Consider the following 115,343-nt stretch of genomic DNA (forward strand, 5'->3'; position numbering starts at 1 on the left):
CTGATCAAGGAGGCCGGCTTCAGCAAGCCGCCGGCCACCTGGGCGGAGCTGGTGGAGCAGGCGTCCGCCGTCCACGACCCGGCCAAGCGTCGCTACGGCTACGCCTTCCGCGGCGGCGCCAACTCCAACAGCAACGCCACCGCGGCAATCGAGGCCTACCTCGCCGACCAGGTCGACCCGGCGAACGGCTTCAAGCTCAAGGACGGCCGTACGATCTTCGCCGCCCCCGAGGCGGAGGCAGCCATGAAGAACTACCTCAAGCTCTTCAAGCAGGCCTCCCCCAAGTCGTCCGTCGCCTGGGGCTACCCGGAGATGGTCGAGGCGTTCTCCAACGGCTCGACGGCCTTCCTGCTCCAGGACCCCGAGGTGATCGCCACGGTCTCGGAGTCCAAGTCCATCTCGAAGGACCAGTGGGCCACCGCGCCGCTCGTGGCCGGGCCCGGCGGCAAGACCGTGCAGCCGCTGGCCACCGCCGGGTGGGGTGTCGCCCAGGGCAGCACGCACAAGGCCGAAGCGGTCAAGCTGGTCGAGTTCCTCTCCCAGGGCGAGGCGTCGACGACGTTCACCAAGAAGAACAGCCTGGTGCCCATCCTCAAGTCGGCGACCAGCGACCCCTTCTACAGGACCGGCCCCTGGTCGAGCTACGTGACGATGACCGAGCAGCCCGACAAGTACCTGGTTGTCACCCAGCCGCGCGGTGTCACCTGGTGGGCCGAGTGGCAGCAGAAGGCGGACGCCGACGTGCAGAAGCTGATCCTCGGCAAGACCACGCCCAAGGAGCTGGTCGCCGGCTGGGACGCGTACTGGACCGAGAAGTGGCAGCAGGAGCAGTAGACATGTCCGTCACGTCCACAACGGCGACGAAGACGAAGACACCGGGCAGTGGGGAGACCTCGCACAAGCGGGGTCTCCCCCGCGGGGGCAGGCGACGGGAGTTCACCACCCGGCGCGGTCTTCAGATCGCCGCGTTCATGGCGCCGGCCGCGGTCTTCGTGGCGGTCTTCACGTACTACCCCATGATCGCGGGCGGCCAGATGGCCTTCCGCAACTGGAAGTTGACCGACCTGACCGACACGTCCTGGGTCGGCCTGAAGAACTTCCGCGACGTCTTCGCTGACCCGGCCTGGGGCACGGTACTCGGCAACAGTGCGATCTGGGTGTTCGGTTCGATCGTGCCCCAGTTGGTCATCGGCTTCGCGCTCGCGCTGTGGCTGCGCCGCCGCTTCCGCTTCCGCGGCCTCTACCAGGCGCTGATCTTCTTCCCCTGGGCGATCTCCGGTTTTCTCATCGGCATCCTCTTCCGCTGGCTGTTCAACAGCGAGTTCGGTGTCGTAAACGACCTGCTCCAGAAGGCCGGCCTGATCGACGAGCCGGTCGCCTGGCTGGCGGATCCGAAGACGGCGATGGTGGCCGTGCTCATCGCCAACATCTGGTACGGCGTCACCTTCTTCGCGATCATGATCCTGGCCGCGCTCCAGTCGATCCCCGACGAGCTCTACGAGGCGGCGGCCCTGGACGGCGCGAGCAAGGCACGCACGCTCTTCCAGATCACCATCCCGTACATCCGCACCACGCTGGCGCTGACCGTGCTGCTGCGGGTGATCTGGATCTTCAACTTCCCCGACCTGATCTTCGGCATGACCGGCGGCGGGCCGAACAACGAGACGCACATCGTGACCACCTGGATGATCAAGATCACTCAGCAGGGCGACTACGGCAGGGCCTCCGCGCTCGGCCTCCTCGTGGTGGCCGCGCTGCTGGTGTTCGCGGTGTTCTTCCTCATGGCCACGCGCGAGAAGAAAGGAGCGAGGCGATGATCGGCAAGGAGACCACGGTCGGCCGGGTGGTCAAGTTCACCTTCCTCGGCGTGTGGCTGCTCTTCACCGTCTTCCCCCTCTACTGGATCACCGTCACCTCGCTCAAGGCGCCCGGCGACATCTTCCAGTTCCCGCTCGCCTACTGGCCCGAGCGGTTCTCCCTGGAGAACTACAGCGGCCTGTTCGGCACGGCCGACTTCGGGACCTACCTCACCAACAGCCTCATCGTCTCCACCGTCGCCGGTGCGACGGCCACGGCCATCTCGATGCTCTCGGCATACGTGCTGGCCCGGTTCGAGTTCCGCACCAAGTCCGCCCTGCTGATGGCCGCGCTGGTCACCCAGATGATCCCGTCGTTCATCGCGCTGGGACCGCTCTACCTGCTGATGACGGACCTGAAGCTGGTCGACAACCGCCTCGGCCTGATCCTCGTCTACATCGCGGTGTGCATCCCTTTCTGCACGGTGATGCTGCGCGGCTTCTTCGAGAACATCCCGGACGCGCTGGAGGAGGCCGCCATGATCGACGGACTGTCCCGGTTCGGGGCGCTGTTCCGGGTGCTGCTGCCGGTGATGCGTCCAGGGATCGTGGCCGCGTTCATCTTCAACTTCGTCAACTGCTGGAACGAACTGTTCCTCTCAGTGACGCTCATGAACAGCGACAGCAACAAGACCGTCCCCACGGCCCTGAACGGTTTCATTTCCAGCTTCAACATCGACTGGGGCTCGATGTCCGCGGCGGCCGTGCTCACCATCCTGCCCACCATGCTCCTGTTCGCCTTCGCCAGCCGCCACATCGTTCAAGGCCTCACGTCGGGGGCGGTGAAGGGCTGACAGGGCAGGCGGACCACGCCGCCGCACGTCAAGTCCTCGGCACCACCGTGCTGGTGAGCGAGAGGCCGAAGAGCGCGGGCAGGGTGGACTCGACGGAGCAGACGCGCTGCACGCGGACATCGGCGCCCACCGCGGCCCCTCTACGCACTGATACTTCTTCATCGGCTTGGAGTTCGTCATGAGCACCGCATCCGCTGCGGCCCTCGAACCCGACGGTGCGGCCAGCACGGCCAGGGTGCGTCCACGACGCGGATCAGCGGGCGATCGAGATCGCGAAGGGCGCGAATCCGCTGGACCGGATCACGTGCGGTACGAACAGGATCGCGGCCTCCGTGGCGCGGGCGGTCTGGATCCCGCCGAGATCAGTGATCCACTCCTTGCGCCAGCCGAGGTTGATGAGCAGTTCACGGACGGTCTGCTTGGCCTGCGGGTCCTCGCCGGAGAGGAAGACGTCGGGCGCCTGGGTGAGCGTGGCCGGCGCGGTCATCACCGAGAAGAGCATGGTGTTGAGTGTCTTGACGACGCGCGTTTCGGGGAGCGCTTCCTGGAGTTGCTCGGCGAGGCTCGAGCCTGGGTAGATCAGGTCGGCGGGCAGTCCGTCCGGTCCGTCGAGGGTGGCGTTGGAGACGTCGACGAGGATCTTGTCGCGCAGTTCCTCGCGCAGGGCGACGAGCCGGTCCAGCGAGCCGGCGCCCGGGGTGGCGTTGATGACGATCTGGGCTGTCCGGGCAGCGTCGGCGGCGGCGCCTGGCGCGCGGTCCGCCACGGTCACCTCATGCCCTGCCCGGGTGAGGGCGGTGGCCAGGTTGCCGCCGACGCGGCCGTTTCCGAGTACTGCGATCGCGGTCATGATGATCCGGTCCTTTCGTGCGTGCAGGTGGTGGTGCGCGGTCAGCGTGAGAGCGTGGCGACGGCCTCGGCGTGGACGCCGGGCGCGGCGGCCAGGAAGCTCTCGCTCTGCGGGGTCCAGGGGCGGCCCTCGGCGTCGGAGATGTGTCCGCCGGCCTCGGTGACGAGCAGCGCCCCGGGCAGCAGGTCCGCGCGGGCGCCTGCGAACTGCCAGAAGGCGTCGATCCGGCCGGCGGCCACGTTCAGCAGGTGCAGGGTCGCGGGCACGGCGGTGCGGACGACGAGCGCGTCGAAGAGCATGGCGGTGATCGAGGAGCCGACGCGCCGCACGACCTTCTCGTCTTCGTCCGGCCGGGCCTGGCTGGTGGCCACGATGCTCAGGCCGAGGTCCGCGGTCGGGGAGACGTGCAGCGGCCGGCCGTCGAGGTAGGCACCGGCGCCGGTGAGCGCGGTGTAGGTCTCGCCGGTCAACGGCAGGTGGACCGCGGTGAGCACCGGCTGGTTCTCACGCACGAGGGTGGCGGTCACCGCCCACTCCGGCAGGGCGTGCAGGTGGTTGACGTTGCCTTCGGCCGGATCCACGACCCACCATTCGCCGGGCGGCAGCGCCCCGCCGTCCAGTTCGTCCTCCACCCAGCCGGCGTCCGGACGCAGGCGCGTGAGGCGGGGGCGCAGGATGTCGAGGGCCGTGTCGTCGTTGGCGGCGAGCGCGCGCATCAGCTCTTCGCGGGTCTGGTAGCGGATCACCTCGCCGAAGCGCTCGCGCAGCACCGAACCGGCCGCGCGCACGGCGATCTCGGTCTGGGCGAGCAGGTCGGCGTCGGAGGCGGGGACGTCGGTGGTCTGAAGCGTTTCGGGCATGGTGAACTCCCTTTTGAGAAGGAGGTGATGGGGCCGTTCGGGCCGAACTGTGCGCTCTGTTCAGCGCTCTGGTCTCGAAGGTATAGAGCACCTTGATTAACTTCAAATGCATGTAAAGCACGGCTAGGATTACTCACATGCAATTGGATTTGAACCTGCTCGCCGCGCTCGACGCGCTGCTGGAGGAGGGAAGTGTGGCCGGGGCGGCCGCGCGCCTGCACGTCACCGCCCCCGCGATGAGCCGGAGTCTGGGCCGGATCCGGCGCACGACCGGGGATCAGATCCTGGTGCGCACCGGTCGCACGATGACCCCGACGCCGTATGCGATCGCCGTCCGGGAACAGGTGCACGAGCTGCTGCACCAGGTCCAGGGGGTGCTGGCACCGAGCCGTGAACTCGATCTGGCGACGTTGGAGCGCACTTTCACACTCCGCTGGCACGATTCCCTGGTCGCCCTGAGCGGACCCGCACTGCTCGCGGCCGTGCGCGGGCAGGCGCCGGGCGTGCGCTTGCGCTTCGTCGCGGAATCGAGCATCGACACCCCCGAGTTGCGGCGCGGCGAGGTCGATCTGGAGGCGAACGCCAACCGCCCGAGCGCACCGGACATCCGGGCCGAGAACGTGGGCGAGACCCGCCTCGTCATCGTCGTGAGGCAGGGGCACCCCCTCACCCGCGTCGGGACGGTCACCGCAAAGCAGTACGCCGCCGCTGAGCACGTCACCGTCTCGCGACGTGGCAACCTCAGCAATGCCCTCGACGACGCCCTCGCGCGGCTCGGCCTCACCCGCCGCGTGGTGGCGACCGCGCCCACGGAAGCGGCCGCGCTGGAGTTCGCGCGCGGCTCCGATCTCCTGATCAGCGTCCCCGAAGCCACCACGCGGTCAGCGGTCGCCGACCTCGGCCTGGTCGTGCTCCCGCTCCCGCTCGAACTGCCGTCGGCACCGATATACCTGTCGTGGCATCAGCGCTACGACACCGACCACGCCCACGCCTGGCTGCGCGGGCTGGCGCGCACCGCGCTGGCCATGAACGGAGCGTCGTAGTCGTCGCCGTCCGGCCGCTTCGCCCTTGACGTCCCCGCGAGCACCTTGATGCCGCACGGTCGGCCGCTGTGCGCACCCGCATCAGATCACCAGCCCTCCCCCGGCGGGGGGGCGTACACGACCAACCTGAACACGGCCGCGGAGCCCGAGTTCGCCGAGAATGCAGGACACGAACGTCTTGACGGTCTCCTGCCTGCTGACGTTGAAGCAGATCGCCGCCGCCTGCTGGGGTTTGGCTGTCACGAGACCACCGTCAGCACGATCTTGCCTTGGAGGTGGCCCTGCGCGGCTCGTCTGTGTGCGCTGCCCGCCTCGGGCAGCGGGTAGGTGCTGTCCAGCCCGACCTGGAGCTTGCCCTCGTCGAACAGGCGCCCGATCTCGGCGAGCTGGGGGCCGTTGGAACGCACCTGAATGTTCGAGACTGTGATGCCCAGACTCGCCGTCTCTTCCGGGTCGTACTGGGCGAAGAACACCGGAAGCATGGTGCCGCCGCGCTTGAGCACGGTCAGGAAGCGTGAGCTGTCCGGGCCACCGACGGTGTCGATCACCAGGTCGACATCGCTGACCACGTCCGCGGCCTGCGTCCTGGTGTAGTCGATGAACTCATCGGCGCCGAGCTTGCGCAAGAACTGCTCGTGCCGACCCGAGGCCACCGCGATGACGTGTGCCCCCTTCCATTTCGCCAGCTGCACCGCGAAGTGGCCCACTCCACCGGCGGCCCCGTTGACGAGCACGGTCATTCCTGGCGTGATCGGCACTGGCTGGTGTACCTGGCCGGTGAAAGGAGACGGCACGTCGTGGCCGAGATCAACCAGGTACTGCCAGGCCGTAAGCACGGCCATCGGCGCCCCAGCCGCCTGCACGTGGTCGATACCGGCCGGCTTGTGAGCCAGGTCCGAAGCCGGCGCGGCCACGTACTCGGCGTATGTCCGGCCGTCGAATCCGGGGAACCGCAGCATGCCGAAGACCTCGTCGCCGACGGCGAACCCCAGCACGTCCGGAGCGACCGCCTGGACCACGCCCGACATGTCCGTTCCAGGGATCAGGGGGAACTCCAGCGCCGGCCTCATCTCGGCCGGCATGACCTTCATCCCCTCACGCAGGTACCAGTCCGGCGGGTTGATGCCCGCGGCGTGCACCCGGACGAGCACCTCGCCCGGGCCGATCTCGGGAACCGGCACCTCGTCGTACCGCAGAACTTCCGGCCCGCCCGCTTCATGGAACTGGATCGCCTTCATCGCGCCTGTCGCTTTCCTGGGGAAACGTTGCTCCTTCAGTCAAGGCCCGGGACGGCATGGCCGTCCAAGACCGGTTCGGCAACCTGATCATTCCGAAACGGCATGACGTCTACGCTGGAAGGGTGAACGATCTCGGACAGGACCTGGAACTGCGGCTGGTGCGCTACTTCACCGTGGTGGCGGCGCACCAGCACTTCGGCCGGGCCGCCGCCGACCTGCACGTGGCCCAGCCGGCGCTGAGCCGCCAGATCCAACGGCTCGAGAAGTATCTCGGCGCACGACTGCTGGACCGCGCACCCAAGGGCACCCGGCTCACTCCGGCCGGCCAGAAGTTCCTCCCCCGTGCCCAAGCCCTGCTGCAGGCCGCCCGGCAGGCCGAGCAGGCCGTGCGTGCACAAGCCGAGACCGAACGAATCGCCATCGGCTACGTTGAAGACTTGGTGATCACTGCCGCCGTACGGGAACTGCGCCGCCGGTACCCGGACGCCGAGATCGCCACCCGGTACCTGAGCTGCCGCGACGTGGGGGCGCTGTCCGACAAGCGCGTCGACGCCCTGATCGCGCGGGCCCCGCTGCCGCTTGCCGCCGACGACGTGTTCACCACGCCGCTGTACGAGGAGCCCCGGATGCTCGTGGTCCCGCGCGGCCATCCCTTGGCCGACCGCACGTCGGTGACCGCGGAAGAACTGGCCGGCGAGGAGGAGGCGCCGTGCGCGTTCGAGACCGCGGACTGGACTTCCTACCGGATCCTCGGGGCCGGCGTGCCGCCGATCGAGAGCTACGAGGACAAGCTCGAACTCGTCGCGAGCGGCAGGGCGATCGCCGTGCTACCGGTCGGCGATCGGCGTAGCTCACTGCGCCCCGACCTCGTCACCGTCCCGGTTCAGGGCGCTCCCCCCAGCCAGGTCGTCCTGGTCAGCCGCAAGGGTGACTCGAATCCGATGATCAGGAATCTCCGGCAGGTGGCCAAGGCCGTACTGACCGCCCGGGCAGCCTGACCGCCTGGCGGTCCCCGCGGCCACGGCCGCTTCCCGGTAGCCGTGCCTCTTGCCGGCCACGTCCGACTGCGGTTTCCCGCAGTTGCGTTGTGCGGAGAACAACACCGTGTCGGACGGCAATCCTCATACCAGCGCTGAGCTGCGGTTTCTAGCGTGGGACAGAGTCGGGGCCGAGGGCTTCGGCGGTAGCTGAACTGCGGCTTGGAGGCCTCGTCATGGAGTTCGTGAGTCTGGCTCTGCCCGAGGAGCCCGCGGGTGGGATCGCGGGCTGGGCCGCGGATCTGGTGGACGCGCTGGGCGGGCCGGGTGCCGGGCTGGCCATCGCGTTGGAGAACCTGTTCCCGCCGCTGCCGAGTGAGGTGATCCTGCCGCTGACCGGGTTCGCGGCCGGGCAGGGGGTCATCAGCCTGGGCTCGGCGCTGTTCTGGACGACGCTCGGGTCGGTGGTGGGGGCGCTGGTCCTGTACTGGATCGGGATGTGGTTCGGGCGCGAGCGGATGCACGCGATCTGGGGGAAGTTGCCGCTGGTGAAGCCCTCGGATCTGGTGCGTACGGAGGAGTGGTTCGCACGGCACGGCTCCAAGGCGGTCTTCCTGGGGCGGATGGTGCCGATCTTCCGCAGCCTGATCTCCGTCCCCGCCGGGGTGGAGCGGATGCGGCTGCCGGTGTTCCTGGCGCTGACCACGCTGGGGAGTCTGATCTGGAACTCGGTGCTGGTGATGGCCGGTTACTGGCTGGGCGACCAGTGGGACGCGGTCGAGACGTACGTCGGAGTGCTGTCCAAGGTCGTGCTCGCCGCGGTCGTACTGGCCCTCGTCGGCTATCTGGCCGTGCGCTACCGGGACCGTAACCAGGCCCGGCAGCAAGGCGGTTCGTGACTCGGGGACGTCGTCACATGTGGCAGGCGGCGTGGCGCGGCAGCATGGGACGATCTTGTTCCCGCCGGGCAGTCCGGTTAGGCTCGATGCCCGTGCTGGGGTCTTACACGGGAATCACCGCCCATCAGGTGCAGGGGAACGAAGCCGAGGCGACCCGACCCCCCTCCTGGCACCGCGTCATCCCCGGAGTGGCCCTCGGTTGCGCCACCGCCCTGATCGGACTCCTCTACTTCCTGGTGGCCGGCCTGGCCCTCGGCCCTTGGCTGCTGCGCCCGAGTACCAGGGAGAGCGCGCTGGCCAAGGTCGCCGCCGGGGCCCGCAGACTGGCGGACGGGGAGCGGACACGCCGCTCCGTCTTCTTCGGCGACCGCTTCCCCGAGCACTACAAGGCCTCGGACCGGAAGATCCTGCGCTACGTCCTGGTCCGCGGCTACACGGGCCTGCTGAGCGCCGTCGTGACCGGGCTGCTCGGTGTGGGCCTCATCCTGGCGGGGGTTCTGGTCATGGCCACCGCCCGGGGCACTGTCGGCTGGCAGGAACTGCTTCTCCAGGTGCTCCTGGGCTGCGTACTGCTCTTCCTCGACATCCAGGGGCTGTACGCGCTGGCCGTGCTGGACACCCGGCTGGCCCGCGAGTGCTTCGGGCCGTCCGAGTGGGAGCTGCTGCGCCGGCGGATCGACGAACTGTCCACCAGCCGGGCGGGGGTGGTGCGAGCCGTGGACGCCGAGCGCCGGCGCATCGAGCGGGATCTGCACGACGGGGTTCAGCAGCGGCTCGTGGCGCTCGCGATGCTGATCGGCCGGGCCCGCCGGAGCCGGACCCGCGACCCGGAGCAGGCGGACGTCCTGCTGCTGCAGGCTCACGAGGCGGCCCAGGACGCGCTCACCGAACTGCGCGAGGCGGCCTGGCGGGTCTATCCGTCCGCACTGGACAGCCAGGGGCTGCGGGAGGCGCTGGGCGGGGTCGCCGAGCGGTGCGCGATCCCGCTGCGCATGGAGTACGAGGTCGAGGGGCCGCTGCCGCAACCGGCGCAGACCGCCGCGTACTTCGTGGTGTCGGAGTCCGTGACCAACGCGGCCAAGCATTCCGGTGCCACCCACATCTCCGTCCGGCTCGCCCGGCACGGCCCGGTCCTCGTCCTGCGGATCGAGGACAACGGCACCGGCGGAGCGGATCCGGCCGGCGGCGGGCTGACCGGGCTGCGCAGCCGGGTGGGCGCGCTGGACGGCGTCCTGCACATCGAAAGCCCCCTCGGGGGACCCACCACGATTACCGCGGAGCTGCCATGCGTGTGATCCTCGCCGAGGACTCGACCCTACTGCGGGAGGGCCTGGTGCGGCTGCTCGTCGAGGAGGGCCACGAGGTCCTCGCGGCGGTGGGCGACGCGGTGGCCCTGCTGCGGGAGATCGAGGAGCAGAAGCCGGACATCGTCGTCGTCGACATCCGGATGCCGCCGACCCACACGGACGAGGGGCTGCGGGCCGCGGTGGAGATCCGCAAGCGCTGGCCCGAGATCAGTGTGCTGGTCCTCTCCCAGCACGTGGAGCGCAACTACGCCGCCCAGCTGCTGGCCTCCAACGCCGAGCGGGTCGGCTATCTGCTCAAGGACCGGGTGGCGCAGGTCGAGGAGTTCCTGGACGCGCTGGAGCGGATCCATGCGGGCGGCGCGGCCATCGACCCGGAGGTGGTACGGCAGTTGGTGATCCGTACCACCCACGGCGATCCGCTGGCCCGGCTCACCCCGCGCGAGCGCGGCGTGCTGGAGGCGCTGGCTCAAGGGCACACCAATACGGCCATCGCGCAGAAGCTGCACATCTCCCTGAGTTCGGTGGAGAAGAACCTCAACACGATCTTCGACAAGCTGGAGCTGTCCCACACCACCGGCTACAGCAGGCGGATCCTGGCCGTCCTGCGCTATCTGGAGTCCTAGTACTCCCGTGGGACGTCTCCATTCCCGCTGGAGTACCAGGACCCCGGCACCGGCGCGTGTACAGGCCGACGCCGGGTGGGTCGGCCCGTGGCCGGCTCAGTGGAACGCGTAAGGGTTGAGCGCGTCCAGCGGCATGTGCTCCAGCTGCACCCGGTCGCCGAGCCCCGCCTCCTCTGCGAGTTCGAGGAGTACGTCGAAGGCCACATGGTCCTCCAGCGCGAAGCCGGTCGAGTCGAAGACGGTCACCCGGTCCTGTTGGACGGTGGCGACCTCCGGCTCGGCGCACAGGGTGAGCAGGTCGGGCCCGAGGTCGCTCTCGGTGAGCTGCTGGGCCTCGCCCTCGCGCAGCGCCTGGGCGCGGTGGTCGACGGTGACGAAGGCGGACTTGAGGACGGCGAGCGGGATCTCGAACTTGCCGATGAGATCGGCGCCGATGGCGTTGATGTGGACGTGCGGGCGCAGGTGCTCGCCGAGCAGGACCGGGCCGTCCCCGACCCCGACCGAGGTGGCGGTGCAGATGATGTCGGCCGCGGCCTCGATCTCGGCCACCGGCGCGATCTCCACGTCGAGGCCGAGGAATTCCACGCGGTCGGCGAAGGACGCGGCGTGGGCGGGCTCGATGTCGTGGACAAGGATCCGCTTCAGCGGGAAGACCCGGCTCAGCGCGTGGGCCTGGGTGACCGCCTGGGCGCCGGTGCCGACCAGGCCGAGCACACTGCTGTCCCTGCGGGCGAGCAGTCCGCTGGCGACGGCGGAGGCGGCGCCGGTACGGATGGCGGTGGGCAGGATGCCGTCGCAGATGGCGAGCAGTCGGCCCGTCGCATCGTCGTAGCGGGCCATCGTGCCGATGATGGTGGGCAGTTGGTAGGTGGCCGGGTTGGTCGGCGTGTAGGCCACGGTCTTGATGGTGATCGACTCACCCGGGCGATGGTGCGGCATCCATTCCAGGACGGCCGAGTCGTTCGGACCGCGCAGGAATCCGTCCCGCGCGGGGGTTGTGCCCCGCCGGCCGACCGCCCTGAACGCCTCACCGAGGCGGACGATCATCCGGTCCATGAAATGGTCGAACCCTTTTCCCCGGACGATCTTGGCAACATGCTGCCGAGTGACGACCAATGTTTCCATTATCTCCCCTTGACTGACCTTGCAGTGTGGCAATTACCTGCCGACACCTTGCCGATTCGCTTACCTTTTCGCGGCGAATGAGCTACTACCTTTGATCATCGCCACGTAAAGCGAGAACCGGGAATATGAAAATATCCGTCGCCATTTCTTTCGGTCAAGATTAAGCTGGACCTCTTACGGGTTCCCGCAGGTTCCCGACTGCGGGAAACCGCAGGGTCCAAACTGTGGGAAACTCCGGCCACCTCGACGGTTTACCTTGTATGCACGACCGGGCCACGGAACTACCGTTTTCGGCGTCGACTCGGCGGAAGGAAAACAGACGGTGGACAAGAAACCGGCAACGGTCCGGATCGCTCGATGGAGCGCCACACATCCGTGGTCCGCGATAGGGCTGTGGGCCGTCTTCGTCGCGCTGTGCGTCTTCCTGGGCGGAGCGGCGGGCACGAACAAGCTGGACGAGCGGGAATCCGGGGTCAGGGAGTCGGGTACGGCGGGCAAGATCATCGTCTCCGGCGACTTCACCGACCGGCCCGAGGAGAACGTACTGATCACCGCCGAGTCCGGCGGCAAGCTGGATCACACCGAGGCGCTGCGGGCCGCCGAGGACGTCACGAAGCGGATGAAGGCGCTGCGTGAGGTGGCGAGCGTCGGGGACCCGGTGCCGGCGGAGAACGGCAAGGCCCTGCTGGTGCCGGTGACGATGCAGGGCGACAAGGACAGCGCCGTCAAGGAAGTCGAGCCCCTGCTCGACGCGAGCGCCGCGGCCGAGAAGGCCCACGACGGGCTCCGGATCGAGCAGGTCGGTACGGGATCCACGGCCAAGGGCATGCAGGAGACCATCGGCGAGGACTTCAAGAAGGCCGAGCTGATCAGCCTTCCGCTGACCCTGCTGATCATGCTCGTCGTCTTCGGCGCGCTCATCGCCGCCGGCGTGCCCGTGGTGCTCGCGCTGTCCTGTGTGCTCGCCGCGATGGGACTGTCCTCGCTGGCCTCCCACGTGCTGCCGGAGACCAGCGCGATCAGCAATGTCATCCTGCTGATGGGCATGGCCGTGGGCGTGGACTACTCGCTGTTCTATCTCAAGCGTGAGCGCGAGGAACGGCACAAGGGCAAGGGGCACATCGACGCGATCGAGATCGCCGCGGAGACCTCCGGACACACCGTCGTGGTCTCCGGCACCACCGTGATCGTGGCGATGGCCGGGCTCTATCTCGCCCAGGAGGCCACCTTCGCCTCCCTGGCCACCGGTTCCATCATCGTCGTCGGGGCCGCCGTCCTCGGCTCGCTGACCGTGCTGCCCGCCCTCCTCGGCAAGCTGGGCGGCTGGGTGGACCGGCCACGGGTGCCGTTCCTGTGGCGGCTGACGATGCGCTCGGGCGAGTCCCGGCTGTGGCCCGTGCTGCTGCGCCCCTCGCTGGTCAGGCCAGTGATCACGCTGGTCGTGTCGGTCGGCGCGCTGCTGCTGCTCGCGCTGCCCGCGCTGGACATGAAGCTGAAGCAGCCCGGCTCGGACGACCTGTCCCGGGACATTCCGGTGGTCCAGGCACTGGACCGGCTCACGGAGGCCTTCCCGAGCGAGGGCACCGCGCACACGGTCGCGGTGCGCGCCCCCGCCGCCGAGGCCGACGAGGTCAAGGCCGCCCTCCAGAACCTGCTCAGGCGCACCGCGGCGGACGACTTGTTCGCACACGACCAGGCGCCGGTGATCCGCGAGTCCGAGGACCGGCGGGTGCATGTGGTGGACGTGGCGACGCCGCACCAGGCGAAGACCGACGAGGCGAAGGAATCACTGAAGGTCCTGCGCACCTGGGTGCCCGAGGCGCTCAGCGGAGTCGCGGACGCCGAGAGCGGGGTCGGCGGCGAGGTGGCCAGGGGCACCGACTTCACCGGGCACCTGGAGGAACGCATGCCGTGGGTGGTGGGCTTCGTCCTGCTGCTGACCTTCGGCACCATGCTCGTCATCTTTCGCTCGCTGGCCGTGGCACTCTCCGCCATCCTGCTGAACCTGCTCTCCGCGGCGGCCTCCTTCGGTGTCCTGGTCGCGGTCTTCCAGAACACCTGGGCGGAGGGACTGCTCGGCTTCGACAGCACCGGCGCGATCGTGAACTGGCTGCCGCTGTTCCTCTTCGTGGTGCTGTTCGGGCTGTCGATGGACTACCACGTGTTCGTGGTGAGCCGGATCCGCGAGGCGGCGCTGGCGGGCGCCCCCGTCAAGCAGGCCGTCCGGGACGGCATCACCCGCTCGGCCGGCGTCGTGACCAGCGCGGCGATCGTCATGATCGGGGTGTTCGCGATCTTCGGCACCCTCAACGCGATCGAGTTCAAGCAGCTGGGCATCGGGCTGGCCGTGGCGATCGCGCTGGACGCCGTCGTCATCCGGATCTTCGTGCTCCCGGCGCTGATGTCGGTCATCGGCAAGTGGAACTGGTGGCCGGGCCGGGTCACGAGTGAGGGCCAGGAGAGCGCGCAGCGGCTCCCGCAGCACACGCCACTGGCCGCCCCGGCACCCGAGACCACGCGGTCTGGCTACTCCCAGCAGTAGTAGTCAGGCCCCTCCGAAAGAGGAGGGAGGGCGGCCCGGATCCCCTGTCCGGGCGGCCCTCCCTCCTCCCCCTTTTCCCTCTCTTCCTGCCGCCGTACGGGCTTCAGATGCCGGCCGTCAGGAACTGCACCAGGGCCTTGTTGACCGTGGCCGGGTCCTCCAGATAGCCGTAGTGGCCGCAGCCCTGGATCAGTTCGTAGACCGCTCCCGGGATGGCGTCCGCGACCTCCCGGCCCAGGTGCGCAGGGGTGATCAGGTCGTCGGCGAAGGCGATGACCTGGACGGGGACCCGGATGCCGCGATACGCGTCGAGGCGGTCGTTGAGCTTGCTGAGCTCCATCTGGACCCGCTGCCCGGGGCCCGCCGGGCCCGCCAGCTCGAACAGGTCGAGCCAGTCGGCCATGGCCGCGTCGTCGTCGAGGGTGCGCGGAGAGAGCGACTTCAGTGCGCGCAGGACGGCCGCGTACCGGGCCGGGAGCGGCGTACCGGAGTCGTACAGTTCGATCTCGGCGCGGGTGAGCGCCAGGCGCAGGGTGTCGGTGCGGGCCCGGGTGGCCATCAGTACGGCCCGGTCGACCAGGTCGGGCCTGGCGAGGGCGAGTTCCTGGGTGACGAAGGCGCCGAGCGAGGTGCCGACGACCCGGCACGGGCCGAGGCCGAGGTGCTCGATGAGTGCGGCCGTGTCGGCGACCATGTCCCGCAGGGTGAATCCGCCGGGGCACTCCGACGTGGGCGGGATGCCCCGGTTGTCGAAGGTGACGACCCGGAATCCGGCCTCGGTGAGCGCGGGCACCTGGTGCAGTTGCCACACGGTGTGGCCACCGCCGGTGCCCTGGACCATCACCACCGGTTCTCCGGTTCCTTCCTCCTCGTAGTGCAGCCGTATTCCGTTGACGGCAACGACGGGCATCTCGCCTCTCCCCTTCAGTGTGTTGAAAGCCCTGTGGCCCGCCCGCCGGGGGGATCGGCGGACGGGCCACAGGTGGTCGCGCGGCGGCGCGTGTCGGCGCGTCAGGCCGCGTCAGGCCGCGTCAGGCCGCGTCAGTGCCTTCCATGGCGCTGACCAGGCTCAGCGGACGCATATCGGTCCAGTGGTTGTTGATGTAGTCGAGCGCCGCGTCACGCCGGGCGTCGGAGAGGACCGTGCGCCAGCCCTCCGGCACCTCGACGAACGCGGGCCACAGGGAGTGCTGACCCTCATCGTTGACGAGCACGAGATAGGTGCCCTCGGGGTCCTCGAAGGGGTTGGTGCTCATGCGTTTCGCTCCTTCTCGAAGAATTGTCTTCCGTCGGCGGTGTCTGTCGATTTCAGAGCCGGTCCGCGAGAAATCGGCCGATCCGGGCCACATGGCGGGTGTCCGTCATCAGATTTCCGTGGTCCGAGTCTATCGGGCAGATCTCGATGGATCCGCCCACCAGGGGTTGCCACAAGCTGACATTCAGCAGGGTTTCCCGGTGTTCCTCCGGTTTGCGTTCCGCGGAGACGAAAAGCATGTCCCCGTCGAAGAACTGCGGCCGAAAACGCCGCATGATCCGGACATTGTTGACGTAAACGTCCTTGATGGCCAGGACGTCCTGGGTCTCCAGGTGATCCAGATGCGCCATGGGGTGATTTCCGGCTTGCAGGAACTCCCGGAAACGCACCAGCACGCCTTCCTGGTCTGCTATGAGCTCGTCCGTGTCGACCGTGAATCCCATGGCCTGGAGATTGCTCGCCACAACCTCGTGCTCCACCGGGTCGGAGGTGTCGGTGTGCTCCCCGGGCGGATACGAGTCGAGGATCGCCAGCATCGCGACCTCCTCCCCCTCTGCCCGCAGCCGGACGGCCAGCGCCTGGGCGGTCAGTCCGCCGAAGGACCAGCCGGCGAGCCGGTAGGGGCCGCTCGGCTGGACGGAGCGGATGACGGCCAGGTAGTCCTCGGCCATGTCCTCCAGGGAGCCCGGCAGCGCGCCCGATCCCTCCGGACCGTCCAGACCGCGAGCCTGGATGCCGTAGACGGGGACATCGGCGGGGAGTTGGCGGACCAGTCCGGAGTAGCACCAGCTGAACCCGCCTCCGGGGTGCAGGAAGAACAGCGGCGTGGCGCCGCCTCGGCCGCGCAGCGGCAGCAGCGTGCCCGTGGCGCCGCGGTCCGTGGCCCGTACGTCCGCACCGGCTCCCGCGGTCAGCAGCCGGGCCAGTGCCGCCGGTGTCGGTGCGTCGAAGACCGACCGTACGGGAAGGTCGCCGCCCATCTCCTCGCGGATCCGGGCGACCAGTCGGGCGGCGAGGAAGGAGTGGCCGCCGAGTTCGAAGAACCCGTCGTCGGCGCCGACCTGTGGGAGGCCGAGGATGTCCGCGAACAGGGCGCACAGCGCCCGCTCCTCGGGCGTCACCGGCGGCCGGGATGCGGCGCCCGCCGGATACTCGGGCGCCGGGAGCGCGGCCCGGTCGAGCTTGCCGTTGGGGGTCAGCGGCAGTGCGCCGAGGGTGACGAATGCGGCGGGGACCATGTGGTCGGGCAGCTGCCGGGCGGTGTGCTCGCGCAGCACGGCGGGTTCGAGCACCGTGATGGGTGCCGCGCCCTTGGGACCCGTCCCGGCCCCGACGTCGGGGGCACCGTCCGCCGGGATCACGTAGCCGACCAGCCGCCGGTCGCCCGGCCGGTCCTCGCGGACGATCACGGCGGCCTGCGCCACCCCCGGCGCGCGGGTGAGGACCGCTTCGATCTCGCCGGGTTCGATACGGAACCCACGGATTTTGACCTGGTCGTCGGTGCGGCCCAGATACAGCAGTTGTCCGTCGCGGGTGCGGCGGGCCAGGTCTCCCGTGCGGTACATCCGGGTGCCGGGCGGGCCGTACGGGTCGGGCACGAACCGCTCCGCGGTGCGGTCGGGGCGGCCCAGGTAGCCACGGGCCAGCGCGGCCCCGGCGATGTAGAGCTCCCCGGGCACCCCGTCCGGCACCGGGTTCAGCCACATGTCGAGCAGCCGTACGGCGGTGTTGTCCAGCGGAGTGCCGATGGGTGGCGCGGGCGCCCACTCGGCCGGGGCGGCGGGCAGCCGGTGTGCGGTGACCACATGGGTCTCGGCGGGCCCGTAGTGGTTGTGCAGCCGCACTCCGGGCCGGGCCGCGCAGAAGGCGCGGATGGCACCGTGCGGGGTGAGCGCCTCACCGGCCTGGACCAGGTCCGTCAGGTGCGGCAGTGGCAGCCCCTGCGCCTGGGCGGCCTCGCACACGGCGTCGATGACCAGATTGGGCGCGTACAGCTCCTGGATGCGCCGCTCGTGCAGCCACTGGGCGAGCCGGGCCGGGTCGCGCCGTACGTCCTCGGGGCAGACGACCAGGGTCCGTCCCGACAGCAGCGCGGACAGTGTCTCCTGCACGGACACGTCGAAGCTGACGGCCGTGAACTGGGCGACCCGCCGGCCCGTACCGCCGCCCGGGAGTTCCCGCTCGTGCCAGTCCAGCAGGTTGGCCAGCGCCCCGGCGGGCATGGTCACGCCCTTGGGGCGGCCGGTGGAGCCGGACGTGTAGATGACGTACGCCGGATGTGCGGGGTGAAGTGGTGCGGTGCGTTCGGCGTCGGTGAGATCGCCGTCCGGGTGGGCGAGAAGCGCCGGATCGTCGACCGCGATGGTGCGGCGCGCGAACGTGTCCGGCAGGGCGGCGGCGAGGTCGCTCGTCGTCAGGACGAGGGCCGGGCGGGCGTCTTCGAGCATGTAGGTGATGCGGCCTGCCGGGTAGGCCGGGTCGACGGGCAGATAGCCCGCACCCGCCTTGAGGATCGCGACCAGGGCGGTGACCAGGTCGCCGGAGCGGGGCATGGCCACCGCGACCAGGTCCTCGGGCCCCACCCCGCGTTCGACGAGCAGCCGTGCCACACGGTTCGCCCGTGCGTTCAGCTCGCCGTAGGTGAGAACGCCCTCGGCGCTCTCCACGGCGACGGAGTGCGGGGTACGGGCGGCGGCCGTCTCGAACCGCACCGGCAGGGGAGCCTTCGGCACCGGGTGGGCGTGACCGTTCCAGCCGGCGAGCAGTTCGCCCCGCTCTGCTTCGGTGAGCAGCGGCACCTGGCCGATCCTGCGCTGCGGGTCCTCCGTCAGGGTGTCGAGCAGCCGCAGCAGCCGGGCGACGAGCCCCTCGGCGGTCTCCCGGTCGAAGAGGTCGGTGGAGAACTCCAGCCCGGCGCTGAGCCCGTCGTGCGCGCCGTCGGGGCCGTGGCGCTCGGCGAACGAGAGCAGCAGGTCGAACTTGGCGGTGGTGGTCCGCGTGCCCACGGACTCCACGGTGACACCGCCGGGCGTGGGTGCGTCGCCTCGCACGGCCGGCCGCTGCTCGGTGTTGTTGAAGGTGAGCATCGTCTGGAACAGCGGGTGCCGGGACTGCGACCGCCGCGGGTTGAGTGCCTCCACCAGCCGTTCGAACGGCAGGTCCTGGTGGGCGTAGGCGGCCAGGTCCGTCTCCCGCACCCGGGCGATCAGCTCGCGGAAGGTGGGGTTGCCGGAGGTGTCGGTGCGCAGCACCAGCGTGTTGACGAAGAAGCCGACCAGGTCGTCCAGCGCGTCATCGGTGCGGCCCGCGATCGGCGTGCCCAGCGGGATGTCGTTGCCCGCGCCCAGCCGGGTCAGCAGGGTCGCCACCGCCGCCTGGAGCACCATGAAGGGGCTGGCCTGGGTGGCGCGGGCGAGTGAGCGGACCCGTTCGTAGAGCGGTGCCGGGACCTCGTACCGCACCCTGTCCCCCTGGTGCGCCGAGCGCGGCGGCCGGGGCCGGTCGGCGGGCAGCGGGAGTTCGTCGGGGAGGTCGGCCAGGGTCCGCTTCCAGTAGGCGAGTTGGCGCGCGATCGGGCTGGACTCGTCGTCCTCCGAGCCCAGTACGGCCGCCTGCCACAGGCTGTAGTCGGCGTACTGGACCGGCAGCGGCCGCCAGTCGGGGGCGCCGCCGTCGGCCAGGCGGGCTGTGTAGGCGGCGATGAGGTCGCGGGCGAGCAGCGGGACCGACCAGCCGTCGCCCGCGATGTGGTGAACCAGCAGCACCAGCACCCGCTCCCGCTCACCCGTCTCCAACAGCCACGCACGCAGCGGGAGTTCTGCCGACAGTTCGAACGCGTACCCGGCCGCTTCCGCGATCCGGCGCTCCAGGTCCTGCTGGGTGACGGCGGGTACGAAGGTCAGCTCGGGCCGTGCCTCCTCGACGTGGCGCACGATCTGGTGCGGGCCCTCGGCGTCCTCCGCGAAGACCGTGCGCAGCGACTCGTGCCGGCCCGCGACATCGGCGAGGGCGTGCCGCAGCGCCGTACTGTCCACATCCCCGGTCAGTCGCAGCGCGAACGGAATGTTGTACGTCGGGCTGGGGCCCTCGAACCGGTGCAGGAACCACAGCCGGCGCTGGGCGAAGGAGGCCGGGACGCGGTCCGGGCGCGGTTCGGCGCGCTCCAGGGCGGCGCGGGCGGCGCCCGCCGTGCCGAGAACGCGGGCGAGCCCGGCCACCGTGGGCGTCTCGAACAGCTGCCGTACGGCGAGTTCGGCGCCCAGGACGGAGCGGATGCGCCCGGCGAGCCGGGTGGCGAGCAGCGAGTGCCCGCCCAGGTCGAAGAAGTCGTCGTCGATGCCGACGGAGGGGATGCCGAGCAGCTCCGCGAAGAGACCGGCGAGGATCTCCTCCTGCGGGGTGCGCGGGGCGCGCCGCACCGCCGTGGTCGCGGTGGCGGTGGCCTCCTCGGTGTCCGGCGCGGGCAGGGCCTTGCGGTCCACCTTGCCGTTGCCGGTCAGCGGCAGCGCGTCGAGGGTGACGAAGGCCGTGGGCACCATGTAGTCAGGCAGGACGGCCGCGACGTGCGCGCGCAGCTCGGCCGGGGACGGGGTGCTGCCGTGCTCCGGCACGAGGTGGGCGACCAGCCGCTTGTCCGCGGGGCGCGGCTCGTGGACGGTGACGACGGCGTGGGCCACGTCCGGGTGGCGCCCGAGCACGGCCTCGATCTCGCCGAGTTCGATGCGGAAGCCGCGGATCTTGACCTGCTCGTCGGCGCGTCCGACGTACTCTACGACGCCCTGCGCGTTCCACCGCACCAGGTCACCGGTGCGGTACATGCGCGCCCCGGGCGGTCCGTACGGGTCGGCGACGAACCGCTCGGCGGTGATGCCGGGCCGCCCCCAGTAGCCGCGCGCGAGGCCCGCCCCGGCGATGTAGAGCTCCCCGTCGGTGCCACGCGGCACGGGCCGCAGGCCGGGGTCGAGGACCACCAGCCGGGTGTTGTCCAGGGCGGTGCCGATCGGTACGGAGTCCGGCACCGGCTCCCCGCTGGGCAGCACGTGGCGCATCGCGAAGGTCGTGGTCTCGGTGGGCCCGTACACATCGGTCACCGTGGTGTCCGGGCAGGCCCGCATCACCCGGCGCATCGACTCGGCCGGGACCGCCTCGCCGCCCGTCCACAGCTCGCTCAGCCCGGCGAAGTGCTCCGGCGCCTCGTCGGCGACCAGCTGGAACAGGCCGGTGGTGAGGAACAGACCGGTGACGGCGTGCTCGGCGAGGGTCTTGCCGAGCAGTTCGGGGTCCAGGTCACCGGGCGGCGCGATCACAGCGGTGCCGCCGTTCAGCAGCGGCACCCACATCTCGTACGTCGAGGCGTCGAAGGCGTGCGGCGAGTGGACCAGGACGCGGGTGTGGGCGCCGCCGGCGAATGCGCGGTCGTGGGCGAGTTCGAGGATGTGCCGGTGGGTGGCGGCGACGCCCTTGGGGGTGCCGGTGGACCCGGAGGTGTGGATGACGTAGGCGACCCGGTCGGCGGGGATCGGGAGGTCGGGGCGCGGTCCGGGCTCGTCGAACGGGTCGTCGGCGTCGACCGTGACCCCTGTGAGCCCGAGCTCCTCGGCCAGGCCCATGTGCGCCCGGTCCGTCAACGCCAGGGAGACGCCTGCCAGTTGGGTAAGGGTGCGCAGCCGCTCCGCCGGGTCGCGGTGCCGCAGCGGGACGTAGGCGCCGCCCGCCTTGAGGACGGCGAGCACGGAGACGACGACGGCCGCGGAGCGGTCCATGAGGAGGGCGACCGGGGTCTCGGCGCCCACTCCGAGGGCGGTCAGCCGACGGGCCAGGGCGTCGGAGCGGGCGTCGAGGGCGGCGTAGTCCAGCGTGGCGGTGCCGTACTGGACGGCGACGGCCTGCGGAGTACGGGCCGCCTGCGCGCGGAAGGCCTCCGGGACGCTCATCGCCGGGACGGGGACGTCGGCGCCCTTGCCGAGGTCCAGTACGGCGTCGCGCTCGGCGTCGGAGAGCAGCTCGAGTCGGCCGGTGGGACGCGAGGGGTCGGCGGCGACCGAGCGCAGGAGGCGCACCAGCCGGTCCAGGAGGCCACGGGCGTCCGCCTCGGGGATCACGTCGGGCTGGTGGTCGAGGCGGAACCGCAGCCCGCCGCGGCCGACGGCGACGAGGGCGAGGGGGTAGTGGGCGGCGTCGCGGTTGCGGGAACCGGTGACCTTGAGTCCGCCGAACCCGGCGGGCCCCGCGCCCTCGGCACCGACGTCCAGCGGGTAGTTCTCGAACACCATGGTGGTGTCGAAGAGTTCACCCGCTCCGGCGAGCCTGCCCACCTCCGCCAGCGAGACCTGCTGGTGCGGTTGCAGCCGGGTCTGCTCGTCCTGCACCCGGGCGACCGTGTCCAGCAGCGGTTCGCCGGGGTTCAGCCGTACCCGTACCGGCAGGGTGTTGATGAACAACCCGACCATGGTCTCGACGCCGGGGATCTCCGGCGGCCGCCCGGAGACGGTCGCGCCGAACACGACGTCGTCCCGGCCGGTCAGCCCGCCCAGCACCACCGCCCAGGCGCCCTGCACCAGGGAGTTGAGGGTGAGGGCACGCTCCCTGGTCAGGGCCGCGAGCCTGTCGTACGTCTCCTGGTCCAGCTCGGTGTGCAGCCGTACCGGCACCCTCCTGGGCCGGCCGGCCCGGGGTGCCACCAGGGTGGGCCCGTCGAGTCCGGCCAGCGACTCGCGCCACGCGGCGAGCGCCGCCTCCTTGTCCTGGCTGGCGAGCCACCTCAGGTAGTCGCGGAAGGGCGGGACGCTGGGCAGCGAGCTGTCGTCGCCCCGGGTGGCGTACAGAGCGAGCAGTTCGCGCACCATCAACGGCCAGGACCAGCCGTCCAGCAGGATGTGATGGGTCGTCAGCACGAAGCGGTGACGGCCCTCGCCGAGCCGCATCAGCGTGAAGCGCATCAGCGGCGGCTTGCCGAGGTCGAAGCGGCGCAGCCGGTCCTCCTCCAGCGCCCGGTCGGCGGCGGCGACCCGCTCCGCCTCCGCAAGGCCGGTCAGATCCAGCTCCTCCCAGGGCAGCGACACCTCGTGCGGGATGAGCTGAACGGGACGCTGGACCCCCTGGAAGCGGAAGGCCGCGCGCAGATTGTCGTGTCGGCGCAGCAGGGTCCGGCAGGCGGCCTGTAAGGCGTCCGTGTCGAGCGGGCCCTCCAGGTCGATGGCGTCCTGGACGAGGTAGACGTCCGGGCCCGTCTCGTCGTACGCGCTGTGAAAGAGCATGCCTTCCTGGAGCGGGGCCAGCGGCAGGATGTCCTGCAGCCCTCCGGACTGGGCCCGGCGCGTGGGCTGGGTTGCCATTACAAGGTCCTCCACTCGTCTTCCAGCAGTTCGATCTCGTCCTGGCTGAGCAGGCTCAGTGAGACGTCGGAGACGGTCAGGCCGCCCGCGTCGGGGTGCTCGGCGTGTTCGGTGAGCGCTTCGAGAGCCTGGAACCACAGCTCGGCGAGGCGCTGGACCTCGGCCCGGTCGAGGATTCCGGCCGCCCAGGTCCAGGTGGCCACCAGCTCCGGACCGCGGGGCCCGTCGTCGGTACGGGCGTTGAGCTCCAGCGGGTGGGCGAGCGCCACCCGGGGGTCGGTGCCGCCGAGACCGCCTGCCGAGGCGAGCACGGTCCAGTCGGGGATGGCGGCACCGGCCGCGTCCTCGGCGCCGGTGACGCCGGCGACCGTGAAGCGCCCCAGGTAGTTGAAGGCCACCAGCGGCTCCGGGAGCTGAGCGAAGCCACCGACGGTGTCCGCGTTGAGGTGGCGCACCAGGCCGTAGCCCATGCCCTTGTCCGGTACGGCCCGCAGCTGCTCCTTGACCCGCTTGACGACCGCTCCGGCGGCCGGCCCGCCCGCGAAGGCGTCGGCGAGGTCGACGGAGCCGGGGTCGAGGCGTACGGGGTAGAGGCTGGTGAACCAGCCCACCGTGCGGGCCAGATCCGCCCCGCCGACGTACTCCTCCTCCCGGCCGTGGCCTTCGAGGTCCAGCAGCGCGCCGGTGCCGGTGCCCGATCCGCCGCCGCGCCGGCGCGCCCAGGCCAGCGTGAACGCGGCCAGCAGCACGTCGTTGATCTCGGCCGAGAACACCGACGGCACCCGGGTCAGCACCTTCTCCGTGACCGCCGTCGGGAGGGCCACCGTGAGGTGTTCCGCGGTGGCGTAGGTGTCCCGCGCGGGATCCAGCGCCCTACGCCCCAGCAGCGGGTCGCCGGGCCGCAGCACCTGCTGCCACCAGGCCGCCTCCGCCGCCCGGGCCGGCTTCGCCGCCTCCCGCGCCAGCCGCCGCGCCCAGCCGCGCAGGGAGGTGCCCACCGGCTGCAGCTCCGCCTCCCGGCCGGCGACGACGGCCCGGTACGCCTCCGCCAGGTCGGGAACCAGGATCCGCCAGGACACCCCGTCCACGACGAGGTGATGCACGAGCAGGAGCAGCAGGCCAGGAGTGTTCCCACCCCGGTCGAACCACACGAGCTGCAGGAACCGGCCCTCGGCCGGGTCCAGCCGCTCGCGGGCCGCCACCGTCTCCCGTCCGACGATCTCCTGCAACGCCTCGTCGTCCAGCCCGAGTTCACCGGCGGCCACCCGGTGGACGAGGGCGGAGGCGTCGAGAGCGCCCGGCTCCCGCACCTCCAGCCGCCACTCTGGGTGGGCGCCGTTCAGCACGGACCGCAGCGCGTCGTGATGGTCCACGAGTGCCTGCACCGCGGCCGTGAGGTGTTCCACGGTGAGGGTCGCGGGCACCTGGATCAGCCGGGACTGGTTGAACTGGTCCACCGGCCCGCCGAATCCGAGGAACCGCCGCATGATCGGCGTGAGGGGTACCTCGCCGATGCTCTCGCCCGGCTCCTCGACCGCCGCGTCGCCGGTCTCGGTGACGACCTCCGCGAGCGCGGCGACCGTACGGTGCTCGAAGACGTCCCGCACCGACAGTTCGTACCCGGCCCGGCGGGCGCGGCTGACCAGCTGGATCGACATGATGCTGTCGCCGCCCAGGTCGAAGAACCCGTCGTCGATCCCGACGTCACCCAGCCCGCCGAGCCCCAGCACCTCCGCGAACAGCCCGCACAGCAGCTTCTCCCGCTCGGTGCGCGGGCCGCGCCGCTCCGCCTGAGGCTTCCCGCCGAAGACGGGCGCGGGCAAGGCCCGGCGGTCCAGCTTGCCGTTGAGGGTGAGCGGAAGCCCGTCCAGGGCCACGAGCGCGGAGGGGACCATGTACTCGGGCAGCACAGCGCCCAGCCGGGTCCGCAGCACGTCGGGATCGGTGGCGGTGCCGGTGGCGGCGACCACGTAGCCGACGAGCCGCTTGTCCCCCGGCCGGTCCTCCCGGAGGATCACCGCGCACTGCGTCACCTCCGGCTGCGCCAGCAGGGCGGCCTCGATCTCGCCGAGTTCGATCCGGAAGCCGCGCAGCTTGACCTGGTCGTCGATGCGGCCCGCGTACTCCAGCCGGCCGTCGGCCAGCCGCCGCCCGGTGTCGCCGGTGCGGTACATCCGGGATCCGGGAGCACCGAACGGATCAGCCACGAAACGCTCGGAACTCAGCCCCGGCCGGCCGAGATAGCCCCGCGCCAGACCGGCCCCGACCACATACAACTCGCCGACCACACCGGCCGGTACGGGCCGCAGCCACTCGTCCAGGACGTACACGGCCAGATCCGGGATCGGTACGCCGATCACCGAACCCGCGGATGTGGCGGCGGTGACCTGGTCCAGGGCGATGTGCGTGACATGGACGGTGGTCTCGGTGATGCCGTACATGTTGACCAGCGACGGGGCGTCGTCGGCATGGCGTGCGTACCAGTCCGCGAGCCGCCCCGGCTCCAGCGCCTCCCCGCCGAAGACGACATGGCGCAGGGCGAGCCGGGCGCCCAGTTCCGGATCCTCCCGGTCGGCCGCCATGAGCTGGTAGAACGCCGACGGGGTCTGGTTGAGAACGGTGACCCTCTCATCCACCAGCAGCTTCAGGAACCGGTCGGGCGCGCGGCTGGTCTCGTACGAGACGACGACCAGCCGGCCGCCGTACAGCAGCGGACCCCACAGTTCCCAGACCGAGAAGTCGAAGGCGTACGAGTGGAACAGCGTCCACACGTCGTCGGAGCCGAAGCCGAACCAGTGGTCGGTCGCGTCCATCAGCCGGACCGCGTTGCCGTGGGGGACGACTACGCCCTTCGGGCGGCCGGTGGAGCCGGAGGTGTAGATGACGTAGGCCGTGTTGAGGGGACTGAGGGGAAGCCCCGGGTTGGTGTTTTCGGCGTGGGCCTGAGCCGCGTCGAGGAGTTCGGGCGTCACGGTCAGGATCGGCCGGGCGTCAGCAAGCATGTACGCGATGCGGTCGGCCGGGTAGGCCGGATCGACCGGCACATACGCCGCCCCCGACTTCAGCACGCCCAGGACGGCGACGACGAGGTCTGCGGTGCGCGGCATGCTCAGGGCCACGAACTTCTCGGGCCCCGCGCCGCGTTCGATCAGCAGATGCGCCAGACGGTTGGCCCGCGCGTTCAACTCGGCATAGGTCAGGGAGGTTTGCTCATCCGTGACGGCCAACGCATTCGGCGTGGCTGCGGCCTGCCGTTCGAACCGGGAGACGATCGTGTCGCCGGGCACGGCCGGGGTGTGCTCCGGTCCGGCGGTGAGTGCCCGGTATTCGGCCGAGTCGAGGACTTCCACCTCGCCGATATGGATGAGTGGGTCCGCGGCGAGGGCGGCCAGGACGCGTACGAAGCGGTCGGCGATGGCCTGTGCGGTGGACCGGTCGAACAGGTCCGTGCTGAAGTCCAGCGCGCATGCGAGCCGGTTCGGCCGGCCTTCGTCGGTGTCGGAGGTCTCGGCGAGCTCGAAGGACAGGTCGAACTTGGCCGAGGGCGCGCCGAGCGGGCGGCCGGTGACGGTGAGCCCGCCCGGACCGGTGTCCGCGGTGAAGGGACGGGTGGCGTTGTTGAGGTTGAGGACCGTCTGGAAGAGCGGGTGTCGGGCGAGGGAGCGTTCGGGGTTGACCACCTCCACGAGCCGCTCGAACGGCAGGTCCTGGTTGCCGTACGCGGCCAGGTTCTGCGTACGGACGCGGTCGATCAGCTCGGCGAAGGTGGGGTCGCCCGACGTGTCGGTGCGCAGCACCAGGGTGTTGACGAAGAACCCGACAAGCTCGTCGAGAGTGTCGTCGGTGCGGCCGGCGATCGGGGTGCCGATCGGGATGTCGTGGCCCGCGCCGAGCCGGGTCAGCAGGGCGGCCAGGGCGCTCTGGAGGACCATGTGGAGGCTGGCCCGGTGCTCCCGGGCGACCTTCACCAGCCCCTCGTACACACCGTCCGGCAGCTCGAAGGCGATGCGCTCACCCCGGTACGAGGCCGTGGCCGGACGCGGCCGGTCGAAGGGCAGTGCCAGCTCCTCGGGCAGCTCCGCCAGCGTGCTCGTCCAGTGGGCGAGCTGGCGGGAGATCTCGCTGTCCGGGTCGGACTCGTCGCCGAGGACATCGCGCTGCCAGAGGCTGTAGTCCGCGTACTGGACGGGCAACGGCTCCCGGGCCAGGGCCCGTCCGGTGGTGACGCGGGCCGTATAGGCCTGGGTCAGGTCCCGCACCAGGATGCCGCGCGACCAGGCGTCGCCCGCGATGTGGTGCGTGAGCAGGAGCAGGGTGCTGCGGTCGGCGCCCGGCAAGCGGAACAGCCAGGCACGGAGCGGGATTTCGGTGGTGAGGTCGAAGGCGTACCCGGCGGCGGCGCGCATCAGCCCGTCGACGGACTCGTCGTCGGCGGCTTCCACGATCAGCGGGGGCCGGGCCTGCTCCGGTGCGAGCACCACCTGGTAGGCACCGCCGCCCGCGTCGTCCGCGAAGACCGTACGCAGGCTCTCATGACGTCCGGCGACGTCCGCGAGCGCCCGCCGCAGCGCGTCCTCGTCGACCGGCCCGGTCAGGTTGAGGGAGACGACCATGTTGTACGCGGCGCTGGGCCCCTCCAGATGTTGAAGGAACCACAGCCGCTGCTGGGCGTGCGAGAGGGGCACCCTGGCCGGCCGCGCGGTACGACGCCGTACCCGGCCCCGCGCTGTCGTCGACTCATCGAGCGCGGTGGCGAGTTGAGCGACCGTGGAGGCTTCGAAGATCCGGCGTACGGGGAGTTCGGCGTCCAGGACGGTGCGGATGCGGCTGGCGAGTTTGGTGGCGAGGAGGGAGTGGCCGCCGAGGGCGAAGAAGTCGTCGTCGATCGTGACCGACTCCAGCCCGAGGACCTCGGCGAACAGGCCGGACAGGATCTCTTCGCGGGGCGAGCGGGGTGAACGGCCCGTCGTCTCGGTGCCGTAGTCGGGGGCGGGCAGCGCACGCCGGTCCAGCTTGCCGTTCGGGGTCAGCGGGAAGACGTCGAGCGTGACGAACGCCGACGGGACCATGTAGTCAGGTAGTTGAGCGGCGGCGTGCTCGCGCAGGGCGGTGAGCGGTACGTCCGCGTCGGCGGGGATGAGGTACGCGACCAGGCGTTTGTCGCCGGGGCGGTCCTCGCGTACCAGCACCGCGGCCTGGGTGACTTGTTCGTGGGCGGCCAGGACCGCCTCGATCTCGCCGAGTTCGATGCGATAGCCGCGCAGCTTGACCTGGTCGTCGACGCGGGAGAGGTACTCCAGCTCGCCCTCGGGGGTCCAGCGAACCAGGTCGCCGGTGCGGTACATGCGGGTGCCTGCCCGGCCGTAGGGGTCGGCGACGAAACGCTCGGCTGAGAGCCCCGGGCGGCCGTGGTAGCCCCGGACGACTCCCTCGCCGGCGATGTACAGCTCGCCGGGCACGCCTACCGGCACCGGGCGCAACCCGCCGTCGAGTACGTACACGCGGGTGTTGGCGATCGGCCTGCCGATGCGCGGACGGTCGGAAGCGTCCGCGGTCACCGGCCAGGCGGTGGACCAGACGGTGGTCTCCGTGGGCCCGTACAGGTTGGTCACCGAGGCCGCCCGCTCGGCCAGCGCGCCGGCCAGATCGGCGGGCAGCGCCTCACCACCGACGAGCACGCGCACACCGCCCAGCACCGCGGCGTCCTCGGCCAGGACCGCACGCCACAGGCTGGGCGTCGCCTGCATCACCGAGATGCGCTGAGCCGTGACCGTCGCACACAGCGCCGCCGGATCCCGTACGACATCACGTTCGGCGACCACCACCGCCGCACCGCTGAGCAGCGGCACGAAGAGTTCCAGCCCCGCGATGTCGAACCCGACCGTCGTCACCGCCAACAACCGGTCTCCGACAGTGAGTTGGAACCGGTGCTGCATCGACGTCAGGAAGTTCACCAACGGCGCCTGCGGAACGACCACGCCCTTCGGCCGGCCCGTCGACCCCGAGGTGTAGATGACGTAAGCCGAGTTGTCCGGATCGACGGGTGTGCCTGCCCAGTCGGTGTCGTCGGTCCCGTCCTGTTCATCGAGCAGCAGGCATGGGATATGGAGGTCCGGGAGGACGGAGGTCAGCTCGGAGGTCGTCAGGACGAGTGCCGGCTCGGCGTCCTGGAGCATGTAGGCCAGCCGGTCGGACGGATATTCCGTGTCCAGCGGCAGATACCCCGCCCCGGCCTTCCACACCGCCAGCAACGCGACCACCAGATCGGCGGACCGCGGCAACGCCACCGCGACAAACCGCTCCGGCCGCACACCCCGCTGAACCAGGAGACCGGCGAGACGGCTGGAACGGGCATCGAGTTCGGCGTACGACAGCGACGCGCCACCGGCGACCACGGCCTCCGCATCCGGGGTGGCCGCCACCTGCTCGGCGAACAGCTCCACCACCGAACGACCCGACACCTCACACTCCGTGTCGTTCCACTGGGCAAGCATCGTCCGCCGCTCCGCCTCCTCCAGCAGATCGAGGCGGCCGAGCGGAGCGTCAGGGGCTTCGACCATGCCTTCGAGCAGACGGAGGTAGCGCCTGCCGAAGGCTGCGACGGTGGCTTGGTCGAAGAGGTCGGTGCTGTACTCCAGCACGCCCGCCAGACCACCCGTTCCGCCCGCCTCTTCGGTGAGCCAGAAGGACAGATCGAACTTGCCCGCGCCGGTGTCGGCCGCGGCCGGCGCGACGGTGAGGCCGGGCAACTCCGCCACGGCCTCGCCGACCGCCGACGTGTCGGTGTTGTTGAAGGCCAGCAGCACCTGGAAGAGCGGGTGGCGGGCCGGCGAGCGCTCCGGGTTGAGCACCTCGACCAGCCGCTCGAAGGGCAGATCCTGATGGGCGTAGGCCGCCAGGTTCCGCGTGCGTACGCGCTCGATGAGCGTCCGCGCCGAGGGCAGTCCTGACGTGTCTGCGCGCAGCACCAGCGTGTTGATGAAGACGCCGACCAGGTCATCGAGCGCGGAGTCGGTGCGGCCGGCGACGGGGGTGCCGATGGGGATGTCGGTGCCCGCGCCGAGGCGGGTGAGGAGGGCCGCGAGCCCTGCCTGGACCACCATGAAGGGACTGGCCTGCAGGTCGTGGGCGAGCGCGACCACCTTGCCGTAGAGCTCGGCCGGGACCTCGAACGGGATGCGGTCGCCCCGGAAGGACGCGACGGCGGGCCGAGGCCGGTCGTACGGCAGTTCCAGCTGGTCCGGCAGGCCCGCCAAGGCCTGGGTCCAGTGGCCGAGTTGGCGGGAGATATCACTGTCCGGGTCGTCCTCGTCCCCGAGGGCGGCGCGCTGCCACAGACTGTAGTCGGCGTACTGCACCGGCAGCGGTTCCCAGGCCGGCGGTTCGCCGGTGGTGACGCGCGCCGCGTACGCCGCCGTCAGATCGCGCGCCAGCGGAGCACGCGACCACGCGTCGCTCACGATGTGATGCAGGAGGAGCAGCAGTACGTGCTCCTCGTCGGCGAGTTTGAACAGCGTGGCCCGGAGCGGAAGTTCACCCGAGTCGGCCGACAGGTCGAAGCCCTGTCGGGCCGCGTCGCGCATCCTGTCCTCAAGCTCTGCCCCGTCCGCCTCCACGACTGTCAGCTCGGGCCGCCCCTCGCCGGGGCCGCGCACGACCTGGTACGCCCCGTCGGCGTCCTCGGTGAAGACGGTCCGCAGGCTCTCGTGCCGCGCGACGACGTCGGCGAGGGCATGGTGCAGTGCCTCGCGGTCGAGTTGCCCGGTCAGCCGTAGCGCCAGCGGGATGTTGTACGTGGCGCTGGGGCCCTCGAACTGGTTCAGGAACCACAACCGCTGCTGGGCGTAGGAGACGGGGATTCGGGCCGGGCGGGTGTCGGCGGCGGTCAGAGCCGGACGGGCGGGTCCGTTGGCCGCGAGGGCGTTGGACAGGCCGGCGATGGTGGGGGTCTCGAAGAGCTGGCGGATGGGGAGTTCGGCGCCGAGGGCGGTGCGGATACAGCTGGCCAGCTTGGTGGCGAGCAGGGAGTGGCCGCCGAGTCGGAAGAAGTCGTCGTCGATCGTGACCGAGTCCAGCCCCAGGACCTCGGCGAACAGACCGCACAGCATCTCCTCGCGGGGCGTACGGGGAGCGCGGCCCGTGGTCTCGGTGCCGTAGTCCGGAGCGGGCAGGGCACGCCGGTCCAGCTTGCCGTTCACCGTCAACGGCAGCGCGTCAAGGGTGACGTAGGCGGTGGGGGCCATGTAGTCCGGGAGCTTCGCGGCCGCGTGCTGCCGCAGCTCGGACTCCGATACTGCGTCCCGGGTCACGAGGTAGGCCACCAGTCGCTGGTCGCCGGGGCGGTCCTCGCGGACGATCACCGCTGCCCGGGCGATGTTCGGGTGGGCGGCGAGGACGGCCTGGATCTCGCCGAGCTCGATCCGGAAGCCGCGCACCTTGACCTGGTCATCGACCCGGCCGACATAGACCAGCTGCCCGTCCGCATTCCAGCGGGCCACATCCCCCGTCCGGTACATCCGCGCACCGGGCGGACCATACGGATCGGCGGTGAAGCGCTCAGCCGTCAGATCCGCACGCCGGTGATAGCCGCGCGCCAGCACCGTGCCCGCGATGTACAACTCCCCCGCCACGCCCGGCGGGACCGGCCGCAGCTGCGCGTCCAGAACATAGGCGCGGGTGTTCCAGAACGGACGGCCGATCGGCACCGGACCGCCCGAGACGTCTGTACCAGGGGATATGACGTAGTCGGTGCAGTTGATGGTCGCCTCGGTCGGACCGTAGGCGTTGACCACGGTCACGTCCGGGTGCGCGGTCCGCCAGGAGGTCAGTGCCTCCCCCACCAGCGCCTCACCACCCGTGATCAGCATCCCCGACGGGGACACCTCCTCCGGCAAGGCCTCCAGCAGGCCCAGGTGGGAGGGGGTGACCTTCATGAACGACGGCCGACCAGCATCGGCTGCGTGCTCGTCCAGCCCGGCCAGCACCACCCGGCCACCGCTCACCAGGGGCGTATACAGCGCCGTCACCGTCAGGTCGAACGCCACCGAGGAGTGCAGCAACGCCGTACCGGACGCATCGGGATACACCTCACGCGCCCGCTCCAGATACGCCCCCACCGACGCGTGCTCGACCACCACACCCTTCGGCCGCCCCGTCGACCCCGACGTGAAGATCACATACGCCGGATGCCGCAACTCAAGAGCCACATCGTCGATCGGCTCATCGGAGAACCCGGCCGCCTGCTCCAGCAGCACCGGATCGTCGATGACCAGCACGGGCTCGGCGTCGGAAAGGATGTGCGCCACCCGCTCCGCCGGATACTCCGGATCGATCGGTACGTACGCACCCCCGGCCTTCACCACCGCCAGCAAAGCCACCACCAGCTCCACCGACCGAGGCAACATCACCCCGACGAACGACTCCGGCTCCACCCCCCGATCGACCAACCACCGAGCCACCCGGTTCGACCACGCATCCAACTCCCCATACGTCAGACTCCGATCCCCACACACCACGGCCACCGCACCCGGCGTCCGCGCCACCTGCTCACCGAACAACACCGGCAACGACACACCCCGCACATCCCGGGACACACCGTTCCAACCCACCAACACCCGCTCCCGCTCGGCAGGGTCAAGGATCTCCACGTCATGGACACGGCGTTCGGGATCACCGGCCAGCGCCGACAGGACGCGCACGAAGCGTTCGGCGATGCTCTGCGCGGTGGCCCGGTCGAACAGGTCTGTGCTGAAGTCCAGCACCCCATGGCGCTCCGCCAGCCTGAAGGACAGATCGAACTTGGCGGCGCCCGCGCCGACCGGCCGGCCCGTGACCTCCAGGCCGGGCAGTGAGGCGACGGCGGACGCCGCACGCTGTTCGGTGTTGTCCATCGTCAGCATGGTCTGGAAGAGGGGATGCCGGGACAGCGACCGTTCCGGATTGACCGCCTCCACGAGTCGCTCGAACGGCAGGTCCTGATGGCCGTAGGCCGCCAGGTCCGTCTCTCGCACCCGTCCGATCAGCTCGGCGAAGGTGGGGTCGCCGGAGGTGTCGGTGCGTAGCACCAGCGTGTTGACGAAGAAGCCGACCAGTTCGTCCAGCGCGTCATCGGTACGCCCCGCGATCGGCGTGCCCAGCGGAATGTCCGTACCGCCGCCCAGCCGCGTCAGCAGGGCCGCAAGCCCCGCCTGGACGACCATGAACAGACTGGCCCGGTGTTCCCGGGCAACCTTCACCAGCCCTTCGTACACGCCCTCCGGCAACTCGAAGCCGACCCGATCACCCTCATACGAAGCCCGCGCCGGCCGCGGCCGGTCGAAGGGCAGCACCAGTTCCTCGGGCAGACCCGCCAACGCTTGCGTCCAGAAGGCGAGCTGGCCCGACACCTCACTGTCCGCGTCGTCCTCGGAGCCGAGCAGGTCGCGTTGCCACAGGCTGTAGTCGGCGTACTGCACGGGCAGCGGCTCCCAGGCCGGCGCCTCACCGGCGGTGGCCCGTGCCGTGTAGGCCGCCGTCAGGTCGCGCGCCAGCGGACCCATCGACCACGCGTCACCCGCGATGTGGTGAACGACGACGACGAGCACATGCTCCTCGGCACCGAGCCTGAACAGCCATGCCCGCAGCGGCAGATCGACCGCCAGGTCGAAGGCGGTACGCGTGGCTCGGCGCAGTTCGTGGTCGAGGGTCTCCTCGTCCGTCGCGACGACGGTCAGCTCGGGCCGCGCCTCAGCCGGGTCGCGTACGACCTGGTAGGCGCCCTCGGCGTCGTCCGCGAAGACCGTACGCAAGCTCTCGTGCCGTGCGACGAGATCCGTGAGTGCCGTGCGAAGTGCGCTCTCGTCCAGAGCACCGGACAGGCGGAGCGCGACCGGGATGTTGTACGTCGCACTCGGCCCCTCGAACTGGTGGAGGAACCACAGCCGCTGCTGGGCGAGGGAGAGCGGGAGGCGCTCGGGGCGGGGGGAGGTCGCACGCAGCGGCGTCCGCGCTGCCGTGGACTCATCGAGGATGACGGCCAGTTGGGCGACGGTGGGAGCCTCGAAGATCCGCCGGACGGGGAGTTCGGCGTCCAGGACGGTGCGGATCCGGCTGACCAGCTTGGTGGCCAGCAGCGAGTGGCCGCCGAACTGGAAGAAGTCGTCGTCGATCGTGACCGTTTCCAGACCGAGCACCTCGGCGAACAGACCGCACAGGATCTCCTCGCGGGGCGAGCGGGGGCCCCGACCGGTTGTTTCGATGGCGTAGTCGGGGGCGGGGAGCGCCCGACGGTCCAGCTTGCCGTTCGGCGTGAGCGGGAAGACGTCCATGGTCACGAACGCCGACGGCACCATGTACTCGGGCAGTTGAGCCCCAACGTGCTCACGCAGGGCGCTGAAAGGTACGTCCGCGGCGGCCGGGATGAGGTAGGCGACCAGGCGTTTGTCGCCGGGGCGGTCCTCGCGCACCAGCACCGCCGCCTGCGCGACCTGCTCGTGGTCGGCCAATACGGCTTCGATTTCGCCGAGTTCGATGCGGTAGCCGCGAAGCTTGACCTGGTCGTCGAGGCGAGAGAGGTACTCCAGCTCGCCGTTGCCCGTCCACCGCACCAGGTCACCCGTGCGATACATCCGAGAGCCCGCCGCACCGTACGGGTCGGCCACGAAACGCTCCCCGGACAGCCCCGGGCGACCGTGGTAACCGCGCACCACACCCTCACCGGAGATGTACAGCTCGCCGGGCACGCCCACCGGCACCGGGCGCAGCCCGCCATCCAGCACATACACCCGCGTATTCGCAATCGGCCGCCCGATCCGCGGCTGCCGCGCCCGCTCAGCGGTGACCTCCCAGGCAGTGGACCAAATGGTGGTCTCCGTCGGGCCGTACAGGTTGGTCACCGAGGCCGCCCGCTCGGCCAGCGCGCCGGCCAGATCGGCGGGCAGCGCCTCACCACCGACGAGCACGCGCACACCGCCCAGCACCGCGGCGTCCTCGGCCAGGACCGCACGCCACAGGCTGGGCGTCGCCTGCATCACCGAGATGCGCTGAGCCGTGACCGTCGCACACAGCGCCGCCGGATCCCGCACGACATCACGTTCGGCGACCACCACCGCCGCACCGCTGAGCAGCGGCACGAAGAGTTCCAGCCCCGCGATGTCGAACCCGACCGTCGTCACCGCCAACAACCGGTCCTCGGCGGTGAGTTGGAACCGGTCCTGCATCGACGTCAGGAAGTTCACCAACGGCGCCTGCGGCACCACCACGCCCTTCGGCCGGCCCGTCGACCCCGAGGTGTAGATGACGTACGCGGACGTGTTCAGGTCGATGTCCAGCGCGGGGACGCCCTCGCCCACGGTCAGGTCCGTGGCATCCACGAGCAGACGCGGGACACCGAGATCCGGCAGATCCCCGTTCAGCTCAGTAGTCGTCAGGACGAGTACGGGCTCGGCGTCCTGGAGCATGTACGCCAGCCGCTCCGCCGGATACTCCGTGTCCAGCGGCAGATACGCCGCCCCCGCCTTCCACACCGCCAGCAACGCCACCACCAGATCGGCAGACCTGGGCAACGCCACCGCCACAAACCGTTCGGCCCCCACCCCCTGCTGAATCAGCAGGCCGGCCAGACGACTTGCGCGCGCATCCAACTCGGCATACGACAGCGACACACCACCCGCAACCACCGCCTCCGCATCCGGAGTACGCGCCACCTGTTCCCCGAACAGCTCCACCACCGAACGATCCGGCAGCTCACGCACCGTGTCGTTCCAGTTCCCCAGAACCGTCCGGAGCTCCGCGTCCTCCAGCAGTTCAAGACCGCCGACCGGGGACGTCGGATCCGCCATGGCCGCGTCGAGAAGGCGGAGAAGTCGGACGGTGAGGCTGTGAGCCGTCTGGCGGTCGAACAGGTCGGTGCTGAATTCCAGTACGCCGCCCAGCGCGCACACCTGCCCGTCCGCGTCATGACGCTCGGTGAAGCCGAAGGCGAGGTCGAACTTGGCAACGTCCGAATCGACGAGCCGGTGCTCCGCGGAGAGTCCCGGCAGACCCCCGAGGGAGCCGAACGCCCCCTCGTAGTCCGTGTTGTTGAGCGTGAGCAGCACCTGGAACAGCGGATGCCTGGCGAGCGATCGCTCCGGGTTGACCGCCTCCACCAGCCGCTCGAAGGGCAGGTCCTGGTTGCCGTATGCCGCGAGGTTCGTCTCCCTGACCCGTGCCACGAGTTCGGCGAAAGTGGGGTTCCCGGAGGTGTCGGTGCGCAGCACCAGTGTGTTCAGGAAGACGCCGATCAGCTCGTCGAGCGCGCTGTCGGTGCGGCCTGCGACAGGAGTGCCGATCGGGATGTCGGTGCCCGCGCCGAGACGGGTCAGCAGCGCGGCGAGCCCGGCCTGGAGCACCATGAAGGGGCTGGCCTGGGCGTCGCGGGCCACGTCGGTGATGCGCCCGTACAGTTCGGCCGGGATGTCGAAGGGGACCCGGTCGCCGCGGTAGGAGGCGACGGACGGACGGGGGCGGTCGTAGGGCAGCTCCAGTTGATCCGGAATACCCTCCAACGCTCCGGTCCAATAGGAGAGTTGACGCGAGATCTCACTCTTGGGGTCGCTCTCGTCACCCAGGAGCTCGCGCTGCCACAGGCTGTAGTCGGCGTACTGCACCGGCAGCGGTGCCCAGGCCGGCGGCTCACCGGTGGTGACACGGGCCGCGTACGCAGCCGTCACATCACGGGCCAGCGGGGAACGCGACCACCCGTCACTCACGATGTGATGCGTCAGGGCGAGCAGTACGTGCTCGTTCTCCGCGACCGCGAACAGCACGGCACGGAAGGGGATTTCTGCGGCGAGGTCGAAGGGATGGGCCGCCGCCTCGGCGAGGGCGGCGCGCAGCCGCTCCTCGTCCGTCTCGACGACCTCCATCTCCAGGCGCGCCTCGTCGGCGGCGAGGACGATCTGACGGGAGCCGCCCGCGTCCTCGGTGAAGACGGTCCGCAGGCTCTCGTGCCGCGCCACCACGTCCGCGAGCGCCAGGTGCATCGCCTGCCGGTCCAGCGGGCCGGTCAGCCGCAGCGCCACCGGGGAGTTGTAGGTGGCACTGGGGCCCTCGAACTGGTTCAGGAACCACAGCCGCTGCTGTGCGTGGGAGAGAGGAATCCGGGCGGGTCGCGGGTCCACCGCCGTGACGGCCCGGCGTGCGGTGTCGGTCTCCAGAGCGGTGGACAGGCCGGCGATGGTCGGGGTCTGGAAGAGCTGGCGGATGGGGAGTTCGGCGCCCAGGGCGGTACGGATGCGGCTGACCAGTTTCGTCGCCAGCAGCGAATGCCCACCGAGGCGGAAGAAGTCGTCGTCGATCGACACCGACTCCACACCCAGCACCTCGGCGAACAGACCGCACAGGATCTCTTCGCGGGGCGTACGGGGAGCGCGGCCCGTGGTCTCGGGGCCGTAGTCGGGGGCGGGCAGCGCACGCCGGTCCAGCTTGCCGTTCACCGTCAACGGCAGCTCATCGAGGGTCACGAACGCGGAGGGCACCATGTAGTCCGGCAGCTGCGCGGCCACGCGCTCCCGCACGCCGGTCACCGGCTCGTCCCCGGCGGCCACGAGGTATGCCACCAGGCGCTGGTCGCCGGGCCTGTCTTCGCGGACGACGACAGCGGCCTGCGCCACCTGCTCATGACGGGCCAGGACGGCCTGGATCTCGCCGAGTTCGATCCGGAAGCCCCGCACCTTCACCTGGTCGTCGACGCGGCCGACGTAGACCAGCTGACCGTCACGGTTCCAGCGGGCCATGTCCCCGGTGCGGTACATCCGGGTTCCGGGCGGGCCGTACGGGTCCGCCATGAAGCGTTCCGCCGTCAGGTCCGCACGCTGCCAGTAGCCACGGGCCAGCACCACACCACCGACATACAACTCCCCCGCCACGCCGGGCGGGACGGGCCGCAGCTGCGCGTCGAGTACGTAGGCGCGGGTGTTCCAGAACGGACGGCCGATCGGCACCGGACCGCCCGAGACGTCCGTACCAGGGGATATGACGTAGTCGGTGCAGTTGACGGTCGCCTCGGTCGGACCGTAGGCGTTGACCACGGTCACGTCCGGGTGCGCGGTCCGCCAGGAGGTCAGTGCCTCCCCCACCAGCGCCTCACCACCCGTGATCAGCATCCCCGACGGGGACACCTCCTCCGGCAAGGCCTCCAGCAGGCCCAGGTGGGAGGGGGTGATCTTCATGAACGACGGCCGACCAGCATCCGCTGCGTGCTCGTCCAGCTCGGCCAGCACCACCCGGCCACCACTCACCAGCGGCGTGTACAGGGCCGTCACCGTCAGGTCGAACGCCACCGAGGAGTGCAGCAACGCCGTGCCGGAGGCATCGGGATACACCTCGCGGGCCCGCTCCAGATACGCCCCCACCGACGCGTGCTCGACCACCACACCCTTCGGCCGACCCGTCGACCCCGACGTGAAGATCACATACGCCGGATGCCGCAACTCATGCCCAACACCCTCAACCGGACCATCCTCGAACCCGGCCGCTTGCTCCAGCTGCACCACGTCATTGATGAACAGCACCGGATCCGCATCCGCGAGGATGTGCGCCACCCGCTCCGCCGGATACTCCGGATCGATAGGTACGTACGCACCCCCGGCCTTCACCACCGCCAGCAGCGCCACCACCAGCTCCACCGACCGAGGCAACATCACCCCGACAAACGACTCCGGCCCAACCCCCCGGCCCACCAACCACCGAGCCACCCGGTTCGACCAGGCGTCCAACTCCGCATAGGTCAGCACCCGTTCACCGGCCACCACAGCCTCGGCATCCGGCGTACGAGCCACCTGCTCCGCGAAGAGCAACGGCAGCGACACCCCCCGCACATCCCGGGACGCACCGTTCCACTCCACCAACACCCGATCCCGCTCGGCCGGGTCGAGGATCTCCACCTCGCCCACCCGCCGCCCCGGCCCCTCGGCGAGAGCGGTCAGAACACGGACGAAACGCTCGGCGATGCCCTGCGCGGTCTCCCGGTCGAACAGATCCGTGCTGAAGTCCAGGCCACCGGTGCGCTCCGCGAGGTGGAACGAGAGGTCGAACTTGGCGGCACCCGCGCCGACCGGCCGGCCCGTGACCTCCAGGCCGGGCAGCGAGGCCACGGTTGCCGCCGCGCCCTGCTCGGTGTTGTCCATCGTGAGCATGGTCTGGAACAGCGGATGCCGGGACAGCGATCGCTCCGGGTTGACCACCTCGACCAGCCGCTCGAACGGCAGGTCCTGATGGGCGTAGGCCGCCAGGTTCCGTGCCCGCACCCGCTCGATCAGCTCCGTGAACGTGGGATCCCCGGAGGTGTCGGTGCGCAGCACGAGCGTGTTGACGAAGAAGCCGACCAGGTCGTCCAGGGCGTCGTCCGTGCGGCCGGCGATCGGCGTGCCCAGCGGGATGTCCGTGCCTGCGCCGAGCCGGGTCAGCAGAGCCGCGAGCCCCGCCTGGACGACCATGAACAGACTGGCCCGGTGCTCCCGGGCAACCCGCACCAGCCCCTCGTAGACACCTTCCGGCAGCTCGAAGCCGACCCGGTCACCCTGGTACGAGGCCACCGCCGGCCGCGGCCGGTCGGACGGCAGCACCAGTTCCTCCGGCAGGCCCGCCAGTGCCTCCTGCCAGTAGGAGAGCTGACGGGACAGCTCACTGCCCGGGTCGGACTCGTCGCCCAGGACCGCGCGCTGCCACAGGCTGTAGTCCGCGTACTGCACCGGCAGCGGCTCCCAGCCCGGAGCACCCAGGCCGGACGCCCGTGAGGCGTAGGCTGCCGTCAGATCGCGCGCCAGCGGACCCATCGACCACGCGTCACCGGCGATGTGATGCACGACCACGACGAGAACGTGCTCGTCCTCGTCCAGCCTCAACAGCGAGGCCCGCAGCGGCAGATCCACCGCCAGATCGAAGACCGTACGCGCCGCCCGGCCCAGCTCCTCCTCCAGCCGCCCGGCATCCGTGTCGACCACGGTCAGCTCGGCACCGGCCCGGTCCGCGTCCAGCACCACCTGGTGCGAGCCCTCCGCGTCCTCGGCGAAGACCGTCCGCAGACTCTCGTGCCGCGCCACGACATCCGCCAGCGCCAGCCGCAGGGCCGCCTCGTCCAGCACACCCGACAGCCGCAGCGCGACCGGGATGTTGTACGTCGCGCTCGGGCCCTCGAACCCGTGCAGGAACCACAGCCGCCGCTGGGCGAAGGACAGCGGGATCCGGTCGGGCCGGGCCACCCGCCGTACCCTTCCGCGTGCCACCGCGGAGTCGTCGAGAGCGGAGGCGAGTTGGGCGACCGTGGGAGCCTCGAAGACGCGGCGGACGGCGAGTTCGACGTCCAGTACCGAGCGGATCCGGCTGACCAGCTTGGTGGCGAGGAGGGAGTGGCCGCCGAGGGCGAAGAAGTCGTCGTCGATCGACACCGTCTCCAGGCCCAGCACCTCGGCGAACAGCCCGCACAGGATCTCCTCGCGCGGCGAGCGCGCGGCCCGGCCTCCCGCGCCGTCGGAGCCGTACTCCGGGGCGGGCAGGGCACGCCGGTCCAGCTTGCCGTTCGGGGTGAGCGGGAAGACCTCCATGGTCACGAACGCCGACGGCACCATGTACTCGGGCAGCTGGGCGGCCAGGTGGTCGCGCAGCTCCGGTATCCAGAGGCTGCCGTCGCCGGCCGGGACGAGGTAGGCGACCAGCCGCTTGTCGCCGGGACGGTCCTCGCGCACCAGCACGGCCGCCTGGGCCACCTGCTCGTGTGCGGCCAGCACCGCCTCGATCTCGCCGAGTTCGATGCGGTAACCGCGCAGCTTGACCTGGTCGTCGACGCGGGAGAGGTACTCCAGGTCGCCATCCGCGGTCCAGCGCGCCAGGTCACCGGTCCGGTACATGCGGGTTCCGGTCGCGCCGTGGGGGTCGGCGACGAAACGCTCCGCCGAGAGCTCCGGGCGTCCGTGATAGCCGCGGACCACACCCTCGCCGGCGATGTACAGCTCGCCCGGCACCCCGACCGGCGCCGGGCGCAGACCGGCATCCAGCACGTACACGCGCGTGTTGGCGATCGGCCGGCCGATCCGCGGCTGCCGCGCCCGCTCGGCCGTGACTTCCCAGGCCGTCGACCAGATCGTCGTCTCCGTGGGCCCGTACAGGTTCGTCACCGAGGCCGCCCGCGCCGCAAGCGCCTGCGCCAGGTCCGCGGGCAGTGCCTCGCCGCCGACCAGTACCCGCACCCCGCCGAGCACGGCGGCGTCCTCGGCCAGCAGCGCACGCCACAGACTGGGCGTCGCCTGCATCACCGACACACCCTGCCCGGTGATCAGACCGCACAGCGCCGCCGGATCCCGCACCGCCTCACGTTCGGCGACGACCACCGCCGCGCCGCTGAGCAGCGGCACGAACAGTTCCAGCCCCGCGATGTCGAACCCGACCGTCGTCACCGCCAACAACCGGTCCCGACCGGTGAGTTGGAACCGGTCCTGCATCGACGTCAGGAAGTTCACCAACGGCGCCTGCGGCACCACCACGCCCTTCGGCCGGCCCGTCGACCCCGACGTATAGATCACATATGCCGCGTTGCTCAGGTCGGCGGCCGGCAGTCGGGCGCCCTCGCCGTCGTTCAGGTCCGTGTCGTCCAGCAGCAGGCGCGGGATGCCGAGGTCCGGCAGAACCGCGTTCAGCTCAGCGGTCGTCAGGACGAGCGCGGGCTCGGCGTCCTGGAGCATGTACGCCAGCCGCTCCGCCGGATACTCCGTGTCCAGCGGCAGATACGCCGCCCCCGCCTTCCACACCGCCAGCAACGCCACCACCAGGTCCGCGGACCTCGGCAACGCCACGGCCACGAATCGCTCCGCCCGCGCACCGCGCTCCACCAGCAACCGTGCGAGACGGCTCGAACGGGCATCGAGCTCGGCGTACGACAGCGACACTCCGCCCGCCACCACCGCGTCCGCGTCCGGCGTGGCCGCCGCCTGCTCGGCGAACAGCTCCACCACCGAACGCCCGGGCACCTCTGCCACCGTGTCGTTCCAGTCGGCGAGCAGCGTCCGCCGCTCCGCCTCCTCCAGCAGATCGAGGTGCCCGAGCGGCATGTCGGCGTCGGCTGTCACGGCGTGCAGGATCCGTACGAAGCGGTCGAGGAACCGCTGGGCAGCGTCCTCGTCGAAGACGTCGGTCCGGTACTTGAGGCGGAACGTCATGGTGTCGCGCGCGGAGCCCACGAGCATCAGCGGGTAGTGGGTGGCCTCGCTGTCCTTGCCGGGGACGAGGCTGATCCCGGGGCCGACGCGGTCGCCGGCCACACCCGCTCCGGACGAGCCGCCCGACGGCTGGACGGGGTAGTTCTGGAAGACCATCGACGTGTCGAAGAGCTCGCCGTGCCCGGCCGCCCGCTGGATCTCCGCGAGTTCCAGGTGCTGGTGCGGGGTGAGCCGGGTCTGCTCGTCCTGGACGCGGGCGAGGAGGGCGGAGAGCGGCTCGGCGGGGCGCAGCCGTACCCGGGTGGGCAGGGTGTTGATGAAGAGGCCCACCATGCGTTCGACGCCCTCGATCTCGGGCGGCCGGCCGGAAACGGTGGTGCCGAAGACGATGTCGTCGCGTCCGGTGTGCTTGGCCAGGGCGGTGGCCCAGGCCGTCTGCACGACGGTGTTGAGGGTGACGCCGTGGCGGCGGGCGACCTCGGACAGGGCGGCCGTGTCGACGTCGGAGAGGGAGGCGTGGACCTCTTCGCTGGTGGCCGCGGAGCGGGCGAGGCCGGGGGCGAGCTGCGTCGGCTCGTTGATGTCGGCCAGGGCCTCGCGCCATGCCGTACGGGCGGCCTCGCGATCCTGGGCGCCGAGCCAGTTGAGGTAGTCGCGGTAGGGGCGGACCCGGGGCAGAGCGCTCTCGTCGCCGCCTCGCTCGTACAGCGCGAACAGTTCGCCCATGAGGATCGGCAGCGACCAGCCGTCCAGCACCAGGTGGTGGTTGGTGAACACCATGCGGTATTGGTCGGCGCCGAGTCGCAGCAGGGTGAAGCGCAGCAGGGGCGGCCTGGTCACGTCGAAGCGGGTGGTGCGCTCGGCCGTCATGGCCTCGGCGACGGCCGCCGTGCGCTCCTCCTCCGGCAGCCCGCTCAGGTCCCGCTCCTCCCAGGGCAGCGGGACCTCGCGCAGCACCAGCTGCGCCCAGTCACCGTTCTTGCGCTGCCGGAAGGCCGCGCGCAGGTTGGCATGGCGGGCCAGGAGCGCCTTCGCGGCGGCGTGCAGGGCGGAGGTGTCCAGGGCGCCTTCGATGTCGAAGGACATCTGCACGACGTAGGGGTCCAGGTCGCCCTCGTCGTAGACGCTGTGGAAGAGCAGGCCCTCCTGAAGCGGGGCCAGCGGCAGGATGTCCTCGATCTTCCGCGGAGTGCGGCTCACTTCTGGGGCCCTTCTTCCTCGTCAAGAGCGTGTGCGTCGTCCGATGACTCGAACTCGTCCTCGTCGTAGAGCTCGCCGAACTCGTCCTCGAACTCCTCGATCTCGTCCTGCGTGATCGAGGAGAGCGAGACGTCGGACGGTGTCAGCCCGCCGGCGTCGGGGTTCTCGGCATGGGTCACCAGGGCTTCGAGCGCCTGGAACCACAGTTCGGCCAGTTCCCGGACCTCGGCCTCGTCGAGGATCCCCGCGGCCCAGCTCCAGGTCGCGACGAGCCGCGATCCGTCAGGGCCGTCGTGCGTACGGGCGTTGAGTTCCAGAGCGTGTGCCAGCGGCAGATGGCCGGGGTCGCCGGCCACGGCGTCGATACCGCTGAGCGGGGTCCAGGAGTCGGCGGTCCGGCCGTCGCCCCCCGCCGTCGAGAACCGGCCGAGGTAGTTGAAGGCGACCTGGGGTTCCGCCAGGCTCGCGAAGCCTTCCGCCGTGGCCGGGTTGAGGTGGCGTACGAGGCCGTAGCCCATGCCCTTGTCGGGCACGGACCGCAGCTGTTCCTTGATGCGCTTGAGCACGGTTCCGGCGGCGGGGCCGCCCGTCAGCGCCTCGGTGACGTCGGCGGAACCGGTGTCCAGGCGTACGGGGTAGAGGTTGGTGAACCAGCCCACCGTGCGGGACAGTTCGGTGCCGGGCACCAGGTGCTCCTCGCGTCCATGTCCCTCCAGGTCGAGCAGCAGACCGGCGCCGTCGCCCCGCCAGCGCGTCCAGGCCAGCGTGAACGCGGTCAGCAGCACATCGTTGACCTCGGCGTTGAACGCCGCCGGCACCCGCGTCAGCACCGCCTCGGTGACGCTCACCGGCAGGGTGAGGCTGATCCGTCCCGCCGTCGCGGTGGTGTCCTGTGCCGGGTCCAGTGCCCGCCGCCCCAGCAGCGGGTCGCCGAGCCGCAGTACGTCCTGCCACCAGGCGGCGTCGGCGCCCCAGGCCGGCTTGGCGGCCTCCTCCGTCAGCCGCTGTGCCCATCGGCGCAACGAGGTGCCCACCGGCTGGAGTTCCGGCGCGTGGCCGGTGGCGACCGCCTCGTAGGCCTCGGCGAGATCGGGGACGAGGATGCGCCACGACACTCCGTCCACGACCAGGTGGTGCACGATCAGGAGCAGCAGGCCCGGGGTGTCCGTGCCGCGGTCGAACCACACGACCTGTACGAGCCTGCCCGCGTCGAGGTCGAGCCGGTCGCGGGCGGCTTCGCCCTCGGCCCGTACCAGGGCGTGCAGCGACTGCTCGTCGTCGGCGTCGGCCGCGGCCACCCGGCGTACGACGGTCGAGGCGTCGACCGAACCCGTCTGCCGTACCTCCAGCCGCCGCTCCGGGCCGTCCGTCAGCCGTGCCCGCAGGGCGTCGTGGTGGTCGAGGAGCGTCTGGACGGCGTGTGTGAGGGTCGTGAGGTCGAGCGCGGCGGGTGCCTGGAGGACGGCGGACATGTTGAATCCGTCCAGGTCGTCACCGCGCCGCAGCAGCCAGTGCTTGATCGGGGTCAGGGGGACGTCGCCGATGCCCGCGCCCGGCTCCTCGGCGACCGCGCCGGCGGTCTCGGTGACGACCTCGGCGAGGGCGGCGACCGTGCGGTGCTCGAAGATGTCGCGGACGGTCAGTTCGAGTCCGGCCCGACGGGCGCGGCCCACGAGCTGGATGGACATGATGCTGTCGCCGCCCAGGTCGAAGAAGCCGTCGTCGATGCCGACGGCGTCGACGCCGCCTTGCCCCAGTACCTCGGCGAACAGCCCGCACAGGAGCTTCTCCCGCTCGGTGCGCGGCCCGTGGCCGGTGCCGCCCGCGCGCCCCGCGCTCCGGGCCGGGTCGGGGGCGGGCAGGGCGCGCCGGTCCAGCTTGCCGTTGGCGGTGAGGGGCAGCGCCTCGAGGAGGAGCACGGCCGACGGGACCATGTAGTGCGGCAGTTGGTGTTCGACGTGGGTGCGCAGGGCCCGCGCCAGAGCGGTGTTCTGCTCGTCGGATGCCAGTGGGGTGTGCGGTACGACGTAGGCGACCAGCCGGGTGGGGCCGCCGGGCGTGTCGTCGCGGGGGACGACGACCGCGGTGTCGACGGCCGGGTGGTCGGCGAGTACGGCCTCGACCTCGCCCGGCTCGACACGGAACCCGCCGATCTTCACCTGGTGGTCGGCTCGGCCCAGGAACTCCAGCTCGCCGGTCCGGTTCCAGCGCACGATGTCGCCGGTGCGGTACATCCGTGCGCCCGGGCCGCCGAACGGGGAGGCGACGAAGCGCTCCGCGCTGCGGTCGGGGCGGCCCAGGTAGCCGCGGGCCAGCTGGGCGCCGCCGATGTAGAGCTCGCCGCGCACACCCGGTGGCACCGGGCGCAGCCCGGCGTCCAGCACGTACACCTCGGTGTTCCACAGCGGCTGCCCGATCGAGGCGGCCGAGGGCCATTCGTCGATGTCGTCGGGAAGGGTGGCCGAGGTGGCCGCGTGGGTCTCGGCGGGGCCGTAGATGTTGTGCGCCATGCGCCGCCAGCCACCCGCGCCGGCGCCGCGGTCACCGCCGCCCGGGCCGGAGCCGCCCGCACAGAAGGCGCGCAGTTCGCCGCTGAGCCGGAACTGCTCGCCGCCCTGGAAGATGTCGGTGAGGGAGTCCAGCAGTTCACCGCGGTCCGCGGCGGCCGCCAGCACCGCGTCTATCACCAGCGTGGGCGCGAACAGCTCGTTCACGCCGTGGCGGTTGATCCACGCGGCGAGTTCGTAGGCGTCCCGGCGCACCTGCTCCTCGGGGATCACCAGGGTCTTGCCCGCGACCAGTGCCTGCAGGATCTCCTGCACCGCGAAGTCGAAGGAGACGGCGAGGAACTGGGCGGTGCGGGTGCCCACCCCGCCGCTGTAGGTGCCGGTGTGCCAGGCGAGCAGGTTCATCAGGGAGGACATCGGCATCACCACGCCCTTGGGGGTGCCGGTGGATCCCGAGGTGTAGACGACGTACGCCGGGTGGCGCGGGTCGAGCGGGCGGGCCCGGTCGGCGTCGGTGAGGGCGGTGGCGGGGGCGAGCGCCAGCTCCTTCGCCACCGCCGGGTCGTCCAGCACCAGGCCGGTGTCGGCCGCGAGGCCCTCGCCCAGCAGGGGCCGGGTGGCCGTGTCCGTGATCACGGCGGCCGGTGCGCAGTCCGCCAGGATGCCGCGCAGCCGCTGCTCGGGCGCGGAGGTGTCCAGGGTGAGGAAGGCCGCCCCCGTCTTGAGGGCCGCCACCAGGGCCACGACCAGCTCCGCCGACCGGGGCAGGGCGATCGCCACCACGTCCTCGCCGCCGATACCCCGGCCGGCCAGCAGACGGGCCAGCCGGTTGGCGCGGGCGTCGAGTTCCCCGTACGACAGGGTGGTGTCCTCCGAGATCAGCGCGGTGGCGTCCGGCACCTCGCCGGCCTGGCGCTCGAACAGCACGGGCACGGTGTGCGGCGGCACCTCGTGCGCGGTGCGGTTCCACTCCCGCAGGGTCCGACGGGCCTCGGTCTGCGTCAGCACGTCGAGCCGCCCGATCCTGCGCTGCGGGTCGGCGACCACGCCTTCGAGCACGCGCAGCATCCGCTCCGCGAAGCCGGTGACGGTGTCACGGTCGAAGAGGTCGGCGTTGTACTCGACGGCGGCGTGCATGCCGGTCGCCTCGCCCTGCGGGCCGTACGTCTCGTCGAAGAAGAAGGCCAGGTCGAACTTGGCGCGTCCGGTCTCCGGGGCCCGTACGTCGACGGTCAGACCGGGCAGCGACAGCCCTTCCAGGGCGTCCTGGTTGTTGTCGAGGCCCAGCAGCACCTGGAAGAGGGGGTGGCGGGCCAGCGAGCGGACCGGGCTGAGGACTTCGACGAGCCGCTCGAAGGGGAGGTCCTGGTGGGCGTACGCGCCGAGGTTGGCCTCCCGGACGCGGCCGACGAGTTCCTCGAACGTCGGGTCGCCGGAGGTGTCGGTGCGCAGCACCAACGTGTTGACGAAGAACCCGACCAGTTCCTCCAGGGCGTCGTCGGTGCGGCCCGCGATGGGGCTGCCGACGGGGATGTCCGTACCGGCTCCGAGACGGGTCAGCAGGGTCGCGAGGGCGGCCTGCACGACCATGAACAGGCTGGAGCGGGTGGAGCGGGCCAGGTCGGCGAGGCCCGCGTGCAGCTGTGCCGGGACCTCGAAGGCGACCCGGCCGCCACGGTGGGACTGCCTCGGCGGCCGCGGCCGGTCGGCGGGCAGCTCCAGCTCCTCCGGGAGGTCGGCCAGCGCGCTCCTCCAGTGGGCGAGCTGGCGGGAGATCTCACTGTCGGGGTCGTCCTCGTCGCCGAGCACATCCCGCTGCCAGAGCGTGTAGTCGGCGTACTGCACCGGCAGCGGCTCCCACTGCGGAGCCCGGCCGGTGGTGACCCGGGCGGCGTACGCGCGGGACAGGTCCCGGGCCAGCGGGCCCAGTGACCAGCCGTCGCCCGCGATGTGGTGGACCACCAGGACCAGGACGCAGTCGCCGGAGTGCGAGGTGAACAGCCATCCCCGGATGGGCAGTTCGGCCGTCAGGTCGAAGGGGTGCGACGCGGCGGCCAGTACCCGATCGTCCAGCTCCTGCGGGGCGACCTCCTCCTCGATGAGCTCCGGCCGGGCCTGCGCGACGGGCAGGATGACCTGCCGGCCGCCGGCCCCTTCCTCCGCGAACAGGGTGCGCAGGCTCTCGTGCCGCTCGACGAGGTCGACGAGGGCCAGCCGCAGTGCTGCACGGTCCAGGGTCCCCGTGAGCCGCAGCGTGACGGGGATGTTGTACGTCGCGCTGGGGCCCTCCAGGTTGTGCAGGAACCACAGCCGCTGCTGGGCGTACGACAGCGGGATCCGGGGCGGGCGGGGCATGGGGGTCACGGCGCGCCGGGTGAGGGCGACCGCACCTTCGGCCGCCTGGGCGTCGAGCGCCTCGGACAGGCCCTCGACCGTCGGGTTCTCGAAGAGCCTGCGGATGGAGATCTCCGCGCCGAGCACGGAGCGGACCCGGCTGAGCAGCCGTACGGCGGACAGGGAGTGGCCGCCGAGCTCGAAGAAGTTGTCGTCGATGCCCACGGAGGCGGCGGGGACGCCGAGCAGTTCGGCGAAGAGGGTGCACAGGATCTGTTCACGCGGGCTGCGGGGGGCGCGCGAGGCCCGCGGCTTGGCTGCTGCTGCTTGGGAACCCTGCTCCTCGGGGAGTTCGAGGAGCAGCAGTTCCCCGTCGTGGGACCAGCGGGCGATACGGCCGGTCGCGTGAGTCTCCTCGCCGACTGTGACGTAGAGCTGCCCGGGGACTCCGGGCGGCACCGGCTGCCGGGTGTCGTCCAGAACATGGGCCCTGGTCACGGGCTGCTCCGCGGCTGTCGGCTCGGGCAGCCGGGACAGCCCGGCCAGCACGGCGGCCACACTCGTGCGCCCGGCGTCGCTCCACTCCTCCATCAGGGCCGTCCGCTCCGCCGCGTCCAGGATGTCCGCCTCGGTGAGCGTGCGGTCCGGTTCCTCGGCCATGGCCGCCAGCAGCCGCAGATAGCGGTCCGCGATCGACCGTGCCGTACGCCGCTCGAACAGCCCGGTGCTGAACTCCAGGTCCGCGGCGATACCGGCGGGCCGGCCCGCGTCGTCGAACCGCTCCGTCAGCTCGAAGTTCAGGTCGAACTTGGTGTCCTCGATCGGCAGCCGTTCCAGCTCCACGGACAGCCGCGGCAGCCGGGCGGCCCGCGCGACCGTGGCCCGCGGATCGGTGTGATGGAGCGTCAGGCTCACCTGGAAGAGCGGGTGCCGGGAGGTCGAGCGCTCGGGGTTGACCGCCTCCACCAGCCGCTCGAAGGGCAGGTCCTGATGCGCGTATGCGGCCAGGTCCGCTGCCCGGACTCGCTCGATCAGCCGGCTGAAGCTCGGGTCACCGGAGGTGTCGGTGCGCAGCACCAACGTGTTGGCGAAGAAGCCGACCAGTTCCTCCACCGCCGTGTCGGTGCGGCCGGCGACGGGCGTGCCGATGGGAATGTCGGTGCCCGCGCCGAGGCGGGTGAGCAGGGCCGCGAGGCCCGCCTGAAGCACCATGAACAGACTGGAGCGGGTGGAGCGGGCCAGGTGGTTCAGCGCCCGGTGCAGCTCGGCGGGCACGACGAACGACTCCGTTCCGCCGCGTTGCGTGAGCCCGTCGTCGCGCCGCCGGTCGACGGGCAACTCCAGCTCCGTCGGCAGATGCGCCAACGCCTCGGTCCAGTGGGCGAGTTGGCGGGAGATCTCGCTGTCCGGGTCGTCCTCGTCCCCGAGGACGTCGCGCTGCCACAGCGTGTAGTCCGCGTACTGGACGGGCAGCGGCTCCCACTCCGGCGCCTCCCCGGTGGTGACCCGAGCCGTGTACGCCGCCGCCACATCCCGCGTCAGCGGGCCCATCGACCAGCCGTCGCCCGCGATGTGGTGCAGGAGCAGCAGCAGTACGTGCTCCTCGTCGGCGAGCCTGAACAGCGTGGCCCGGAGCGGGATCTCCACAGCCAGATCGAACACATGGCGGGCATGCGCGGTCAGCTGTTCCGTGAGCCGCTCCTCGTCCACATCCCGTACGTCGAGCCCGAGCACCGCCTCTTGCGGCGCGAGCACGATCTGCGTGAACCCCTCCTCGTCCTGCCCGAACACCGTCCGCAGGCTCTCGTGCCGCGCGACGACGTCGGCGAGGGCATGGCGCAGTGCCTCGCGGTCGAGATGCCCGGTCAGCCGCAGCGCGCCGGGTGCGTTGTAGGCCGTGCTCCCGTCCTCCAGCAGATCCAGGAACCGCAGGCGCTGCTGGGCGTAGGAGACGGGGACCCGGGCGGGGCGCGGGTCCGCGGCGGTCAGAGCCGGACGGGCGGAGATATCGGTCGTCAGCACCTCCGCCACACCGGCCACGGTCGGGGTCTCGAAGAGCTGGCGGATGGGGAGTTCGGCGCCGAGGGCGGTGCGGATGCGGCTGGCCAGCTTGGTGGCGAGCAGGGAGTGGCCGCCGAGTCGGAAGAAGTCGTCGTCGATCGTGACCGAGTCCAGCCCCAGGACCTCGGCGAACAGACCGCACAGCATCTCCTCGCGGGGCGTACGGGGAGCGCGGCCCGTGGTCTCGGTGCCGTAGTCGGGGGCGGGCAGGGCACGCCGGTCCAGCTTGCCGTTCACCGTCAACGGCAGCGCGTCGAGGGTGACGAACGCGGAGGGCACCATGTAGTCCGGCAACTGGGCGGCGACATGCTCCCGCACACCGGCCATCGGCTCGTCCCCGTCGGGGACAAGGTAGGCCACCAGGCGCTGGTCGCCGGGGCGGTCCTCACGGACGATCACCGCTGCACGGGCGATGCGCGGGTGGGCGGCGAGGACGGCCTGGATCTCACCGAGCTCGATCCGGAAGCCGCGCACCTTGACCTGGTCATCGACCCGGCCGACATAGACCAGCTGCCCGTCCGCATTCCAGCGGGCCACATCACCCGTCCGGTACATCCGCGCACCGGGCGGACCGTACGGATCGGCGGTGAAGCGTTCCGCGGTCAGGTCCGCACGCCGGTGATAGCCGCGCGCCAGCACTACGCCGCCGACGTACAACTCCCCCGCCACACCCGGCGGGACCGGTCGCAGCTGCGCGTCGAGTACGTAGGCGCGGGTGTTCCAGAACGGCCGCCCGATCGGCACCGGACCGCCAGGCACCTGCGCACCCGGAGCCACCACGTAGTCGGTGCAGTTGACCGTCGCCTCGGTCGGACCGTAGGCGTTGATGACCGTCACGTCCGGGTGCGCGGCCCGCCAGGAGGACAGTGCCTCCCCCACCAGCGCCTCACCACCCGTGATCAACATTCCGGAGGGAGAGGTCTGCTGCGGTAGGGCCTCCAACAGCCCCAGATGAGAGGGCGTGACCTTCATGAACGACGGCCGACCACCGTCCGCTGCGTGCTCGTCCAGCTCGGCCAGTACCACCCGGCCACCGCTCACCAGCGGCGTGTACAGCGCCGTCACCGTCAGGTCGAACGCCACCGAGGAGTGCAGCAACGCCGTACCGGACGCATCGGGATACACCTCTCGCGCCCGCTCAAGATACGCCCCCACCGAACCGTGCTCAACGACCACACCCTTCGGCCGACCCGTCGACCCCGACGTGAAGATCACATACGCCGGATGCCGCAACTCATGCCCAACACCCTCAACCGGACCATCCTCGAACCCGGCCGCTTGCTCCAGCTGTGCCACGTCATTGATGAACAGCACCGGATCCGCATCCGCGAGGATGTGCGCCACCCGCTCCGCCGGATACTCCGGGTCGATAGGTACGTACGCACCCCCGGCCTTCACCACCGCCAGCAGCGCCACCACCAGCTCCACCGACCGAGGCAACATCACCCCGACAAACGACTCCGGCCCAACCCCCCGGCCCACCAACCACCGAGCCACCCGGTTCGACCACGCATCCAACTCCCCATACGTCAGGGAGACATCACCCGCGACCAACGCCACCGCATCCGGCGTCCGCGCCACCTGCTCCGCGAACAACACCGGCAACGACACCCCCCGCACATCCCGGGACACGCCGTTCCACTCCACCAACACCCGCTCCCGCTCGGCCTCCTCCAGAAGCTCCACGTCACCGATCCGGCACTCCGGATCCTCCGCGAGAGCCTCCAGAATCCGCACCAACCGCCCCTGGTGCGCGGCGAGTTCGCGCGCGTCGTAGAGCGCGGGGTCGGCATCGAACTCGACACGCACGCCGGTGCCGGAGTCGGCGGTGCCATAGAAGTTGATCTTCAGGTCGTTGACGGGGCCCGTGGACAGGGGGTGGGCGATGGCCGGGCTGTCGCCGAAGTGGAGTTCGCCGGCGAAGCCGACGACATTGATCGTGGGGCCCAGCCGGGCCTGGCGCCCGCCCGAGCGGCCCAGCTCCCTGACGAGTTCCTCGCCCCGGAAGCGCTGGTGCCTGATGACATCGGCCAGGGAGCGCGAAACGGTCGCGGCCAGCTCCGCGAAGGTGGTATGCGGCGTGGTGGTCACGCGGATCGGCAGGATGTTGACCATGGCGCTCGGCGTCGTCAGGGAGACCCGGCCGGTGCGGCCCGCGAGGGGCAGGGTGAAGGTGAGGTCGGTACGGCCCGTCATGCGGTGGTAGAGGACGGCCGTCGCCGCGATGGCCAGCGCGGGCCACTGCACGTTGAGCCGTTCGGCCAGCACGGTGAGCCGGTCGGCCAGAGCCGGCGGCAGGCCCTGGATGTGGCGCAGGCTGCTGTGCGTGGGACCGGCGGGCGAGCGGTCGGCGAGCGCGACCGGCTCCGGGACGCCGTCGGCGAACAGAGCGAGCCAGTGGTCGCGGTCCTGGGACTGCCGGCGCGAGCCGGGGTACGAGGATTCGTCGGCGACGACCCGGTCCAGGCTCGCGAAGCCGGTCGCCGGAGGTTGGTCACCCGCGAGCAGGGCCGTGTAGAGGGCGGCGACACGGGCTCCGTACACTGCCTGGCCGAAGGCGTCGATGACCGCGTGGTGGTAGCGGTGGAAGTAGAAGGACCGGTTGTCGTCCAGGAGCAGCAGCACCTGGGCGCTCAGCGGGCCGCGGGTGAGGTCGAAGAGCTTGGTCATCTCCTCGTCCATCCACCGGTGCGCGGCGGCTTCCGGGTCCGGGGCGTCGCGGAGGTCGAGCAGTTCGAGGGGCCGGGGCTCGGCGGGTCCGACGATCTGCCACAGCGTCGGATCGCCGCTGTCGGTGTCGGTCTCCTCGACGAAGTAGGACCGGAGCGCCTCGGTCTCGTCCACGGCCCGCCGTACCGCTTCCTGGAGGATGCTCGTGTCGACCGGGCCGTCGATCTCGACGTAGGCGCCGCAGTTGTAGAGGGGGCTGTCCGGCTGCAGCTGCTGGGCGACCCAGATGCCCAGTTGGGCGGCGGCCACGGGTCGACGGAGCGTACGGGCGTCGGACATGACGGAGCGGTCCTCTCGGTTCTGCGGTGCGGGGCGCGTACGGACGGCGGACGGGCGCGGGCGCGCCGTCAGACGTGGGTCTGGGCCAGTTCTGCGACCAGGGCCTCGCTGAGCGCGTCGATGGTCGGGTTGTCCCACATGAGCGTCGGGTCGAGGGAGATGTCGAGGTGGTCCTCGAGTTCGGCGGCGACGGCGAGGACGTACAGCGAGTCGAGTCCGTAGTCGGACAGCCGCACGCTGGTGTCGATGGCGTCGGCGGGCCGATCCAGGTGGGTGGCGACGCAGTCGGTCAGCCAGGCGCGGAGGCCGTCGACCGTATGGGTCTCGACGCCTGAGTCGGGCAGGGGCATGGCGGTCTCCTCAGAGGGGGTCACGGACGGTCGGGGAGGGGGCGCTCGGTGAGGTCGAAGGCGCGCGAGGCCTCGTAGCGGCGTACGAGCTCCTCGTACAGCCGCTCCTGAACCGGGCCTGCCGGCTGCGCCGCGCGTCGCCGGGTGGCGGCGGGGAACAGCGTGCGGCCGGGGGCCGCGGCGAGCAGTTCGGGGTCGCAGAGGGCGGTGGCGGCGTTCAGGGGCACCGGGGCGGAAGGGGATCGCGGTGGTCGGCCGGGGACGAAGAGGGCCTGCTGTGTCTCGCTCAACAACAGCTGGAACACGGCGTGTTCGCCCTGCCTGATGTAGAAGCGCGATCCCATGAGCAGCGACAGGCGGTCCATGGCGGCCTGGAGCACGCGGGGCACGAAGTCGGAGTCCGGTGCGTTCTCGGTGTCGCGGACCGCGAGTGTGGTCAGCGCGTCGCACAGCAGCAGATCGGCTAGGACTCCGGCGAGTACGGCCCGCAGTTGGGGAATGTCGGCGGCCGCCGCCCCGTACAGTCTGCGGGCCCGCAGGTGCCGTATCGCGATCCGCAGTCCGGAGTCGAGCGCGCCGACGGCCGCGCCCGCCGCGACGGCGCCGTCGGCCGGGGGCCGGGCGAGCGCGGGCGATCGGCGGTACACGGCCCGAGCCGCGTGCATCAGCCGCTCGGTGTCCTGCGCGTCACCGAGGTCGAGCGGCTCGCCGTCCAGCGGTCGGCCGGCCTCCCGCGCGGCGACGATCGCGTGGAATCCGAAGGGGTTCGCGGTGTCGTACGGGTCGCCGAGCCGCTCCTCGACGGTGGTGGCGGTCGTGTTCACGAGGCGGTCGCCTCCCGGGAGTCGGCGGGCCCTGCCTGGCCGAGGTGGTCGAGGAGGGTGCGGAAGGTGCCGGGCGGGCGGGAGACGAGCGCGTCGGCGAGGTCGTCGAGGACGTCGAGCTCGGTGTCGTCGACCTTGTCGCCGAGCTCGGTGAGTGCTTTGACGAGGCAGCCGCGCAGCCAGGTCTCGTCGCCGCCCGCGGGCGACGTGCGCACCCACAGGTGCAGTGCCGAGGCCGCCGCGAAGCACAGTTCGTAGCGCTCGGCGAGGTCGAAGGCGTGGGCGGGCACCGCGCGGGGTGCGAAGCGGACCTGCGCCATTTCCTCGTGGAGCCGGCCGGTGGCGTCCAGGACGCGCTCGGTGAGGGCCGCGAGCGGGGCGGAGGCGATGGCCCTGACCTGAGCGACGGCGTCGGCCAGGCCCGCGACGACGGAGGCGCCGTCGCCGGAGAGCAGGCTGAGGGCGTCGGAGCGGAAGGGCCGCAGGGGCACGTGGGGACCGGTCGCCTCGGCGAGGCCCGCCTCGTCCCAGCGGCCCTTGCGGTAGGCGCGGACGAGCCGGGGGAACTGTTCGATCAGCGCGTTGCGGTTGACGAGGCTGCTGCCGTCGAAGATGCCGATGATGCGGTGGTCGCGCTCCAGCTTGGCGAACCTGCCGTGCGGGTCGCCAGCGCCCAGCAGCCCGTACGGGCCGAGCAGTTGGAGCAGCCGGGCGACGATCTCGTCGACCGCGGAGGGCACGAAGGCCTTCGCGACCGCCGACACGACGCTCATCTCGCCGGTGAGCGCGTGCACGGAGCGCATCGCCACCAGTCCGACGGCGTCGGCGAGCAGCAGCCCTGCCGCCGCGTCGCCCAACTCCCGCCTGATGTAGGGACGTCGGGCGAGGGGGATGGTCCCGGCCTGCGCGCCTTGGGTGAACTCCGCCGCGAGCCGCAGTGCCTGGTCGCCGGCGCCCAGGGACATCGCGGCGCAGCCCGTGCGGGTCAGGTGCAGGGCCTTCACGATGGTCTCGACGCCCTGGCCGACCGCGCCGATCAGCGCGTCCTCGGGCAGCGGCGCGTCGTGGAAGGCGATGCCGCTGATGTCGGCTCCGCGGATGCCGTAGGTGGGGACCTTCGGCAGGCAGCTGAAGGTGCCGGCCGGAAGGCGGGACTTGTCGACGAGGAAGAGGCTGAAGCCGCGTGGGCCGCCGGCTTCGGCGGTGCGGGCGAGCACGGTGACCAGGCCGGCCCGGGTGGCGCTGTTGATGAGCCACTTCTCGCCGCTCAGCAGCCAGCCACCGTCCGGGGCGAGCCGGGCGGTGACCTCGCCCGCCAGCAGATCGCTGCCGTGGTCGCGTTCGGTCAGGGCGCAGGAGACGGTCTCGCCGTGGGTGATCCGCTCTCCCAGCCGCCGGGCGGCTTCCGGCTCTCCGGCGATCCAGGTGGAGACGGCGCCGAGATAGGTCTTGCCGTGCGAGGCGGCGACGGTCAGGTCGGCCCGCGACACGCTGCGCAGCATGGTCATCACGGCGGAGAAGTCGCCGAGGGCGCCGCCGTGTTCGACGGGCACGTAGTAGCGGCGCAGTCCGAACGCGTCGAGGAAGGCACACGCCTCGGCGGGGAAGGTCTCCGCCCGGTCCAGTTCCGCGAGCGTCTCGGCGGAGAAGGGCAGGCCAGGTCCGCCGAGTGAGGCCAGCAGGAGGTCGAGACGGTTCGTCACGGTGTCGGGGGTGGTCGTGGGGGCGGTCATGCGGTGGCCTCCGCGGGCGCCGGGCGACGCAGCAGACTCGGCTGGTAGTCCGCGTACGTGGGCTCCAGCTCGCCCGTGCGGAACAGCTCCCGCATCGCGGAGCGCTGGATCTTGCCGCTGGTGGTGCGCCGCACGCCGCCGGGCCGCAGCAGCAGCACGGCCCCCACGGGTGCGCCGAATTCGCGCGCCACGGTGAGCCGCATCTCGGCGGCGAGCTCGCGCAGCCGCTCCTCCTCCTTGATGCCGCGCACCTCGTGGGTGACCACCAGCACCTCGTCGCCCTGCGGCCCCTCCCCCGGCACCGCGAAGCACGCGCCGACGAGATTGCCCAACTCGGGTCGCTGGGCGCGCAGTTCGTGCTCGATGTCCTGGGGGTAGAGATTGCGACCGCGCAGATTCAGTACGTCCTTGATGCGGCCGGTGATGTACAGCTCGCCCTCGTGCAGGGCCCCGAGGTCGCCGGTGCGCAGATACCCGGGGTCGCCGTCCGCCGTCGTGGCGCGGAACTCGTCCTCGTTGGTCGCCTCGCGGTCGAAATAGCCCTGGCCGACGATGTCTCCGCGTACCCAGACCTCGCCGACACTCCCTTCCGGCAGCACCCGCAGTGTGTCGGGGTCGACCACCCGCACCTCGGCGCCGAGCGGCGGGCCGCAGCTGACGACCTGGCGCAGCGGCTCGTCCGCGGCGGTCACCGCGGGGCGGAACTCGTGGCGTTCCAGGAGTTCGGCGGCGACCTCGACCACCCGTGGTTCGGTGCGGAAGGACCCGGAGATGAAGAGGGTCGCCTCGGCCATGCCGTAGCAGGGGGCGAGGGCGTCGGCGCGCAGGCCGTGCCGCGCGAAGCGCTGGTGGAACCGGTCGAGGACGGCGGCGCGCACGGGTTCCGAGCCGTCGAGGGCGTAGTGCCAGCGCGACAGGTCGAGTCCCTCGGACTGCGCCTCGGTGACCCGGCGGCTGCACACGTCGTAGGCGAAGTCGGGGGCTGCCGAGGCCTTGAGGTCGAAGCGGTCGATCATGTGCAGCCACAGATGGGGCCGCTTGAGGAAGGTGGTGGGGCTCATCAGGAAGGTCGTCGAGCCGGTCATCAGCTGAGGGAGGATCGAGCCCATCAGCCCCATGTCGTGGAAGTGCGGGATCCAGCCGCCGGCCGGGAAGTTGTCGTCCATCCCGAGCGCGTCGATCAGTCGGGCGCTGTTGTGCAGCAGATTCCCGTGGCTGATCATGACGCCCTTGGGGTCGCCGGTCGATCCGGAGGTGTACTGGAGCACGGCGAGCGTGTCGTGCCCGGCGTCGGGCATCGTCCAGCCGTCGGGGTCCGGGCCCGCCTCGGTCTCCTCGTCGGACACCAGGAGGGGTACCCGGCCGAGTCCTTCCTCGGCCATCCACTCCTCGACCTCACCGTGCGTGGCGGCGTCGGTGAGGATCACGGCGGCACCCGAGTCGGCGACGATCCGCCGCACCCGGTGCCGCTCATGTCGGTAGCGGCCGGGCAGCGAGGACGGGACCGCGACCGCGCCGGCGTACAGACAGCCGAAGAAGGCGGTCAGGAAGGGGAGTCCGGCGGGGTGCAGCAGGACGACGCGGTCGCCGGGAACGACGCCCGCGGCGCGCAGTCGTGCGGCGACGCTCCTGGCACCCTCGTCGAGTCCGGCGTAGTCGAGCCACCGCACCGCGTCCGCCCGCGCCGGGTCCGTGGCGAACGGGTCCGCCATGAATCCGTCGGTCACAAATGCCGACGCTTGCTTTTCCGGGCGGTTTTCCGCGTGTGCCCTGAGCACAGCGGTGACGCTGGGGGCGGTGACGATTCCCGCCATATCCGAGGCCCTGCCCTTCGTTTCCGCTAATTGGTTTCGGCAGACCCGAAACAGAACTGTCGTGTCTTTCTACCGGCGGCCACGGAACCCTGTGAAGGCGACTGACAACAAACTGCAGGACACGCTGCACGGCACTCCCCCGAAGTGGCCAAATCACCCAAATCGCGCACCTAGCCAGGGGAGTTGCGGCCGGTACCGGCCATGGGATCCCACGCCGCAGCCGTGTTCCGCCAAGTAGGGTCACAGGGCGGCAGCCATTTACCGGCGCGGCTCGGACCTTCTCCCCATGAGGAATTCCATGACCAGCACACAGCTGTCACCGACTCCGGAAGCCGGAATCACCGGAAAGCATCCCGACTGGCACGGCAGCAGTCCGGCCGCGCAATTATGGATTCTGACCGTCCGCTCGGTGAAAGCCCATTTCAAGCACCCCCCGACGCTGCTTCTCGGCATGCTCCAACCGGTGTTCATGCTGTTGCTGCTCAGCGAGGTCTTCGGCAGCATCGTCGACCGCGGCCAGTTACCCGACAACGTCAGCTATCTGGACTATCTGCTGCCCGCGCTGCTGATCTCCACCGGCATCGGGCCGGCCGTGGCGTCCGGCATCGGTCTCGTCCGGGACATGGACAACGGGGCCGTGGCCCGGCTGCGCACGCTGCCCATCCACGCCCCCTTGCTGCTGTTCGCCCGCAGCTTCGCCGATCTGCTGCGCACCACCGGGCAGTTGGTGATCGTCCTGCTGGTGTCGGTGGTGTTCCTGGGCAGCGATCCGGCAGGCGGCGCCCTGGGGCTGCTGGCCGCACTGCTGCTGACCTGTGTCGTGGTGTGGGCGCTGACCTGGATCTTCCTGGCGCTGGCGGCATGGCTGCGCAGCGCCGAGGCGATGCAGAGCGCGGCCTACCTTGCGACGTTCCCGCTGATGTTCGCCTCCAGCGCCTTCGTCCCGGTGGAGCGGATGCCGGGCTGGCTCCAGGTGCTCGCGATACTCAACCCGCTCTCGTACGCCATGGACGCGACTCGCGCACTCACCCTGGACCAGCCACTGGGCATGCAGGTGTGGTCCGCGCTGGCGGCGAGCGCCCTGGTGGCCGTCGTCGGCTCGACCGTGGCGATACGGGGTTTCCGGCGGCCTCTCACCTGACCCGGCCCACCCCCTCACCCGACCCGAACCACCCTCGCCTTCTCTCCTGTCTCTTGTGCCTGACGAACCTCTTGTGCCTGACGAACCTCTTGTGCCTGACGAAACGGAGCGCCCCATGACCGAATCCCGACCGGACGAACCGGAGCTCCTGGCCCGGCTGACCGCCGCGCCCGGCAGCGACCCCGAGATCTGGCTCGACGGACACCTGGACGAGATACGGGAGTCGGTGGCCCGGCACGGTGCCGTGCTGGTGCGTGGGCTACCACTGGACGACCGTGCCCGGGCCGTCGCCGCCGTACGCCGGGTCATCGGCACGGGCATGGTCGAGCGCGAAGGGTTCGCACCCCGCGCCCCGTACGGGCGGGCGGCGGGCGTGTACTCGTCCTCGCACTGGCCGGCCGACCAGCCCATGTGCATGCACCACGAGCTCAGCTACGCGGCCGAGACACCCAGCCTGCTCGCCTTCGCCTGTGTCACCCCGCCCTCCTCCGGCGGGGTGACGGCCCTCGCCGACTCCCGTGCCGTGCTGCGGGATCTGCCGGCCGAACTCGTCGATCGCTTCGAGCGCCACGGCTGGCTGCTGACCCGCCACTACAACCCGTTCCTCGGGATCGGCTGGCAGGACGCCTTCGACGCCAAGGACCGTACCGAGGTGGAGCGTTACTGCGCGGATCACGGCATCACGGCGCACTGGGACGAGGAGGGCGGGCTCCGTACCCGGCAGATCCGGTCGGCGGTGGTACCGCATCCCGTATCGGGTGAGCGGTGCTGGTTCAACCAGATCGCGTTCCTCAACGAGTGGACCATGGCGCCCGACGTACGGGAGTTCCTGACCTCGGAGTTCGGCCCCGAGGGTCTGCCCTTCAACACCTTCTACGGTGACGGCTCGCCGCTGGACCGAGCCACCGTGGATCTGATCAACGAGGTCTACGAGCGGCACACGGTGCGCGAGCCGTGGCAGCACGGCGACGTGATGGTGGTCGACAACTTCCGTACGGCCCACAGCCGCGAGCCGTACCAGGGCGAGCGGGAGATCGTCGTGGGCCTGGGCGAACCGCTCCGCCGTTAGCCCGCGCAACCAGGAGAAGGGGCCGCACCTGCCGGGTGCGGCCCCTCTGGCGTGCGCCTCGCCGTTACCCGGGTTCTCCCGGTCCCGTCGATGCTCCCGGTCCCGCCGGTGCTCCCGGCCGTGCGCAGCGCAGGCGCACCACGTCGGCGGCATCCACCGGCCGGGTGCTGACGAAGTAGGGCCCGCCCTGTTCCAGTTCGAGGATGGTGACATGGTCGGAGACCGCCTTCCAGTCCCCGTACCCCTGGGCGTAGTCCGCCGCAGCGGGGTCGTCACGGGCCACCACGACGTCCACCGGGGCGTCGATCCGGTACGCCGCCGTGTCCTCGCGCAGCCGGATCAGCCGACTGCCCGCGGTCAGCACGTCGTGCCGGTAGGCGCGGCCCACCACCTCGGCGCGCCCCGGTTCCGGCAGGTCGAGCTCGACGTGGGCGTTGCCCGCCCGCAGCCGGGCGAGCAGGGCGGTGTCGTCGGTGGCCGCTGCCTCGGCCATCTCGGCGGCCCGCGTGTCGGCCTCGCCGAGCAGCAGGCCGCCGAGGAAGACGCGCTCGGCGGGTCGGCCCGCATCGGCCAGCAGCCGGGCCGTCTCCAGCGCGGCGGCGCCGCCCGTGCCCTGGCCCCAGAGCAGTACGGGTGTGGTGACCTGCTCGGCGAGTTCGTCCCGTACCCGCCGGGCGATGTCCGGGACATCCAGCATCGGCTCGCCCGCGCCCGCGCCGGTGAAATCGTGGCCCGGGGGTTCCACGCCCAGCACCGCGATCCCGTCGCGGTCCAACTCGGCTGCCAGGGAACGGAAGTTGACGGCGTTGCCGCCCGCGTAGGGGAAGCAGACGAGGGTGCGGTGCGGATCGCGTACGGCGGACAGCTGCTGGAGCAGCCCGGTGGCCGCCGTGCCCGTAGCACCGGCGTCGAGAGCCGCGGCGAGGTCGGCGAGCACCGGGTGGGCCGCGAGGTCCTTCAGCGACAGCGCCCGGTCGAGGCGGACGAGGAACCGCACGGCGGCGAGCGAGGTGCCGCCGAGCTCGAAGAAGCTGTCGGACCTGCCGATGCGCTCCGGCGGTACGCCGAGGACCTCCGACCACAGCTGAGCGAGGCGCCGCTCGGCGGGAGTGGCCGGCGCGTCTTCAGCGCTCTGGCCCGGCATCGCGGCCCGCCGGACCAGCGACTTCTTGTCGATCTTGCCGTTCTCGGTGAGCGGCAGCCGCTCCATGCGGTGGATATGTGTGGGCACCATGTACTCCGGCAGCACCGTGGCGAGGAACTCCCGTACCCGCTCGGCGGGCAGCTCCTCTTCATCGGCGGCGCTGAAGAAGGCGACGAGGCTGCGCTGTTCGCCGGTGCCGTCGACGACCACGGCGGCCTCGCGTACGCCGGCCATGGCCAGCAGCTTGCTCTCGATGTCGCCGATCTCGATGCGGAAGCCGCGGATCTTGACCTGCTCGTCGCGGCGGCCCAGGAACTCGATGCGGCCCTCGGGCAGCCACCGTCCGAAGTCCCCGGTCCGGTACATCCGGGTGTCCGGCCGGAAGGGATCGGGGACGAAGGCCTGCCGGGTGCGCTCCTCGTCGTTGATGTATCCGCGGCCCACGCAGACCCCGGAGAAGGCGATCTCGCCGGGTGAACCGAGCGGTACCAGCGCCAGGTTCTCGTCGAGGACGTAGGTGTTGACGTTGCGCAGCGAGCGCCCGACTGACACGAAGTCCCGTTCCGGGACCCGGTCCATTACTTCGTGCATGGCGTCGTCGGAGGTCTCCGTGGCGCCATAGGCGTTGATCAGCTTGATCCCGGGACAGGCGGCGAACCAGCGCTGCACCAGTTCGTACTTGAGCGCCTCGCCGGTGACGGAGACAACGCGCAGATCACCGAGCGGGCGCGGGTGCTGTTCCAGCCGGGTGAGCAGGACCTCCAGGTAGGAGGGGACGACCTGGGCGACCGTGACCCGGCCGGCGACGAGTTCGTCGAGGAAGGCGGGTACGTCGAGCTGGGTGGCGGTGTCGAAGACACGGACGCTGCCGCCGGTGACGAGGGGCGCCGCGAACTGCCACAGGGAGATGTCGAAGCACTGCGAGGCGATCTGGGTGACGACCTCACCGGGGCCGGGTGCCATCCCGGTGTCGTCGATCTTCATGTAGAGGTGGTTGACGAAGCCGGCGTGCTCGCACAGCGCGCCCTTGGGGGTGCCGGTGGAGCCCGAGGTGAAGTAGATGTACGCGGCCTGGTCGGGTGGGATGGGCACGCGCGGCGCGTGCCTGGGGCCGTCCTCCGTGAGGACGCCCGGCACCGAGAGCGCGGTGAGGTCGCGGGTGCCGGCGGCTTTTCGTACGAGTTCCTCACTGCCCGGCTCGGTCAGCGCGAACGCACAGGCACTGCGGTCCAGTTGGGCGGCCACCCGCTCGGCCGGGAAGTCCGGCGACACCGGCAGGTAGACGCCGCCCGCCTTGAACACGCCGATCGCCGCGGCGATCCAGTCCGGACTGCGGTCCATGACGACGGCGACCACGTCCTCCGCGCCCACCCCGGCGGAGAGCAGCGCGTGCGCGATCCGGTTGGCCCGCTCGTCCAGCTCCCGGTACGTCCACCGGGTCTGCCGGTGCTCGACGGCCACCGCCTCCGGGTTGTCCCGCACCCGCTCCTCGAACAGGTCCACGAAGGTCAGTTCGGACAGCTCGACCCGCGGCCCGGCGAGACCGTGGATCAGGTGCTGGCACTCCTGGTCCGTCAGCAGGCTTTGCGGTTCGTGCCGTTCCTGCGGATCCGCCACCAGCAGCCGCAGCGCTGCCAGGTGGTATCCCGCGAGCCGCTCGGCGTACGTCCCGTCGACGGCGGACCGGTCGTGCAGCACGCGCAGCGCGAGCCCGCCCTCGTCGTCCCGGTCCCACGCGACGCGCACCACCGCGCCTTCGGGGAGCGCGTTCGGCTCGCCGACTGCCGTGATGGCCAAGCCCGTCAGGTCCAGCACGGCCTCCGGCAGCACCCCGCCGAGGGCACCGGGCTCGCGGTCGGCGGCCTCGGCGGCGGCGGTGACGAGTTCCGCCCACGTGGAGTCGGTGACGTACAGACTCAGCGGGCGGGCGTGCCCCGGGCCCGTCGGTGGCACATAGCCGAGGAGCAGGTCGCGTTCGGCTGCCACGGTGGCCAGCACCCGGGCGTGCGCGGCGAGAAGGAGGGCCTCCACCGGCGTACCCAGCCGCTCGGCGGTGTGCTCCAGTCCGTCCGCGAGTTCGGCGTGGAGCCGGACGCCGTGCACCCCCGTACCGGACTCCCCGCCGGAGGGCGGTGTCCACCGCGGGATTCTGGTGAAGGCGTGGTTCTGGGCTTGGTCGCTCATCATCGTCCCCCGGCTCCCTGTGCGGGTCCTGCGAGATTCTCGTGCTGCGGGCGTTCTTCCGGGTCCGTCTGCCCGATCGTGATCAGCCGGGTGGCGTCCCACGCGCGTGCCCCCGCCTGCTGCGGGTCCGCGCCCGTGGCGACCACGCTGCCCAGCCGGTCCTGGAAGGAGTTGGTACGGCGCACCGTCCGCCCGACGGCGGTGTTGATCCCGACGGCGACCACACCGGGCGCCTCGCGCGCGGCCGTGAGGCCCGCGATGTCGGTGACCCGCCCCTCGCGCTCCATGTGCAGGAACCGGACAGCGGCACGCCCCGCCGCGTCCCGGGCGGGCGGCACCGGCTGCCCGGCCGCACGGGCGATCACCGCGTCGACGAGGTCGATGCCGAGGGCGGCGCGCACCGCGACGGGGATCATGCCGCCCGCGAGCCTCGGGTTGACCTCGATGACGACGGGGCCCTCGTCGGTCAGCCGCAGTTCGGTGTGGGCGGCGCCCCAGCCGAGGCCGAGTGCCGCGAGCGCCCGCAGTGCGGTGTCGCCGAGCGCGGCGGCGGTCCGCTCCGGCACTGGCGCGGGCACGTCGTGCCCGGTCTCCACGAAGTACGGCTCGGGTCCGATGTGTTTGGCGACGGCGGTGACGACCGCACCGTCGAAGGTCTCCACCGAGAACTCGGGTCCCTGGACCGCCGCCTCGACCAGGATCCGGCCCGGAACGGGATTGCCGCGCTCGTCGGTCGCCCGGCCCAGCAGTTCGGCCGCCCACGCCCGGGTCTCGGCCGCGTCCCGGCACAGCCGTACGCCGACCGAGCCCGACCCGAGCACCGGCTTCAGCACGACCGGGTGGCCGATCGCCGCCGCCGCGCGCACCGCCTGGCCCGCCTCGGTGGCGGCCGTGAACCGGGGCACCGGGACACCCGCGGCCGCGAGCTCGATCCGCTGGGTCTCCTTGTCGCGGCAGCGGGCGATGGCGTCCCCGTCGGCGGCGGGCAGCCCGAGCTTGGCGGCGACGAGGGCGGCGGTGGACACGAAGTACTCGGAGCTGGAGGCGATCCCGGCGAGCCCGCCGTCCCGCAGGAGTTCGGCGCAGTGGTCGAGTACGGCGGCCATGTCACCGGTGTCGAGCACCCGGGTCTCGACGCCGTCCTGTTCAACGTACACATAGCGGGCGGCGTCCCGGGTCAGCAGCACGGGCCGCAGTCCGCGCGCCCACGCGGCGGCGCAGAACTCCCGTCCGGTCCCGGTGGTGTTGCTCTCCACGAACGCGAACCACTGCTGCCCGCTCACGGCGCGCCCTCCCTGTGCTCGTCCCCTGCCGTCAGCAGTGACCCGACAGCCTTGTCCAGTCGCTGCCGTGCGTCGCGCGTGTGGGCGCGGTGTTCGGCGAGCCATGTCCCGTGCGCGGTGAGCCGATCCCGCAGGACGCCCACGGTCCGGTCGCACTCGCCGGGGCCGCCTCCCCGGTCGTGCGCGTCGACCGCCGCGCGCAGTGAGGGCACAGCGACGGACACCCCGTCCGGTGCCCCCTCGGGCGGGTCGATCCCGGTGAGTTCCGTGGCCCCGGACTCGATCGCGTCGCGCACCGCGGCTCCCACGACGTGGTGTGCCGTGCGGAACGGAACCCCTTGTGCGACCAGCCGGTTGGCGATCACGGTGGCGGTGACGAAGCCTTCCTCCGCGCGCCGCTCCATCCGCTCCGGGACCGGGCGGGCACCGCTGACCAGGACCTGGGCGAGAAGGACGCAGTCCCGTACGGCGGCCAGCGCCGGCCAGGCCACGGCGACCGCCTCCGTGCCGACCTCGATGGAGTTGGTGAACGGGGTCGACTTCATGGCGGAGGCGGACGCCGTCCAGGCGCCGACGGCCGCCGCGGCCTTGGCCTTGACGTGTTCCAGCAGGAAGGCGTTGCGTTTCTGCGGCATGGCGGAGCTGCCGCCCACGAGCCGCTCCGGGAAGTCGACGAACCCGAACTCCTGGGTGCTCCACAGCTGGAGGTCGGTGGCGAGCCGGCTCAGCGTCAGTGCCGCGGAGGCAGTGTTGGCCAGGGCGCGCAGCACGGTGTCCCGGGCCGCCACCGCGTCCGTGGCGTGCAGCGGTGGCCCGGCGAAGCCCAGCAGCTCGGCGGTGCGGGCCGGTTCGATGGGCAGGTCGGTGCCGGAGACGGCCCCTGCGCCCAGGGGGCAGCGGTCCAGCTCGTCCACCGTGTGGCGCAGCGCGGTGAGGTCGCGGTCGAGGGCGGTCGCGATCCCGGCCAGGTAGTAGCCGTAGCCGACCGGCATGGCCGGCTGGAAGTGTGTGTAGATCGGCATGACCACCTCGCGGTGGGCGCGTGCCCGGGAGAGCAGGACCGCCTGGAGCCGCAGCAACTCGCCTAGCAGATCGGCGAGTTCGGTGCGCAGCCGCATCGCCGTGACGGTGGCCTTGATGTCGTTGCGGGAGCGCCCGGTGTGCAGCTTGCCTCCGACGTCCGCACCGAGCTCGGCCACCAGGTGGCCCTCGTACATCATGTACAGGCCGCGCGGCGCCGGAAGGCCGTGCAGCTCGCGGAAGTCCTCCGCGCGCAGCCGGGTGATCCGGGCGAGGAGCGCGCCGGCCGGGCCGGGCGGCAGCAGTCCGCACTCGGTGAGCATCACCACGTGCGCCAGGTCGATGGTGGTGATGGGCCCCAGCTCCTGGCGTATCGCCTCGGGGCCGGGTTCGCCGAACCCGTACACGACCCGCCGGGTGCGCGGGCGCAGTGTCGCGGTGAGTCGCCCCGTACCGGTTGCCGTCTGCGCGGCGGTCGGCGTGGGCGTTGCGTCGGCCGTCACGACAGGGCCCGCTCCTGGACGGTCTGCCGGGCGCGGGGGACGACGCCGGGCACCTCCTCGTAGGAGCGGCGGCCCCAGACGAGCCGGGTCCAGTGGTCGTCGGCCTCGGCGGGCGAGCCGACGGTGACGGGTTCAGTGGGGCGCTCGGCCAGCAGATAGCCCTCGGCGGCGAGCCACTTGTCGTCGTAGACCGTGGCCTGGTAGCGGTATCCCTCGTCGGGGAGCATCACCACGCACAGCTGATCGGGGTGGTTGGCCGCGTACCACTGGGCGACGAGGTGGGCGGCGCCGCTGGTCGGGCCCTGGAAGAGGGCGTGCTGGGCGTGCAGGGCGCGGGTCTGGGCGAAGGCCTCGGCGGCGGAGCACCAGTGGATCTCGTCGAAGACCGTGTGGTCGAGGTTGGGCGGCCACAGGCTGTTGCCCAGGCCGCGCAGCGTGCGGGGTCCGTCGGGCTGGCCGAAGAGCACGCTGCGGTGGCTGTCCACGCCGACGGCGAGCGTGTGCGGGGTGTGTTCGCGCAGGCCGCGCACGGTGCCGACCATCGATCCAGCGGTGCCCACGGTGCCGATCAGGCAGTCCACGGTGCCGAGGGTGCGGCTGAGCTGTTCCGCCACCAGCGCGTACGAGCGTGGGTTGTCGGGGTTGCTGTACTGCTCCGGGCAGTAGGTGGACGGCAGGCCGGCCCGTATCTCGGCGAGCCGCTGGAGTCGGGCGCCCTGGTAGCCGCCGACGGGTGCGGGCACCGTGCACATCTCGACCTTGGCGCCGAGGTCGGCCAGCCGGCGGTGCATGTTGTCGTCGATGGCGGGGTCGCTGACCAGGATCAGCTCGCGTTCCATCAGCGCGGCCTGCATGGCCAGCGCCAGCCCGAAGGTGCCCGAGGTGGTCTCGACGATCACGGCGTCGTCCTCGAGCTCACCGCGCTCGATGGCCCGGCGCAGGATGTACTCCGCGGGCACCAGCTTCATCAGGGTGAACACCGCCCCGTAGAGGTTGGGGCCGAGCCGGACCAGGCGCGGCAGCATCTGGGCCTCGGCGATGGAGTGGTACGTGAGTGTGCTCAGCGGCGGCATGGGAGAACTCCCTGGAAGGTATGGGGGGTGGGGCGAGGAGATGCTTCGGCTTCGGCAGGCGGTCAGGAGAGGACCGGCAGCTCGGGGAGCCGCTCGGCGAGGGACACATAGACGTCGTCGAGCGTCGGCTCGGACAGGGCGATGCCCGTGATCGCGACTCCGGCCTCGTCCAGCGCCCGTACCACCGCCGCCAGCGCGGCGGACTCCCGTACCGGCGCCACGACCGTGCCGGCCGGTTCGCCGGGCTGCGGTTCGAGACCCGCGCGGTGCAGCGCGGCCAGCGCCGCCGGCCTGGAGGCGGGATCGGCGAGGGTGGCCCGTACGGTACTGACGCCGAGCTGCTCCTTGAGCTGGGCCACCGAGCCGTCGGCGATGATCCGACCGTGGCCCAGTACGATCACCCGGTCCGCCAACTGCTCGGCCTCTTCGAGGTACTGAGTGGTCAGCAGGACGGTCGTGCCACCCGCCACCGCCGACCGGACCATCTCCCAGAGCGCGCCGCGGCTGACCGGATCCAGCCCCGTGGTGGGTTCGTCGAGGAACAGCACCCGGGGGTGGCCGACGAAGCTGCTGGCGAGATCGAGACGGCGGCGCATCCCGCCCGAGTAGGTCGACGCCGCCCGGTCGGCCGCGCCGGTCAGGGCGAAGGCGTCCAGCAACTCCCCTGCCCTGGTGCGGGCTTCGGCCCGGCGTGCACCGAGCAGCCGGGCCACCAGGACGAGGTTGTCCCGGCCGGACAGGCTCCCGTCCACCGCGGCGAACTGGCCCGTCAGCCCGATGCGCCGACGCACTTCACGCGCCTGGCGCACCACGTCGTATCCGGCCACCCGTGCCACCCCCTGGGTCGGGGGCAGCGCGGTGGCGAGAATGCTGACCAGCGTGCTCTTGCCCGCCCCGTTGTGGCCGAGCAGGCAGAGCACTTTCCCCTGTCCCATACGGAAGCTGACACCGTCCAAAGCCCGCGTGCTTCCGTAGGAACGGCTTAATTCTTCGGTTTCGATCATCACGCTGTTCACCGGGGCGTCATTCCTCGCAGAGGGCGGCAGGGGCAGTCCGGTGAGGACTGATGAATTCCTACATTCCCTGCTCTTTGCCCCGCAAGGAGCGCTACAGCAAGCTGCCAGGCGTACCGGGCCGATCGCGGGAAACCGGCCCGCCACGACAAGTTGTTACGGCTCCCTTACGTTGAATCGTCGGGGGAACCATTGTCCGGAGGACTGCTGGCCGCAAGTGGCAGCAGGCCGAGTTCCATGGCGCGGGCTCCGGCCTGGAACCTTGAATTCGCGCCGAGTTCACGCGTGATTTCGGCGACATTCCTACGGTAGGTACGCACCGACACGCCGAGTTCGCGGGCGGCCACTTCGTCCGTGCGGCCGGAACTGAGGGCAAGCAGAATCCGCCGGGCCACGGCGCTGCGGGTCCGGCCGGTGAGGCGCCGGTGGTCCTCCAGCGCCGCACTGAGGCTCCAGGCGGCCATGAAGAGGGTGCGCTGATTGCGCAGCACGGCCGGAGCCCGCACCAGCGCGGCCTCGTGCCAGGGCCCCTCTACGCGCGACCACACCACGCTCAACAGCCCGTCGACGAGCACCATTTCCTGCAGAGGTGCCCTCAGGAGCCGGACCTCGACCCCGGAGGCGTACTTGTCCAGCAGGGCCAGCAGGGACGGGTTCTCCAGCAGTCCGAACCGTCCCAGCACCCTGACATCGATACCCCGGGCGGCAGCCCGGCCCAGCCTGGCCACCAGCCGGGCCGTTACTTGATCGTTTCTCCCGGAGAGCACCACGGCGACGGTCCGTTCCGCCGATTCGATGAAGCGCTCGGCGGCGTCCACCCCCTCGTCCGACTCCATCGCGGTCAGCAGTCGCCCCTCATTGCGATGGCGGTCGACCGCCGTCTCCACAAGTCTCCGGGCCTCCAGTAACATGCGCTCTATCTCACCACTGGAGAGCCGGCGGCCTTCCGGTATTCGGATGGCATCAGAATCAGTGACGGCGCCGGTGAGAGTGACGGTGGACACGTTGTTGGCAGACATACTTGGCACAGCTCCCCCTGAAAGCTTGACCAAAATCATCCTGCATTGCACTCCCCCGTTGGCGGCCGGCCAGCCATTCTGGACGATATACATCAGGACTGGACCAGTCAATTATTTGAGGATGCACGCACTTTACGGAAGTCCGCATGGCGGAAGTGCGGAAAACCTCATGGTGAACTGAGGATTTCCGTACGCACGGCTCATACGCGGCTCGCATGAGCCATGCGCCCGGCTACTGCGTCCCCGGCACCTTCCGGTTCACCCGGTGAGGCGGCAGGGCGGCCGCATCAGGACAACTGGCCGTCGTAGTCCGGCAACTTGAAGGTGCGGTCCGCGTGGCCGCCCACCAGGTCGGACGTGTTGTTCCCGATGTTGGCGATGATGGTGTAGCCCTTGGCCTCGATGTCGACCCGCTTCGCCGTCTTGTATTCGGCGGTGTCACCGAAGAGTTCGTCCAGCCGACGCTGGTACAGGCCCGTTACGGGATACCCGACATGCACCAGGTTCCCCCGGGTCACCTGCTCCAGCACGTCCGGGCGCGCCGTGATGAAGAACACCCCCACACCCCGGTCATGGGCGTAGCGGGCGAGATCCAGCACCGGAGCCACCGCGGGAGTCGGCGGGAACAACTGGAAGTGCGTCTCCAGCGAGGTGTTGTCGATGTCGAGCACGATGGCCTGCTTCTGACCGCCGGCGCCCGCGATCCGCTGCTCGACGTAGGGCCGCGCCTCGTCGATCACCTTGCGGACATCGCGCTGCCAGGTCGCATAGTCGACCGCGGCCGCGGCCGCCGCACGAGGGGTCGCGGCGGTGGCCGAGTTCACCACGGCCGCACGCGACGGCGTGTCGTCCGTCGTCTGCGCGCCGGCCCCGCCGGCCAGTCCGACCATCGCAGCCGTTGCTGTCGCGACGACGACCGCGCTCGACCGCGCCTTGCGTAAAGCACTTGTCATGGTTGATTCCTCCATATTCGGGCGTATTCGGCAGATCGTGACCGAGGGCCATCGATCACGTTCGAAGCTAAGTCGGCCGTCGGGTTCGGGCGAGCAGTGTGGCCGCTACAGGAGGACGCCCCACCGGGCGTACCCCCTGCTTTCAGACGGCCGGTCCGGTTCCATGACAGCTAGCTGCCAACGACGACCCGCCTTGGAACCGCTCCCAGAACGGCGTCATCGGCAGGGTCGTGGCGGCCGTTCCGGGACTCGTCGAGCACGCCGTCCGGGGCGTCACCGAAGGCGCCGATCCTCGCATCGGAACAAGGAACCGGCCCTGCCCGTTGGAATCGTCCAAAGGCTTCGGCACGCAGACCTCTCGGCAAAATAGTTGAATTGCAAAACCATCGCGAGGGTATTTCCGCAATGGCGCTTGAATGCTAGGCGGCCGACTTCCGATCCAGAAGGAATCATTTGCCTATGGACCGCATTCCCGCCCTCGATAGCTGCTCTGACCTCCGCAAAAGACACTCGCGACGGTAGGGTCGACCACCAGGACGAGGACGGCGACCATACGCACCCGCCGGGCAGGACGCAGCGATGCACTGGAAAGGAAGGACCCCCGCAGTGGCCACCGACCGGGGCAGACCTGACCTGAATCTACTGATTCCGCTGAACGCACTCCTTGTCGAGCGCAATGTGACGAAGGCGGCCGAGCGGCTTTCCATGGCGCAGCCGACGATGAGCACGACACTCGCCAAGTTGCGGCGCCACTTCGGCGACCCCCTGTTGATCCGGGAAGGCCGCACGCTGGTGCTCACTCCGTTCGCGGAGTCGCTGCGGCAACCGGTACAGACCGCTCTGGTCGCCGCGCTCGACGCGCTGAGCTTCGGCCACTCCTTCGACTCCCGCTCCGAACAACGGTCGTTCACCGTGATCGCGAGCGACTACGCGGCCTGCACACTCCTGCGCCCCGCACTGCGGGAACTGACCGCCGACGCACCCGGCGTGCGGGTCAATGTGGAGCCGCTGCGTGCGGATCTGATCGAGCAACTGCGCTCCGGCCGCTGCGACTTGCTCTTCTGGCCCTTACAGCTGGCAGGACCGGACCTGCTGGGCTTCCCGCACGAATCGCTGTTCACCGACGAGTTCATCGCCGTCGCCGACAAGGACCACCACGTCCCCGAGGAACCGCTGACCGCCAAGGCCCTTGCGCAGACGCCGGCGGTCCAGGTCAACGGCGTGGGCGGAAACCGGGTCGTGTCCGAGGTGAAGCTGAGCGAGCAGACACTGCGTCAACCGACCGCGATCACGGTGGAGTCCTTCACCCTTGCCCTCGGCATGGTCGCGGGGTCGGACCGGATCACACTGACCCAGCGCCGCCTCTTCGACCTGCTGGGTCCCGCACTCGGCCTGCGCGAGGTGCCGCTCGCCATACCCCACCCACCCCTGAACCTCGCCATGTTCTGGCACCCGAACACCATGCACTCCCCCGCGCATCAGTGGTTCCGGGGACGTCTGCGACAGATGGCCGCGCAGATGTGACCGGTGGATCAGAGGAAGCTGACCATGTTCGTGGCCCGGCGTCGGCGAGACACGGGCCGTAGGAGAGCTGCGGAGCGACCCGACCGCTACGAAATCGCCCGGCATGCCGCTGCGTTGAGAGGCGACCAGCGCTTGATTGCCTGGTCGTCAGCCGCGAGGGGTGTGAGCGGTACAGCCACTGCGCGGATCCCCCGCCGACGTCTGGCAGCAGCTGTCCTGCGGCGACGGCGCCAAGGACCCGCGTATCTACGGCTGGTCCGCCGCGAAGCTGCCCGTCACTATCGTCTTCGACCCCGACCCGCCCACGCACGAGCGGTGGGTGCTGGCCCGCCACAGCCTCGCGCGCCCCAACGAGATCGCCTACGACTTGGCCTATGCGCCCGTCGGCACCACCGTCGAGAACCTGGTCGGCGTCGCCGGCTCCCGCTGGGCGATCGAGGAGTGTTTCCAGATCGCCAAGGGGCAGTGTGGCCTGGACGGGTACGAGGTGCGGCGGCCTCCGGGCTGGTATCGGCACATCACCTTGGCCATGCTCGCGCACACCTTCCTCGCCGCCGGGGCCGCGGCGTCGGCGCACCGAACTGATCACGCAGGCGCAGACGGCACCAAGCCATTGCCCCCGCCTGCCACTACCGCAGACGAACCCGCCCCTGAAACGGCTTCCCGGAACCGGATGGTTGTGCCCGCGCTGCCAACTGTGCTCCCAGGAGGAGGTCTACAAGCCGCAGGTAGCACCACACGTACCTACCTCAAAGCAGCAAAGGCGAGTCCCGGCCAAACCCTGGCACACCGCCGTCCGCATCCACACGGCAATACACAATGGGCGCTGTCAGTGCACGTCGGCCCGGAGGCCGCCCGACACGAGGACGAACTCAAGGGATTTCGATGAAATCGAGGCTGGTCTGGGGTGTTGCCGGGGCCGCCGTCGCCGCCCTCGCGGTGCGGGCGGTGGCCGCTGGGATAGAACGTCAGCCGGATCCCGTGCCCCGCGAAGTGCTGGGTCGTGAGCCCGAGGGCGAGGAGGTGTTCCTGTCCCGGCCCGACGGGACGGTGTTGCGCGCCGTCGTCGCGGGTGAAGGGCCCCCTGTGGTGTTGGCCCACGGCTACGGCGTCTCGCTCCTGGAGTGGAACCTGGTGCAGGCCACCCTGGTGGCTGGCGGTCACCGTGTCATCCTCTTCGACCAGCGCGGCCACGGGGGCTCCACCTGCGGTGCGGACGGCATCGGCTCCGGCCCGATGGCGCAGGACTACCTCGCGGTCCTCGAGCATTTCGACGTAAGGGACGCCGTGCTGGTCGGGCATTCCATGGGCGGGTTCGTCGCGCTGCGCGCTGTTCTCGACCATCCCGGCGTCGCCCGGCGGCTGCGCGGTCTGGTGCTGTTCGCGACCTGGGCGGGCCGCATCTACGACGGAGCGCCGCACAACCGGCTGCAGATACCGCTGCTGGAGAGGGGCGTCCTCCAGCAGCTGGCACGTACCCGGACCGGCGGAATCCTCTTCGGAGCCGCCCAGTGCGGAAAGCACCCCTCTCCGGCCATGATCGACATCTTCCTCGACGTCTTCCTCCGCCAGGACCATGCCCTGCTCGTACCGATCGTCCGGGCCTTCGCGCGCGAGAACCACTATCCGCGCTTGCCCGAGATCACGGTTCCCACCGTCGTCATGGTCGGCTCGGCCGACCGCAGCACACCGCCGAGCCACGCCCGGCGCCTCACCGCGGGGATACCCGGGGCCCGCCTGGTCACCGTGCCGGATGCCGGACACATGCTCAACTGGGAGGACCCACACGCCCTGGTGGAGGCCGTCGTGTCCCTGCACGCGGCCGACCGAGCCGGCTGACGCCCCCTCGACAATGGCCGAGAGCACGGTGGGATTCCCCCGCCGCTACCGCTTGGGTGAAGGGATCGAGCAACCGGGTGAGGCAGGGGGGCACAGGTGTACGACTACATCATCGTGGGCGCCGGATCGGCCGGGTGCGTGCTGGCGGACCGGCTCACCGAGGACGAGAGCGCACGAGTGCTGCTGCTCGAGGCGGGCCCTGTGGACGATGCCGCGGAGATCCACGTTCCAGCGGCGTTCAGCAAGCTCTTCCAGACGAAGTACGACTGGAGTTACCTCAGCGAGTGTGAGCCGGGGCTGGACGGCCGCCGTCGATATCTGCCCAGGGGCCGCATGCTCGGCGGCTGCTCCTCGATGAACGCGATGATCTACATACGAGGCAATCGCCGCGACTACGACGCCTGGGCGGCCGGCGGCGCCGACGGTTGGAGCTGGCAGGACGTACTGCCGTACTTTCTTCGGGCCGAGGACTTCACGGGCGCCACGTCACCGTGGCACGCCACCGGCGGTCCGCTCACGGTCAGCGAAGGCCGCTCCCGACATCCGTTGATGGACGCCTATGTGGCGGCGGCACAGGAAGCCGGCCACCCCTACACCAGCGATTTCAACGGCCCCGAGCAGGACGGCGTCGGCTACTACCACCTCACTCAGCGCGATGGTCTGCGCTGCAGCACGGCCGACGCATATCTGCGGCCTGCCCTGTCCCGGCCGAACCTCGAGGTGCTGACCGGCGCCCAGTGCACCCGCGTACTGCTCGACGGCGACCGTGCGACCGGCGTCGAGGTGGACCGGGACGGCGAACTGCTGTGCCTGCGCGCCGAACGGGAGGTCGTGCTGGCAGCCGGTGCCTACAACTCTCCGCAGCTGCTCATGCTCTCCGGCATCGGCCCAGGCGGCGAACTGGCGGCCCGCGGCATCACGCCCCGCGTCGACCTCCCGGTCGGGGAGAACCTGCAGGATCATCCCCATGTCGGGCTGGGCTATCTCACCGACACCGAATCGCTGTTCACCGCCGAAACGCCGGACAATCTCCGCCTGCTCGAGACCGAGGGCCGCGGTCCGCTCACCTCGAACGTCGGCGAGGCCGGCGGGTTCCACCGCACTCGTGAGGGACTGGACGCCCCCGACATCCAGGTGCACGCCACACCGGTGATGTTCCATGAGGAGGGCATCAGCCCCGTGACCGGCCACGCCTTCATGTTCGGTGCGGTCCTGCTCGCTCCCACGAGCCGGGGCAAGGTCTCCCTACGCTCGGCGCTCCCCAGCGCCAAGCCACACATTCTGCACAACTACCTGACCACCGAAGAGGATCGCGCCACGATGATCCGGGCACTGCGGATACTGCTCGACATCGCCGACCAGCCCAGCCTGGCCAAGCACCGCCGTGCCGACTTCCGCGTGCCGCGCTCCACGGACGACGCCGGCCTGCTCGATTTCGCCCGGCGCGAGCTGCAGACCCTCTATCACCCGGCGGGCACCTGCTCCATCGGCCCGGTCGTGGATTCCCGGCTCAGGGTGCACGGTGTGAGCGGCCTGCGGGTGGTGGACGCCTCGGTGATGCCCACCGTGGTGCGGGGCAACACCAACGCCCCCACGATCATGATCGCGGAAAAGGCCGCAGACATGATCCGCGGTCTCCCGGCGCCGGTGTGACCGCTTACGGAGCTCGAAGCCCTGTTGGAAGTCGTGCCGTTCCTGCTCCGATGTTCGGGACGGGCTGGTCTGCGCGCTGCGCGTCCACCTCTCGTGTGGCACCTGAGACAGCGCTACCGACCGTCCCCTCCACCGATAGCCCGGTACAGGGCGACCAGTGCGGCGCACACAGGGGCCGGGGGTCGGCGGCGGCTCCGTGAGCGGCGCAACGCCCCGGCGGTCCCTTCGGCAACACGGCTGTCGCGCATCGCGCCGCTCACTTCCGAGCCGCCTCTTCCAGCCGGGTGCTCGCACCGTCAGTGCAGCAGCATGGGCACCCTCAGGGGCACCCGCTCATGACGCTGCGCAGCAGGTCGACGATGGGCTGCACCGGGACGGTCGGGTCGAAGGCGCGCTGGACGCCGAGCCCGATGCCGAGGCTGAGCAGAGTCAGGGCGGCGGTGTCGGCGGGCAGGGAAGGTGTGATGCCGAGTTCGTCCGCCTGGGCCCTGATCAGGTCCGCGAGCGCGTCGGTGACGGTGCGCCGACGCTGGGCGAGCTGCTCGCACACCTGCTGGTCGCGGCGGTTGGCGGTGGCGAACTCGACTTCCAGGGAGGTCCACGAGCTGTCGCCGATGGTCTCGTCGGCCCAGCGGGCGAATCCCGCGATCCGGTCCTCGAAGCGGGGTGCGTCGCCCATCGCGGCGGCCAGCTGTGTCACCTGTTCCGCGGCGATGCGGTCGAGGACGGCCAGGCACAACTCGTTCTTGGTGGCGAAGTTGGAGTACACCGCCCCCTTCGAGTAGCCCGCCGCCTCGGCGACACGCTCCATTGACGTCGCCGTGAAGCCGTCGCCCAGGAAGAGCGTGTACGCGGTGTCGAGGACGTGTTCGCGGGTGCGGGCCTGGCTTTCGGCCCGGGTCAGTCTTGCCACCCTCGGAGGATACCGCTAGCTTTCGGATTCCCATGGAATTCGAATACCGGGAGAATCTATGGCGGGTCGACGGCGCGGACTGGTCGTCGGGTGCGGCGGCACCCTCGGCTTCACTTGGGCGGTTGCGGCGCTGGCCGCGGTCGAGGAGCAGCTCGACTGGGATGCCCGCACGGCAGAGGTGCTGGTGGGGACGTCGGCGGGGGCGGAGGTCGTGTCCGCGCTCGGGTCCGGCCGGTCGGTCTCCGACCTGCTCGCGGCACTGCAGGGCCGGTCCGACGCGGACCCTCTGCTCCTGCGGCACGTCGGCACACACCCGGGCGCCCTGCCACCGGTTCCATGGCCGGGACTGCCGGGCGCCGGGCTGACGGCGGCGGCAGCGCGGGGCCGTGTCCCGCTCGGGCCGGGGCTGCTCGGCCTCCTGCCGCGCGGCCGGGGGGACGCGGGGTGGCTTCGGGGCTTCGGCTCCGCGCTGGCGGACGGCCACACGTGGCTCGCCTCGTCCCGTACGTGGCTGGTGGCGACCGAGACGCGCTCCGGCAAGCGGGTCGCGTTCGGTTCGCCCGGCGCCCCGGTCGCCGACATCGGCAGCGCGATGGCCGCGTCGTGGGCCATCCCGGGCTGGTTCCCTCCCGTACGGATCGACCAGCGCTCCTACCTCGACGGCGGAATGTTGTCGCCGACGTCGGCCGACCTCGTGGCCCCGCTGGGCCTGGACGAGGTGGTGATCGTCGCCCCGATGGCGACGTCCGGGGGCGCGCCCGCCACCGGGCTGAGCCGCCTCGAACGCGTCCTCAGGCGCTGGATGACCCGGACCCTCGACGCGGAGGAACACCTGCTTCGGGCAGCGGGGACCCGCGTCGTGCGGATCGAGCCCGGCGCCGAGGAACTGGCCGTCATGGGCTTCAACTTCATGGACGTCGCCCGCCGCCCGGCCACCCTCGACGTCTCCCTGCGTACCGCGCCCAACCGTGTCAAGCGAGCCATCGACAGGAGCACCACGCCATGAGCGCCCATTTCGAGGTCATCGTCATCGGCGCCGGCATCTCCGGGGTCGGCGCGGGGGTCCGTTTGCGCGAGGCCGGGATCCGGGACTTTCTGATCATCGAGGCCGCCGACGACTTCGGCGGCACGTGGCGGGCCAACACCTATCCGGGCTGCCAGTGCGATGTGCCGTCCCGGCTCTACAGCTACTCGTTCGCGCCGAACCCGGACTGGATGAGGGTGTACGCGCATCAGCCGGAGATCCTCGCCTATGTGAAAGGGGTCGCCGACCGGTACCGGCTGCGCGAGCACACCCGGTTCGGCGTGCGCATGAGCGAGGCGCACTGGCAGCCCGACGCGGCACGGTGGCGGATCCGCACCAGTGGCGGCGAGTTCACCGCCCGGTTCCTGATCGCCGGTGCCGGGCCGTGGAACGAGCCACTCATCCCCGATGTCCCGGGCCTTGCGGAGTTTCCCGGCGAGATGTTCCACTCCGCGCGCTGGAACCACGACTACGACCTGCGCGGCAAGCGGGTCGCGGTGCTCGGCACCGGGGCATCGGCCGTGCAGTTCGTCCCGGCCATCGCCCCGCAGGTCGACCGTCTCCATCTGTTCCAGCGCACTGCTCAGTGGGTGCTGCCCAAGCCGGACCATCGCATACCGAAGGCTGAGCGGTGGGTGATGCGGCACGTGCCCGGCGCGCGGGCCGCGGTGGCCGCGGTGGAGTACCGGGCGATGGAGATGTTGGGCCGCGGATTTCGCAGGCCCTCGCTGCTGCGCGGCGTACAGGCCGTGGCACGCGCACACCTGCGCGCCACCGTCCGGCACCGTGAACTGCGCCGCAAGCTGACCCCCGACTACACCATCGGCTGCAAGCGCATCCTGTTCTCCAACCACTACTACCCGGCCCTCACCCGCCCGAATGTGGACGTGCACGCCTGCGCCGTCCGAACGGTCGACGGCAGCACCGTGCTCGGCGCCGACGGCAGCAGCGCCGACGTGGACGCGATCATCCTCGGTACGGGCTTTCACATCCTCGACATGCCCCTGTCGAACCTCATCCACGACGGCGCCGGACGTTCCCTCGCCGACCACTGGCAGGGCTCCCCCGAGGCGTACCTCGGCACCGTCACCGCCGGGTTCCCCAACGCGTTTCTGCTTCTCGGTCCCGGCCTGGGCACCGGGCACAGCTCGGCGTTCACCATCCTCGAAGCCCAGCTCGATCTCGTTTTCGGCGCGATCCGCTCAGCACGCGCCGAGGGGTGGGCGTCGCTCGAGGTACGCCGCGACGTGCAGAGCGCTTACAACACCGAACTGCAGGCCGCCCTCGCAGGCACCGTCTACAACGCCGGCGGATGCCGGAGCTACTACCTCGACGCCAACGGCCGCAACAGCTTCAGCTGGCCCTGGTCCACTGGCCGGCTCCGCACACGGGTGGCACGCTTCGACGCCCGCGACTTCACCGTCGTCCACCCCACCGGCCGGCAGGAGGTCAGCGCATGAGATTCCCCGCCATCGACATGCGCGGCACCGACAGACGATCTCGTGATCTCGACCGTGGCCCTGGCCAACGGAGAAAGCAGCGAAGTCGTACGCCGGGATCGCCCGGATCTCGCGTCGTGCGCTCTGCCGGAGCGATCGCGCATCGCGCGGCGAGGAGCTCCTGGACGGCGAAGGCGGTCTGGTCGTCGCAGGCCGCGATCTACACCCCGGCCAGCCCCGGCTCCGCGACATGCGCTTCATTGATCGGCCTCATGCACGCATGACGCGCCGGCGCCCCCCAAGGTTCTGCGATCGCCGTGTCTTCACTCGGACGGGCGGGTCAGTGGCCGCCCAACTCAACAAAGAACTCAACGCGTTGACCACCGGTGGTGATCGCGCAGTCACTCACGTGGAGTCGGTTCACCACAGCAGCTCCACGAAGGATCCTGCAGCAAGCCCACCTGGGCGCGCCACCAAACCGGGACGGTGTCACGCGCGGTGTCCTCGGCGCGCCGGTTACGGCAGAAAGACCAAGACGGCGAGTGCGTACAGTCCGACGGCCGTGGGCGTGAGGTATGCCTCCCAGTCGTTGATCCCTCTCTGCTCCGAGTCGTACATGGCGTGTTTGGTGCGTTGGACTCCGGCGAAGGTCCCCGCCATCGACAAGACCAGCCCGGAACCAACAATCCAGTTCACGCCGGTCGAGGTGAGGCTCCAGTGGACGTCGCACAAGCGGAGCACCAGGCCGAGTATGACGGGCGCACTGCTGACCGCGGCCACGTGGCCGGCCTTTCGGTAGGCGATCTCCTTGTTTTTGATCCACTGGCCGTCTGCCCACTCGGACTTGAGGTCCGCGTCGCTGGGGCCGGATTGCCAGCTGTCTGCGACGGCGAACGAGCTGAAGTACGTTGCCGCGAGCCCTCCCATACCGGTGGTGATCGCGAACAGGCCCTTCTGGTCCTTCAGGTAGATGGCGGCGAGGACCTCGAAGGACGCCAGGATCGATACGATGGAGATGGCTACGGGGACGCCGGTGTACATCACTGCCGGTGGGAGATTTGCCGTCTGGTCGCGTTCAGCGCCGATCGCGGCGAGACCGATGGACCCGGTCAGGCTGCCTATGGTGGCAACCACGAGCAGACCGCATGCCAGGGCCACTAATGTCTCCGAGCCCTTTGGCTTGTTCGATGTGAACAGGACCGTGACAGTGGGAATGGCGAGTGCCCCGAAAGCCCCGACGATGGGTGCGTAGGCTGCCGCGCCCTTTCGAATGTCGTAGCGTCCTTCGGCTGTTGTGGCTCCTGAACTGTTCCTCATGCGCGGACGCTAGGTCACCGGTGGCACCCAACAGGCCGAAACATAGATGCAGTTACGGATCTGATATGACATGGCATTGCATAGTATTCCTAATCATGACCCGGGCTGCAGCGGAGGCCGAGCGCTTCTCGGTGAAAGCCGAGCGTCGATGCGCGCCCGGGCGGTCGCCATCCGCCGCGCCGACACCCGCCGCGACGCCCCTGCTCTGACCGGCGTGCGCAGCCTTCTGGGGGCGCACTTCCACCTGTTGTCCGAGCGCCGTGCGCCGCCCCTTTTTCGGCAATCGCTGAGCAGCGGAACGTCCCGCCCGTCAGGCGTCCTTGAACTCCTGCCGCTGCCGCCCCAACCCCTCGATCTCCAGCTCCACGACGTCCCCGGCCCGCAGGAACGGCCTCGGCTCGGGTGCGCCCAGGGTCACCCCGGCCGGCGTCTCAAACACGGACTGAGCCTGGACCGGAGTCGTACCAGGCGGACGCGCGGGAGCTCATCTGTGCGGACCCATGGCCATCACCACCGGCAAGGACACCCTGCTCCGTCTCCTTCGCGCACTTCCCATCCCGGCGCCGGAGTTCGTCCCGTGTCTGGGGGTCGACGATTTCGCCGTGGGTCGTGGTCGTTGCCAACCCGGTGTGCGGGTTCTGTTGGTGATCAGCCGTGCGAAGCACAGGGGCGGCAGGCCGCTGCACTGGCGGAGCGGGAAGGCGACGATGTGGCTGAGGAGTTTGCGTTGCCAGCGTGACCACAGGTGCCATGCATCGCGGGCCCAGACCGGTTGGAGGTGGTAGCGGTCGACGAGCTGGCCGATGACGGACTCCACCCGTCGTCGCCTGCAAGTCAAGCCGGGTGGCAGGCATGCGGCCGACCGCGGATTGCCGTAGGGCGGACGGCTCCGACCACACGCCCATCAGCCTCTTCCCACCTCAGCTTTTCCCTTGAGAGGAGCCGCACCCCACCGCGTTCGCATGTGAAGCGGGACGTTCTTCGGCGAGCCATCGGGCTAGCGCGGTCAGGGTGAGTTCGACGCTGTCCGTCATGTAGCGGCGGAGCGCGTCCAGGTCGGCGCGCGTGGTGCCCAGCACCGGATCGAGACGCAGCAACTGCCAGGATTGCTGGACGACGGTTCCGCGCCCCTGGGGGCGGAAGGTCCAGCTCCAGTGCACGATGCCGTTCTCGGCGCCGCCGACGACGAAGCCGAAAGCCGCCCCCGGGTCGGCCTGCACGATCTGGGAGCGGGTGGTCCACTCCTTGCCGTCCCGGCGGTTTCGGCCGCTGAACCAGGCGCCGACTCGGGGTCCGGCGCCGAGGTCAAAGGCGACGTCACTGGCGTTGGGACTCCACCGGCCGATCGCGGACACGTCGCTGATCAGCTCGTAGACACGGGCTGGCGCAGCGTCGACCCAAGCGCGCCTGGTGAAGGCGAAGTCGGCTGCGTCGAGATCCTCGCAGGGGTTGTCTTCGGCGGTGATGGCGCTCAAGGTGACCTCCTGGGTGCGCGCGGGATGCCGGAACGGCTGCACCCCACTTCACCGGCAGTGAGGCCGGGGAGCCAGACACACTGCTGACTATCCACAACTGGGGCAGGCTGGCTGTTCGGAGGCGGCCCATACTTCGGAACCATGAACGCAAAATCGCAGCTCGGGGACTTTCTGCAGGCGCGGCGGTCGCAGTTGCGCCCGGAGGATGTCGGCGTGCCCACCTACGGCGAGCGTCGGCGTGTGCCGGGTCTTCGGCGTGAGGAGCTGGCGCTGCTTGCTGGCGTGAGTGCTTCCTACTACACCAGGCTGGAGCAGGGGCAGTCACTGAGCGCATCGCCCGAGGTATTGGACGCGCTCGCTGTGGCTCTGCGGCTGGACGAGTCCGAGCGGCGGTACCTGCACGACCTGGCCCGCCTGGGCAGGCATCGCGCCCAGCGCCGGCGGCCCGCGCCGGAGCGGGTGACGCCGGCGACCCGCCAGTTGCTGGACGTGCTGGCGGACGTTCCCGCGATCGTGCTGGGCCGACGCACCGATGTGCTGGCGTGGAACCGCCTGGGCCACGCGCTGTTCGCCGGGCACTTGGACCGTGGTGCCCCCGACCTGCCGGCGCAGCGCCCCAACATGGCCAGGCTGGTGTTCCTCGACTCTCATGTCCGTGGCCTGTACGCGGACTGGCCGAGCAAGGCCAGGGCGGTGGTGGGGAATCTGCGCGTGGTGGCGGGCCGGCACCCGGAGGACGTGGCGCTGCACGCGCTGCTGGGCGAACTGTCCGCGAAGAGTGCCGTGTTCGCCTCGATGTGGGCCGACCACCGGATCAAAGCGTGCACTGTCGCCGCCTACGAGATGTGCCACCCGCTGGTCGGGTCGCTGACGGTCCTTCAGCAGACCCTGAGCCACGGTCCGGGCCCCATCGTGGTGGTCGCCACCACGGAAACGGGCTCGCCCTCGCGGGCCGCTCTGGCCCTGCTCGCCCAGGCCACCACGCAGGCCGGCTTCTTGGCCGACCCGGCGCAGACGCGGCCACGGGTCGCCGAGGGCTGATCCCCCACAACGGCTGCGGGAGCTCGGCCGCAACGAGCCACCACCCATCCCACCCGGGCACGGCCAACGACCGGACCTCGACCAGGGCACCGTCCTGCGCATCCCCATCCTTCGGGACGGACGCGCCGGCGGGATCCGGACCAAGGCCACCGATATGCCGGGGATCGACGACATCGCCTTCACCGGCCACGGCGACCAGCTGCTCGCCGCCCTCGACGGGCCCAACAAAGTCGTACTCGTCCAGCCCGACGGCAGCCACTCCACCGTGCTGACCTCAGCCGACGGCCTGCAGAACCCCACGTCCATCGCCCTGCGCGGCGACACCGTCTACGTGCTGAGCGCCGGCTGGCTCACCGCCAAGGACCCCAACCTCATCCTCGCCCACCTGGACCGGTAGGGCCGCAGGCACCGGCACAGACCCCGTGCGAAGCATGCCGACCCGTCCCAGACCGGCGCATTCCGTCGCGCCGGGACGGCCGGTCACACCACCCAGAGCCCCCGAAGTACCCGAACACTACGGAGAAACACCATGCAGGACGCGTACGACATCACCTTGGGTGATGTCACCATCACCCGAGTCGAGGAGATGCACGGGCCGGTCATGCCCGCGGACCAGTTCTTCCCGGACCTGCCCGAGCAGGCCTGGCAGGACCACCGCGACACGCTCGTGCCCGACCACCTGGGTGCCGACGGCGCCATGGTGCACGTCGCCATGCAGACCTGGCTGCTGCGCAGCCGCGGCCGGACCATCCTGATCGACACCGGCGTCGGCAACGACAAGACCCGCCCGGCCGTCGAAGCCTGGGACCACCTGAAGCTGGACTACCTCGGCAATCTCGCCCGGGCCGGCGTGCGGCCCGAGGAGGTCGACCTGGTGGTCAATACCCATCTGCACGTCGACCACGTCGGCTGGAACACACGGCTGATCGACGGCGCCTGGGTGCCGACGTTCCCGAACGCCACCTACCTGATGCCGAAGGCAGACTTCGAGTTCTGGAACCCGGCGAACAACCCGGGCATCGCCGGCGGTGTCAACGAGAACGTGTTCGAGGACAGCATCGCCCCCCTGCACGCCGCGGGCCAGGCCCAGCTGTGGGAGACGAGCCACCTCATCGACGCGCACCTGCGCCTGGAAGCAGCCCCCGGCCACACCCCCGGTTCCAGTGTCGTCAAGCTGCACTCCGGAAGCGACCGGGCGCTGTTCGCCGGCGACTTGGTGCACACCCCGCTGCAGGTCTCCTTCCCGGACCACAACAGCTGCTTCTGCGAGGACCCGGCGCAATCCCGTACGACCCGCCGCAGGCTGCTCGGCTGGGCCGCCGACCACAACGCCCTCGTACTGCCTGCCCACTTCAGCGGCCACAGCGCCCTGGAAATCGAGGACCAGGGCAGCGACTTCGCGATCAAGAAGTGGGCGCCGTTCACCCGGTACTGACACCGAGGTCCTGTGAAAGGAATGTCGATGTACCACCATCGCGACCCGGTCGTGATCACCGCAAAGGGAGCGGTTCGCGGCCTGCGCCAGGACGGCACCGCCGCCTTCCTGAACATCCCCTACGCCGCCCCACCCCTTGGCGCCGGCCGATTCGCGCCGCCGCAGCGGCACGAGCCGTGGGACGGTGTACGGGACGCCACCGAGCTCGGGCCCAACGCGCCGCAGTCCGAGCGCAAGCTCGGTAGCGTGGACATGTCCCCCTACTTCGGTACCGGCTGGGCCCGCGGGGAGGACTACCTCACCGTGAACGTCTTCACGCCCGCCGCCGCGGGCGGTGGCCTGCCCGTGATGGTGTTCGTCCACGGCGGCGCATTCGTCGCCGGGTCGACGCGGTCAGCGATGTACGACGGCTCCGCCTTCGCCCGCGACGGCGTCGTCCTGGTCACCCTCAACTACCGGCTCGGCATCGCAGGGTTCCTCCACCTCCCCGAAGCGCCCGCCAACCGCGGTCTGCTCGACGTCGTCGCAGCGCTGCGCTGGGTCCAGGAGAACATCGCCGCCTTCGGCGGTGACCCGCACAACGTCACCCTCTTCGGCCAGTCGGCCGGGGCGACCATCGTCGGTGGCATCCTCGCCACTCCCGAAGCCACGGGCTTCTTCCGCCGGGCGATCGTCCAAAGCGGCAGCGGCCTGGCCGCGTTCACGACCGAACAGGCCGCCCGCGTCACCCGGGCAGCTGCCGAATCCCTGGGCATCGAACCCCGCGCCGCCGCCTTCGCGGAGGTCTCCGACGAGCGCCTGGCCGAGGCCGCCTCCCGGCTCGCGGGCATCGACCTGCAGACCGAGACGCACAGCGACCCGCTGGTCGGGCTCAGCCCCTTCAGCCTGGTCCTCGACACACAGCCCGCCCAGTCCGTCGCCGCCGGACTCGGCAACGACATCGATCTGCTCATCGGGACCACTGCAGAGGAGGGAAACCTCTATTTGGTCCCCTTGGGCAAGTACGACACCTCGACGGCCCGGGACGTCGACGCCGTGGCGGCGCGCTCGCACCCGAATCCGGCAGAGCTCATCGAGACATACAAGAAGGCACGCCCCAAGGCGTCCTTCGGCGAGTTGAGGTCCGCCATCCTGGGCGACGCCCTGTTCGGCGCGGGCAGCTGGGCCCTGGCCGAAGCACATGCCGCCCACCCCGAGTCCGCCACCTTCTGCTACGAGTTCGCGTGGCGCTCCCACGCCCTGGACGGAAGGCTCGGCGCCACCCACACGATGGAACTCCCCTTCGTCTTCGACCTCCCACACCTGCCCCAGTTGCACGGACCAGGCGGATTGCTGGGCCCCGCCAAGCCCCCCGCGGACCTCGCCGCCCGCATGCACGAGACCTGGGTCCGGTTCGCCAGGACCGGCAACCCCGGCTGGGACCCGTACGACACCGAGCGCCGGCCCACGATGCGCATCGACGCCGAATGGACCCAGCTCGACGACCCCCGCGGACAGGAACGGCAGGCCTGGACCCAGCCTGCCGCACCCAGCCCTGTACGCGCTCCCCTCAAGGACACTCCATGACCACAACCGTCATCACCACCGAGAGCGCACCCACCCTGGCAGCCCCGCTGTCCAGGGCGTCCGCAAGGGCCACGTCGTGATGCTGCGCGCCCATCTCTCCGACCCTTACAGCCGGTTCTCGGCCACCAGTTCGCGCAGGGATTCCGCCTCTGCGTGGACGAGGGCGAGGTCGGTCGGCTGGGCTACCTGTCGCTCGGCGTCGGCGATGACAATGCGGGCTTGTTCTGCGATCGCCGCGCGCCGCTCGGCATCGTTGCTGATCACGGCGGCGCAATTGTGCAGCAGCCGAAGCAGGGCATGGACGACAGTGGGTTCACGAGCCCCGTAGCGTCGGATGAGCCCGCACATCACAGCGAGGTATTCCGGGAACCGCCGCCCGGGAATGATCACGACTGCGCCGCTGTCGTCCCGGACGACGTGGTTTCCCAGTGGTCTCTGCGAGAGCGAGCAAAAGATCACGGACAGGTGATCGATGGCCTGAACCGCTGTGTAGGGATCATTGATCGCCGGAGACAGTGCCTTGCAGGCTACGTCGACCAGTTGCCGGATTCCGAGCGCGGCGTCCTGTTCCAGGGTGCGCTCGAATCCGATGCGGACCCCGACGCCCAGCACCCGCGAGAACTTCTGGGGGTCAGGAGCGGGATCGCGCGGTGAATCGCGCCAGATCCACGCCAGCGTCGTTCCGCTGACGATGTGTTCGCCGACCCGGGGCCGCAGCCGCAGGCAGACTCCCTCCTCGGCCGCGGCCGGCAGCAGCAGGTGAGGACGCACCACCTGCACGTACCCGGAGTGCTGGGCGGCGATGGGCACGGCCCACTCCGGTGCGTCGATGGGATCCTCGCCGCCGGCGAAGACCTCTTCGCGGATCACCTGGACGGTGTTGCGCTCCACGACGTTCATGATCGCGTCCACCTGGATGGAGTGCACGAGATGGTCGGCGAAGAACACCAGCAGACCGAGGCTGACGAAGAGCAGGACAAGCGCGCCGCTCACCGCGAACCGCGGAAAGCTCTCCGAGCGGCCCCCGCCCGAGACCCCGACCGTGTAAAGACCGGCCGCGCTGTAGGCGAAGGTCGCCACGAAGACGCTGAGCACGATCTGATTGGGCCGGTCGCGAAGAAAGTTGCGCAGCAGCCGGGGCGAGAACTGGGTGGACGACAGTTGCAGCGCGACCACGGTCAGGCCCAGCAGCACCGCGATGACCGTCACCATCGTCCCGGCGATTCCGATCAGCAACGGCCGGGCATCGTCAGCGGTCCCCTGGAATGCCAGCGGCGAGCCTTCACCGGTCTTGATCAAGGACAGCAGTGCCCCGGCGACCAGAGCTCCCAGCACGGACAGCGTGGGAAGCACCCACAGCGACCCGCGCACGTACTCCGCCAGCGCATCACGTCGGATCATGTCCAACCCCTCACTGTCAGGCCTTGATCAAAAGTGCCCGGGTACGGTCCGGGATCAATCGATCGGATGTCACCCGTCGACTGCGCCTTTCACGTGCCTCTCATAGCCTTCTTCCTCCAGCCGCTCCGCGAGTTCCGGCCCGCCGGATTCGACGATCCGGCCGTCGGCGAAGACGTGGACGTGATCGGGGGCGACATACCGAAGGATCCGCGTGTAGTGGGTGATCAGGAGTGTGGCGACGTGCCCGGCGGCGCGGACCCGGTTGACGCCCTCGGAGACGATGCGCAGGGCGTCGATGTCCAGGCCGGAGTCGGTCTCGTCGAGGATCGCGATCTTCGGCTGGAACAGTTCGAGCTGGAGGATCTCGTGCCGCTTCTTCTCTCCGCCGGAGAAGCCCTCGTTCACGTTGCGCTCGGCGAAGGAAGGATCTATCTGGAGCCGCTCCATCGCCTCGCGGACCTCCCGCATCCAGGTCCGCAGTTTCGGTGCCTGGCCGCGTACTGCGGTGGCGGCCGAGCGCAGGAAGTTCGACACCGACACGCCCGGAACCTCGACCGGGTACTGCATGGCCAGGAACATCCCGGCCCGTGCCCGCTCGTCGACCTTCATCGCCAGCACGTCCTCGCCGTCCAGGGTGACCGTGCCGGAGGTGACCTGGTATTTCGGGTGGCCGGCGAGTGCGTAGGCGAGAGTGGTCTTGCCGGAGCCGTTGGGCCCCATGATCGCGTGTGTCTCGCCTTGCCGGACGGTCAGATCGACCCCGCGCAGGATCTGGTGTGGACCGGCGTCGGTCTGCACCGAGCAGTACAGACCGTGGATCTCAAGTGTCGCCATGTGTCTCACCACCTGTGCGTTGTTCACCGTATGACGGACCGGTGGACGGCCTCGCTGCGCGGCGACCACTCTCCGGTGCGGGCAGCCGAGGCGCCCGCCCCATACCGGCGATCGTGACGGCGAGTGCGACGCCGGACACTCCCAGCCACGGGGGTCCAGGAGTCAGTCGCGAGGCTGGTGATCGGCGCGGCGGCAGGTCCACCGGCCCGGTCTGTCCCTGTGAGCGATGCGCCGCATACCGTGACCGCGCCCGCCGCGGCTGTGGCGGCCGCGAGTCGCCGACTGCGTTACCACTGATCGTTCGGTGGCCTCCTTCCCGAGCCGCGTTCGGATCCAGACGCCGAGCGGCCTCATCTCCAGCATGCGCCGCCATCTACGACCGCAGACTTCGGGCGCGGATATCGAGACCGCTGTGACGGACCGGCCCGCCTACGTCCTCGGGCCTGCGGGTACCGGTCGACCGTGGCGATCGCCAGGTTCGTGGGCATGATCTCGTCGAAGCCGGAGAGGGCTGGTTCGAGCCGGCGGCTTACGGCTCACGGCTTACGGCTGCGCGCCGGCAGCCCACGTCGTGTCAGACGGGTATCCGCTCTGGGCCCGCGCTGTGCTCGACCTCTGGGCCCGTGCGCCACAGGGCGGCCGAGAGCCACATCAGGATGACGCCGACCAGGATGTGCAGCGCGCTGATGAGCAGGGAGTCCGGCACCGGCGGTGCCAGGCCCTCGATGACATCGACCCGGGCTGTTGCCCGCCCTGGCCCATCGACTGGCAGCGGCACTTCCGCCTCGCCTGGCACCACCGGCAGACCGGCGGCACGCTGCACTCGAAAGCTGGTGAACTCGTCGTCGACGGCGCGGACATCAGCAATTGGCTGGCCCCGCAGGCCCACTCCTTCAGCAAACTGACCGTCACCCAGCAGTGGATGCTCACCGCAACGCTCGGCTTCACGCCCGCCCCGGCCCCGCGCAAGCTCAGCCGCGCCGAGCAACGCGCTCAACCTGGCGGCCGCCCACCAGTTCCACGCCAGGGATGGACACCTCGACGTCCCCCGCTCCCACCGTGAGCCCGTCGACGGAACCGACGTCGGGCTTGGCGCCTGGATAGACAACATGCGCGCTCGGCAAGCCGGCCAGCCCGACGATCTCAAGGACACGCTCACTGCGCTCGACATGCGTTGGTAGGGGGCCGACCATGCTCATGTCGGATGAACTGTGGGCGCTCATCGAGCCGTTGCTGCCCGAGCCGGTGCCGAAGCTGGTCGCGGGGCGGCCGCGGGTGCCGGACCGGCAGGCCTTGTGCGGGATCCTGTTCCTCCTGCACACCGGTATCCAGTGGGAGTACCTGCCGCAGGAGCTCGGCTTCGGTTCGGGCATGACCTGCTGGCGGCGCCTGGCCGCATGGGACGAGGCCGGCGCCTGGGACCAACTCCATGCGGTGCCGCTGGAGAAGCTGCGCTCGAAGGGCAAGTTGGACTGGCCCCAGGCGGCTGAGCCCGGCCCGCGGAGGTCTACTTCCTTCCCGCTTCTCCAGTTCGAGTTCGTCAACGACGGCTTCGCCTGGAACGACCTGACCACGCCGGATACCTGTCCACATCTACCCGCAGGCGGCGGCAGACTTGACTTTCGGCACTCCCCCGTATGTGACATTGGAGAAACCTTCTCCCAAGTCTCCCGGGCCCCACTGGTGCAGTTCGGTTTCACGGCGCATCCAGGACCGTCCATCCCGATCCGAGAACGTTACGGAATCCAAGCTCCAGCCGCGTAGGTCGCGAAACGACTTCGCCTTCCCGAACACTCGGCTTCCTGCGCCCAACCGCTTCTCTTCATAGAGCAGTTCCGTGCAGGGCGCGATCGTGACCTGCAAAAGATAGGATTCCTCACTCTGTTCACCCTCGTAGAAGGTGAACACGACGGTTACTCAAGGCTGTCCCGTAACCAGCCGCGCCACCCCCTAGGACCTCGGCGCCCGCTAAGGCGGGGCCAAGGATCAACCCGGGAAGACTGGGATTAGATTCCTTCGCATGTCTTCGCATCTCAGTCATGGCGCCTCGGGAGCCTTGCGACGCTTCGCCGGATGGATTGCTCGAGGGTCGGTGGGCCATCCGATGTTGGACGGGATCGATTACTGGGAAGAGCTGCGCGAGTCGCCCTCCCAGATGGAGACCTGCGTCGCGATCTTCGCCAACGTCCTCGAACTGGACGAGCAGGGCGAACCGGTCAATGAGAAGTACGCGGAGCGCCGGGCTGCAACCTATCTCTACGCATACTGCACCGGGAAGCTGCCACCGGGGGAGCCGGACATCGAGCCCTGGGAATGCGAACTTTATTGACCGTCACCGTGCGACGCTATTCGAGTAAGGCCGACCCCGCCCGCGACTCCCCTGCGGGGGGCTATCCGGTCAGGGCGAGGTTGTGCAGGCGGGCGATGCCATGCATCGCGTGCTGCACTCCATCGCCTCTCAGGCGGCAGTCGCGCAGGATCTTCCAGGTCTTCATCCGGGCGAAGACGTGCTCCACGCGGGCGCGAACCTGCTTGTGGGACTTGTTGTGTGCCTGTTTCCAGTCGGGCAGATCCTCTCCCTTGCGGCGGCGATGCGGCATGACGAGCCCGGTACCCGGGTAGCCGCCATCGGCGATGGTCATCGTGTTGCCGACGGCGGACTTCGCACCAGACTCCGCCCAGGCCAGGCAGTCGTTGCGATTGCCCGGCAACGGCCGGCCGATCACCACGATCAGACGGGTGTCGGCGTCGATGACCACCTGATGATGGGTGGAATAGCGATAGTTCTTCGACTGCTCGGCCACCTTGTGGTCCCGGGTGGGTACCAGGGTGCCGTCCACGATCAGAACCGCGTCCTTGGCGAACCGCTGGCGTGGACGCAGCGCAAACCTCGGGCCGAGGTCGTCGATCACCCGGTGCGCGCCCGACTTCGACACCCGAACAGCGGGGCCAGTTGCCGCATCGTCAAGTTCGTCCGCCAGTACGCGGCGACCAGGAGCACCCGGTCCTCCAACGACAGCTTCCACGGCCGGCCCCGGCCCGGGAAGTCGGCACCCTCGCGACGCAGAGCGGTCACCAACCTGCCGAAGGCGCGGGGGCTCAGACCGGTGAACGGGGCTATCCAGGACGGCTCGGACGCCGTGATCACGCCTGACACGGTCGAGATCATCGCAAAGCAAGATCACTTACGGGACACCCTTTAGACCGTCGGTTAGCTTGCCTTCCTGTCTGGTCCCGGGCGACGAGGAAGGCCCGGACCGCTGTGGTCCGGGCCTTGCTGTCTGATCTCCTGGCCGTCCTCACCGCCAGTGTCCTCCGGCACGTCTTCGCCACCGTCGACGTCGTTCTCGGAGCGCCAACTGCCCTGCGCAGACGGGGATCGGCAAGCGCCTCGACACCGACCAGGCCATGGGGGACGAGACGCTGGAGTTCGAGGCGGGCCGGGTGATGGCGGAGGAGATCGCGGGACCGCTGGGAATTACCGGTACAGGACGATCGAGTTGATCGGGGTCAGGTTCAGGTACTCCCCGTAGCCGGGACCCAGCACTTTGCTGCAGTCGCCGGTGCCGTTGTAACCGGTGCACAGCTTCACGTATGCGTCCTCGAACGGGCCGTTCTGGTTGTTCAGGACCCAGTGCTCGTTGACCTGGTTCGACAGGTTGTAGGTGCCGTAGCGGAAGTACTTGTTGGTGATGTCTCCGGCGCCGATGTTGCTGTAGCGGCCCTCGGCGTAGATGCAGACGTTGCCGTCCGGGCAGCCGGCCCAGTCCGCCTGAGCGGCGGCGGAGGCGCCGGTCGCGCCCGTGAGCACGGTGGTGCCGGTCGCAGCGGCGACGGCGGCCACGGCCAGCAGATTGCGGAGCTTGTTCCTCATGGTGGTTCCCTTCCTGGCTCTGTTTGACATGTCTCATGCCTACCAGGGGGCGTTGCCGGGCGGGTACCTGACAGATGTCAGGGTGGACACGTGGGAGTTGTCCGGAGCGAAGGACGCCGTCGGCACCGCCACCGTGATCGCCGACGGCGGCTACCGCGGCACCGGCCTGGCCATCCCGCACCGCCGCGAACCTGGCCAGACCGAACTCCCGCCCTGGAAAGAGGAACACAACGCGTCTCACCGCAAGGTCCGTGCCCGCGTCGAGCACGCCTTCGCCCGGATGAAGACCTGGAAGATCCTCCGCGACTGCCGTCTCAAAGGGCGATGGCGACCACCACGCGATGCTCGGCATCGCCCGCCTGCACAACCTCGCCCTCGCCGGGTGACGAAGGGCAGGCAGGTCAACGAACCCGTCGTAGATCATTTATGGGACAGCGCTTCGGTACACCGGATCCGACGATCCGTTCAAGACGTGTACGACGGGGGCTCCACCGTTCTCGTCCTCCCAGATGGATACACGCAATGCCTGTCTGCGAAGCGCCAGGTCAGCGTCTTCTTCGGACTGTTTCAGCTGGTCCTGGGACACAGCAGCACTGAACTTGGTGGACTGTGCTCGCCCCTTGCACGCGCGCTCCTCGCCGCCGCGCCCACTCCGGCCCGAGCCGCCGGTCTGACCAGAGCCCAACTGCGAGCCGTGCTGAAGCGGGCCGGTCGGCAGCGTGGCATCGAAGCCGAGGCGACACGTCTTCGCGCAGCCCTGCGCAGCCCGCAGATGCGCCAACTTCCGCTGGTCGAGGAGGCGATGGGCCGACAGACTGTGACCTTGCTGCGGAAGCTGGATGCCGCCTGCACCAGCGCGGACGAACTTGCCGAAGCGGCGGTGGAGACGTTTGAGGGGCACCCGGACTCCGAGATCATCACCAGCTTTCCCGGGCTCGGCTCGCTCACCGGAGCCCGGATACTTGCCGAGATCGGCGACAACCGGTCCCGCTTCGCCGACGCCCGGGCCCTCAAGTCCTACGCCGGAGCGGCACCGGTGACCCGGGCATCCGGCAAGAGCATGTCCGTCAAGGCCCGCCGCATCAAGAACCAGCGCCTCGCCGCTGCCGGCTACATCTGGGCCTTCGCCTCCCTGACTGCCTCATCCGGCGCCAGAGCCCATTACGACCGCAGACGCACCCACGGCGACCGCCACATCTCCGCCCTGCGCAATCTCTTCAACCGCATGGTCGGTTGCCTCCACCACTGCCTCGGCAACCGCGTCCGCTAGGACGAGGCCATCGCATTTCCCACCCAGCCCGAACCGGTCCTCGCGACGACAGCTTGACTCCTTAAACGCATCGGATGTCTGGTTGTCGACCGTCACCGAACCCCGCACGCCGTCACCCTCACCAGCGGCAACCGGCACGACGTCACCCAGCTTCTGTCGCTGCTCGACGCGGTCCCGCCGATTCGGGGTCTGCGGGGACATCCCCGCCGCACGCCACGGCGACTGTATATGCGGACCGGGGCTACGACTTCGACAAGTACCGCCGCCTGCTGTGGAAGCGGGGCATCAAGCCGTTGATCGCGCGACGCGGCGTCGCCCACGGTTCCGGACTGGGCCTGGTGCGCCGGGTCGTCGAGCGCGCCTTCGCCTGGCTGCACCAGTTCAGACGGCTCCGCACCCGCTACGAGCGACGTGCCGACCTCCATCAAGGCCTGCTCGGACTTGCCTGCAGCCTCACATGCCTGCGCCGTCTGCAAACCTCATGCCGAAACGATCAGTTGGCTACGCTGAACCACCCCGGCCGCACTTCGATCAGAAGCGGTTGCAGCGACCACACTGCGGACCGCAGGTCCTGATCTGTGACATCAAGAGGCTCCGGCAGGCTCAGCCCAAACCAGCGCAGCCGCCAGAGGTCGAAGACTTCGCTCCCGTCGGCTGCGAAGTCCACATCGACCTCAGTACCGTTGTCACACACGAAGCGGCACCCTGCCCCATGAACCGTGTAGGAGTAGGACCCGATGTGTCCTCTCCGGCTGAGCCGGCGCGAGCGGGCCAGGCCGAGGACATCTGCCACTCGCTCAAGCGAGGGGATCGCCACCCTCATGGCCGCGTCAATCGCGTTCAGAGCGTGGACGTAACCGAGCACGAGGTCTCGCTCAGCCCCCACGCGTTCCATACAGCGTCATCCCCTCGAGCCCGTGGCTGAAGGGATTGTTCCATGCGGCCGCCAGCGTCTCCGCAGGACAGCATTCTGAAACGATCAGTTAACAGGCACAGGGCAGTGGCCACGAGGTCCGACAGGCTCTCCGTCCGCCACGAGTCGACGGTGCTGGTCGCAGCCGAAAGCGAGTGGCTATGACCAGCACCTTCGCAATGGCCCTCAGACGACGTCGAATTCGTTGCCCTCGGGGTCCTGCATGGCGGCGGCGTAGAGCCCCATGTCCGGCTCATCCTTGATCCGCAGCACGGTGGCACCAGCTTTGACCAGCTGTTCCACCGCAGCCTTGACCCGCTGTGTGCGGACGTCCGGTGGGACGTCACGGCCCCCACCGACCTTCAGGTCGAAGTGCCACCGGTTCTTGGCGGCCTTCGGCTCCGGAACCTGCTGGAACCACACCCTCGGTCCACGTCCCGCGGGATCGATGATCGACTCCGGAATGTCCCCGGCACCGGCCGGCAACTCTGCCTCGGGTACCCCTACCGCCGCCCAGTAAGCACGCCACGTGGCGTGCCCGCCCGGCGGAGGCTCAGGCACATAGCCCAGGGCCTCGGCCCAGAAAGTCACCATTCTCTGCGGATCGGAGCAGTCGATCGTCAGCTGCACTGTCATTTCCATCCTCGGAGCATCCCAGGCAGGTCTGACAGTCGACCCACTCTCACAACAGTCCTCCATGTCCCTGACGGGACGCCTCGCCGGCGTGAAAGACGGAAGTGCGGCTGCCGCCGACGCCGGTACTCCTCCGCTCCCGGTCAGCCGCCCCCGATGGCCATCCGAGCTGGGGAGGAGCGCTGGAAAGTGCATGCGGATACGGAAGTGCCGGACCAGGCTGCGGAGTTGGTGGAGCGCGTCGCAGCGATCGACATCGCCAAGGCCTCGGGCACGGTGTGTATGCGCCTGCCTCATCCCAACAGGGAGACGCCGACGGTGACCCAACTCCGTCGCCGTACGTAGCGAATCCAGTAGCCGCATCAGATCAGACCGGTACAAGGCCATCCTGTCCTCATCCGGTCGAACTGCCCGTTCACGAGGGAGACTTGCGCGATGTCCTGCCTCTGTTCAGGGAGCGCTCCCCCACAGCGGAAGCACCCCCGGGCTCACACCGGCGCGTTCACGACCCTCGACCCGCTACGCCACTCGGCGGGACACCATCCCATTCCAGCAACAAGCCCGGACGTGATTCCCATCCGCAGAGGCTGACTCGCTCGAGGGAAACCCGCGCGACATGACCAGTGGCCGTTCACTATCGTCGCCGTGAGAAAGGACGTGGGCATGGCACTGGTGAAAAAGGGGTCGCGGCGCATATCCGTCGACGGCACTACCTACCGATGGAGACTTCGCCGAAGGCCCACCTACGACCAGGGACTGGTCTCGTCGCCCCTTACCTATGCAGTCGAGCACGCCGAGACTCCCGGCACCACGCTGGTGATCACTACCAACCAGCCGCACCCAAGCAACTGGCTCGGCACACAGGCCAACCCCGTCCGGCCCTCCGATGTTGCCGACAGCATTCGCACTGCTCGCGCCAGCGGATGGGCACCCGAAAGCCCCGGTTCACCATTCCATCTCGACCAGTCAGAGGGCTTCGCCTCCTCCCACTGACTCACCCACCTCGAAGGACTCATGGCCAACTCGAGCCGCCCGGCGGGAGTGTGCCGGAGCTCAGGGTCAGACCGCCACGTCCGCCCGGCGGGGTGGCGGTGTGTCAGCGCCGGGCTGCCACGGCTGCCGCGGCCGCGGCCAGGATGCGGTGCAGGACGGGGACCGGGATCGCCGGATTGGTGACCGCCGCGGGTGCCGTGTCGCGGTCGTGCAGCAGCCCGGCAAGGACGCGGGCCGGCAGCCGCGGATTACGCATCGCGGTCCCGCGGACGTGGGCCGCTGGGTCGTTCAGCAGCCGCACCGCGTCGGCCGGTGACAGCCGGGGGTCCTCGGCCGCGCGGCGGCGCACCTCGGCTTCTGGGTCGCGGGCGAGACGTGCGATGTCGGCAGGCGTGGACTCCGGATCGTCCAGGGCCAGGCGGCGCATCCGCCCACTGGGGTCGCCGGCGTAGCGCAGCAGGCCCGTACGGGGGAAGTTGGGGTGGCTACGGGGGCGGTCGGGGTGAGTGAAGCTGCCGTCCCACCAGCGCCAGACCTCCAGCAGCATCTCGGCCGGCGCGTCATCGCACGATTCGGCGAGGAACAGGCGGACCGTCCGGTCCTCGTCCCGCGCCAGACGCTCCACGACGTCCGGTGGAAGATGCCGGGCACGGGCCACGCTTCGGCGGATCAGCGGATGGGACGATACGGCGAGGCGGCGCATCGCGTCGGCGTCACCGTGCAGGCCCTCGACCCAGGGCAGAGTGCGTGACATCGACGTCGGGTCGAAGTCGTAGCGCACCGCGGCCCGCTGCTCCTCGTCGAGGTCGGGCCGCAGTGCCACCGCCGAGCGGATGTCGTCGTACGGGTCCTCCGCCAGGACGGCGACGCTGTGTGCACTGAGCCGCGGGTTGGCGGCCAGCGCTCGGCGTACCTCCGCGTCCCCGTCCCGAACCAGCTCCGCCTCCAGCTCGGGCGAGAGACGGCACTGTTCGAGCGCACGCCAGGGCGCGGGCAGCGCGGCAAAGACCTCGCGAGGCATGGGGACGCCGGTGTGGTGGGCGAGCAACGCCGCCGTACGCACCGCGTCGTCGGTGTCGGCCAGCAGTCGCGCCCGCAGCTGCGTGGCGAGGTCTTCCCACCGCACGCAGGCAGTCGCCCGCACCTGGGGATCGGCGTCGGCCGCGAGGCTGGGGAGGTGGTGTGCTGGGAGCCCCGGGAGTTCGGCGGCCTGAGCGCGGGACGGGCCGGCGAGGAGGTCGTCGTACAGGTCCCCGGGGAGGTCGACGCCCCAGGCGCAGGCATGCTCGGCCCAGAGCACTCGCCGGCTCGGCGACGGTTCGGCGCGGACCAGGCGTACCCACTGATCGGACGTGAGCTTGGGCCGGAAGGTGTCCGCGGGCCTCGAGCGCACCCGCGGATCGGGATGCGCCACGGCGGCGTCGAGTACGGCGGGCCGGTCGCAGCCGTGCAGGAAGCCCACCTCCACATCCAGCAGCCGGATCAGCAGCTCGTCCGGCACGGCCGGATTGGACCCGATCCCCTCCGCCCAGTGCAAAGGCCATGCCGGCCGGCCGGGCACAGCCGCCCACACCTCGGCGCGTTCGACCTCCGTCTCGCGCCCGGCGGCCGCGGCAGCCTCCTCCAGCCGCTCCGACAGTCGGTCGAGGGCCGTCACCCGAGGCCCGTCCGCGCCTGGCACCTCCGCCAGCAACACCTGCCCGTCGAGGGAGAGCGCCACGAAGCCGGGGTCGGCGGTCAGCCCCGGCACACCGCCGCCGGCGTAGCGGACCCGGGTCCACCAGGAGTCGTTGCCGCCGATCCGATGTCCGAGGACGGCCACCAGGAACTCGCCGTCGGCATCCGCGAGGCGGCGCCACCACGCGGCGTCGAGCGCTTCCCGGACCGCGCCGTCCGGCGCCGCGATCCCCCGCGCGATCCGCCAGCCGGCCTCCGGCGGGAACAGGCTGCCCGGGCGCATGTCCTCGACGACCGTGAGTCCGGCGCATGGGAGCAGTTCGTGGAGTTCCTCTCGGTGTTGCACGCGGTCATGATCCCCGCCGACTTGCGGTGGGACAAGGCCCTCAGCCCAGGCGCAACCGGCCCTACCCAGACATCAGATCGGTCAGTTCGCCAAGGCATGGCCGGCCGTACGGCCTGCGGCCCGAAGCGTCGGCGGGCGCGGTCCGCGGCGACTTCGGCCGCGCGGGCCCGGGCATCGGCGGGATCCAGGGAGAGCTGCCAGTAGGCGCTCTCGGCCGGCAGCAGGCCGTCGGCGCGCTTGGCGTAGGGGCGGGCCGAGAATGCCAACTTCGCGTTGCCCGCCGGCTCTCCCAGCTCAAGCCCACCTCCGGACGCCTGGACGGCGGGGACCAAGAGGCGGCGTAGGCGAGCCGGGATACCTCTGGGTGCGGTTCCCCGCGCCCATGCTGTTAGCAGTTGTCAGTGGTGGTTTCACCAACGATGGCAGTCTCGAGTCACGTCCTGGCGGACCTCGTCCACTTCGACCCGCGAGACGAACTCTTCGCCCGGCACGGCCAGACGCTCGGAGGGATGGCTCGGCTGCCGGCCGAGCCGATCCTGGGCCGAAGCTCGGCGGGCGCCTGGGCAGTGCTCTTGAACCGAGGTGTCTCGCACTGCCTGATGATCTCGGTGTCCCTCGCCCCGCCCGACACCGATGACGCCGGGCTCGGCACGCCCGCCGACGCGTTGGTCGAAACTTTCAGCAGGCCCGCGAGATTCCCATCTCGGCAGCGACATGTGCGATTGGACGAGTACGACACCGCTCGACCCGTCGTCGGCGTCCTTCACTGCCGAGGTGGGCGTTCTCGTGGGTCACTTCGGGGTCTGGTGTTCAATCCGACGTGGGTGGTTGTGGGGATGAATGGGGTTCATACGATCTTGTCGCCGTAGATGTGGTCGATGTGGAGCTCGATGAGAACTCGCCGATCGGCGACCATCACCTGCCGGTACTCGTCCCAGTCCGGGTGCTCGCCTGCTGCGGTGCGGTAGTAGTTGACCAGTGCCTCGACAGCAGGATCGTCATGCGCGGTGCCGGGTCCGTGCAGCGTGACCACGCCTTCAGCAGTGGCCCAGGCGCGCCCGTCCTCGCTGGTGACCTCGAGCGCGGCACGTGGGTCTCGGCGAAGGTTGTGGGTCTTGGCGAAACCATCTTCGGTCGAAATCAGGATGACGTCGTTGCGCCTGTCGTAGGTGGGTTGGACTGGCGAGAGTTGTGGCCTGCCGTTGGACCTGAGTGTGGCGAGCACACCGAGCGAGCTGGAAGCCAGGAGCTCCCGAAGGTGGTGGTCATGGCTCATTCTGGGCTCCGGAACTGGCTGATCATCGCGGCATGGCCCGACTGGCCGAGCCCTTCGGCGACAGCACGGTCGGCGATCGCCTTCATCTGAAGCGGCAGATCGGTGCTGACTCCATGGGCGCCGCTCTCGTCGATGAGATGAGTCATGGCGGCCAAGTGGGTTGCGATCGTGGAATCGTCTCCCGGGAAGACTCCCGCGTCGATCTGCTCGGCGTAGTCGGCGAGCCATCCGGTGGTGGTGGCGATGCCGCCTTCCAGGACAGGAGTGAGTGGGGTCGCGGAGACTCCTGCCGACTGGAGGAGTGCGGCTGCGTGGAGGAAGGCGTTCAGGATGTGCCACATCATGCCCAGCACAGCAACGTCGTGGAGCGCGGCGAGGCCTGGGGCGTTGCCGAGGAACGTGGGGGTGGCCAGCCTGCGCAGCACGGGGTTGTGCTGGTCGAAGGCATCCTTGTCGCCGGAGTAGACGATGGCGGCCTCATCGGTACCGATGCCGTCGGGGACAGCCAGGACTGCCCCGTCGAGATAGGCGATCTCGTGCCCGGCAGCCCAGTCGGAGATGCCGCGGGCCTCGCTCGATGACCCGGACGTCAGGTTGATGAGCGTGCGGCCCCGCAACTCGGCGGCGAGTGGTTGAACAAGCTCGCGGACGGCGTTGTTGTGGGCGGTGCAGACGATGGCGAGGGAGCTGGCTGTGATCGCTTCGCCTGCCGAGCCTGCTCGGCGTGCAGCGCGGCCGATCAGGTCAGCGCCCTTGTCAGTGGAGCGGTTCCACACCGTCGTCGGGCGCCCCGCAGCCAGGAGCGTGTCGGCCAGGGCGTGCCCCATCAGCCCCAAACCGAGGAAGGTCACCGATCCAGCCTGATCGGATCCTGCGTGATCGTGTTCTGAACTGGTCATGCCCGTATCCTCAACCTTGACACCGGTATGAAGGTCAAGAACGACCCGGAGATATCAGCATGCCGATCGGTGAGCAGAGCTGAGCTGAGCTGACGGACCGATGTGCCGGCGCATCAATTGCGCTACTACGAGGCCCAAGGGCTCTTGACTCCGGCACGAGCTGCGCTCCGCCAGCGCCGGAGCAAGCTCGACCGCCAGATCGACACCTTGCCCCGGTCACGAGAAGCGCTCGACTCCTACATCCGAGTCACCGAACTGAACACCGGCTCGCTCGCACCGTCAACGTACGCAACCAGGTGACCCTGCTCCCTCACACGCGCGGCGTAAGGGGAATGCAACCCGCCGCACAACGTGATCTACACGTCAGCAACGTCCCACCCCACAACAGCCAGGCGGTTCGCCGCCGCTCTTCGAAGGCTCAGTTGCAATGTGGCGTCTTCTCCCCATCTCATGGCGGTCGAGCTGGTCTCTCTGAGGCCGTGGTGGATGGCAGTCTCCGCGGCCATTCCGTTGCCCGGCCGAGTGCGTCCCCGGTATGCCCGAGCACCTTCGCGCTTGTGGCCTCAGCCTCCGTGGCCTCAGCCTCTCCCCGGCAGATGTGGGCCCGTTGTTGGAACTGCGTCGCGCAGGGCTGAAAGCGATCAGGAGGGGGCCTCCGAGCAAGTGGCCGACTTCAGCGAAGAGATCGCCGTAGTTCGCGAGGCGGCCAACGGCGTGAGGGGCTCGCCTCGTGAACGCGGCTCCAGGGCCGCGTAAGGAGTCGGGTGACACCGGACTCGGCACGGGTTGAGGCACGCGTGTGCCTGGCCCATCTGTCCTTGTGCGTTTGGTCGGGGCCCAGTTGGCAGCAGCCGGGGGGCTGGGCTGTTATCTGCCGTCCGGGGCAGGCTGGGGTGGTGTAGCAGGAGGCTGAGCCGGCGCAGGCCGCATGGGGGCTTCGGCCGGAAGGCGCCATGCCTGGATCAGGTGGCCCAGACGGCGGGCCGGTGTCTCGCTGGGAATGAACAGGACCACCGCGACCAAGACCAGGGCGCCGGCCGTGAGTGCTCCGGTCGCCCAGGCGGAGAGGCCGCCGCGCGCCATCGCGATTGCGAAAGCGGCTGCCGCGCCCAGCACACCGCCGATGCGGGCCGTAGCGCTCATCATCGCCGTTCCCGGCAGGCCGGGCGACGCAGCGTCAGAGAAAGGCTGGGTGCGCCGAGCAGGACGCGGAAAGTGAATCGGATGCGAGTGCGGCGGGTGGGAAGGGTGGCCAGTTCAGCGTGCCATTCCTCCTGCCATCGTGCTCGCTGCGGGGCGGGAAGCAGCAGGGTGAGCAGGGTCAGCAGGCGTGGGGCGACGGCGGAAGCGGAGGTCGTCGGCCGCAGCACGGCGGCGGACAGATCGTGCAGTTCACGGCTCACGTCGGTGAGGCCTGCTGACCGGGCCAGGGGCACCAGTACGTCGATGGTTTCGCGCGCTTTGCGGTACTGCTTGGCCGGCGCCAGGAATGCGATGGTCTGCATGTTGTGCAGCCGGTCGGCGAGGCGGATCGCCAGCACGGCCTCCTCATGCGTCGGCTGGACCGCGGGCCTCGCGTGGTCAAAGGTGAGACTCCCCAGCGGGATCGCGCTGAGTTCGGCGGTGCGGACGGCCCAGATCAGATCGGCTACGTCCTGCCCGAAGAGTTCGCTCACGCGGCCGGGCGGGCAGGGCGTGTCGACGACGTCGTGCAGCAGGGCCGCGCAGATCGCGGGCGGTGGCATGCCGACACCGGCGACGATGACGGCGACTGCCAAGCAGTGGCTGAGTAACGGATCCCCACTGCGGCGGGTCTGGCCCTCGTGCCAGACGGCTGCCTCGTCGTGGGCGTGCTGGATGGGCGATGTGTCGGCGTCGGGGTGGTGCGTGCGCGCAACGGCCAAGAGACTGCCCAGGGTCGGGGCGGCGGGACGGCGCCTGTTCGGTCGGGTCGCTGACCGGCGCCGCATGGCAGTCATGACACTCCCCCGTCGCTGACCGGACGGGCAGCCCACCCCGGCAGGGGCTGCTTGCGGGAACGGTAGGCGTGTGCGAGGGCGTCACGGGCCTGCTCGGCGCCGTCCTCAGTGATCTGGTAGAAGCGGCGGCGTGGACGGCCGGCTTCTTCGTGTACGGCCGGGTCTTCCCAGGTGCTGTCCACCCAGCCGACCTGTTCCAGACGGGCAAGGATCGGATAGATCGTGCCCGACGGCAGTCCCGCCAGCTCGCACAGCTCGAGGCCGTAGCGCTGTGTGGCGGGGTCTTCCAGCAAAGCCCGCAGGACCAGTTGGGTCTGCAGGGTCATACGCAGACTACCCATACTCGTACTCTACATAGCCTATATACAGGTTGTCTAGAGTAAGTGACAGGTCGTGAGCGGCTCTGCTCCTGCTGCGAGGGTGCGGCGGGGGCAGCGTCACGTCTGGCCCTCAAGGCTGTCCTGTAACTGATCAGATTGAGTGGCCCCGCCAGTAAGCGGCGAGGATGCAGCCCTGCAGCAGGCATGCCTCGGCCAGAACACCGCAACGACCGCAAAGCGTGGGAGCCTCCGGCGCGCAGAGGCCGCCGTCGGAACCACCACTGTGATCCCCGGCGGCGGCTACCCCGGTGCCCGCCCCCCGAACTCCGCCAGCCCCGAGCCCGACGTGCCCCTCACGGTGTCGTTGAGCACCGCAACTCCATACAGCTGGGCCCCCGGAAGGTTTGACGAATTCCAGGGGCCCGCGCCGCCGCCGGTCTTCGGGCCGGGCCGCCGGCCCGACTACGCCGCCAGCACCTCCGACGAACAGGCCGCCGGCGACTACGCGATGCTGAGGTCAGCGTCCGACGCCGCTCCACGCCACCCCGACAACACACAGCCAGCCCGCCAGCCGAAGGAAGTGCACCCCCCTCGTAGAAGAGACCGGCGCGGCAGAGCAAGCCCTGGACGGCTGAACAAGGCCTTGCTGGGCGACGCAGCCGACCCGCGACGCCCTGCAGGCGACTCCGAGCACCTGCAGTGCCGCATCCGCGAGGTCGGCCGCACCATGGCAAAGGCCACGGTCCCAGGATGAGCAAACTCCCCTTTACCCCAGGGGCGTTGAACGACGCGGGGGTGGCACCGCCCGCAGAAGCTCCCACAACGGACGCGAGCCCGCCGCCCACACGCCGAGCGTCTCGCGGTCCACCACATGCAGCCGCTGCTGCCTGGCAAAGTCGACGGCCGGCGCCGTCACCCGCCCATTGGTCACGATCACTGCGACATCCGCACCGTGCACCTGGCGGGCCGTGCCATTGAGCACCTGCAGGTCCGGCGTGCCCACCGCCGAGCCCCGAGCCCCGCTGCGGCGGTGCTTGCACTGGATCACCCAGCGACGGCCGTAGGGATCGGTCGCCTTCACATCAGCGCCGAGGTCTCCGCCGCCGCCGACCCGGGCCGCATCTCGGCAGCCGTCACGGCGCATCAGATCCCGCACCGCCTCTTCGAACCGAGAGTGATGCAGCGCGTCCAGCTGGGACAGCCCGTAACGCAGGCCCTGCGCTCGTACCGCCTCCCAACGCGCCTGCTGTTGCCGTTGGTACACCCAGCCGACCGCCCCAAGACTGGCGAGCACCATCGCCACGACCAGCACCCACCAGTGGGCCAGCAGCCAGTTGACCACCATCACGAACAGCCCGACGACGGCAGCCGCCACCACCAGGAACCCGATCAGCTCCGCTTCCGCCTGCTTCCGGCTGCGCCGCCGCGATCGCCGCCGCACCGGCGGCCGTCGGCGCGTCATCGCTTGCCGTCCGGGCGCTCCCACGGAATCGGGTACGAGACCGTCGGCTGCGGGTGCTGCCGCACGGTGGTCGTGCTGTTGATCTTGACCGGGTAGCGCACCGTCGGCTGCGGTCGCCCAGTCGTTCCGCTGCCAGTCGAGGACCCGCCGCTGCCCATGCCCACCACGGCTAAGGCCACCACGGCCAAGATCGTCATTTCTCGCCGCGCGCCCTGAGCCCACCGCGAATGTCCGCGAACCGGTGTCCCGTCCGAGCGCACGTAATCCCTCACCCAAGGCAAGGCTGCCTCCCCCTCGTTGCTGTTCCCCTGCGCAACTGCCCATCGTTGCAGCAGGCACTGACACTGGGTCAGCAGATCACCGCTCATTGTGATCAAGCCAGTCCGGAACAGGCCAGGCGTCGCGCAAGGCGATCTCCGGTGGGCGCGTTCAGCCACCTCGGACTCTGAGGGTGCTACTTGGTGCAGGCCTGCTCTGCCCCCGGTCTGCATGGACTTCGAGGCCGAGTTGAAGCAGTCCAACGGCGACGACGATCACGTACACCTGCTCGTGCACTACCCGCCGAAGGTCCAGCTTTCCAAACTGGTCAACAGCCTCAAGGGCGTCTCCGCCCAGCAGCGTCCCGTGGGCAGAGGCAACCAGTGCCGCCCCGTGCTCACGTGCGGGTCAGAGCAGTTCTGCGATGGCCTTCACCCCCGGCGTAAACGCCGGAGCGCCGGCCAAGATCAAAGGTAGAGCGTGGCTAGATCGGAAGGTCCCTGCCCGCAAGGAGTGCGCACCGACCGGCACCTCCCCGTCTCATCGGCTCCACCATCGTCGGCCGGGGCCACGCGAGAGGCGAAGCCGCAGCCTCCTCAAGCCGGAACACCGGTGGCCTGCGGGTGCGCTGCCGGTACGGAGGACGGCGTCACCCGGTGCAGCGTCAGGCCCACGCGCCCGACAGCCGCCGCGACACGACGGCGCTGAGCGTGCGTATGCCGTGCACCGAGCCCGGCTCGATACCGGTGAGTTCAGCGACCCGGCGCAGGCGGTAGTCCAGGGTGCGCGGGTGGACGTTGAGGGACGCTGCCGCCGCGCCGCGGTTCATGTCGTGGCGGTAGTAGGCATCGAGCGTGCTCACGAGGTCCGGGCCCGGTTCGAGGCTTTGGGCCACCGTGTGCAGCCAGGCGTCGATGAACGGCACGTCCGCGACCGCGAGTTCGACGAAGACGTCCGCCATGGTGTACGGCCGCGCCCGGCGGGACGGCTTTCCCAGCGGGGCCGACCTGCTGATCCGGCGGGCCCGTTCGAGGGCGGCGGGGAGGTCGTCGAGCGGTGCGGTGGCGGTGCCGGCGGCACAGGGCCGGCCGAGTGCCTCGGTGAAGTCCCCGACGAGGTCCTCTACGGCGTCGGGTGCGGTAGGCAGCCGTATCGCCTCGTCGGCACAGGGAACGACGGCGATCAGCTCACCACCCCTTGTGCCGCTCTGCGGGTACCAGACGGCGGGTACCCGGTGTGCCTTCACGAGCGTTTCGATCTCCGGGTTCAGATCGTGGTCACCCGGAGGGCGGTCCGGCACGCGGATCACCGTGACGGCGCAGAATTCGGGGAGTTGAAGGTCGAGGGCGGCGGCGAGGTCCGCGGCCATGGGGTCGCCGCTGAGCAGTGACCTTGCCAGCAGGGCGACTTGTTCGACGTACGGCAGTCGGCGGTGCAGCACCGTCACGAATCCCTGTCGGTAGGCGGCGATGCCACGGTCGCCCTGCGGGGCGAACCAGGTCATCACCTGCATGAGTTCCTCGACCCGGCGGCCGCGCAGGCTCTCGGCCGCCTCCTGGATGTCGCGCAGCATGAGCGTGGTGTGCAGGTGCAGGACCTGCTGCCGCGATTCGGAGGACATTCCGGCATCGGCCCGTACCTCACCGATGGCCGCGATGTAGCCGAGGTCGTCGTCGGTCAGCTCGCTGTTGTCCGGAGACAGTTCGATCGTGCGGCGCCGCAGCCACACCGAGTATTCCATCGTCTCGATCCTGGTCCGGGGATTGATTTCCCACGAACGGAACTCCGGAATCTCGCGCAGATACGTCTCGACCTCCCGGCGGGCGTTGGCCGCCGCCTGCCGGGCCAGTTCGGCGAAGAGGCTCCCCATGGGCGGGAGCCTGCCATCGCAGGTGAGCGGGTCGACAGATGAAATCCAGACGCGATTTGTCAGTTCGCGTGAATCGGTGGCCCTTGCCACGGCCGGGTATTTGTCATGGTGCGCAAAGTTCCCGGATCAAGGCGGCGTTGACTCTCGATCCGGTTGTGGAGCTGCGGTGAAGGCGGCTAAATAGGAGCCGTCACCATGCCGGAATTCGCATTCGCAGATACTCGCATCGCGTGCGCAATTCCTCTCGATGGCATTCGATCGAACGGGAGGGGAACACTGATGAAAGCAGGAGCCAGAAAGAGACTCGCGGCGGCGGCCGCTGTCCTGTCCGTTTCCGCGGCACTGCTGGTGAGCGCGCCCGGCACCGGTTCGGCCGCCCCCACCGCCACGCCCAGCTTGCGGGCCTTCGGGATCACCGGCGACGGCACCCTGATGGCAACCTTCACCACCGACCGGCCGAACGTACTCGACTGGGTCCGGGTCGTCACCGGCCTCAGCGGCGACACCAAACTGCTCGCCATCGACCACCGCGTCCAGAACGGCCTGATGTACGGCCTCGGCGAGAAGGGCGGCATCTACACGATCAAGACCCCGCCGCAGACCTCCGACGTGGTGGTCACCAAGGTCTCGCAGCTCCAGGTCGCGCTGTACGGCACCAACTTCGGCTTCGACTTCAACCCCGCGGCCGACCGGCTCCGCGTCGTCAGCGACAACGGCCAGAACCTGCGGCACAACCTCAATGACCACACCACGGTCGAGGACACCACCCTGACCACCCCGCCGGCCACCGGTCCGACCCGGGGCGTGACCGCCTCCGGTTACACGAACAACGACCTGGTCGCCGCCACCGGGACACTCCTGTACGGCATCGACACCACGACGAACAACCTCGTCCTGCAGGCACCGGCCAACAACGGCACCCTGACCACGGTCGGCTCCCTCGGCTTCGACGCGCAGCCGAACGCCGGCCTGGACATCTTCAGCTACCTGACCGGCGGCAAGACGACGTCGGTCGCCGCGTTCGCCTCGCTCACCCCCTACGGCACGAGCACCCCGACCCTCTACAGCATCAACCTCACCACTGGCGAACCGACCCCCATCGCCCAGTTCCCGCTGAACATCACGTCCCTGGCACTCACCCTCAGCGGAACCTGACCCCCACCCGACTCGCACAGCGGCCCGCCGGACATCTGCATGCACGGCGGGCCGCGCGCTGCCGTTGTCCTGGACCGGCTTCCGGCACAGTCCGCCCGACCGCGCCACCGTCGGCTCTTTCGGCATCGCCCTCAGCCACAGCTTCGATCCGCGGACGCCCAGATGCGCGGGACGTTCTGCTCCCCCCGTGGGCCTGTGCAGCGGACGAGCTCTTCCCCGCAGTGGCTGAGCACCGTTGCGCGGGCGCTCATCCGGGTCAGATCCCGTCGGCCGTGAGCGTTCCGTCCGCCGCACTGGCGCAAGGGCCGTCGCCGGGCAGGGTGCCGAATCGCGGCGGCTGACGACTGTCTAAGGTCGCGTGCATGTCGAGAACCACACCGCCGCGCCCGCTCGATGTCGAGGCGCTCTTCCCGGAGCTGGCGACCTACCGAGGCACCACCACCCGGCTCCACCCGCGCCCGGGCCGGCCGGACGCGGGGGCCAGCTCTGTGGGCGGACCGCTGCTATGGCCGGCGGACGAACCCTGGCCCGCATGCACCGAGCCGCACAGCCATGCGCGTGGCCGACGCCCGGCGGACATCCGCCGGAGCCGGCAGATTCTGACGTCCGCATGGCTGCGTGAATCGAACCCGGGCCCCACGGACGAGGAACGGGAGCTGCTGAAGGAACTGGCCCAGGAGCAGCGCATTCTGGAGACTCCCACGAACAATCCACTACCGCTGATCGGCCTCGCCCAGCTGTACCGCAGGGACATCCCGGATCTGCCGGCCGGGCCGGAAGACTGCGATCTGCTCCAGGTGTTCTGGTGCCCTTTCGACGCGCACGGTCCGAGCGGCCACGGCATGCTGCTCGACCTACGCTGGCGCCGGTCGTGGGAGGTCACCGAGGTTCTGGCTTCACCGCCACAGCCGCAGGTCGTCGGATTCGACGGGTATGTGCCCGAGCCGTGCATGCTGCATCCGGAGCAGGTGGCCACCTATCCGTTCGCCGGCCTCCTCCCGGAGGACCTGTGCGCCCGCATCGATGCCTGGGAAGAGGCTTTGGAGGAGGCTGAGCAGTCGGCGTGCGCCGCTGCCGGAGCGCCAGTGTGCTACCAGTACGACCTGTCCATCCCACCAGGCTGGCGTGTTGGCGGTTTCGCCTCCTGGCACGCCACCGATCCGTTTCCCAGGAACTGCCCGACCTGCGCCACACCGATGCACCTGCTGCTGACCCTCGACAGCTCGGAATGGGATGGCGGCAGCGGCAGCTGGAAGCCGCTGGAAGAACGGGACTTGCCGACACACATGTACGCCACGCCAACCGAGGTCACCGTGGGCCGCTGGGGTGAACTGAACATCTTCGCCTGCCCCGAGGATCCCTCCCACCCGCACCTCACGAGCATCCAGTAGGTCACGCGGCCATGACCACGGCAACCACTTGAGGGAGCCCATCCCCCTGCCCCCGGCGACCGATTGGCAGGCCACGGCCGGCGGTCGAGTACCGTCGCCTCTCGCTGCCATGGAACACGGCAAAGTCCAGGTGCCACCCAAGGCCCTGAACAAGCCTCCCCAACCCGTGAACAAAGCCAGGGGTCAGGCCTTGCCGAGAGACCACCCGCTCTCATGGGACGGCAACACATCAGGATGCTCGATGGAGTGCTGCGGAGGTAAATCCGGGCGAACAGGGCCCCTTTACACCGTGCGTCTCACACATCACCGACCGGCTGTCGTCCTCGGCTACCTTCGGAGAAGGTGCCGAACCGACACCGAGGGGGATCACATGGCCGGAACACGACGCAGTCCAAAGCCGCCGGCCCCACAGCCCTCGGTGAAGCCGAATCCTCCTCCGGCTGAGACGTCGCCGGCGGAGCGCGGCCGGCGTAACACTCCACTCCCGCGTCCTGGGTCGCCCCCGCAGATCCGAGGAGGGGCGCCTGAGCGTCAGCAGACGCCAGAGGGGCCCCGTCAACGCGATTCGGCGCAGACGCCGCCGGCGGTGCTGGATTCTCCCCGGGGTAGGACATCGTCGGCGGTGCCGGACCGGGGACAGCAATCACGGGCTCCGGCGCCGGGTGCCGAGCGCGACACCGTCGGCTCCCCGCCCACGGCCTTGCCGCCTGCTCCGGACGTACGAATGTATTTCTTCGGCGCAATTACCGACAGTCAGGTGGCGATCAACAGCGGCACGGTGACGCAGACCGAGGTCAAGAAGTTCACGGAGAACTACCTCCGAGGCACGGCTCAGGCGATGACGGAGCCGGAGCACGGCATCGTCTCCAGGAAGTCCGACCCGCCACAGGGACCAACGCCGGATCCGCAATCGGAACTGACGAACATGGGCGTGCAGCCCGCCAGCGTCGAGATCTTCTGCCGCGAATATCTGCTGCCCATGCTGAACGAGCTTGAGCGCCATATCCCGGAGTTGGGGCTGAGCAAGGCTGCCAGGGAGGAACTCAAGCAGACGATCGTTGGAGTACGAGCCCGTGTAAGGCGCACACCTGTCGACATGAAAGCCGTCACCGACGGGCTGACTCTCATCAAAGGCGCGTTGTCGGAGCCGCAGGACGATCGGGCGTTCCCAGACGACCAGCCGAAGGCACCTCTGCGGGGAGGAAGGCTGTGACGAGTACAGGCGGCCCGCAGTTCCACGGTGACATCCACGGCAGTCAGATCGCCATCGGCAACCACGATGTGTTCCAGCGGCAGTACGTGGCCGCCCAGAGCAAGCCCGACGAGGGTCTGACCGCAGCGGTCCGCGCGCTCCTGACGGCGTTGGAACATCTCGGCCTGCACGCCGAGGAGGAGGTCGGAGTACGCCAGGACGCGGAAGCCGCCCTGGAGGAGGCAGCCCAACAGGAGCCGGACGTCGGGCGCTTGCGCCGCCTGCTGGGGCGGATTCAGGCCGTCCTGGTCCCGATAGCGGCAGGTGCCGCAGCGGGCACCGCCACCGGCCTGACCAACGAGACAGCTCAGCTGGCTCAGACCGTCCTGACTGATCTCCAGCACGCTCTGCCCTGAGCGGATCACGAGGCCCTCCGACCGGACGGCCAGCCTCGCCTTCCTCTCCCCCGTGCCCCTGCCCGGAGCCACGGATCGAGAGGCTGGACCGGCTCACTGATACCGCGCCTCACGGCTGCCCGGGATGACCGGCTTCGCTCACGGACTCGGCCATCGACCCGGAAGCCGTGATCGCCCGACTCACCGCGCACTGGAGCTCCGGCGGCACCGAGGGCGCCGTAAACAGCGCGAAAAGGATCAAGAGGCGGCTGTAACGGGCGAGCCGGATTCGAACTGCTTCGCAAGATGGTCCTGCTTCAGTCAGCGTCACCTGAGAAGACTCGCCCGCCCCGACCAGCTTGACGTATTCCGATATGGGCATACGATGGCTGTCATGGCACGAGCAGCGACGACGTCGGACGCGTTCAACGCGATCGCCGAGCCGCAGCGCCGGGACATCCTGGCCCTGCTGCGGTCGGGTGAGCGGCCGGTGACCGACCTGGCCCAGGAGCTGGGGATGAGCCAGCCGGGGGCGTCCAAGCACCTGCGGGTGCTCCGGGAGGTGGGGCTGGTGCGGGTCCGCGGGGCGGGTAAGCAGCGCCTCTACGGCCTGGACGCCCGCGGGCTGCGGCCGATCCACGAGTGGGTCGGCGGATTCGAGCAGTTCTGGAACGAGAGTTTCGACCGGCTGGACACCTACGTGCAGGACCTCAAGCAGACCCGGCAGGAGGAATGACGATGACAGGGGCAAGGCAAGAACCGCGGGCGGAGCCGACGACGGACGACCGAGAGATCGTGATCTCCCGGGTCATCGACGCCCCGCCGGAGCTGGTGTTCGAGGCGTTCACCGAGGTGCGGCATCTGTCGCGGTGGTGGGGTCCGCAGGGGTTCACCACCACCACGCGGTCCTTCGAGTTCCGCGAGGGCGGGGAGTGGGACTTCGTGCTGCACGGACCGGACGGGACCGACTACTCCGAGTGGATCCGCTGGCTGCGGATCGTCCCGCCGGAGCGGATCGCGCTGCTGCACGGTGAGTCACGCGACGACCCGAACGCCTTCGAGTCGGTCCTGACCTTCACGCCGGACGGCGCGGCGACCCGGATCGTGATGCGCACGGTGTTCCGCACCAAGGAACTGCGCGACGAGGCGGTCGAGAAGTACCACGCGATCGAGGGCGGCCGGCAGACCCTGAGCAGCCTGGCGGCCTACGTCACCGACCTCGCGCGCAAGGGGGTGGAGGGCTGATGGCCGGGAAGGTGTTCTTCAGCGTGTCGATGTCGCTGGACGGCTTCATCGCGCCCGAGCCCGTGGCCATTGACGACTTCCTCGCGCCCGACAAGCACGACGACCCGGACGTTCAGCGCTGGATGGCGCAGTGGACGGAGCTGCAGCAGTGGCTGTTCCCGCTGCGGTTCATCCGGGAGAACCTGAAGCTCGGCGAGGGCGGCGAGGAGGGCCGCGACAACGACGTCGCGCGGGAGACGTTCGAGCGCACCGGCGCGAGCGTCATGGGCAAGCGCATGTTCGACCTCGGCGAGCAGTCGTGGCCGGAGGAAGCGCCCTTCCACACCCCCGTCTTCGTCGTGACGCACACCAAGCGTGACCCGTGGGAGCGGCCCGGCGGCACCACGTTCCACTTCGTCAACGACGGCATCGAGCACGCCCTCGACCAGGCCCGCGAGGCCGCCGGCGACCGCGACGTCCGCATCGCCGGCGGCGGCGCGACCATCCTGGAGCACCTCAACGCCGGCCTGGTCGACGAGTTCTCGATCGCCCTGTCACCAGTGCTTCTCGGCACCGGCACCCGCCTGTTCGACGGCGTGGACGCATCCAGGATCGCGCTGGAGCAGGTCCGTTCGGAGCCGTCGCCGCGGGTGACGCACCTGACCTACGCCGTGCACCCACGGTAGCCGCGCCGCCATTCGCGCCTGCGCGGCCGGAACGGGTCCGTCTCCACAGCGCCCCTACGCCGTACCCGGCGGATCATGAGGCCATAGGGTCTGACAGTGATTAACCTCCAGATCCGAGGCGAGAACGGCACGATCGAGGCCCGCGCGAAGCACGGTGTGGTCTGGGGTCCTGAGCTGGCTGGTCTTGATCAGTCAGTGTTTCCGATGCTGGGACACCTGCTGCCGTACGCCGACACCGTTTTCAACCACCGGCAGGTGTCCACCCTGTTGGAGGAGGTACCGCGGCTGCCTGCAGGCGTGCTAACTGATGCGTTCGCGCGCGAGTTGATCGAGCTGGGTCAGGTAGTTCTCGACGGACAGGGCCTGTACCTGTGGTTCCTCGGGGACTGAGGCTGCAGGCCGGCGCAGCCCCGGAGCCGTAGCCGGACAGCCGCGGTGATGACGGTGCTGTGGAAGACGTAGGCCCCCTTGTCGTAGCGGGTGGCGACGGCCCAGGATTTCTTGCGCCGGTTGCCCTGTCGCCGCCCAAGTGGTACGGCCGGGTGCGGGGGCATCCGTCCCTGGGGCGGGGAACGCGGATCCGTTCGAGGACCTCGATCATCTGCGGCGCGTCGCCCCACTGGCCGGGTGGGACCAGGAAGGCCATCGGCTGGCAGCCACCTTCACCCGGGAGGTGAATCTTGCAGGTCAGGCCGCCCCGAGACCGTCGGAGTCCTTCGTCGCGGCGGTGGTGCCGAGGCGTCGTCCCTTTCCGGGACACGTGGCTTCTTCTTGCGAGCGCCCCAGGACTTCCCGCACGACACGGCAATGCTGGGACAGGAACGAGAACGTCCGCACGGTAACTGGGCCAAGCCTCGCAAGCCCAGGAGAGCACGAGCCAACTCCGGCCAGTCACGACCTACGGCTGTAGTACTGGTACTCCAGTTGCAGTTCCCTATCGCCGCTGGTCAGGGGCGTGCCCGTGGGTGCACTCGGCTGATGTGCCGTCAGGTGGCGGCAGTTCGTGACTTCGGGTGCGGTTGCAGGTGACAGCGGCGTGCGTTGGCCTAGTGACAATGGCGCCAGCGGGACCAGCCGCGGCGCCCCCCTTTCCGCCCCTCGGCGGCAGCCATAGCGGAGAGGAAGGCATGGGCGAGCACGGCCAGGGGATGCGCCGATACCAGTCCGGATACCGGCATACCTCGTGCTGATCCAGGCGGCACTCGTTCTTCGCGGCCTGGCATGTCTCCTCGAACGCCCAGCGCGTCCCGCCGATACGTACCAGCTCGGCGATGCCGGCGCCGGCCGTACGGTCCACTGGGCCGACAGCACCGGCGGCTCGCCCCTGAAGAAGGCACATGAGCCCCGGCGCAGGCGGCTCATCGCCCCTTGCGCCAGTGCTCGAAGCGCGGCTTGGGCGTGAACTCCATGATGTACGAGGGGAGTTCCTCGGCGAGCAGTCTGCGCAGGAACTCGACCATGCCGCAGGGGACGACCTCGCAGGTCTCCGAGCCATGACGGGCGAAGAGCAGGACGGGCCACTTCTCGGGGTCCGGATCGCTGGTCAGCCAGCACAGTATGTCAGCGTGGGAGGTGTACCCCCAGGCGAGGATGTGCGCCGGGTCCAGGTCGAGACCCTCTTGGTCGGCGCCCTCCTCCTCCCAGGTCAGACGGGCGTTCCCCGTCTCGTCCTCGAAGTCGTCAGGGGAGTGCTCGTAGGCGCCGGTGGGAAACGGCCCGAGGATTCCGAGCTCGCCGATCTCCTCCTCCGAGCCGATCCCGCCGACGCCGTACACGGCCATGAAGTCCCTGTAGTCCCGGGGAAATCCGGTCCCCCACCGCGCCTCGGCCGCCTCCCAGTCGATGTCCTCGCCCGCACCGGGAGGCGGAGGCAGCAGCTGCCGCAGCGCGGTCATCCCCGTTGGTTCTTCCATGCCGGTCCCGCCCTTCGATCGGGTCTGCGAGAGTCTAGTGCTCCAGTCGCAGTTCGCTATCGCCGCTGGTCAGGGCCGTGTTCGTGAGCGTATTTGACTGATGTGCCGTCAAGCGACGGGAGTTCGTGACCTCGGGTGCGGCGAGCCGTTGGCTTGTCGTGCAAGACGATGTGCATCCCGATACTGGTCCGCGGAACTCGAAGAAGTACTCGTGCGGATCGGCCACCGGTTCGGGCGGGTGGATCTGCGGCGGAGGATGTGCGCCTAGATGCAGGCCCTGATCGACCCACCCGGCTGATCGACGGCCTCGTCGATGATCCGGGCGGTCAGAACACGTTCCACGTTCAGGCCATCCGCCGTCGCGGGGCCGGTGATCACCTCACGCGGCTCGTCCCGGTTCATCGCTCCGACCAGAAGGTTGGCCCGGGAGACGGCCACGGCCAGCTCCCGGTGATGGGCACAGCGACCGTAGATATCGCCGCGGACCGCCACCACTACCCGCAGTCGGCTCTCCGGACGCCGGGAGGCGAGCAGCAGGTCGAGGCACCGGTCGCGTTCCGTGCGGTCGTGGCTTGTCGTCCGGCTCGAAACGGGCCAACCCCCGGTACGGGGGCTTCCCGGCGCCGGGCCGTGAGGACACCCGCCATGCATGAGCTCGGTCACAGCGCGGCACGCAGGTGGCTGACGGTCACGAAGTGGTAGCCGCGGGCCGTGAGGGTGCGCAGGATCTCCGGTACGGCCTCCACCGACGTGCGGTGGATGTCATGCAGGAGGACGACGTCGTTGCGGTCGGCCTTCGAGATCACGTACTGGGCGACCCGGGAGGCGTCCGGGTACTTCCAGTCCTCGGTGTCCACGTCCCACAGGACCGGGGAGAGGGAGGTGGCCGCCCGCACAGTGCTGTTGATCGCGCCGTACGGCGGTCGGAAGAGAGTCGCCTCCTCGCCGGTGGCCGCCTTGATCGCCGTGTCGGTGCGGGCAAGTTGGGAGGCGATCTGGGTGGGGGTGAGGCGAGTGAGGTCGGGGTGGTTCCAGGAGTGGTTGCCGACCTCGTGGCCGGCCTCGGCCTCGGCGCGGACGAGTTCGGGGTGGGCGGCGACGTTCTGGCCGACGGTGAAGAAGGTGGCGCGGGCGTTGTACTTCGCCAGGTAGGTCAGCAGGGTCGCGGTGTGCGGGGCTGCCGGGCCGTCGTCGAAGGTGAGGGCGATGCACGTGACCTTGGCGCAGTCGGTGGTGTCGTCGCCCTCCACCGTGTACGTGGGGACGGGCACGGTGGGGGTGCTGGTGGCGCCGAGGTCAAGCCCGGCGCTGGGACTGAGGGTCTGCCGCAGGACGCGCTTGCCCAAGTCGGACAGCCAGGGTGCGACGGTCGCCTTGGGGAGGGTCACGGTGTAGCGGCCCCCGGCGGGGACGCCGACGGTGCCGCGGTCGAAGTCCACGTCCAGGTCGCCGTCGGAGGTGAAGGACATGTCGTCGAGGTAGGCGGCGCGGTCCGTCGTGTCGTCGAGAACCGTGGGATCAGCACCCTCCCTCTTCTCAAGCTTCTTCTGCACCGCCGCGGCGAAGGCGCCCTGAGAGTCGTCCGCGATGAGCCCGCGCGCGGATTCGCCGGTCTTCTCCTTGCCGTCGTACCAGTACGTCCGTGTGTCCAGGCCGTCGCCGACCGACGGGCCTTGGAACGTCGTCAGCCGTACGCCCAGCACGTCGCCGGACGCCACCAGGAACGAGAAGCTGATGTTCAGCTCGGCGGCCGGCGCGCCCTCGGTCCCGGTGGGGAGGCCACCGCAGTGGGTGGCGGGTCCATCGCCCTCCTTGCCGAGGAAGTCCGCGACGCGTCTCTCCACGGTCCTCTTCATGGCGGCGGTCATCGCGGTCGCGCCGGGGACGTCCGGATAGGCGGTGGCCCATCGGCAGGAGTGGTCCTCGCTGTTGTCGCTGACGATCCTGATGCCCTTGATCTTGGACAGGTCGACGGTGCCGCCCGTGTCCGTGCCGGCGGAGCGAGCCGGACTGTCACCGCCTCGGGCCGAGTCGGCCTTGGGCGCGT

75 protein-coding genes and 12 pseudogenes (2 of these 87 running past the window's edge) are annotated in these 115,343 nt (G+C 70.1%); 40 read left to right on the top strand and 47 right to left on the bottom strand.

Annotated features, from left to right (window positions below; translation table 11 throughout):
* The 3 genes in view from EJ357_RS00900 to EJ357_RS00910 are tightly spaced (at most 2 nt apart) and all read left to right on the top strand, a layout consistent with a single transcriptional unit that may run on beyond the window.
* Nucleotides 1-834, top strand: partial view of an ABC transporter substrate-binding protein gene (locus EJ357_RS00900; protein WP_126387669.1) — the 3' portion only. The gene continues 468 nt to the left of window position 1, outside the view; only the last 834 of its 1,302 coding nucleotides appear in the window; its start codon lies off the left edge, out of view; it ends in the stop codon at nucleotides 832-834.
* 2 nt (nucleotides 835-836) lie between these two features.
* On the top strand, nucleotides 837-1,817 hold the full coding sequence (locus EJ357_RS00905; RefSeq protein WP_126387671.1) for a carbohydrate ABC transporter permease: 981 nt from the start codon (nucleotides 837-839) through the stop codon (nucleotides 1,815-1,817).
* Nucleotides 1,814-2,650, top strand: a complete 837-nt coding sequence (locus EJ357_RS00910; protein WP_126387673.1) for a carbohydrate ABC transporter permease — start codon at nucleotides 1,814-1,816, stop codon at nucleotides 2,648-2,650. The genes EJ357_RS00905 and EJ357_RS00910 overlap by 4 nt, the downstream gene beginning before the upstream one ends.
* Before the next feature lie 253 nt (nucleotides 2,651-2,903).
* On the opposite strand, the gene EJ357_RS00915 is transcribed toward EJ357_RS00910, so the two are convergent.
* On the bottom strand, nucleotides 2,904-3,500 hold the full coding sequence (locus tag EJ357_RS00915; protein WP_126387675.1) for an NADPH-dependent F420 reductase: 597 nt from the start codon (nucleotides 3,498-3,500) through the stop codon (nucleotides 2,904-2,906).
* Between the two features lie 41 nt (nucleotides 3,501-3,541).
* Complete coding sequence (locus tag EJ357_RS00920) at nucleotides 3,542-4,360, bottom strand: 3'(2'),5'-bisphosphate nucleotidase CysQ (RefSeq protein ID WP_126387677.1); 819 nt, start codon at nucleotides 4,358-4,360, stop codon at nucleotides 3,542-3,544.
* 137 nt (nucleotides 4,361-4,497) lie between these two features.
* On the opposite strand from EJ357_RS00920, the gene EJ357_RS00925 reads away from it, so the two are divergent.
* Nucleotides 4,498-5,403: a LysR family transcriptional regulator gene (locus tag EJ357_RS00925; protein WP_126387679.1), complete on the top strand. Its 906-nt coding sequence runs from the start codon at nucleotides 4,498-4,500 to the stop codon at nucleotides 5,401-5,403.
* An 81-nt stretch (nucleotides 5,404-5,484) separates the two neighbouring features.
* Here the strand turns inward: EJ357_RS00925 and EJ357_RS48020 are convergent, their stop codons facing one another.
* Both EJ357_RS48020 and EJ357_RS00930 read right to left on the bottom strand, forming a co-directional pair.
* Complete coding sequence (locus EJ357_RS48020) at nucleotides 5,485-5,646, bottom strand: hypothetical protein (protein WP_175647251.1); 162 nt, start codon at nucleotides 5,644-5,646, stop codon at nucleotides 5,485-5,487.
* Entirely contained in the window at nucleotides 5,643-6,641 is a 999-nt protein-coding gene (locus EJ357_RS00930; protein WP_126387681.1) for an NADP-dependent oxidoreductase, read from the bottom strand. Before EJ357_RS00930 ends, EJ357_RS48020 begins: the two co-directional genes overlap by 4 nt.
* A 122-nt stretch (nucleotides 6,642-6,763) precedes the next feature.
* Here EJ357_RS00930 and EJ357_RS00935 point away from each other — a divergent pair, with 122 nt between their 5' ends.
* The 4 genes from EJ357_RS00935 (at nucleotide 6,764) to EJ357_RS00950 (ending at nucleotide 10,447) form a co-directional block, all read left to right on the top strand.
* Nucleotides 6,764-7,639 carry a LysR family transcriptional regulator gene (locus tag EJ357_RS00935; RefSeq protein ID WP_126387683.1) on the top strand — a complete coding sequence of 292 codons (876 nt, stop codon included), beginning with the start codon at nucleotides 6,764-6,766 and terminating at the stop codon, nucleotides 7,637-7,639.
* Between the two features lie 215 nt (nucleotides 7,640-7,854).
* A complete protein-coding gene (locus EJ357_RS00940; RefSeq protein ID WP_126387685.1) occupies nucleotides 7,855-8,517 on the top strand; it encodes a DedA family protein in 663 nt (220 codons plus the stop codon).
* Nucleotides 8,518-8,645: 128 nt separating this feature from the next.
* Nucleotides 8,646-9,812 (top strand): sensor histidine kinase, encoded by a 1,167-nt coding sequence (locus tag EJ357_RS00945; protein WP_228472886.1) that lies wholly within the window; start codon nucleotides 8,646-8,648, stop codon nucleotides 9,810-9,812.
* Nucleotides 9,803-10,447 carry a response regulator gene (locus EJ357_RS00950; RefSeq protein WP_175647252.1) on the top strand — a complete coding sequence of 215 codons (645 nt, stop codon included), beginning with the start codon at nucleotides 9,803-9,805 and terminating at the stop codon, nucleotides 10,445-10,447. The genes EJ357_RS00945 and EJ357_RS00950 overlap by 10 nt, the downstream gene beginning before the upstream one ends.
* A gap of 96 nt (nucleotides 10,448-10,543) precedes the next feature.
* Here EJ357_RS00950 and EJ357_RS00955 read toward each other — a convergent pair whose 3' ends face one another.
* On the bottom strand, nucleotides 10,544-11,503 hold the full coding sequence (locus EJ357_RS00955; RefSeq protein WP_267132839.1) for an ornithine cyclodeaminase family protein: 960 nt from the start codon (nucleotides 11,501-11,503) through the stop codon (nucleotides 10,544-10,546).
* A gap of 391 nt (nucleotides 11,504-11,894) precedes the next feature.
* Between EJ357_RS00955 and EJ357_RS00960 the strand changes: the two genes are divergently transcribed.
* The gene (locus EJ357_RS00960; protein ID WP_126387691.1) at nucleotides 11,895-14,114 is read left to right on the top strand and encodes an MMPL family transporter; all 2,220 of its coding nucleotides are present in this window, start codon (nucleotides 11,895-11,897) and stop codon (nucleotides 14,112-14,114) included.
* Nucleotides 14,115-14,217: 103 nt separating this feature from the next.
* On the opposite strand, the gene EJ357_RS00965 is transcribed toward EJ357_RS00960, so the two are convergent.
* The 9 genes from EJ357_RS00965 to EJ357_RS01005 form a co-directional block, all read right to left on the bottom strand.
* On the bottom strand, nucleotides 14,218-15,024 hold the full coding sequence (locus EJ357_RS00965) for an alpha/beta fold hydrolase (RefSeq protein WP_126387693.1): 807 nt from the start codon (nucleotides 15,022-15,024) through the stop codon (nucleotides 14,218-14,220).
* Between the two features lie 121 nt (nucleotides 15,025-15,145).
* Complete coding sequence (locus EJ357_RS00970; RefSeq protein ID WP_126387695.1) at nucleotides 15,146-15,370, bottom strand: MbtH family protein; 225 nt, start codon at nucleotides 15,368-15,370, stop codon at nucleotides 15,146-15,148.
* A 52-nt stretch (nucleotides 15,371-15,422) separates the two neighbouring features.
* A complete protein-coding gene (locus EJ357_RS00975; RefSeq protein WP_126387698.1) occupies nucleotides 15,423-22,703 on the bottom strand; it encodes an amino acid adenylation domain-containing protein in 7,281 nt (2,426 codons plus the stop codon).
* Complete coding sequence (locus EJ357_RS00980) at nucleotides 22,703-43,075, bottom strand: non-ribosomal peptide synthase/polyketide synthase (RefSeq protein WP_126387700.1); 20,373 nt, start codon at nucleotides 43,073-43,075, stop codon at nucleotides 22,703-22,705. Before EJ357_RS00980 ends, EJ357_RS00975 begins: the two co-directional genes overlap by 1 nt.
* Entirely contained in the window at nucleotides 43,072-52,986 is a 9,915-nt protein-coding gene (locus EJ357_RS00985) for a non-ribosomal peptide synthetase (RefSeq protein ID WP_126387702.1), read from the bottom strand. Before EJ357_RS00985 ends, EJ357_RS00980 begins: the two co-directional genes overlap by 4 nt.
* Before the next feature lie 68 nt (nucleotides 52,987-53,054).
* Complete coding sequence (locus EJ357_RS00990) at nucleotides 53,055-53,336, bottom strand: acyl carrier protein (protein ID WP_126387705.1); 282 nt, start codon at nucleotides 53,334-53,336, stop codon at nucleotides 53,055-53,057.
* Between the two features lie 20 nt (nucleotides 53,337-53,356).
* Nucleotides 53,357-54,160, bottom strand: coding sequence for a hypothetical protein (locus EJ357_RS00995; protein ID WP_126387707.1), 804 nt, complete (start codon nucleotides 54,158-54,160; stop codon nucleotides 53,357-53,359).
* Nucleotides 54,157-55,893, bottom strand: coding sequence for an acyl-CoA dehydrogenase family protein (locus EJ357_RS01000; protein ID WP_126387709.1), 1,737 nt, complete (start codon nucleotides 55,891-55,893; stop codon nucleotides 54,157-54,159). The genes EJ357_RS00995 and EJ357_RS01000 overlap by 4 nt, the downstream gene beginning before the upstream one ends.
* Nucleotides 55,890-57,605, bottom strand: a complete 1,716-nt coding sequence (locus tag EJ357_RS01005) for a fatty acyl-AMP ligase (RefSeq protein WP_228472887.1) — start codon at nucleotides 57,603-57,605, stop codon at nucleotides 55,890-55,892. Before EJ357_RS01005 ends, EJ357_RS01000 begins: the two co-directional genes overlap by 4 nt.
* A gap of 400 nt (nucleotides 57,606-58,005) precedes the next feature.
* Between EJ357_RS01005 and EJ357_RS01010 the strand changes: the two genes are divergently transcribed.
* Both EJ357_RS01010 and EJ357_RS01015 read left to right on the top strand, forming a co-directional pair.
* Nucleotides 58,006-58,848 (top strand): ABC transporter permease, encoded by an 843-nt coding sequence (locus tag EJ357_RS01010; RefSeq protein ID WP_126387713.1) that lies wholly within the window; start codon nucleotides 58,006-58,008, stop codon nucleotides 58,846-58,848.
* A 115-nt stretch (nucleotides 58,849-58,963) separates the two neighbouring features.
* Complete coding sequence (locus EJ357_RS01015; RefSeq protein ID WP_126387715.1) at nucleotides 58,964-59,917, top strand: TauD/TfdA family dioxygenase; 954 nt, start codon at nucleotides 58,964-58,966, stop codon at nucleotides 59,915-59,917.
* Nucleotides 59,918-59,981: 64 nt separating this feature from the next.
* Here the strand turns inward: EJ357_RS01015 and EJ357_RS01020 are convergent, their stop codons facing one another.
* From EJ357_RS01020 to EJ357_RS01050, 7 genes are all read right to left on the bottom strand, one after another.
* On the bottom strand, nucleotides 59,982-63,248 hold the full coding sequence (locus tag EJ357_RS01020; protein ID WP_126387717.1) for a non-ribosomal peptide synthetase: 3,267 nt from the start codon (nucleotides 63,246-63,248) through the stop codon (nucleotides 59,982-59,984).
* Nucleotides 63,245-64,528: an ATP-grasp domain-containing protein gene (locus EJ357_RS01025; protein ID WP_175647253.1), complete on the bottom strand. Its 1,284-nt coding sequence runs from the start codon at nucleotides 64,526-64,528 to the stop codon at nucleotides 63,245-63,247. Before EJ357_RS01025 ends, EJ357_RS01020 begins: the two co-directional genes overlap by 4 nt.
* Nucleotides 64,525-66,051 (bottom strand): argininosuccinate lyase, encoded by a 1,527-nt coding sequence (gene argH, locus EJ357_RS01030; protein ID WP_126387721.1) that lies wholly within the window; start codon nucleotides 66,049-66,051, stop codon nucleotides 64,525-64,527. The genes EJ357_RS01025 and argH overlap by 4 nt, the downstream gene beginning before the upstream one ends.
* A complete protein-coding gene (locus EJ357_RS01035; RefSeq protein WP_175647254.1) occupies nucleotides 66,048-67,124 on the bottom strand; it encodes a pyridoxal-phosphate dependent enzyme in 1,077 nt (358 codons plus the stop codon). The genes argH and EJ357_RS01035 overlap by 4 nt, the downstream gene beginning before the upstream one ends.
* 62 nt (nucleotides 67,125-67,186) lie before the next feature.
* The gene (locus EJ357_RS01040; protein ID WP_126399054.1) at nucleotides 67,187-68,128 is read right to left on the bottom strand and encodes an ATP-binding cassette domain-containing protein; all 942 of its coding nucleotides are present in this window, start codon (nucleotides 68,126-68,128) and stop codon (nucleotides 67,187-67,189) included.
* Nucleotides 68,129-68,304: 176 nt separating this feature from the next.
* Entirely contained in the window at nucleotides 68,305-69,249 is a 945-nt protein-coding gene (locus EJ357_RS01045; protein WP_126387723.1) for a hypothetical protein, read from the bottom strand.
* A gap of 194 nt (nucleotides 69,250-69,443) precedes the next feature.
* Complete coding sequence (locus EJ357_RS01050) at nucleotides 69,444-70,109, bottom strand: HAD family acid phosphatase (protein WP_126387725.1); 666 nt, start codon at nucleotides 70,107-70,109, stop codon at nucleotides 69,444-69,446.
* Nucleotides 70,110-70,715: 606 nt separating this feature from the next.
* Between EJ357_RS01050 and EJ357_RS01055 the strand changes: the two genes are divergently transcribed.
* The 4 genes and pseudogenes from EJ357_RS01055 to EJ357_RS01070 all read left to right on the top strand — a co-directional run bounded on the left by EJ357_RS01055 (nucleotide 70,716) and on the right by EJ357_RS01070 (nucleotide 75,125).
* Nucleotides 70,716-71,633 carry a LysR family transcriptional regulator gene (locus tag EJ357_RS01055; RefSeq protein WP_175647255.1) on the top strand — a complete coding sequence of 306 codons (918 nt, stop codon included), beginning with the start codon at nucleotides 70,716-70,718 and terminating at the stop codon, nucleotides 71,631-71,633.
* 187 nt (nucleotides 71,634-71,820) lie between these two features.
* Nucleotides 71,821-72,252 (top strand): annotated as a pseudogene (locus EJ357_RS50955) (IS701 family transposase); the annotation flags it as partial.
* A gap of 266 nt (nucleotides 72,253-72,518) precedes the next feature.
* Nucleotides 72,519-73,472, top strand: a complete 954-nt coding sequence (locus EJ357_RS01065; RefSeq protein WP_126387729.1) for an alpha/beta fold hydrolase — start codon at nucleotides 72,519-72,521, stop codon at nucleotides 73,470-73,472.
* A 96-nt stretch (nucleotides 73,473-73,568) separates the two neighbouring features.
* Nucleotides 73,569-75,125: a GMC family oxidoreductase gene (locus EJ357_RS01070; RefSeq protein ID WP_126387731.1), complete on the top strand. Its 1,557-nt coding sequence runs from the start codon at nucleotides 73,569-73,571 to the stop codon at nucleotides 75,123-75,125.
* A gap of 319 nt (nucleotides 75,126-75,444) precedes the next feature.
* On the opposite strand, the gene EJ357_RS01075 is transcribed toward EJ357_RS01070, so the two are convergent.
* Nucleotides 75,445-76,038, bottom strand: coding sequence for a TetR/AcrR family transcriptional regulator (locus tag EJ357_RS01075; protein ID WP_126387733.1), 594 nt, complete (start codon nucleotides 76,036-76,038; stop codon nucleotides 75,445-75,447).
* A 58-nt stretch (nucleotides 76,039-76,096) separates the two neighbouring features.
* Between EJ357_RS01075 and EJ357_RS01080 the strand changes: the two genes are divergently transcribed.
* Together EJ357_RS01080 and EJ357_RS01085 are read left to right on the top strand one after the other, a co-directional pair.
* On the top strand, nucleotides 76,097-77,044 hold the full coding sequence (locus tag EJ357_RS01080) for a patatin-like phospholipase family protein (protein ID WP_126387735.1): 948 nt from the start codon (nucleotides 76,097-76,099) through the stop codon (nucleotides 77,042-77,044).
* Nucleotides 77,041-78,522: a flavin-containing monooxygenase gene (locus tag EJ357_RS01085; protein ID WP_126387737.1), complete on the top strand. Its 1,482-nt coding sequence runs from the start codon at nucleotides 77,041-77,043 to the stop codon at nucleotides 78,520-78,522. The genes EJ357_RS01080 and EJ357_RS01085 overlap by 4 nt, the downstream gene beginning before the upstream one ends.
* Here EJ357_RS01085 and EJ357_RS48910 read toward each other — a convergent pair.
* From EJ357_RS48910 to EJ357_RS01105, 4 genes and pseudogenes are all read right to left on the bottom strand, one after another.
* Nucleotides 78,512-78,721, bottom strand: coding sequence for a DUF6207 family protein (locus EJ357_RS48910; RefSeq protein WP_228473260.1), 210 nt, complete (start codon nucleotides 78,719-78,721; stop codon nucleotides 78,512-78,514). The genes EJ357_RS01085 and EJ357_RS48910 overlap by 11 nt on opposite strands.
* 296 nt (nucleotides 78,722-79,017) lie before the next feature.
* Nucleotides 79,018-79,818 (bottom strand): hypothetical protein, encoded by an 801-nt coding sequence (locus EJ357_RS01095; protein WP_126387739.1) that lies wholly within the window; start codon nucleotides 79,816-79,818, stop codon nucleotides 79,018-79,020.
* 310 nt (nucleotides 79,819-80,128) lie between these two features.
* Nucleotides 80,129-80,248, bottom strand: a pseudogene (locus EJ357_RS01100) (fumarylacetoacetate hydrolase family protein); the annotation flags it as partial.
* Nucleotides 80,249-80,738: 490 nt separating this feature from the next.
* Entirely contained in the window at nucleotides 80,739-81,293 is a 555-nt protein-coding gene (locus EJ357_RS01105) for an SRPBCC family protein (protein WP_126387741.1), read from the bottom strand.
* Nucleotides 81,294-81,434: 141 nt separating this feature from the next.
* Between EJ357_RS01105 and EJ357_RS01110 the strand changes: the two genes are divergently transcribed.
* The 4 genes from EJ357_RS01110 (at nucleotide 81,435) to EJ357_RS01125 (ending at nucleotide 85,335) form a co-directional block, all read left to right on the top strand.
* The gene (locus EJ357_RS01110) at nucleotides 81,435-82,334 is read left to right on the top strand and encodes a helix-turn-helix domain-containing protein (RefSeq protein ID WP_126387743.1); all 900 of its coding nucleotides are present in this window, start codon (nucleotides 81,435-81,437) and stop codon (nucleotides 82,332-82,334) included.
* 154 nt (nucleotides 82,335-82,488) lie between these two features.
* On the top strand, nucleotides 82,489-82,731 hold the full coding sequence (locus EJ357_RS01115) for a hypothetical protein (protein WP_323377774.1): 243 nt from the start codon (nucleotides 82,489-82,491) through the stop codon (nucleotides 82,729-82,731).
* Nucleotides 82,732-82,863: 132 nt separating this feature from the next.
* Nucleotides 82,864-83,769 carry an MBL fold metallo-hydrolase gene (locus EJ357_RS01120; RefSeq protein ID WP_126387745.1) on the top strand — a complete coding sequence of 302 codons (906 nt, stop codon included), beginning with the start codon at nucleotides 82,864-82,866 and terminating at the stop codon, nucleotides 83,767-83,769.
* 27 nt (nucleotides 83,770-83,796) lie between these two features.
* Nucleotides 83,797-85,335 (top strand): carboxylesterase/lipase family protein, encoded by a 1,539-nt coding sequence (locus EJ357_RS01125; RefSeq protein WP_126387747.1) that lies wholly within the window; start codon nucleotides 83,797-83,799, stop codon nucleotides 85,333-85,335.
* 105 nt (nucleotides 85,336-85,440) lie between these two features.
* Here EJ357_RS01125 and EJ357_RS01130 read toward each other — a convergent pair whose 3' ends face one another.
* The 3 genes from EJ357_RS01130 to EJ357_RS48025 all read right to left on the bottom strand — a co-directional run bounded on the left by EJ357_RS01130 (nucleotide 85,441) and on the right by EJ357_RS48025 (nucleotide 88,567).
* On the bottom strand, nucleotides 85,441-86,736 hold the full coding sequence (locus EJ357_RS01130) for a DUF2254 domain-containing protein (protein WP_126387749.1): 1,296 nt from the start codon (nucleotides 86,734-86,736) through the stop codon (nucleotides 85,441-85,443).
* Between the two features lie 69 nt (nucleotides 86,737-86,805).
* The gene (sufC, locus tag EJ357_RS01135; RefSeq protein ID WP_126387752.1) at nucleotides 86,806-87,570 is read right to left on the bottom strand and encodes a Fe-S cluster assembly ATPase SufC; all 765 of its coding nucleotides are present in this window, start codon (nucleotides 87,568-87,570) and stop codon (nucleotides 86,806-86,808) included.
* 574 nt (nucleotides 87,571-88,144) lie between these two features.
* On the bottom strand, nucleotides 88,145-88,567 hold the full coding sequence (locus EJ357_RS48025) for a hypothetical protein (protein ID WP_175647256.1): 423 nt from the start codon (nucleotides 88,565-88,567) through the stop codon (nucleotides 88,145-88,147).
* A 1-nt stretch (nucleotide 88,568) separates the two neighbouring features.
* On the opposite strand from EJ357_RS48025, the gene EJ357_RS48030 reads away from it, so the two are divergent.
* The 3 genes and pseudogenes from EJ357_RS48030 (at nucleotide 88,569) to EJ357_RS01150 (ending at nucleotide 89,899) form a co-directional block, all read left to right on the top strand.
* Complete coding sequence (locus tag EJ357_RS48030; protein WP_175647798.1) at nucleotides 88,569-88,751, top strand: helicase associated domain-containing protein; 183 nt, start codon at nucleotides 88,569-88,571, stop codon at nucleotides 88,749-88,751.
* A 10-nt stretch (nucleotides 88,752-88,761) separates the two neighbouring features.
* A pseudogene (locus EJ357_RS48920) lies at nucleotides 88,762-89,058 on the top strand (transposase); the annotation flags it as partial.
* A gap of 532 nt (nucleotides 89,059-89,590) precedes the next feature.
* Nucleotides 89,591-89,899: a DUF7677 family protein gene (locus EJ357_RS01150; protein WP_126387756.1), complete on the top strand. Its 309-nt coding sequence runs from the start codon at nucleotides 89,591-89,593 to the stop codon at nucleotides 89,897-89,899.
* Between the two features lie 61 nt (nucleotides 89,900-89,960).
* Here EJ357_RS01150 and EJ357_RS01155 read toward each other — a convergent pair.
* A pseudogene (locus EJ357_RS01155) lies at nucleotides 89,961-90,727 on the bottom strand (transposase).
* A gap of 233 nt (nucleotides 90,728-90,960) precedes the next feature.
* Between EJ357_RS01155 and EJ357_RS48925 the strand changes: the two are divergent.
* Nucleotides 90,961-91,074 (top strand): annotated as a pseudogene (locus EJ357_RS48925) (DUF5063 domain-containing protein); the annotation flags it as partial.
* Here EJ357_RS48925 and EJ357_RS01165 read toward each other — a convergent pair.
* A complete protein-coding gene (locus EJ357_RS01165) occupies nucleotides 91,049-91,444 on the bottom strand; it encodes a hypothetical protein (protein ID WP_126387758.1) in 396 nt (131 codons plus the stop codon). The pseudogene EJ357_RS48925 and the gene EJ357_RS01165 overlap by 26 nt on opposite strands.
* Before the next feature lie 91 nt (nucleotides 91,445-91,535).
* Between EJ357_RS01165 and EJ357_RS01170 the strand changes: the two are divergent.
* The 3 pseudogenes from EJ357_RS01170 to EJ357_RS01180 form a co-directional block, all read left to right on the top strand.
* Nucleotides 91,536-91,830, top strand: a pseudogene (locus tag EJ357_RS01170) (transposase); the annotation flags it as partial.
* Nucleotides 91,831-92,045: 215 nt separating this feature from the next.
* Nucleotides 92,046-92,714: pseudogene (locus tag EJ357_RS50675) on the top strand (transposase); the annotation flags it as partial.
* A 102-nt stretch (nucleotides 92,715-92,816) separates the two neighbouring features.
* Nucleotides 92,817-93,193, top strand: a pseudogene (locus EJ357_RS01180) (transposase); the annotation flags it as partial.
* A 14-nt stretch (nucleotides 93,194-93,207) separates the two neighbouring features.
* Here EJ357_RS01180 and EJ357_RS01185 read toward each other — a convergent pair.
* Nucleotides 93,208-93,609 carry a DUF6896 domain-containing protein gene (locus EJ357_RS01185; RefSeq protein ID WP_126387760.1) on the bottom strand — a complete coding sequence of 134 codons (402 nt, stop codon included), beginning with the start codon at nucleotides 93,607-93,609 and terminating at the stop codon, nucleotides 93,208-93,210.
* Nucleotides 93,610-93,813: 204 nt separating this feature from the next.
* Nucleotides 93,814-94,269, bottom strand: a complete 456-nt coding sequence (locus EJ357_RS01190; protein WP_126387762.1) for a VOC family protein — start codon at nucleotides 94,267-94,269, stop codon at nucleotides 93,814-93,816.
* 180 nt (nucleotides 94,270-94,449) lie between these two features.
* Between EJ357_RS01190 and EJ357_RS48035 the strand changes: the two genes are divergently transcribed.
* Together EJ357_RS48035 and EJ357_RS01195 are read left to right on the top strand one after the other, a co-directional pair.
* The gene (locus tag EJ357_RS48035; RefSeq protein WP_175647257.1) at nucleotides 94,450-94,605 is read left to right on the top strand and encodes a hypothetical protein; all 156 of its coding nucleotides are present in this window, start codon (nucleotides 94,450-94,452) and stop codon (nucleotides 94,603-94,605) included.
* A gap of 318 nt (nucleotides 94,606-94,923) precedes the next feature.
* Nucleotides 94,924-95,253 carry a hypothetical protein gene (locus EJ357_RS01195; protein WP_126387764.1) on the top strand — a complete coding sequence of 110 codons (330 nt, stop codon included), beginning with the start codon at nucleotides 94,924-94,926 and terminating at the stop codon, nucleotides 95,251-95,253.
* Nucleotides 95,254-95,356: 103 nt separating this feature from the next.
* On the opposite strand, the gene EJ357_RS01200 is transcribed toward EJ357_RS01195, so the two are convergent.
* The 4 genes and pseudogenes from EJ357_RS01200 to EJ357_RS01225 all read right to left on the bottom strand — a co-directional run bounded on the left by EJ357_RS01200 (nucleotide 95,357) and on the right by EJ357_RS01225 (nucleotide 99,403).
* Nucleotides 95,357-97,276, bottom strand: a complete 1,920-nt coding sequence (locus EJ357_RS01200) for a hypothetical protein (protein WP_126387766.1) — start codon at nucleotides 97,274-97,276, stop codon at nucleotides 95,357-95,359.
* Nucleotides 97,277-97,963: 687 nt separating this feature from the next.
* A pseudogene (locus tag EJ357_RS01215) lies at nucleotides 97,964-98,071 on the bottom strand (IS481 family transposase); the annotation flags it as partial.
* Between the two features lie 52 nt (nucleotides 98,072-98,123).
* Nucleotides 98,124-98,552, bottom strand: a complete 429-nt coding sequence (locus EJ357_RS01220) for a PPOX class F420-dependent oxidoreductase (RefSeq protein ID WP_126387768.1) — start codon at nucleotides 98,550-98,552, stop codon at nucleotides 98,124-98,126.
* Complete coding sequence (locus EJ357_RS01225; protein WP_228472889.1) at nucleotides 98,549-99,403, bottom strand: NAD(P)-dependent oxidoreductase; 855 nt, start codon at nucleotides 99,401-99,403, stop codon at nucleotides 98,549-98,551. The genes EJ357_RS01220 and EJ357_RS01225 overlap by 4 nt, the downstream gene beginning before the upstream one ends.
* Nucleotides 99,404-99,553: 150 nt before the next feature.
* On the opposite strand from EJ357_RS01225, the gene EJ357_RS01230 reads away from it, so the two are divergent.
* The gene (locus EJ357_RS01230; protein WP_228472890.1) at nucleotides 99,554-99,751 is read left to right on the top strand and encodes a MerR family transcriptional regulator; all 198 of its coding nucleotides are present in this window, start codon (nucleotides 99,554-99,556) and stop codon (nucleotides 99,749-99,751) included.
* Between the two features lie 842 nt (nucleotides 99,752-100,593).
* Here EJ357_RS01230 and EJ357_RS01235 read toward each other — a convergent pair.
* The 4 genes from EJ357_RS01235 to EJ357_RS01250 all read right to left on the bottom strand — a co-directional run bounded on the left by EJ357_RS01235 (nucleotide 100,594) and on the right by EJ357_RS01250 (nucleotide 103,409).
* Nucleotides 100,594-101,355, bottom strand: a complete 762-nt coding sequence (locus EJ357_RS01235; RefSeq protein WP_175647258.1) for an HD domain-containing protein — start codon at nucleotides 101,353-101,355, stop codon at nucleotides 100,594-100,596.
* A 71-nt stretch (nucleotides 101,356-101,426) separates the two neighbouring features.
* Complete coding sequence (locus EJ357_RS01240; protein ID WP_228472891.1) at nucleotides 101,427-101,771, bottom strand: PadR family transcriptional regulator; 345 nt, start codon at nucleotides 101,769-101,771, stop codon at nucleotides 101,427-101,429.
* 745 nt (nucleotides 101,772-102,516) lie between these two features.
* On the bottom strand, nucleotides 102,517-103,212 hold the full coding sequence (locus tag EJ357_RS01245) for a restriction endonuclease (RefSeq protein ID WP_126387774.1): 696 nt from the start codon (nucleotides 103,210-103,212) through the stop codon (nucleotides 102,517-102,519).
* A complete protein-coding gene (locus tag EJ357_RS01250; RefSeq protein ID WP_228472892.1) occupies nucleotides 103,209-103,409 on the bottom strand; it encodes a hypothetical protein in 201 nt (66 codons plus the stop codon). The genes EJ357_RS01245 and EJ357_RS01250 overlap by 4 nt, the downstream gene beginning before the upstream one ends.
* Before the next feature lie 277 nt (nucleotides 103,410-103,686).
* On the opposite strand from EJ357_RS01250, the pseudogene EJ357_RS01255 reads away from it, so the two are divergent.
* Nucleotides 103,687-103,830, top strand: a pseudogene (locus EJ357_RS01255) (transposase); the annotation flags it as partial.
* 304 nt (nucleotides 103,831-104,134) lie between these two features.
* On the opposite strand, the gene EJ357_RS01260 reads toward EJ357_RS01255, so the two are convergent.
* Nucleotides 104,135-105,340, bottom strand: coding sequence for a PucR family transcriptional regulator (locus EJ357_RS01260; protein WP_126387776.1), 1,206 nt, complete (start codon nucleotides 105,338-105,340; stop codon nucleotides 104,135-104,137).
* 279 nt (nucleotides 105,341-105,619) lie between these two features.
* Here EJ357_RS01260 and EJ357_RS01265 point away from each other — a divergent pair, with 279 nt between their 5' ends.
* The 8 genes from EJ357_RS01265 (at nucleotide 105,620) to EJ357_RS01300 (ending at nucleotide 111,773) form a co-directional block, all read left to right on the top strand.
* A complete protein-coding gene (locus EJ357_RS01265) occupies nucleotides 105,620-106,495 on the top strand; it encodes a DUF4394 domain-containing protein (RefSeq protein WP_126387778.1) in 876 nt (291 codons plus the stop codon).
* Nucleotides 106,496-106,857: 362 nt separating this feature from the next.
* Nucleotides 106,858-107,886, top strand: a complete 1,029-nt coding sequence (locus EJ357_RS01270; RefSeq protein ID WP_126387780.1) for a hypothetical protein — start codon at nucleotides 106,858-106,860, stop codon at nucleotides 107,884-107,886.
* A 724-nt stretch (nucleotides 107,887-108,610) separates the two neighbouring features.
* Entirely contained in the window at nucleotides 108,611-109,099 is a 489-nt protein-coding gene (locus EJ357_RS01275; RefSeq protein WP_126387782.1) for a hypothetical protein, read from the top strand.
* The gene (locus tag EJ357_RS01280) at nucleotides 109,096-109,494 is read left to right on the top strand and encodes a hypothetical protein (RefSeq protein ID WP_126387784.1); all 399 of its coding nucleotides are present in this window, start codon (nucleotides 109,096-109,098) and stop codon (nucleotides 109,492-109,494) included. The genes EJ357_RS01275 and EJ357_RS01280 overlap by 4 nt, the downstream gene beginning before the upstream one ends.
* Nucleotides 109,495-109,867: 373 nt before the next feature.
* Nucleotides 109,868-110,209: an ArsR/SmtB family transcription factor gene (locus tag EJ357_RS01285; protein ID WP_126387787.1), complete on the top strand. Its 342-nt coding sequence runs from the start codon at nucleotides 109,868-109,870 to the stop codon at nucleotides 110,207-110,209.
* Nucleotides 110,210-110,211: 2 nt separating this feature from the next.
* Nucleotides 110,212-110,718: an SRPBCC family protein gene (locus tag EJ357_RS01290; RefSeq protein ID WP_126387789.1), complete on the top strand. Its 507-nt coding sequence runs from the start codon at nucleotides 110,212-110,214 to the stop codon at nucleotides 110,716-110,718.
* A complete protein-coding gene (locus EJ357_RS01295) occupies nucleotides 110,718-111,383 on the top strand; it encodes a dihydrofolate reductase family protein (RefSeq protein WP_126387791.1) in 666 nt (221 codons plus the stop codon). The genes EJ357_RS01290 and EJ357_RS01295 overlap by 1 nt, the downstream gene beginning before the upstream one ends.
* A 96-nt stretch (nucleotides 111,384-111,479) precedes the next feature.
* Entirely contained in the window at nucleotides 111,480-111,773 is a 294-nt protein-coding gene (locus EJ357_RS01300; RefSeq protein WP_126387793.1) for a hypothetical protein, read from the top strand.
* 20 nt (nucleotides 111,774-111,793) lie between these two features.
* Here EJ357_RS01300 and EJ357_RS01305 read toward each other — a convergent pair.
* The 5 genes and pseudogenes from EJ357_RS01305 to EJ357_RS01320 form a co-directional block, all read right to left on the bottom strand.
* A pseudogene (locus EJ357_RS01305) lies at nucleotides 111,794-112,165 on the bottom strand (IS5/IS1182 family transposase); the annotation flags it as partial.
* Between the two features lie 321 nt (nucleotides 112,166-112,486).
* Nucleotides 112,487-112,665, bottom strand: a pseudogene (locus EJ357_RS50960) (IS701 family transposase); the annotation flags it as partial.
* A gap of 76 nt (nucleotides 112,666-112,741) precedes the next feature.
* A complete protein-coding gene (locus tag EJ357_RS01315) occupies nucleotides 112,742-113,296 on the bottom strand; it encodes an SMI1/KNR4 family protein (protein WP_126387795.1) in 555 nt (184 codons plus the stop codon).
* Nucleotides 113,297-113,560: 264 nt separating this feature from the next.
* On the bottom strand, nucleotides 113,561-113,947 hold the full coding sequence (locus EJ357_RS50435; RefSeq protein WP_323378101.1) for an nSTAND1 domain-containing NTPase: 387 nt from the start codon (nucleotides 113,945-113,947) through the stop codon (nucleotides 113,561-113,563).
* Between the two features lie 8 nt (nucleotides 113,948-113,955).
* Nucleotides 113,956-115,343 carry the 3' portion of a polysaccharide deacetylase family protein gene (locus EJ357_RS01320; RefSeq protein WP_126387797.1) on the bottom strand. The gene runs 73 nt beyond the window's last position, so only the last 1,388 of its 1,461 coding nucleotides appear in the window; its start codon lies off the right edge, out of view — the gene reads right to left on this strand; its stop codon occupies nucleotides 113,956-113,958.

The organism is Streptomyces cyaneochromogenes (assembly GCF_003963535.1).
GTDB classification, from domain to species: Bacteria; Actinomycetota; Actinomycetes; order Streptomycetales; family Streptomycetaceae; genus Streptomyces; species Streptomyces shaanxiensis.

What these genes read in the sequence shown, in the direction of transcription:
- EJ357_RS01270 (WP_126387780.1), top strand. Translation starts at nt 106,858, where the DNA reads ATGTCGAGAACCACACCGCCGCGCCCGCTCGATGTCGAGGCGCTCTTC.
- EJ357_RS00985 (WP_126387702.1), bottom strand. Translation starts at nt 52,986, where the DNA reads ATGTCCGACGCCCGTACGCTCCGTCGACCCGTGGCCGCCGCCCAACTG.
- EJ357_RS01000 (WP_126387709.1), bottom strand. Translation starts at nt 55,893, where the DNA reads ATGACCGCCCCCACGACCACCCCCGACACCGTGACGAACCGTCTCGAC.
- EJ357_RS01240 (WP_228472891.1), bottom strand. Translation starts at nt 101,771, where the DNA reads ATGGGTAGTCTGCGTATGACCCTGCAGACCCAACTGGTCCTGCGGGCT.
- EJ357_RS01220 (WP_126387768.1), bottom strand. Translation starts at nt 98,552, where the DNA reads ATGAGCCATGACCACCACCTTCGGGAGCTCCTGGCTTCCAGCTCGCTC.
- EJ357_RS01315 (WP_126387795.1), bottom strand. Translation starts at nt 113,296, where the DNA reads ATGGAAGAACCAACGGGGATGACCGCGCTGCGGCAGCTGCTGCCTCCG.
- EJ357_RS00940 (WP_126387685.1), top strand. Translation starts at nt 7,855, where the DNA reads ATGGAGTTCGTGAGTCTGGCTCTGCCCGAGGAGCCCGCGGGTGGGATC.
- EJ357_RS00950 (WP_175647252.1), top strand. Translation starts at nt 9,803, where the DNA reads ATGCGTGTGATCCTCGCCGAGGACTCGACCCTACTGCGGGAGGGCCTG.
- EJ357_RS01275 (WP_126387782.1), top strand. Translation starts at nt 108,611, where the DNA reads ATGTATTTCTTCGGCGCAATTACCGACAGTCAGGTGGCGATCAACAGC.
- EJ357_RS01195 (WP_126387764.1), top strand. Translation starts at nt 94,924, where the DNA reads ATGGCACTGGTGAAAAAGGGGTCGCGGCGCATATCCGTCGACGGCACT.
- EJ357_RS00975 (WP_126387698.1), bottom strand. Translation starts at nt 22,703, where the DNA reads ATGGCAACCCAGCCCACGCGCCGGGCCCAGTCCGGAGGGCTGCAGGAC.
- EJ357_RS01260 (WP_126387776.1), bottom strand. Translation starts at nt 105,340, where the DNA reads ATGGGGAGCCTCTTCGCCGAACTGGCCCGGCAGGCGGCGGCCAACGCC.
- EJ357_RS01115 (WP_323377774.1), top strand. Translation starts at nt 82,489, where the DNA reads ATGCCGGGGATCGACGACATCGCCTTCACCGGCCACGGCGACCAGCTG.
- sufC (WP_126387752.1), bottom strand. Translation starts at nt 87,570, where the DNA reads ATGGCGACACTTGAGATCCACGGTCTGTACTGCTCGGTGCAGACCGAC.
- EJ357_RS01125 (WP_126387747.1), top strand. Translation starts at nt 83,797, where the DNA reads ATGTACCACCATCGCGACCCGGTCGTGATCACCGCAAAGGGAGCGGTT.
- EJ357_RS01190 (WP_126387762.1), bottom strand. Translation starts at nt 94,269, where the DNA reads ATGGAAATGACAGTGCAGCTGACGATCGACTGCTCCGATCCGCAGAGA.
- EJ357_RS01065 (WP_126387729.1), top strand. Translation starts at nt 72,519, where the DNA reads ATGAAATCGAGGCTGGTCTGGGGTGTTGCCGGGGCCGCCGTCGCCGCC.
- EJ357_RS01045 (WP_126387723.1), bottom strand. Translation starts at nt 69,249, where the DNA reads ATGTATATCGTCCAGAATGGCTGGCCGGCCGCCAACGGGGGAGTGCAA.
- EJ357_RS01120 (WP_126387745.1), top strand. Translation starts at nt 82,864, where the DNA reads ATGCAGGACGCGTACGACATCACCTTGGGTGATGTCACCATCACCCGA.
- EJ357_RS00920 (WP_126387677.1), bottom strand. Translation starts at nt 4,360, where the DNA reads ATGCCCGAAACGCTTCAGACCACCGACGTCCCCGCCTCCGACGCCGAC.
- EJ357_RS01110 (WP_126387743.1), top strand. Translation starts at nt 81,435, where the DNA reads ATGAACGCAAAATCGCAGCTCGGGGACTTTCTGCAGGCGCGGCGGTCG.
- EJ357_RS01040 (WP_126399054.1), bottom strand. Translation starts at nt 68,128, where the DNA reads ATGATCGAAACCGAAGAATTAAGCCGTTCCTACGGAAGCACGCGGGCT.
- EJ357_RS01050 (WP_126387725.1), bottom strand. Translation starts at nt 70,109, where the DNA reads ATGACAAGTGCTTTACGCAAGGCGCGGTCGAGCGCGGTCGTCGTCGCG.
- EJ357_RS00970 (WP_126387695.1), bottom strand. Translation starts at nt 15,370, where the DNA reads ATGAGCACCAACCCCTTCGAGGACCCCGAGGGCACCTATCTCGTGCTC.
- EJ357_RS01005 (WP_228472887.1), bottom strand. Translation starts at nt 57,605, where the DNA reads ATGGCGGACCCGTTCGCCACGGACCCGGCGCGGGCGGACGCGGTGCGG.
- EJ357_RS01295 (WP_126387791.1), top strand. Translation starts at nt 110,718, where the DNA reads ATGGCCGGGAAGGTGTTCTTCAGCGTGTCGATGTCGCTGGACGGCTTC.
- EJ357_RS00915 (WP_126387675.1), bottom strand. Translation starts at nt 3,500, where the DNA reads ATGACCGCGATCGCAGTACTCGGAAACGGCCGCGTCGGCGGCAACCTG.
- EJ357_RS01285 (WP_126387787.1), top strand. Translation starts at nt 109,868, where the DNA reads ATGGCACGAGCAGCGACGACGTCGGACGCGTTCAACGCGATCGCCGAG.
- EJ357_RS01185 (WP_126387760.1), bottom strand. Translation starts at nt 93,609, where the DNA reads ATGGAACGCGTGGGGGCTGAGCGAGACCTCGTGCTCGGTTACGTCCAC.
- EJ357_RS01290 (WP_126387789.1), top strand. Translation starts at nt 110,212, where the DNA reads ATGACAGGGGCAAGGCAAGAACCGCGGGCGGAGCCGACGACGGACGAC.
- EJ357_RS01080 (WP_126387735.1), top strand. Translation starts at nt 76,097, where the DNA reads ATGGCGGGTCGACGGCGCGGACTGGTCGTCGGGTGCGGCGGCACCCTC.
- EJ357_RS01010 (WP_126387713.1), top strand. Translation starts at nt 58,006, where the DNA reads ATGACCAGCACACAGCTGTCACCGACTCCGGAAGCCGGAATCACCGGA.
- EJ357_RS01035 (WP_175647254.1), bottom strand. Translation starts at nt 67,124, where the DNA reads ATGCCGCCGCTGAGCACACTCACGTACCACTCCATCGCCGAGGCCCAG.
- EJ357_RS01085 (WP_126387737.1), top strand. Translation starts at nt 77,041, where the DNA reads ATGAGCGCCCATTTCGAGGTCATCGTCATCGGCGCCGGCATCTCCGGG.
- EJ357_RS00990 (WP_126387705.1), bottom strand. Translation starts at nt 53,336, where the DNA reads ATGCCCCTGCCCGACTCAGGCGTCGAGACCCATACGGTCGACGGCCTC.
- EJ357_RS00965 (WP_126387693.1), bottom strand. Translation starts at nt 15,024, where the DNA reads ATGCCCGTCGTTGCCGTCAACGGAATACGGCTGCACTACGAGGAGGAA.
- EJ357_RS01150 (WP_126387756.1), top strand. Translation starts at nt 89,591, where the DNA reads ATGTCTTCGCATCTCAGTCATGGCGCCTCGGGAGCCTTGCGACGCTTC.
- EJ357_RS01250 (WP_228472892.1), bottom strand. Translation starts at nt 103,409, where the DNA reads ATGACGATCTTGGCCGTGGTGGCCTTAGCCGTGGTGGGCATGGGCAGC.
- EJ357_RS01265 (WP_126387778.1), top strand. Translation starts at nt 105,620, where the DNA reads ATGAAAGCAGGAGCCAGAAAGAGACTCGCGGCGGCGGCCGCTGTCCTG.
- EJ357_RS00955 (WP_267132839.1), bottom strand. Translation starts at nt 11,503, where the DNA reads ATGGACCGGATGATCGTCCGCCTCGGTGAGGCGTTCAGGGCGGTCGGC.
- EJ357_RS01165 (WP_126387758.1), bottom strand. Translation starts at nt 91,444, where the DNA reads ATGAGGAACAAGCTCCGCAATCTGCTGGCCGTGGCCGCCGTCGCCGCT.
- EJ357_RS50435 (WP_323378101.1), bottom strand. Translation starts at nt 113,947, where the DNA reads ATGCATGGCGGGTGTCCTCACGGCCCGGCGCCGGGAAGCCCCCGTACC.
- EJ357_RS00930 (WP_126387681.1), bottom strand. Translation starts at nt 6,641, where the DNA reads ATGAAGGCGATCCAGTTCCATGAAGCGGGCGGGCCGGAAGTTCTGCGG.
- EJ357_RS00910 (WP_126387673.1), top strand. Translation starts at nt 1,814, where the DNA reads ATGATCGGCAAGGAGACCACGGTCGGCCGGGTGGTCAAGTTCACCTTC.
- EJ357_RS00925 (WP_126387679.1), top strand. Translation starts at nt 4,498, where the DNA reads ATGCAATTGGATTTGAACCTGCTCGCCGCGCTCGACGCGCTGCTGGAG.
- EJ357_RS01015 (WP_126387715.1), top strand. Translation starts at nt 58,964, where the DNA reads ATGACCGAATCCCGACCGGACGAACCGGAGCTCCTGGCCCGGCTGACC.
- EJ357_RS01095 (WP_126387739.1), bottom strand. Translation starts at nt 79,818, where the DNA reads ATGAGGAACAGTTCAGGAGCCACAACAGCCGAAGGACGCTACGACATT.
- EJ357_RS01245 (WP_126387774.1), bottom strand. Translation starts at nt 103,212, where the DNA reads ATGACGCGCCGACGGCCGCCGGTGCGGCGGCGATCGCGGCGGCGCAGC.
- EJ357_RS00905 (WP_126387671.1), top strand. Translation starts at nt 837, where the DNA reads ATGTCCGTCACGTCCACAACGGCGACGAAGACGAAGACACCGGGCAGT.
- EJ357_RS01130 (WP_126387749.1), bottom strand. Translation starts at nt 86,736, where the DNA reads ATGATCCGACGTGATGCGCTGGCGGAGTACGTGCGCGGGTCGCTGTGG.
- EJ357_RS01020 (WP_126387717.1), bottom strand. Translation starts at nt 63,248, where the DNA reads ATGATGAGCGACCAAGCCCAGAACCACGCCTTCACCAGAATCCCGCGG.